Raw genomic sequence first — 114,741 nt, forward strand, 5'->3', positions numbered from 1 at the left:
GTCGTGGTTCCACCAAGCGCTGGAATCAAACACGTTGTGACTCGGTGCACCACGCGCCAGCTGTTTCGAGGGGCCCGCTGCGGGTAGGCGGAGTTGTATGCCAGCAGCCATTTTGCGGAGACCCCGCGCACCTTGCCGGTCGTGGAGGAATCGAACGGCGACCTGTCGGCGTCGACCACATCAGCTTGTTACCGAAAGGGTTCGACATGGGATTTCCCGAACAACAACAGTCTGTGCCAGGTGTGCAATCGGCGATGGACCCGGTGCCTGACTGTGGTGAGTCGAGCTACGTGGGCACCGGGCGGCTGGCCGGCAAACGGGCGGTGATCACCGGAGGTGACAGTGGGATCGGACGCGCGGTGGCCATCGCCTACGCGCGCGAGGGAGCCGATGTGTTGATCTCCTACCTGAACGAACACGAAGACGCCGCCGACGTGGCGCGCCTGGTCGAGGAAGCCGGCCGCCGGTGTGTCCTGGTACCTGGCGATCTTGCGGAGCCCAGCCACTGCCGCGACGTGATCGACCGTGCGGTAAACGAATTGGGCGGTATCGACATCCTGGTGAGTAACGCCGCCTATCAGATGAGCCACGACGCGCTCGACGAGATCAGCGACGAGGAGTGGGATTACACCTTTCGTGTCAACGTCGGCGCTTACTTCTACCTGGTGAAGGCGGCGCTGCCGCACCTGGAGCCTGGCTCCGCGGTGATCGGCAGCTCCTCGGTGAACTCCGATATGCCCTCGCCGCAACTGGCCCCGTACGCAGCTACCAAGGCCGCTATTGCCAACTTCTCTGCAAGCCTGGCACAGTTGTTGGGCGACAAGGGGATTCGTGTCAACAGTGTGGCACCGGGACCGGTGTGGACTCCGTTGATCCCGGCCACCATGCCGCCGGCAAAGGTGGCGTCCTTCGGGGAGAACACCCCCTTGGGACGGGCGGGCCAGCCGGCCGAACTGGCGCCGGTGTACGTCCTGCTGGGGTCCGACGAGGGTAGCTACATTTCCGGAGCCAGGGTGGCTGTGACCGGCGGCAGGCCGATCCTGTGACTCAGCCGGCAGGCACCACGATTGACGCCGGCAACGCCGCGGGAGCGGGTGGCACCGGAAGCGCCGCGGGCGCGGGAGCCGGTGCGGGCGCCATCGGCACCGGAGGCAGCGCCGGCGGCGGCGCGGTCAGGATGCGGACCATGTCGGGCTTCATCGCCTGCAGCTGCGCACCCCAGTAGCCCCAGCTGTGGGTGCCGTTGGCGGGGAACTGGAAGATGGCGTTGCGTCCGCCTGCCGCCAGGTACTTCTGCTGGAACTCCTTGTTGGAGGAGACGGTGATGTTCTCCAGGTACTGGGCGCTGAAGTTGGTGCCGAAGTCGTTGCCGGTGTCGAACTCGGCGGGCATTCCACTGCCGCAGTAGATCCACAGCGCGGTGCGGTTGGCCACCAGCCGGTTGATGTTGACGGTGGGATCGTTGCGCTGCCAGGCGATGTCGTTGGACGGGCCCCACATGTTCTTGGCGCGGAAGCCGCCCGCGTCCCGCATGGCGAACCCGATCATGGTTGGCCACAACCCTTGTGACGGATTCAGAAAGCCGGACAACGAGCTGGCGAAGATGAACTGCTGCGGGTGCCAGGCGGCCAGGGTGAGTGCGGCGCCTCCTGCCATCGAGAGTCCGACCACCGCGTTGCCGTTGGGATCCTGGCCACGGTTGGCGGCCAGCCACATCGGCAGCTCCTGGGTCAGGAACGTCTCCCACTTGTAGGTGGTGGTGCCCGCGTTGTTCTGCGCCGGCTCATACCAGTCGGTGTAGAAGCTGGACTGGCCACCGACGGGCATCACCACCGAGATTCCGGAGTCGTGGAACCACTCGAAGGCGGCGGTGTTGATGTCCCAACCGTTGAAGTCCTCCTGAGCGCGCAGGCCGTCGAGCAGGTAGACACTGTGCGGACCGCCGCCCTGGAACTGGACCTTGATGTTGCGGCCCATCGACGGCGACGGCACCTCGAGGTACTCGACGGGCAGACCTTCCCGCGAGAACGCCGACGCATCGGGTGCCATGCCGAGAAGCACACCCGATACCACCGTGGCCATCGCCACCGTCAGTGCGGTGGCCTTGCGTCGGAACCAGTTGTCGCCCGCGTGTACCCGTGTCACATCGGCCAGCTAACCGCGTCGATCGGCGGTATCTGCGGGGCACACGCGGCCTGTTATCAACCGCTTTGAGACCTGTGACCGGATCGTGACGTGGGCCTTCAGACCTCGACGGTGTGCAGCGGGCTGAGATCGGTCTGCATCAGAACCACGTTGTAATCGCCCCAGATGGACATGTTCCAGTACAGGTTGTTGTAGTCCGAATCGCCACTGCCGCTCTGCAGCAGGCCGGTGCCCGACCACGGGTGGATCATCGGCGCGTACAGGCCCGGGTAGTCCGCGGAGCTGGCCAGTTGCACCGGAGCCGACCACGCGCCCTCGGGGGTGTCGGCGACACGCATCTGGATGTTGTTGTTGCCGTCGCCGTAGAGCACCACGTACTTGCCGAGGTATTCGTTGTACTGCACCGACATCTCGCTGACGTTGCCGCCGGTCTTGGCGCCGAACAATCCGCCCAGGTAGCCGCCGAACACCTTGGGGTCGTTGGCCCAGTCGACGACGAAACCGAACAGACCTGACGAGCGGTTGGTGCCGATCACCGGCTTGGCCACGGCGGCGTTACCGCGGACCCACTTGTTGCCGTCCCAGTATTCGTACTTGGACAGATCGGTGATGTCGCCTTCGGCGACACGGGACAGGTACGCCGAGCCGGCCCGACCCGAGGGCGTACCGAACGCGTACAGGTAGCGCGGATCACCTTCGGCCACTTGATCTTCCGGCTGCAAGACGTAGGCCATCTGCTGGAAGTTCTGGTCACCGGGACGGTACGGCGTCGATGAACGCAGCCAACCCGCCGAGCGGATTGTCGACGGCACGATGCGCCACTCGCCGCCGCCGGAACCCGGGTAGAACTGGGTGATGGCGGAGTAGTTGGTGGTCCAGCGACCCGGGGTGTCCCAGGAGCGCACCGACATGTAGTTCACGTACTGGGTGCCGTCGATGTGGATGCCCGCTGTGGGGATCACCGTCACCTCGGAGCCGAAGAGGCCCAGCTGTGTGGTGGAGCGGCGGATGAATTGGGAGAGGACGCGGCCGGTTTGGGCCAGCTCGAGCCCGACGCCCTGGCCGGGAGACGAGGCGTTCTGCAGGTCCCGGTCGTAGCTGAGGAGCAAGACGTTGTTGAGCCACTCGCCCGTCATCTTGGGGCCGCGGAAGGAATCACCGAACGCGACGTGGATGAAGCGCTGGCCGTTGATGGTGCCGCCGTCCCACATGATGCCGAGATCGGTGCTGCCGATGCCGAATTCGGTGGAGGTATTCTGCGTCGGATTGACCGGTTTCCCGTCGAGCCAGCGCACACCCGAGCCCGTGACCCAGCCCAGCGGAGTCGACGGCAACCGGCTGGGCAGCGGGTCCACCACCGCCGCGGCGGCGTAGGTGGTGGACGCCGATGACGGGGTCCGGTTGTAGGCGAAGCTGCGATCGACCTCTTTGCGTACCCAGCCCAACAGCGACGTCAGCGCAGATGCCGGGGGAGTGCCCGGATCGGAGGTGTCTACGGGATCCTCGGTGTCTGAGGTGGCGCTTTCGGTGACGGCCGCGGTGATGGTCTGTGAGGCGGGGGTGCCCGCGTCGGACTCGGACTCGGTGACTGCGGACCCGGAGCTGTCGGTCTTGGCGTCGTCCGGCTCGGAGGACTCTTTGTCGTCGGCGTCGGCGTCTGCGTCGGCCTTGCGCTCGGTGCGCTTGGGCGAGAGCTTCTTCTTCTCGGACTTCTCGGACTTCTCGGACTTCTCGGACTTGGTGGGTTTGTCGTCCTCGGTATCGCCGGCAGTGGTGCCATCGTCGGTGTCGGGCTTCGAGTCGCGCTCGGCCTTGCTGCTCTTCGACTCGGCCTTGTCGGCGGCCCGTTTGGACTCTGACGACCTGGATGCTGACGACCTGGACTCCGACGACTTCGAGTCCGATGACGTCGACGAGGAGGAGCTGTCAGGACTGTCGGCCCAGGCAGCGCCGGCTCCGCCGGCGATCGCTGCACCGACGCCGAGCGCGACCGCAAGGCCGCCGATTCGGCCGATGTGAGTCGCCGCGTTCTTCGTCGCACCCATGGTCAGACGTACCCCTTCGCATCACTGGCCCCCCGACCCGCCGATTGCCTGAGCAAACTTACAGGGTCGTCACGCCGGATCGGTGGACATCTGGTCACAATCGGCACCGACTTGTCAGATGTTTCGTGGAGAGCGCCGTGCCGGTCGCCGTACGTGAGCCGCTGCGATGTGCTCAGTGCAGCCGGCTGACGGGCGGCGCTGAGTGGGCCGAGCCGGTCGAGACGGGCGCTGCTGCGGGTGGCGACCCCTCAGCCTGTCCAACTGCCCACCGGCCAGCACCCGGGCCGTGAAGCCCAGAACTTCGAGATCAGCCAACGGGTCAAGTCACGACACGATCACAGCTGGGTATCAGCTGATCCCGCTAGTGACACTTCTGCCACTTTGATCACTACTGTCACAAGAGATGCCGTGTGTCGGGGCCGGTGTCATGGACCCGTAGGACAACCAAAGCCCCTGCGAAGGGCTGTGATTCGTGCCCCGGAAGGTGTCATGACCCCGACAACGCGACTCGCCTCGATGACGGCCGCGTCCGCTCTGGTGGCGGCACTGGTGGTTCCCGCCGTGGTGATCGCTCCCGCAGCCGCCGACCCGTGTTCGGTGCCGACACCGGGTGCATCCGCACGCGGACTGGCGCCGTCGACCACGCCCAAGTTTCCGATTCTGCACCTACCGATCGGGCGCAAACCGGGTGCGGTCGCCAATCCCAACAACCTGACCCCGGCGCAGGCCGACGCGGCGGTGGCACCCGACACCGCGGCGCGGGCCGCCGCCGCACCCGCGGCGTCCACCGCCACCAGGGTGCAGTGGCTCACCGGACCGCAAACCGATTCCTACAAGAGGTTCGGCATCTCGGGGACCGATCTGGGCATCGTCTGGGACAACGGGTCGGTCACCAACCCGCAGGTGCTGATCGCCTTCGGTGACACCTTCGGCAACTGCAGTGTGCAGGACCAGGAGTGGCGCAAGAACGTTCTGTACCGCAGCGCGGACCGAAACCTGGCCGACGGTATGCGGATTCCCGATCCGAAGGCCGGCGATATCTACGCCGGGTCGCCGGTGACGCAGCAACGGCCCGACTTCTCCCGGCAGGTGATCGCGAGCCTGGGTGTGGCGGCCACCGAGGTGACCGTGATTCCCACGGCGGGGATCTCAGTGGGCAACCGTCAGTACGTCAACTTCATGTCGGTCAGTCAGTGGGGCAATCCTGGTCAGTGGTCTACCAACTTCTCCGCCGTCGCCGTCTCCGACGACAACGGCGAAACCTGGACGGTGCCGCGCAGCGGCATTCGGCCCAGTTGGTTCAACACTGTGCCGGGAGTTCCGTTCGTCTGGGGCTTCCAAAACTTCCAGATGGCGGCCTACGTACGCTCAGGCGGCTATGTCTACAACTACGGCACCGGCGCCGGACGTGGTGGAATGCCATTCCTGGCAAGGGTTCCGGAGAACGCGGTGGCCGACAACTCGGCCTACGAGTACTACACGCCGTTCGGCTGGGTGAGGAACACGCCATATCTGGCGCTGCAGGTGGTGTGGGCGCCCGGCAGTGAGATGTCGGTGGCCTACAACGACCATCTGAAGAAGTTCGTGATGCTGTACACCAACACGCTCAACAACGTGGTGATGCGCACCGCCGACAAGCCCGAAGGGCCGTGGAGCCAAGCAAAGACCATCGTGAACACCGCCGAGGTGCCGGGCGGCATCTACGCGCCCTACATCCATCCGTGGTCGTCAGGCTCAGACCTGTACTTCACGCTGTCGGTGTGGGACACCTACAGCGTGATGCTGATGCGCACATCGCTGAACTAGACGGTATGGGTGACCGTCGGCGTTGAGCTGGGGGTTGCGGGCCGGGGCCCCACGCACCCATGTTCGTGGGTTACCGAGTAGGAGTCGCCTGCCCGGTCTATCCGACAGTGGTGGGAGGCCCCGGTGTTTACAGAGCGTACGAGTGTTGGCCTGGACGTGCACGCACGTTCAGTGGCGGCGGCGGCAATCGACAGTGACTCCGGGGAGGTGCGCCAGGCCCGGTTGACCCCTTCTTATGAGGACATTCGGTCGTGGATATCGGAGTTGCCGGGGCCGGTGGCGGTGGCCTATGAGGCGGGTCCGACCGGGTTTGGGTTGCAGCGAGCGTTGACCGACGCGGGGATCCGCTGTGAGGTCGTCGCGCCGTCGAAGCTGCAGAAGCCGGCCGGTGATCGAGTCAAGACCGATGCCCGCGACGCCCTGCATCTGTGCCGGTTGTTGCGTCTGGACGAGATCACCTCGGTGTCGATCCCGAGCGTGGCTCAGGAAGCGGCGCGTGACCTGGTGCGTGCCCGCGAGGACTGCCGTGGCGATCTGATGAGGGCCCGGCATCGGCTCTCGAAGCTGCTGTTGCGCCACGGCATCGTGTACTACGGCGGGGCGGCGTGGACCGGTGCCCATGATCAGTGGCTACGCACCGTCGCCGCGCCGCAGCTCAGTGCGCCGGCGACGCGGATGGCCTTCGACGCCGACTATGACCACGTGTTGACGATGCAGGCCCGGCGGCGGCGGCTGGACGCAGCGATCGAGGAGATGGCCGCCGATGGGGAATTCACCGCGATTGTGCGGCGGGTGTCATGTCTGCGGGGAGTGAACACCTTGACCGGGTTTGCGTTGGCAGTCGAGATTGGTGATTGGAACAGGTTCACCGGCAACACTATCGGCTCTTTCGTTGGGTTGGTGCCTTCGGAGTTTTCGTCGGGTTCCTCGCGGGTTCAGGGCCCGATCACCAAGACCGGCAACACTCATGTCCGGCGGCTGTTGGTCGAGGCGGCGTGGCATCACAAGCCGCGATATCACGTGGGTGCGGTGATGCGGTCGCGGTGGGATCGGGCTTCTGCGGCGGCCCGCGCTCGTGGGGACGAGGGCAACCGCCGCCTGCATGGCAGGTGGGTGAGCTTCCTGGAACGACGCAAGCGACCTGTGACAGCCAATGTCGCGGTCGCGCGTGAACTGGCCGGCTGGTGCTGGTCGCTGGCTGTCATGGACGACTGACCGCCACCTAATCTGCTTCCTCACGAGGTCGGTGGTGGCAAGCGCGTGGATCGACCCGCGACACACCTATGAGCAGCCCTCTGCGGCGACGCTCGATGCTAGACACGCGGATGCGATCCAGCCGAAACACCGTCCTGCGGTAGCCAATCCGCGTATATCAGTCTGACCGCGCGTCGCCAACGACACGCTCACCACACAGACTCGCTAAGGAAGCAACGAGGCGCCGTCGGGGTAGCTCCCCGGCGGCGCCTCACCCTGCCCCTTGACAAAGTTCTCTACATATCAGATGTACTGACCACGGACGTTGGTGACGGCGTGGTGAGGTGACAAGACGAAGACCTCCGAGTGGAGTGCGAGCTGTCTAGGAACGCTCCCCGATCTCGGAGGTCTTCGTGGTTCACCGTAATGCCCCTTTGTCCGAAACCGGTCGTCTGCGGCTGGCTCGATGCGTTGTCAATGACGGGTGGTCGCGTCGCCGCGCGGCCGATCGCTTCCAGGTGTCGGTGACCACAGTGTGCCGGTGGGTGGATCGCTACCTCGAGCTGGGCGAGGCGGGGATGGTCGACCGCAGCTCACGACCGCATTACAGTCCGAACCGCACGCCGACGCGCATTGAGCGGCGCATCATCGGAGTGCGCGTCACCCGCCGCTGGGGACCGGCCCGGATCGCCTACCTGCTGCGGCTCAACGTCTCCACGGTGCACAACGTGCTGCGCCGCTACCGCATCGCCCGACTGCGGTGGCTCGACCGCGCCACCGGCCGCGTGGTGCGCCGCATGGAGTCGGCGGCGTGCGGTGATCTGGTCCACGTCGACGTCAAGAAGCTGGGCAAGATCCCCGCCGGCGGCGGTTGGCGCAAGCTCGGGCGCTCAGCGGGTAAGCGCAACTCCCAGGCGGACAAGACCGGAGCCACCAACAAGTCCCATCAGCCGGTGCGGGGATATCACTTCATCCACACCGCGATCGACGCCCATTCGCGGTTGGCGTACTCCGAGATGCTGCCCGACGAACGCAAGGACACCGCCGCCGAGTTCTGGCAACGAGCCAACGGCTGGTTCGTCGAACAGGGCATCGTTGTTCGGAAGGTGTTGACCGACAACGGGTCCTGCTATCGCTCGCATGCCTTCCGGGACGCGCTGGGCGACGACGTCGAGCACCGCAGGACTCGGCCGTATCGGCCGCAGACCAACGGGAAAGTGGAGCGCTTCCACCGCACCCTGGCCGACGAATGGGCCTACGCCCGGCTCTACACCAGCGACGACCAACGCTGCCAGGAGTACCCCCGCTGGCTGCACACCTACAATCACCACCGCGGCCACACAGCACTCGGCGGTCAACCACCAGCCAGCCGTGTACCTAACCTCTCAGGTCAGTACACCCGTCCTCGGTCCGGACCTCGACGATCTCTGCGTGCTGCTCGTGTCGTTCGGTGTGGCTGCTCTTGACCACAAGGACATCACCGACTCTGGCCAACATGACCGCTCCTTTCGTTGGCGACCGGCGGACTCTGTCATCGTGCGCGCCGCAGGTGCCGTCCGGGGCGGATCAGCAGAAGTTCAGGCGTGGACGTCGCGCTTGCCGAAGGCAAAACGCAGACCCGAGCAGTTGTAGCAGCCGATGCAGCCAATGCAATCGGTGCACTTGAGGCAGAGCACGCAGGCGATACAGCGTTTGCAGGCAACACATCCCAAGACTGCGACGCAGGCGGCCACCGCCACCGAAAGCAGCGTGAGCACGCTCGCGGCCACCGCCACGCTGCCCGCGGTTCCCGTGGAGGCGGCCACGGCGCTGCTGGCGACGGTACCCACCGATCCCGCCACTCCGGCGCTGACGGCGGTGGCCGCCGAGCCTGCCACCGCGGTGCTGTTGACAGTGCCCACCGATCCGGCGACAGCCGTGCTGCCGACAGTGGCCTCGGAACCGGCGACGGAACCGCCGGGTTCGGCATCGGCGGGATTGGCTGGTGTGTTCACGCGTCGATGATGTCAGCTCAGCCAGCAGTCTTCCCGTTATCGACGATGTAGACCGCCCCGTGGATCGCCGAGGCATCATCGCTGGCCAGAAAGGCGATTGTCTTGGCCACGTCAGCGACATCCATCAAGCCGCGCGGTGAGGCGATGCGCAGGATCAGGTTCCAGTCGGCATTGTCCGGCGCGGCGAACTCTGTGGCCTGGGGGGTGATCATGCCGCCCGGACACACCGCGTTGACGCGGAGTTTGTCGGCCGTGAACTCGATGGCCATGGCCCTGGTCATCCCCACCAGTCCGTGCTTGGCAGCGCAGTACCCCGCCGAATAGACCTCGCCTTCGACACCGGCGATGGACGAGACGTTGACGATGTTGCCTGCCGCTTGCAGCAAGTGCGGCAACGCGGCTCGGGACAGGAAAAACGGCCCGTTGAGGTTGACGGCGAGGTCGTAGGCCCAGTCCTCGTCGGTGACATCGCGGGTGTGCCGCATGGTGTGAAAGCCGGCGACGTTGATCAGTGCATCGACGCGACCGAACTCTGCCACGCAGTTCGACACCGCCTGCGCGCAGGCTTGCGAGGAGACGATGTCGACGGATTCGTAGACACCTCCGGGAACGTCCTTGAACACCTCGGCCATGCGTTCGGCGTCGCGTGAGATGCCATACACCGAGGCGCCCCTGGCCGCGAACAGCTGCGCAACAGCGGCACCCAGTCCTGACGATGCGCCGGTCACCAAGGCCACTTTGCCCGTGAGATCAGTCATGGTGTGACTGTCTCACACGCAATCCGTCCAGGATCACCTGCAGCAGGCGATGTGCGCGCTGATCCCATTCCGTCTCCTCGAGCCGGGTCAGATAACCGATCAGCAGGATGACGTCGCGGGCGTCGACGTCCTCTCTGATGGTGCCGGCGGCTCGGCCGGCGTCCAGCAGGATGGTCACCGCATCACCGATGGGGCCGAGGCTGTGCGCCGAGAGGTCTTTCCACACCGCCACCTCGAGTGCGGAGAACACCCCGCGCTTGACCCTGGCGTACTCGGCCACCCGGTCGAACCACCGAGACAGCGCCTCGAGTGGCTCGAAATCGGCGAGCAACGCCGGAGCGGCGCGGGTGAGGTTGTCCACGTCGGCGCGGTACACCTCGGCAAGCAGGTGCTCACGAGTGGGGAAGTGCCGGTACAACGTGCCCTGGCCGACACCCGCAGTCTTGGCAATCGCGTTGAGTCGCAGTTCATCTGAGTTGAGCAGCTGCTCGCGGGCGACCTCGAGGATCCGGTCGCGATTCTGCATCGCGTCTGCCCGCCGTCGTGGTTCGGTCACTGTCGGCTCCTAGCGCAGGCTGCTAAACGGACACATGTCCGCTACGGTGGGGTGGGTAAACGGACAAATGTCCACTTTAACGGAGGGGTGTTCATGAACCACCACGACACGAAAGTCATCGCGATCACCGGTGCCGGAACCGGCATCGGCGCGGCCACCGCCCAGCTCCTTGCGGCCCAAGGGCATCGAGTGCTGCTGGCGGCGCGGCGCCACCACCGCATCGACGAGGTGGCCCATCGAATTCGGGACAATGGCGGACTGGCGCTGGCTGTGGTCACCGACGTCACGAAGTACGAAGACATGGAGAACCTGGTACAGGAGGCTGCGCGCGAGTTCGGCCGACTCGACGTCTTGGTGGGCAATGCCGGAATCGCCAAGACGGGGCTGGTGGCCGGACGCGACGTCGCGGGGTGGTCGGCCATGATCGACGTCAACTTTCGCGGGGTGCTGCACGGAATCGCCGCAGCGCTGCCGGTTTTCCAGAAGCAGGGTGGTGGACACTTCGTGACCACCCTGTCGACGGCAGGGCTGAAGATCGTGCCCAGTCAGAGTGTCTATGCGGCGACGAAGAACGCGGTGCGGACATTCCTGGAGGCGTTCCGCCAGGAGAACACCGACGGAACGATTCGGACGACGTCGATCTCACCCGGTTATGTGGCCACCGAGCTCGCCGACTCGATCGAGGATGAGGGGTTGCGCGCCGAAACTCAGAAGTTCATGGCGGAGTTCGGTTTACAGCCCGACGCGGTGGCCAAGGCCATCGCCTTCGCAATCAACCAGCCTGCCGACGTGGAGATCGGAGACATCACCGTACGCCCCACTGTGCAAGGGTGACGCGCCGACGGGCCGCGCATCGACGTCCGTAGCGCGTGGCGGTAAACGAGACACTGTGTCGGCAAACGGCTTATGATCGGGCAAAATTCGGCCATGAACACTTCGGGGGATTGTGAAGACCACTGTGCTAGCAGCTGTTGTCGCTGCCTGCCTCGGCAGCTCCGTCGGATTGGCCGGACCGGCATTGGCCGACGGGCCGGTGTTCAATGGGACGTTTCTCTACACCAGCGATGACGGCGCCACCAACACCTGGGTTGTGACGCCGTGTGGACGCGCCTGCGCTCACGTCCTGAGCGACACGGGCAATGTGGATGTCGACGCACACTTGGTGGACGGACAGTGGACGTTCTCCTACGTGCATCCCACAGGTTGGGACTGCGAGGACGGCACGGACGCACCCGCCACCAGGCGCGTTGTCGTCGACGCGACGACGCTGCAGGGCACGGTGTCCCAGGGGCCCGACTCGGTATGTGGAGAAGTGAATGTGATCGGTGAGCCCTACGGCTTCACCTTGAACCAGATCGGCTAGCGTGCCCGCCGCTCCACGCGGCCCACGCTTACTGGATCGCTGCGCGCGGCCGTGCCGGCGGCACCGCATCCAGCAGAGCACGTGTGTAGTCCTCGGCGGGGTTGGCAAACAGGTCGGCGGCAGCGCGATTCTCGACGGCGCTGCCATTACGCAGCACCAGTACCTGATGGCACATCCGTTGCACCACAGCCAGATCGTGTGCGATGAACAGGTACGTCAACCCCAGCTCGGATTGCAGTCGCGCCAACAATTCCAACACCCGCGACTGCACCGACACATCCAACGAAGCCGTGGACTCATCCAGGATCAGTAGCTCCGGCTCGGTGGCCAAAGCGCGGGCGATACTCACCCGTTGTCGCTGCCCGCCGGAGAGCTCATGCGGGTACCGCGAGGCGAATCCCGATGGCAGTCCGACGAGTTCGAGGAGTTCGGACACCCTTGCCGCGCGGCCACTCCTACTGCCGGCAAGTTTGTGCACCAGCAGCGGTTCGGCGATGGCAGTCCCAACGCGGGCGCGGGGATTCAACGACGAGAACGGGTCCTGGAACACCAGGCTGATGCGCCGTCGCAATCTCTTGGCCTCATGGCCCGAGGTGGCGAGGACATCGGTGTCCGCGAGTTGTGCACTGCCACCGTCCGGCTTGATCTGGCCTGTGAGCGCTGCGGCCACGGTCGACTTGCCCGATCCCGACTCGCCCACCAAGCCGAGAGTGGTGCCGCGGGGGATGTCGAACGAGAGCTGTTTGACGGCATGCACTTGCGACCTGCCGGTCGGAGTCTGAACCGGGAAGCGCACGTCGAGGTCGCGGACGCGCAGCAGCACCGGGGCGTCCGGGTCGGCGGCGGCTGGTCCGTGGTCGCCGATCATGGGACGGGCTGCCAGCAACTCACGGGTGTACTGGTGCTGCGGGTGATCGAACACCCCGAGCACCGGGGCCTGCTCTACCGCGGCCCCCTCGCGCAGCACCGTCACCTCGTCGGCCACCTGTCCGATGACCCCCAGGTCATGGCTGATCCACACCACAGCGGTGCCGAAATCCCGTTGCAGGTTTCGCACCAGCTCGATGATCTGCGCCTGGGTGGTGACATCGAGGGCGGTGGTGGGCTCATCGGCGATCAGCAGTGCCGGGTCACACGCCAACGCGATCGCGATCATCACGCGTTGGCGCTGACCCCCGGACAGCTGGTGCGGGTAGGCATCGAGCCGGCGTTGTGGTTCCGGAAGTCCGACGGCCTCCAGGAGTTCCAGCGCACGGTCCTTCGCAGCGCGGCGCGTCTGATTGCGATGCGCCTCCAGCGATTCGGTGATCTGTCTCTCCAGCGTCAGAAGAGGATTCAGCGACGTTCCGGGGTCCTGGAAAACGAAGCCGATCCGCCCGCCGTGCACCTGCCGCAGAGTACGGGCCGAGGCGCCGACCAACTCGACGTCGTTGCCCAGGGTGCTCGAACCGCTGACCTTCGCACCCGGGGCATCCAACAGGCCGGTGGCAGCCAGCACGGTCATCGACTTGCCCGATCCGGACTCGCCGACCAGGCCCAGCGTCTGCTCCCGCTCGACTCCGAACGAGACCCCGCGAACGATCTCCTGTCGGCCGATGCTCACCCGAAGGTCGTCGACATCAAGCACACTCACGGTGCACCTCCCGATCTGCGGGCCTCGGCGACGGTGCGCTGCTTGGGATCGAGCACGTCGCGCAGGCCGTCACCGAACAGGTTGAACGCCAACACCGTGACGAAGATGGCCGCGCCGGGGAACACTGCCATCCACCAGGCCAATGTCACGAATCCCTGGGAGTCGAAGATCATCCGGCCCAGCGACGGCTGTGGCGGTTGAATGCCCAAGCCCAGGAACGACAAAGCGGCCTCCGACAGAATGGCGAACGCCAACGACAGCGAAATCTGGACGATCAAAGGTCCGGCGATGTTGGGCAGGATGTGGCGACGCAGAATGTAACCGTGTCCAGTGCCCATGGTGCGCGAGGCCGCCACATACGGTTCCACTCGCACACTCAGGGTGCTGGCCCTGGCTACGCGGGCGAAGATCGGGGTGTAGACGATGCCGATCGCCAAGATGGTGGTCGTGACGCCCGGCCCGAGAATCGCAACCACGGCCAGTGCCAGCAGCAGCACCGGAAACGCGAACATCACGTCGACGATGCGCATGAACACCGCATCCAGCCAGCCGCCCCAATATCCAGCCACCAAACCCACACTCACGCCCACCACTGCGGCGAACGCCACACTGACGACCGCAATCTGCAGTGACGCCTGGATGCCGACCAGCACCCGCGACAGCACGTCGCGACCCAGTTCGTCGGTGCCGAACCAGTGTGCGCCGCTGGGCGATTGGAGGGCGTTGGGTACGTCGATGTCGTTGATGCCGTAGGGAGCGATCCAGCCTGCGGTGACGGCGATGGCGGCCACCAGCACCAGCAGTGCTCCGCTGATCACCGTCACCGGATTGGATGCCAGGATGCGCCAGGATGACAGCCTGGCGTCGGGTTCTGCGGCTCGGGTCATGACAGCCGGATCCTCGGGTCGACCACGGCGTAGAGGGTGTCGACGACCAGATTGATCAACAGGAACAGCGCGGCGATCAGCAGCACCGCCCCCTGGATCACCGGATAGTCGCGGGCCGCCACCGCGTTGAACACCAGCCGGCCGAGACCAGGCCAGGCGAACACCACCTCGACGACGATGACCCCGCCGAGGATGGTGGCCAACTGGATACCGGTGATGGTCAACACCGGCACCAGGGCGTTGCGGACGATGTGGCGTTCGGTGATCACGGCGGGCGGCAGGCCTTTCGAGCGCGCGGTGCGCACGTATCCGGACGACGCGACCTCCAACACCGCGGATCGGATGTAGCGGGTCATGATGGCACCGGCCACCACACCGACCGTCAGTGCCGGCAGGATGATGTGTTGCAGCCAGCCGACGGGATCACTCAGCAGCGGCCGGTAACCCGACGTCGGCAGCCAGCCCAGCGTGGTGGAGAACAGCGCGATCAGCAGGATTCCCATCCAGAAGTCGGGGATGGAAACACCGAATTGGCTTGTCACGCGGACGATTGCGTCGCTGAGCTTGCCCTCGTGCAGCGCGGAGTAGATGCCCGCGGGAATGGCGATGACCAACGCGATGAGGATGCCGACCACAGCCAGCGACACCGTGGCGGGCAGCCGGTCCAGCAGCGTGAGCGTCACCGGAGCACCGTTACGGAAGCTCACGCCGAGATCGCCGGTGAGCGCGGAGCCGATATAGGAGAAGAACTGCTCGATCAGCGGGCGGTCCAGACCGCTGGCCGAACGCAGGGCTTCGTAGGCTTCGGGGGAGTACCTGGTGCCCAATGCGATTCGCACGGGATCACCGGGAACGAGGTGGACCAGCGCGAACACCACCACCAGCACTCCGAACAGCACCACAGCCGTGTACAGCAGCCGTCGTACCAGGAATCGCATTATCGGAGAATTCACGCTGCACCCTCGTCCGTCAGTTCGGCGGTACGGAAGCGGATGGCGCCGTCGCGACGTGCTTCGTATCCCTGCAGTGCCGGCGTCCAGGCCTGGATCACCGACGGGTTGTACAGGTAGATGTAGCTGACATTGTCGGCGATCAGAGAGGCCGCCTTGGCGTAGTCATCGGCGCGGGCGTCGCGGTCGGTCTCGACACGGCCCGCGTCGAGCAGACGGTCCACCTCCGGGTCGGAGAACTTCTGCGCGTTGCTGGTGCCGTTGCTGTGGTGCTGGGCGTAATAGAAGTCGTCGGGGTCGATGTTGCCCAACCAACCCATCATGAGCATGTCGAAATTGCCGTTGTTCTGCTCGTCGAGCCAGGTGGCGAAGTCGACGGTGCGGATGTTCACCGTGATACCCAGTGGTTCGAGGTTGTCGGCGATGATCTGGGCCGCTGTCACGGTCTCTGGGTACTCGCTGGTGACCAGCATGTCGAGGTTCTGCGGCTGTGCCCCAGCCTCGTGCAGCAGCGATTTCGCCTTGTCGATGTCATAGGTGTACGTGTCGTACGGCGTGAACCATGGATTGCCCTCGGGAATGGCCAACTGGTTCAGTGCGGCGGTGCCGTAGCTGGTGGCCTGCACGATGGCCTCGCGGTCGATGCCGTAGGCGATGGCTTGGCGCACGCGGACGTCGTTCCACGGCGCTTTGGCGCCATTGAGGGCCAGATACCAGTAGTCATTGCTGGGGGTCACGGCCAGGTTGATCGAGTCGTCACTCTCGAGTTGTGAAACCCGCTGGGTGGGAACCGAATCGGTCCAATCGATCTCGCCTGCTTGCAGTGCCGACAAAGCCGTTGACGGCTCGGAGATGAAGCGGAAGGTGACGCCGGGGATCTTCGGCGGGCCGGCCCAGTAATCCGGGTTCGCCCGCAGGGTGATGGAGTCGCCGCTGCGCTGGCCTGCAAAGGCGAAGGGGCCGGTGCCCACCGGATGGGTGGTGATCTGGCCGCTTTCGACGTTCTTGCGGGACACGATGGCCATGCCCTTGAATCCACCGATGTTGGTCAGCAGGTTCGGGGTGGGTCGGTCCAGCCGGATCACGACGGTGGCAGGATCGGGTGCGCTGACATCGGCGACAGCGCTGAACTTGTCGACGTTGGTCAGCTCTTCGTCGATGATGCGGCGGTAGGAGAACACCACGTCGTCAGCGGTCAATGGGCTGCCGTCGTGGAACCTCGCCCCGGGTCGTAATCGAAACGTCCACGTCAGCTGATCGGGGGAGACCTGCCACGACTGCGCCAGCGCGGGTTGCATCACCAGGTTGGCGTCCGGCTCGACCAGCGTGTCGTAGACGTTCTCCAAGACCTCGAACGAGAAGTACGCCGAGGTCTTGTGAGGATCCAACTGATCTGGCTCGCCGGCGATGGCAGCTATGAGATTGCCCGCGCCGTCGCCGAGATCAACCCGTTGACCGGTTGAGCATCCGGCCATCAGCAACGCTGTCAACACTGCGGACAGCATGGTGACAGCGGTTGACACCGCTGGCCTTTGCATCAGAACTCACCCCACGATTCGGCAACGCCGGCGCGTACGGGTTGCCCGGAAACGAAAAGCGATAAACCCGCGCGGTCAGTCCGTGTGCAGGCGCAGTACCGGGCGGGTGTGCGCCTGGGGCACCGATGGGGGTCCTGTGACGCGACCCTGCCGCTGGTCATCGCGGCGGAACAGGTGGATGCCGAGAATGCCGCCGTCAGGCTGATTCACCCATCCGGCGTGTTCCAGACGCCAGCCGGTGGCTTCGATCTGCGCCAGCATCTCGGGGGACTGGCCGTGTTGCTGATCGAAGGAGAAGAACTGGTCACCCCGCTCGTACGCGCGCACCGCATGGCCGACCGGTGACGTCCAGAACATGTTCTCGGGATGCGCCATGCCCGCCATCCTGGCAGCGGATCACGAGTCCGGGAGGCAGTTTCGACGAATCCGGATCAGGCCGCGGGGGAGCCTTGATCGGCTTCGGAGGGCGACTCGGCGGGCGCGTCGTCTTTGTCGTCCGGCCCGGTGTCGGTACTGCTGCCCGACGTCTCGACGTCGGGTTCGCCACCCACCGCAGACTCGCCGATCTCGGTCGTCTGGTTGTCGACGTCCGGTTGGTCGTCGGAATCGGTTGTGGTGTCAGAGGTTTCGTCGGCTTCTTTACCGTCGCGGAAATCCGGTCTGCGGCGCTTGTCCGCGGGCTCGGCATCCTCGGCGGGCTCGGGTTCGGAGAACTGCGCGGCGGTAGCGGCTCTGCTGGTCGGAACCACCGCCGCAGGTGTGGGAACGCCGTAATCGACTCTGTCGTAACCGGTCTCGATAATCGCGCGCAAGGGCGCATCGAGGGTATCGAGTGCCGATTCGGGCAGGATTCCCTGCAGCGGCATCAGCAGCGGAAGCCGTTTGGTGGGCACCAGGTAGTAGGTGGTGTTGCCATGGGTGCTGGGTTCGAGATCGGCCAGCACCTCCGGGGTGACGTCTTCGGGGTACTTGCCATGGAGATACACGATGCCCAGCAGTGCGTTGGCCGTCGCGAGCAGGTTGAGGGGGTACTTCGGGAAGTCGGCCCACCCGTCGTACTGCCGGGCGATGTCGACCACGATCTCGTCGTCGGTGGGGGTCGCCCCGCTGAACGACACCCCGAGAATGGGGATGTACAGGCCGCTGAAGCGTTGCAGGATGCCGCCGTTCGGCCGGTTCGGGTTGGCGGCCAACACGTAGATGTTGCCCTCGCCCGGGTGCTCGCGCAGGTAGTCGGTGGCCACCACCGCGCCTTGTGAATAGCCATGGATGATCACCGGATTATCGGCATCGCCCCCCGCGATGATGGCGTTGCCCAGGTTGCGCACCCCCAGGTCGACGGAATCACCGTAGGTGGGATCGCCGAGATAACCGTGCGACACCGGCCAGAATCCACCGGGATACTGCACCTTGACCGGTGCGCCGTGGGCGCCCACCGCCACTGCGACGGTGCCGTCGACCCAGGCGCGGTGAACATCTTCCGGGGGAACGCCACCGATGTTGGTACCCCGCACGTAGTACGTACTCGGTATTGCAGCCATTGCTGGTGACAAGCCGAGCGCGAAGGCGCTTGCCACCGCCAGCCCCGCAGTGGCGAGCGCCTTGCCGCGTCTGTTGCCTGATCTGGCCATGGCCACCCCTCGCGCAGTTCATCCTCGCAGCGAATGGTAGGCCAAAAACTTTGCTGCCAGGGCGAGAAGTGGAGCAAGTTTCGTCAATCGACGGCGCGAGAGGATGTCACCGTGCAACTGTGTGCGCACCGACCGACGACTGAGAGGTGGCGCCGGCAGTGGGCAGTGCGAAGCGGGTGGTGGTGTGGGGCACCGGGTTCGTGGGGCGGATGGTGATCGCCGAGATCGTCGATCACCCGAACTTCGACCTGGTGGGTGTGGGCGTCAGCAACCCCGACAAGGTGGGGCGCGATGTCGGCGAGATCTGTGAACTGGCCGCACCGCTCGGGCTCACGGCCACCGACGACGTGGACACACTGATCGCGCTGCGTCCCGACGCGGTGGTGCACTACGGGCCAACCGCGGCGCACGCCGAGGACAACATCCGGCTGATCAGCCGCTTTTTGCGGGCCGGCATCGACGTCTGCTCGACGGCGATGACACCATGGGTGTGGCCGGCGATGACACTGAACCCGCCGAACTGGATCACGCCCATCGAGCAGGCCTGCGCCGAGGGTGGCGCGTCGTGCTTCACCACCGGCATCGACCCCGGTTTTGCCAACGACCTGTTCCCGATGACGCTGATGGGCCTGTGCTCGCAGGTCCGCAAGGTCAGGGCCTCCGAGTTGCTGGACTACACCAACTACGAGGGCGACTACGAGTTCGAGATGGGGATCGGGCGCGAACCCGACTACCGTCCGCTGCTGCAGCACCCTGACGTACTGATCTTCGCCTGGGGTGCGACGGTTCCGATGATGGCGCACGCGGCGGGGATCGAACTCGACGAAATCACCACCACCTGGGAGAAGTGGGTAACGCCCACCGAGCGCAAGACCGTCAAAGGCGTCATCTCGCCGGGGCAGGTCGCTGCCGTGCGCTTCACCATCAACGGTGTGTACCGCGGCGAAACCAGGATCCAGCTGGAACATGTCAACCGGATCGGTCAGGATGCCGCACCGGACTGGCCGTCGGGCACACAGGACGACGTCTACCGCGTCGACATCGAAGGAACCCCCAGCATCTTCCAGGAGACGGCGTTCCGGTTCACCGATGGTTCCGGTCGCGATCCGGCCACCGCCGGCTGCCTGGCCACGGGATTACGCGCGCTCAATGCCGTACCGGCCGTCAACGATCTGCCCGCGGGGTGGGTGACGGCCCTGGACCTGCCGCTGATCCCCGGGGTGGGCACCATCCGCTGACGCCAGGGGCTTTGCTGTCGTAACACCCGACTGTCCGGGAGCGAAAAACTCGGCACAGGCAGTCTCGGGGCCGAATCACGTGTCGGCCCGGATGGGATGAGATGACAGACGCAACCTTGCAGGCGGTCGGACTGTCAGTCGGCGCCACCGTTGTGGCCGCTGTGACGTCTGATACCGCTGTGCAGAGAACACCGGTGCTCACACTCACCGAGTACCAGCCGCCCGTCGTCGGACTTGCGTGGGAGAACCCGCAGCGTGCCGCCGATCCGCGTGACCGGGTGCTCGTGGACTACGTGGACCGGGTGGGTGACCCGGTGGGCATCCTGGCCTCCGACGGCTCGAGTCACCGCGGCGAACGGGTGCTTGCCGAGACGCTGCGGTCGCTGAGTCACCTCGCCGGTGGATTCCGGCCCGACCGGCAACCGGCCGTTACGTATCCGGCCCATTGGCGACCACACGCGGTGGAGGCGCTGCGGCAGGCACTGCGCAGCGTGCCCGAATGGTCACGGGCGGAGATTCCACTGATGTCCGACGTGGCGGCGGCGGTGACCGCGCTGCAGCGTGAACCTGGGCTGCCCACCCGTGGTGTGATCGCCGTCTGCGATTTCGGCGGCAGCGGCACCAGCATCACCGTGGTGGATGCGGGCGGGGGATACCGGCCCATCGGTGCCACAGTGCGCCACCTCGACTTCTCCGGCGACCTCGTCGATCAGGCCCTGCTGACGCACGTCATCGGCGACTTGGCCGACGCAGGTGCCGTCGATCTGTCATCCACCTCGGCCATCGGATCGCTGAGCGCGCTGCGGCTCGGTTGCCGGGCCGCAAAGGAACGGCTTTCGATGTCCACGGTGACTGTGTTGCCGGTCGAACTGCCCGGGCACCGCAGTGATGTCCGGCTGACCCGCACCGAACTCGACGACGTGGTGCGCGCCCCGCTGCAGAGTGTCTTGGATGCTCTTGAAGACACCTTGCGTCGCAACGGTATTCGACCTTCTGACCTGGAAGCTGTCGCGACCATCGGCGGCGGGGCTGCCATGGTGGCGGTTACCACAGCCCTTTCTCAGAGTCTGCGGGTTCCGGTGATCACCTCGCCTCGGCCGGCGTTGGCCGCGGCTACCGGTGCCGCTCTGCTGGCGTTGCGAGGCAGGGACGACGGTGGCACCACCTCGATGGTGCCCCAGTCCATGACGTCGGCCATGGCGGCCATGGCGGCCATGGCTCCCATCGAACCGGAATCGTCCTCACTGGCTTGGTCTCAGGTCGAGGACATTCCCGATCCGGTGGAGCGCCATGGCTGGACCGAGGCCCGGCCGCACATCGAATACCTCGAAGAACCCGGTCTGTCCGCCGACGATGAGGTGTCGCCCTGGTATCGCAAGCCCGCACTCGCGCTGGCAGCGGCGGCCGCCCTCGTCCTCGTCACCGCAGGCGGGGTGAGCATCGCCATGACCGGCGACTCCACCGCGACGCAGGCGCTCACCCCGGCGCCCGCTGCCGAGGCGCCGCCGGAACCCGAACCAGTTGTTGCGCAACCAGGTTCACCAGCTCCCGTGGTCAATCACGTGCAGACGGTGACCGCTGTGCCCGCACCTGTCACCCGCACACAGGCGGCACGCGCCGCGGCGCCTGCTCCACCTCCGGCAGCACCACCTCCGGCGGCGCCATCGCCGTCGGCTGTGCCCACAACCACGCCGCCCACAACCACGCCGCCCACAACCACGCCACCTCCGACCACGACGCCCCCGCCGCCGGCGTCCACGACCTCCCCGCCGCCCGCAACCACGACGCCCCCGCCGCCGGCGACGGAGACCGGCACCGAGACGGTGCCTCCACCCAGTCCTGAGCCGGAGCCGGAAGCGCCTGCACCACAACCTGATCCGCCTGCGGAGCAGCCGGCGGCGCCAGAGTCCGAGACCCCGCCGTGGACCCTACCGCTGCCCACCATTCCCGGCTTGCCGACGATCGTGGCGCCGCAGCCGGCCGCCGGGACAGAGCTCCCGGCCGCGGAATGCGACGAACTCGTGCCAGTCGTGCGCCGCCTGCCGGGCGTATGCGGCCTTGACGTCGGCGTCGGCGGAGAAGGCCGCGTGGATGTGGTCCGGCACCGACCCAGGTACCCGGCTCAACCACTGGCACGCCCACGAACTCCAACCCAGCGTCACGCTGTTGGACGGCAGGATCTGACCGTAGAACGAACGCCCGACGGCCGAGGCGAAGGTGGCCGCATCCTTGCGCAGATAGCTGTCGGGGTCGTCAGCCAGCGTCTGGAACAAAGCGGTGAAATCATTGTCGGCGGTATCGGTGTGCGCTACCAGGATGGCGTGCTCGCTGCGCGTCCGTTGGCGTATCGCGCGGATGGCGGTGCACATCGGCACCAGCGAATTGTGGCCGGTGGCCGCCCCGTAGTCGGCCAGAACAATGGGCTGCGGTGCCGCGGGCAGCGGCACGGTGGCAGCAGCCTGCTCGAAAAGCTTTGTGGCCTCCGGCAACCCGGCTGCCTGCAACCGTGATGACTCGGTGTAGCGGGAGCTGCCCACGGGCTCGGGGCGCACCACGATACTGGACTCGGGCATACCCCGAAGGTAGTCCTGTTGCGCAGTTGCCACCGCCCATAAGCGCGACGGACAGAGCTGGGCCGTGTCAGACTTCGGCCATGTTCGGCTCACGTACTGTCCGGCGGTTGATGCTGGGCGTCGCCATCGGCACTCTGGTGGTATCCATCGTGGGATTCGTCGTGACCCTGATGCTGCACATCTTCGTGTGGGACAAGTACGACGCCTACGGCGAGGTCCCGATTCCCGGGTCGGCCAGCCTGCACCTGCCCGAGGGGGAGGTCAACATCAGCTTCCACACCCAGATCATCGGCACCGGAGGCACATTGCCCGTGCCCAACATGTCGATCGGCATCAACCCTCCCGCGGGGGTGGCGGATCCGGTGCTCACCGAGGACATCGGCGGAACCACCACGGTCAACAACGACGCTCGGGTTCAGGTGTGGGTAGCGCAGATCCCGGAGGCAGGCGTCTACGACATCACCACCGAGGGTGACGTGAGTGCGTTCGTCAGCCCAAGGCTGGCCTTCGGTCACGGCAGCAGTCTCGGCTGGCTGCCGGTGGTGTTCGGCGTGCTGTTCGCGCTCAGCATTCTCGATCTGCTGTTCGTGCTGTTCTGGCTGGCGCGGGTGAACGCAAAAACGGCGTCGCCAGTCGGCTTGCAGGACGATGCCGGGTGGGCGGACTTCGATTCCGAGTTTTCCGAGGACCTGTCCGACGAGGTGTCCGACGTTGTGCCCCGGCCCGCCCCGGCGGGGGTGTCCTACGAGCCGACCGAAGACGGCATCCGCATCCAGCAGCTCAAGACCTTGGCTGCGCTGCGCGACTCCGGTGCCCTCACCCAGGACGAGTTCGAGTCGGAGAAACGCAGGCTGCTCGACGGACGCTGACGGGGGCGCGGCTCAGGCGCCGGCGGCGCCGATCATCCGGAACAACGGGTCATTCGGGCCGATGTCGAGAGTGCACTCGCTCAGGCGCGGGTCCGGGACGTAGGACCAGAACATCACTCCGGCCGCGCCGTGTGCCCGTTGCGCTCCGACGATGAGGCTGATCTCCTGCTCGCGTTGGGTGAGTGACTTGCAGGGCGCCCCGGCCTCGACACCCACCTCGGCGACCATCAGCGGCTTGTTCAGCTCGTGAGCCTGTTCGATGCGGCGCTGCAACCCGTCGCGGGCATCGCCTGGTAGGTAGTCGGTGGCCTGATAGTAGTGGTACTCGACGACGTCGATCCCGGGCGACGCGGCCACCATCTCGTAGTCCTCGCCGACAGATCCGCACTGGCCGCCGCCGGTGTGCCCACTGAACAAGAGGGCGTCAGGATCAAGTGTGCGGATCTTGGCGCCCACCTCGTCGAAGAAGCTGCGCAGCACCGCCGCGGAGTCTGCCGGGCAGAACCGGGCCGCCCAGGTGCACTCGGAGTCGGTGCACTTCGACGGCTCGGGTTCACCCACCGCTGTCCAGCCGGCCAGCGCGGGGGAGTTGCCCCAGCGGTTGACGGCCAGCTCCAGCCAGTCCGCGAACGGCATCGGCAACTCGTGCGGCACCTCGTGTTTCCAGCCGCCGGCGTACCAGTCGTAGTCCTTGAACCACCCGTTCTCGCAGCCGCCCTCGCCGCCGGAGAGCACCGCGATCAGCAGTTGGTTGTGGCGCAGCGCCGCTTCGAAGATGGCATCCAGAGAGCTCAGGTCGAGCTGGCCGGTGCGTTTGTTGACGGCGAAGCTGGAGTAGATGTTGATCCGGGTCAACGAGTGCGGAGCCAGGCTGCCAAAATACTGGTCCAGGTCGACCTGCGCGCCGCAGCCGGCGTTGATGTCCCAGTTGGTGCCCAACTGGTAGGCGTTGATCCCGATGGGCCACCACTTCCGACCGTCCAGAGTCAGCGACGTTCCGTCCACCCCCACCTTCGGCATGGGATAGGCCGTCGTTGCCTCGGCATTGGCGGCGACACGGGGTTGCGGCGATTCGGGGGCGCACGAGGCAGCAAACATTGCGGCGGTTGCTATCAGCACCGTGGTGCTCCACCGCCTAACTTGCGTAGACGCTTTGCCTACAACCACGAGCGCCAGCTTACCCACCAAAAATGCCGCTCAAACGGTTAGCTGAGGACCGTGTGACCATTGTTCACATTCGGTCCCTCGAGAGTTCGCGCGGTGGACTACGCCCACCAACCCCCGGGGCCGGCCATCAGTGCCGAGAACCGGTCGGCGATCAGGCGGTGGGTGTCGGCGTCAGGGTGCAGATCGTCAGGCAGCGGATGGGTCTGCGCATCGGTGGGCCCGTACAGCTCGAGGCCGTCGACGTAGGTGATCCGGGGATCGTCCTCTCGCCGCTGCGACATCACCGCGGCGAGCTGTTCGCGGATGGTCGCCAGCGTCAGGCGGCGAAGCGCCGGAGGGGTGCGCGGGGCATCCGGTGATCCGGTCGCTTTGAACCGAACTTCGCCGCGAGCCAGGGCATCGGTGTCGAAGGTGCCCGGTCCGGGGGTGGTTTCGTGGATAGGGCAGTACAGCGGGCCGATGACGACGACCGGGACCGTCGGATGTCCGTCGCGGAGGGTGTCCAGGAACCCGTGCACAGCGGGACCGAAGGCACGCTGACGCATCAGATCGGCGTTGACCAGGTTGATGCCGATCTTGACACTGATCAGGTTCGCGGGCTGACCGGCCATGGCCCTGGCCGTGAACGGATCCAGCATGGCGCTGCCGGAGAAGCCGAGGTTCACCAGATCCACCTGCGCCCGCGTGGCGACCAGTGCCGGCCAGGTGGTGCTGGGACTGCCGGCATTCGAACCTTGGCTGATCGAGCTGCCGTGATGCACCCAGACCGGTCGGTCCACCGCCGCGGTGGTGATCGGCGCATCGGCACGCAGCGCCACGAGCTCGGTCCGCTCGTAGTGCGGAAGCCAGATCTCGATGTGCTTCGCCTCCGGCGACAGCCCGCTGAACCGCAACGTCGCCGTCGGTCCGCTGTGGTGCTCAGCGGCACCCGTCGACAGATCCAGCCTGGTCACATCACCACCGGATGTCGCGACCGTTTGCACCAGTCGGCCGTCCACGAGCAGGTCGACGGTGCCGTCCGGGCGCGAAGGCACGCCGGTCATCACCACACGGGACCGCAACACCTCGAGCTCGATCACCGTCGCCGTCGAACGGAAGGCAAACCGGACTCCTGACGGCTGCGACTCCGCGGACAGCAGTTGGGGATCGTCGGTCTGGGCCCGCGCCGCCTTTGGTAACCGGTGCGGCAGCAGACCGCGACCGGTGTCCTCCAGCTCGGCCAGGCCGCGCAGGAGGTCGACAGTGATCGGTTGGGAGATCAATTCGAGTTGCTCATTGGCTTGTTTCGTTGGGCCACAGCTCTTCGCGCTGCTCGTTCCTCGCAGCGCTCGTCAGTGGCTTGTTGTTGTGGGCCACAGCTCTTCGCGCTGCTCGTTCCTCGCAGCGCTCGTCAGTGGCCCCTCGCCACCCAGTCGTCGTAGTTCACGATCTCGTCGCCGATCTTGGTGGTGTCACCGTGGCCGGTGTAGACGACGGTGTCCTCCGGCAGGGTGCCGAGTCGGTTGCGGATCGAGTCGAGAATCGTCGGGAAATCCGAAAACGAGCGACCGGTGGCCCCGGGCCCACCCTGGAACAGGGTGTCGCCGGAGATGACCGCATTGAGTTCGGGGGCGAACCAGCACACCGATCCCGGCGAGTGACCAGGAGTGTGCAAGGCGATCAGTTCAACGGAGCCGGCCTGCAAGGTCTGACCGTCGGTGACCCCGCGGAACTCCTTGCCCGGGTGGGTCATCTGCCACAGCACGTCGTCGGCCGGGTGCAACAGCACCGGCGCATCCAGGGCGGCCCCGAGCTCGGGGGCCACCGTGACATGGTCGTTGTGGCCGTGGGTGCACACCACGGCGACCACGTTGCGGCCGCCCACGGCCTCGATGATCGGTGCAGCGGTGTGGGCGGCGTCGAACACGACGACACCGCTGTCGTCGCCCACGATCCAGATGTTGTTGTCGACGTCCCAGGACCCGCCGTCGAGTTCGAACTTGCCGGAGGTGACGACGCGAGTGATCGTCACAAGATCACCACCGAGCGCAGCACTTCACCGGCATGCATCTTGTGGAAGGCGTCTTCGATGTCGTCGAGGCCGATGCGTTCGGAGACGAACTTCTCCAGCGGCAGCCGGCCCTGCAGGTACAGCGAGATCAGGGTGGGGAAGTCCCGCTCGGGCAGGCAGTCGCCGTACCAGGAGCTCTTGAGTGACCCCCCGCGGGAGAAGAAGTCCACCAGCGGCATCTCCAACTGCATGGCCGGTGTGGGCACGCCCACCAGGACCACGGTGCCGGCCAGATCGCGGGCGTAGAACGCCTGCTTCCAAGTCTCGGGGCGACCCACGGCATCGATCACCACGTCGGCGCCGAAACCGCCGGTCAGATCCTGGATGGTCGCGACCGCGTCCAACTCCTTGGCGTTGACGGTGTGGGTGGCGCCGAACTCACGTGCCCAAGCCAGCTTCTTGTCGTCCATGTCGACGGCGATGATGGTCTTGGCGCCCACCAGGGCGGCACCGGCGATGGCGGCATCACCCACGCCGCCGCAACCGATCACGGCGACAGTGTCGTCGCGGTTGACCGCGCCGGTGTTGATGGCCGCACCGATGCCGGCCATCACGCCGCAACCCAACAGCCCGGCCACCGCCGGGTCGGCTTCGGAATCGACCTTGGTGCACTGACCTTCGTGGACCAGTGTCTTCTCCACGAAGGCGCCGATGCCCAGTGCGGGAGACAGTTCGGTGCCGTCGGTGAGCGTCATCTTCTGGGTGGCGTTGAAGGTGTCGAAACACAGGTGCGGGCGGCCCCGCTTACACGCGCGGCACTGCCCACAGACCGCCCGCCAGTTCAGGATCACGAAATCGCCGGGCTCGACGTTGGTCACGCCCTCACCGATGGCTTCGACGGTGCCCGAGGCTTCGTGGCCGAGCAGGAAGGGATAGTCGTCGTTGATGCCGCCTTCGCGGTAGGTCAGATCGGTGTGGCACACCCCGCAGGCGATGATCTTCACCACCACTTCGCCGGGGCCGGGGTCAGGAATCACGATGTCGGTGACCTCAACCGGGGCACCCTTGGACCGAGAAATCACGCCGCGCACTGTCTGACTCATGCTTATAACTTAATGGGTGGCACAGGGTCGTTGAAATGCACCCCCAGCTGCGCCGATAGGCGCTACCGTTGGGCCCAGATGGTCACCACCTTCCTCGCCGCAGACTGGCTCGGCACCGCGCGGGCGGCATTCGCCGAGCGGCGCTGGAGTGCGAGTTATGACGCCTTCGTCGCGGCCGGCGCACTGGGTCCGCTGACGACGGCCGACCTCGATGCGATGTCGCTCGCGGCCTGGCGGGTGGGCAACGTCAAAGAGGCGGTACGGCTTTCGGAGTTGGTGTTCGGGCGGCTGGCCCGCGCCGATCCGGCCGCTGCCGCCATGAAAGCCGTGGAACTCAGTCTGGCGTGGCTCACTCGGGGCGACGTCAACATCGGGCAGGGCTGGAGGAATCGGGCCCGCCGGCTGCTGACCGGGGCCCCGGAGTGTGTCACCCACGGCTATTTGGCCTACCTGGACGCCATCGTCGCGGCCATGGCCCAGGACCTGAAGACGCTGTCGGTGCGGTCGGAGGATCTGCGCCAGCTGAGTATTCGCCACGACGTGGCGGCGCTGTCGGCGCTGTCACTGGTGGCCCAGGGGCTGCGCGCCATGCTCGACGAGAGGATTGGTGATGCGTACGGCTTGATCGATGAGGCGATGTTGCCGGTGCTCGCCGATCAGGTGCCGATCGAATGGGCCGGCGACATCTACCGCGTGGTGCTCTACCACTGCCACCGACTGGCCGATCTTCCACGGATGCGGGCCTGGACTGAATCGATGTACCGCTGGTGCGGCCTCAGCGGGTCGCTCACCTACGGGGGAGTGTGCGACGTACACCGCCTTCAGGTGCTGGCCTCCGGTGACGACTTCCGGCAACTCGAGGACAAACTGGCCCACGCCAGCCGACGCCTCGAGGACGTCAACAACTGGGCCGCCGCGGAGGGCTACTACCAACTCGGCGAGGTGTGCCGGCTGCGCGGTGATGTCGACGGCGCGGCATCCGCGTTTGCGAAAGCCCGGGCGTTGGGTACCGACCCGCAGCCCGGCCAGGCCCTGCTGCGGTGCGGCCAGGGGGACATCGAGGGCGCCTGGACCGATCTGCGGGTGGCGCTAGCGGCCGCGTCTGGGCTGGACCGCATGCGACTGCTGCGCGCGGCGGTGGACGTCGCCCTGGCCCGCGACAGCATCGACGAGGCCGAAGCGCTGTGCCGGGAGCTGGAATCCGGTGCGACGGCGCGGCCCACGCCGGGCTTCCGTGGCTGGGCCGCACACTGCCGGGGTGCGTTGTCGGTACGGCAGCACAGGTATGCCGACGCGGTAGAGGCGCTGCAGGCCGCGTTGCGGGAGTTCCGCACCCAGCAGTCCTGCTACGACACCGCGCAGGTCTACACCTGGATGGCGGTGGCGCACAAGGGAATGGGTAACCTCACTGCCGCGGCCGCCGACGCTGCGACTGCTGAGTCCATCTATCGTCAGCTCGGCATCGAAGCCCCCGACGACTGCGCGTAGCCGGCCCTGCTGGGCGCACCCACCGCGAGGTCGAGATCGAGTCGGATCCGATCAACAGCTACTACATCTGTGGTACGTGGGTCGGAAGCTAATGTCATGCGCGATGAGCGCACTCGATCTCCTCGACCACTGGCCTGTCCCGACTGCCGCCGCCGCGGTGATCGGGAGGTCCGGACTGCTGTCGACCTACGGTGACGTCGACCGCAGGTTCCGGCTGGCGTCGGTGACCAAACCTCTTGTCGCGCGTGCCGCGCAGGTGGCCGTCGAGGAAGGTGCGGTCGAACTCGACACCGCCGCGGGACCGCCGGGGTCGACGGTGCGCCACCTGCTGGCCCACACCTCGGGTCTGGCGATGCTCGACGACAAGGTGATCGCCAAACCCGGCACCCGCAGGGTGTACTCCAATACCGGCTTCGGGGTGCTGGCCACGGCCATCGAGGAGGCCGCCGAGATTGACTTCGCCACTTATCTCACCGAGTCCGTGTTCGAACCGCTGGGGATGGTGTCGTCGTCCTTGGACGGCGGGGCGGCGGCGGCGGGATACGGCGTCACGTCGACGGTCGCCGATCTGGTCCGGTTCGCCGGTGAGTTGTTGGAGCCCGACCTGGTGTCACCGGAGATGGCCGCCGATGCCACGTCGGTGCAGTTCCCGGGGCTCGATGGCGTGCTGCCCGGCTACGGGCCTCAGCGGCCCAACGACTGGGGGCTTGGCTTCGAACTGAAATCAGCGAAGTCGCCGCACTGGACCGGAGCGCTGAACTCGCCACGCACCTTCGGTCATTTCGGGCAGTCGGGGACATTCATCTGGGCCGATCCGGAGGCCGGACTGGCCCTGGTGGTGCTGACCGACCGCGACTTCGGTGACTGGGCACACCCGCTGTGGCCTGCTGTGTCTGATGAAGCTCTGAGAGAATTCGCGGCACACTAGCGCAACACCTGCCCCACAGGGCACAATAGACACGCACGACACACGTTTTGTAATGCTCGAAGTTCTGCAAGGTCGTTGGGGAAGACGTCCCTCGTGGAACTGAAGGAGCAGCCAATGCGTGCGTCGAACCAATTCGCCGACGCGACTACAGGGGTGGTTTATGTCCACTCCTCACCCGCGGCGGTCTGCCCACACGTGGAGTGGGCGCTTTCGTCGACCCTGAACTCCAGGGCGAACTTGAAGTGGACGCCGCAGCCGGCCATGCCCGGACAACTGCGCGCGGTCACCAACTGGGTCGGTCCCGTGGGGACCGGCGCCGCGCTGGCCAACGCCTTGCGTTCGTGGTCGGTGCTGCGCTTCGAGGTCACCGAAGACCCGAGCGTCGGCGTCGACGGTCAGCGGTTCTGCCACACCCCTCAACTCGGTCTGTGGAGTGGTGCCATGAGCGCCAGCGGTGACGTGATGGTCGGCGAGATGCGCCTGCGTGCACTGATGCGTGAAGGCGCCGACATGCTGGCTTCGGAGCTGGACTCCGTGTTGGGCACCGCCTGGGATGAGGCGCTCGAGCCGTACCGTTCCGGCGGCGACATCGGTGCGGAGATCACCTGGCTGCGGGAAGGCGTGGGGTAAGTATCTGCAGCGCGCCCGGCACCGCCTCGATCTCGGCCGGAAGCGCGCAGGCGTAGTCCCCGTCGGCGTAGGCGTTGATGCCGGGGGAGTCGATGGTCAGGGACCTCACGCGTCTGGTGCTCACCGACTCCAACTCGACGTGGGTGCCCTTGAACACCGTCGGGAACAGTCGCACCAGCCGGGCGCGGGAATCCGATGCCACCATCGTCACGTCGAGCAGGCCGTCGGCATGGTCGGCGGCCGGGCAGATCAGCATGCCGCCGCCGTAACTGCGGGTGTTGCCGATCGTCACGAAGGTGAGTTCACGGTCTTCGGCCGGGCCGCCGTCGAATGCCAGCCGGAACGGCAGTAGCCGCAGTCGCGACAACTCCGCCACCATCGCCACGTTGTAGCGCATGCGTCCATGCGGCCAGCGCATCCGGTTGGCCCGATCGGACACCAGCGAGTCGAAGCCGGCGGCCACCACCGTCCCGAACCACTTCTGGGACCCGTCATCTGCGGTGATGCGGCCCAGGTCGACGGTCTCGACGTGCCCGTCGGCGATGACGTCGGCGGCCGCCTCGGGGTTCTTGGCGGGCAGCCCGTACTCCCGCGCGTGGTCGTTGCCGGTCCCGGCCGGGATGATGCCGAGCGGGGTGTCGCCGGTGGCCAGTGACTGCAGGGCCAGGGCGATCACCCCGTCACCGCCCACGACCACCAGGGCATCCGTGCCGTGGTTGAGCGCCTCGTCCACCAACCGGGCCGCGTGCGCCGCGTCGGAACCGACAATGGCGGTGACATCGACACCGCGCTGCTGGAACCGCGCTATGGCACGTTCGGCCGCATGCGGAGCGTTGCCGTGCCCCGACGCGGGGTTGGTCAGAACGGTGACGCGGCCGATCACGGAATCAGCTTGCCCGGATTGAGGATTCCCGCCGGATCGAGACAGTCCTTGACGGCCTGCAGGATCTTGACGCCGACGTCGCCCACCTCGTCGGTCATCCATGGCCGGTGGTCGGCGCCCACCGCATGGTGGTGGGTGATGGTGCCGCCGGCACGCATGATTGCCTGGGACGCGGCGGCTTTTGCGTGTCGCCATTGCTCCAGCGGATTTCCTCGCTGGCCGGCGACCACGGTGAAGTAGAGCGACGCTCCGGTGGGATACACATGGGAAATGTGGCACAGCACCAGTGCCGGGGTGCCGGTTTCGGCCAGTGCGGCGGTCAGGGCTTCGGTGACCGCCTGTTTGAGGTTGTGCAGGTTGGACCAGTTGGTGGCGGTCTCCAGCGTCTCGCACAGGGCGCCCGCAGCCAGCAGTGAGTCGCGCAGATAGGGTGCGTTGAAGCGGCCGTGTTCCCACGCCCTGGCCGGCGCCTCCCCCAGTGAGGTGCCGAATTGCTGTAGCAGCGAGCGGGTTTCGTAAAGGCGGCTTTCGGTGTGTGCGGCGCTGCCCTCGAACGCGGTGATGGCAAGACAGCCTCCGGTGATCTGGTGCTCGCCGATCTGCTCGGTGGTGGCCAGGTTCACGCCGGTCTCGGCTTCGTCGGACAGCCGGATCACCGTCGGGCCGGTGCCGGTCTGTACCACCGCCCGCAGTGCGGCAGCGCCGGTGGCGAAGTCAGGGAAACTCCAGGCTTCGTAGCGGGTGTCGGCGGGCTTGGGGTGCACGCGCAACCGGACGCGGGTGATGATGCCGAAAACACCTTCGGAGCCGACCATCAGGTGCCGCAGATCCGGGCCTGCCGCCGATTCCGGGGCGCGGCCGAGGTCGAGGATGCCGACGGGGGTGACGGTACGCAGCCCGCGGATCATGTCGCTGATCCGCCCGTAGCCCGCCGAGTCCTGGCCCGACGAGCGGGTGGCGGCGAATCCGCCGATGGTGGCGAACTGGAAGCTCTGGGGGAAATGGCCGAGGGAGAAGCCTCGATCGCCCAACAGCCGTTCGGCCTCGGGGCCGGTGACGCCGGCGCCCAGCTCCGCCTCGCCCGACGTCTCGTCCAGGGCGTAGAGCTGGTCGAAGCGACGCAGGTCCAAGGAGATGACGGCATGCAATGAGCCCCGGTCCGGATCCAGCCCACCGACCACGCTGGTGCCGCCGCCGAACGGCACGACAGCGATCGAATGCTGTGAGCAGTAGGCGAGGATCTCGGTGATCTCGTCCTCGGAACCTGGTGTCAGCACCGCGTCGGGGGCGTCCTGAACGTCGGTGGTGTTGCGACGCAACAGATCCAGAGTGGATTTGCCGCCTGCCCGGAGTAGCCGGGCATCGTCGTCGGTGGTGATGTTCGCCGCGCCGACGATGGCGGCCAGGCCGGCCGTGTCGGTGAGCGCGCTGGGCCGCAGCGTCACCTGCTCGGGTGTCAGTTCTGGTGTGTCGGGGGAGTCCACGCCGAGCGCCTGTTTCAGCAGCGTGCGGATTCCCTCGGACAGCGGCTTGGCGGCGGCCGGGTCGCCCCACGCATTCCACTTCATCGGCGGTGACATCATGAGTTACAGTATTACAGATGATGTCAATCGGTAACGCAGAGATCGTGGACGACGTGGGCGACCGGATCCTCGCCGCCGCGGCCGGGTGCGTCCGCGACTACGGCATCGACCGCGTGACCCTGGCCGAGATCGCCCGTCGGGCTCGGGTCAGCCGGCCCACCGTCTACCGCCGCTGGCCTGACACCCAGACACTGCTGGCAGCACTACTGACTCAGCGGGTCACCTCGGTTCTCGACGATGTGCCCCGTCGGGGCACCGACCGTGCCGCGATCGTCGCGCGGGCGGTTGCCGTCGCGGCCCGCCTGCGTGATGACGAGCTGATCTCCGCTGTTTTGCACTCTGCCCCGGAACTGGCGATGGTCTACATCACCGAGCGACTCGGCACCAGCCAGCAGATCCTGATCAACGCTCTGGCCGCCGACATCGCGGTGGCCCAGGCCGGCGGAAGTGTGCGCCCCGGCGACCCCAGTCAGTTGGCGGCCATGGTGCTGTTGATCGCGCAGTCGGCCATCCAGTCGGGCCAGATCGTCGCCGACCTGCTGCCCGCCGACGCCCTGGCCGTGGAACTGGCCCACACTCTGAACGGATACCTGCGCTGATGGCCCACTCGGCTGCTCTGAACGCCGCCCGGCGTACTCGCGAGCTCGAACTCCTGGACTCTGTGGATGTACTGGTGATCGGCGCAGGCATCACCGGAGCGGGAATCGCGTTGGACGCCGCGTCGCGGGGACTCTCGGTGGCGCTGGTGGACAAACATGACCTGGCGTTCGGCACCAGCCGGTGGAGCTCGAAACTGGTGCACGGTGGCCTGCGCTACCTGGCTTCCGGCAACGTGGGCATCGCCCGACGCAGTGCTGTCGAGCGCGGAATCCTGATGACTCGCAACGCTCCTCATCTGGTGAAGGCGATGCCGCAACTGGTGCCTCTACTGCCGTCGATGGGTCGCGCCGAGCGCGCTCTGGTGCGGGTGGGGTTCCTGGCCGGCGACGGATTGCGACGTCTGGCGGGCACACCGCCGTCGGTGTTGCCGCGCTCGAGCCGGGTATCTGCCTCGCGCGCCATGGAGTTGGCGCCCGGGGTGATGCGTGTCGGGTTGGAAGGTGGCATGCTCGCCTTCGATGGGCAGCTGATCGACGATGCCCGGCTGGTGACCGCCGTGGCCCGCACAGCTGCTCAGCACGGAGCGAAAGTGCTGACCTACGTCCGCGCCTCCTCGGTCACCGGCTCCGGCGCGCTGCTGACCGACACTCTGACCGGACAGACGCTGCACGTGAAGGCCCGCGCCGTCGTCAATGCCACCGGGGTATGGGCCGGTGAGGTGGATCCCACGCTGAAGTTGCGGCCCAGCCGAGGCACCCATCTGGTGTTCGATGCCGCTGCCTTCGGGAATCCCACTGCGGCGCTGACTATTCCGATACCGGGGGAGCTGAATCGGTTCGTTTTCGCCATGCCCGAGCAACTGGGCCGGGTGTATCTGGGGCTCACCGATGAAGACGCGCCCGGACCCATCCCCGATGTGCCGCAACCGACGCCGGCGGAGGTGCAGTTCCTGCTGGACACGGTGAACACGGCACTGGCTGTGTCGCTGACTCCCGAGGATGTGCGTGGGTCGTATGCCGGGCTGCGGCCCCTGATCGACAACGGACAGGGGCGCACGGCCGACATCTCCCGCGAACACGCCGTCATCGAGTCGGCCGACGGCGTGATCAGCGTGGTGGGCGGCAAGCTCACCGAATACCGGCACATGGCCGAAGATGTTCTGGATCGGGCGGTTGCACTGCGTGGCTTGCTGGGAGCACCCTGCCGCACGCGGAATCTGCCGCTGGTGGGCGCGCCGGCCAACCCCGGTTCACGAGAGCCTGCCGAAGGCCGGCTGCCGTCGTCGCTGGTGGCGCGCTTCGGTGCCGAGGCGGCAAAAGTGATCGCCACGGCGACGTGTCCGCGACCCACCGAGGTGGTGGCCGACGGGATCGACGTCACCCGAGCCGAATTCGAATACGCCGTCACACACGAAGGAGCGTTGACGGTTGACGACATCCTGGACCGTCGGACCCGCATCGGGCTGGTGGCCGAGGACCGGGAGCGGGCCGCGGCGACGGCCGAGGAAGCGATTTCGGCGTGATTTCGATCGCTGACCGACTGAAATCACGCCGAAATCCCTAAGTCACAGCGGGATGTTCTTGTGTCGACCGCGGCGGGACGGCGCTTCGGCGAGTGCCTGCGTCAGCACACTGCGCGTGTGGGCGGGGTCGATCTTCTCGTCCACCACACCGATCTCGATGGCCGAGTCCACGCCACCGGCGATCCGCTCGTGCTCGAGCGCCAATTCCTCGTGCAGGGCGTCGCGTTCTTCCGGAGCAGCGGCGGCCAGCTTCTTCTTGTGCAGGATGCCGACGGCGGCCTTGGCGCCCATGACGGCCACCTCGGCGTCCGGCCACGCGAACACCTTGGTGGCGCCGAGCGAACGGCTGTTCATGGCGATGTAGGCACCACCGTAGATCTTGCGAGTCACCAGCGTGACGCGCGGGACGGTGGCCTCACCGAAAGCGTGCAGTAGCTTGGCGCCGCGGCGCACCACGCCGCCCCACTCCTGATCCACCCCTGGCAGGTAGCCGGGCACGTCGACGATGACCACCAGCGGGATGCCGAACGCGTCGCACAGCCGGACAAAACGTGCTGACTTCTCGGCGCTTTCGGAGTTCAGGCAGCCGCCCAGGCGCAGTGGGTTGTTGGCGATCACACCGACGCTGCGTCCGGCCAGCCTGCCGAGGCCGGTGACGATGGAGGGGGCCCAGCGGGACTGGAACTCCTCGAACGGAACACCCTCGTCGAGCAGCGCGCTGATCAGCGGACGCACCTCGTAGGCGCGTCGGGCTGACTCGGGCAGCAGTGCCTTGAGGTCGGTGTCCTGGGCCTCGGCCTTGGTGCGGTCGAAATGCCCCTGCTGGCAGAACAATCCGACAAGACGACGGCCGCGCTCATACGAGTCGAGCTCATCGTCGGCGACGATGTGGCACACACCGGACTTCTTGTGGTGAGCCTCGGGACCACCCAGAGACACCATGTCGACGTCCTCGCCGGTGACACTGCGCACCACGTCCGGGCCGGTGACGAACACCTTGGACTCGGGCGCCATGATGATGACGTCGGTCAAGGCGGGGCCGTAGGCCGCACCACCTGCGGCGAATCCGACGACGATCGAGATCTGCGGGATGTAGCCCGAGGCGCGGATCATGGCCTCGAAGACCAAGCCCACGGCGTGCAGGGCCTTGACGCCCTCAGCCAGCCGGGCGCCGCCCGAGTGCCAGATGCCGACGATCGGGCTCTGCTCCTCGATGGCGGTGTCATAGGCGTTGACGATGTGGGCGCAACCTTCGACACCCATCGCGCCACCCATGACGGTGCCGTCGGTGCAGAACGCCACGGTACGCACACCGTTGACGGTGCCTGCCGCGGCCAGGACGCCGGAGCGGTCGCGCTCGTGCAGCAGTTCCACGCTGCCGTCATCGAAGAAGGTGCTCAGCCGCAGCAGCGGATCGCGGGGGTCGAGCGACTCGTTGACGCGATCCGGCGCCAGCCGGTTGTCCACAGTCGTCATAGGTGTCTCCTAGCTGAGTTTGCGTCAGTACTTGCCGAAGGCAAGTGCGACGTTGTGCCCACCAAAACCAAATGAATTGTTCACCGCATACTGGAAATTTCCGGTACGCGGGGCCCCTGATACCACATCGAGATCTATCTCGGGATCAAGGTTCGTCAGGTTCAGTGTGGGCGGGATGACCCCATCTCGCAGCGCGAGCACGGTCAGAATGGACTCGACGGCGCCGACTGCGCCGACCGAATGGCCGAGCGCAGACTTGGGGGCGTACACCGCGGGGCGGTGACCGCCGAGTGCGTTGTTGATGGCTTTTCCTTCGGCGACGTCGCCGACGGAGGTCCCTGTGGCGTGCGCATTGACATGGTCGATGTCAGTGGGCTGTAGCCCGGCCAGCTGAATGGCCCTGGTCATTGCGTAACCGGCTTGTTCACCGTTCGGGTCGGGCGCCACGATGTGGTACCCATCCGAGGTGATGCTGGCTCCCATGATGCGAGCCAGGATGTTGGCGCCGCGCGCCTTGGCGTGTTCTTCGGTTTCGATCAACATCAACGCGCCGGCTTCGCCGAACACGAAGCCGTTGCGGTCTTTGTCGAAGGGGCGGCAGGCGCCTTCGGGGTCATCGTTGGTGTTCGACAGCACGATGCGCATCTGGGCGAAGCCGGCGATGGGGACCGCTTCGATGCGGGTTTCGACCCCACCGCAGATCGCCATGTCGGCCTCACCCATGACGATGGTGCGCCACGCGTTCGCGATGCCTTCGGAACCGGAAGCGCAGGCCGAGATCACAGTGCTGACCCCGGCCCGCGCTTTCCGCTCCAGCCCAACGGCGGCCGCAGCCGCGTTGGGCATGTACATCTGGACTGCCAGGGGGGAGACGGCCCGCATGCCTTTGGCTTTCATGCCGTCGTAGGCGAACACGAGCTCTTCACTGGAGCCGATGCCAGTCCCAATGGACACCATCAGCCGCCTGGGGTCGACGTCGGGTGAGCCGGCGTTGTCCCATAACCGACGGCTGAGCACCGTGGACATCTTCTGCAGGTAGGAAAGTCGGCGCAGCTCGACTCGCGTCAGCTCACTGTCGAAATCCTCGAGAAGATGACCGCCGATGCGCACCGGCAGGTCGAATTGCTCGACAAACGGGTCGTCGAGCTTGCGGATGCCACTTCGGCCATCCAGCAAGGCTTTCCATGTCGACTCAGCGTCGGTCGCCACCGCGGTCGTCATCGCGATACCGGTGACGACGACGTCGGGAAACCCATTCCCGGTGCTCAGAGTTGCCATTGGTGCTCCAGCTGTCCCTTCCCCCCAGAACGCCGATCAATACTTGCCGAAGGCCAACGCGACGTTGTGCCCGCCGAACCCGAAGGAGTTGTTGATCGCGTACTGGTACTCGCCGTAACGAGGTTCGCCCGCGACGACATCGAGATCGATCGCCGGATCGGGTGTCTCGTAGTTCAGCGTCGGCGGAATCACGCCGTCGCGCAGTGCGAGGACCGTCAGGATGGATTCCAGGGCGCCCACCGCGCCGATGGAATGTCCCAGCGACGACTTCGGTGCGTACACCGCGGCCTGCTCGCACCCGGCGACCCGGATGGCGGTGGCCTCCGCGGTGTCACCGATCGGGGTGGCCGTGCCGTGCGCGTTGATGTGGTCGATGTCCTTCGGATCCAGTCCGGCGGTCTCCATCGCCCGCTTCATCGCGGCAGCTGCCCGCATGCCGTTTTCCGCCGGGGCCACCATGTGGAAGGCGTCGGAGGTGATGCCGGCACCCATCAGGCGGGCCAGCGGCTTGGCGCCACGAGCCAGGGCATGCTCCTCGGTCTCGATGATCATCATCGCTCCGGCCTCGCCGAACACGAACCCGTCCCGATCCTTGTCGAACGGGCGCGACGCCCCGGTGGGGTCGTCGTTGCGCGTCGACATGGCGCGCATCATCGAGAACGCGGCGATCGGCAGGGCCTCGATGGTGCCTTCGACACCGCCGACGACGGCGAAATCCGCGTCACCCATGACGATCTGACGCCACCCGTGGGCGATGGCCTCCGACCCTGACGAGCACGCCGACACCGGGGTGATGACCCCGGCGCGGGCGCCCAGCTCCAAGCCGGCGACCGCGGCCGCGCCGTTGGGCATCACCATCTGAACGGCCAACGGGGACACCTTGCGGATCCCGCCCTCGTTCATCGCGTCGTAGGTCTCGACGATCTTCTCGCCACCGCCGAGACCCGTGCCGATCACAACCGCGAACCGGTCGGGGTCGACCTCGGGCTTACCCGAGTTCTCCCACAGCCGGCGAGCCAGCACCAGCGACATGCGCTGCACGTAGGAATTGCGGCGGAGTTCGATGCGGGTGAGGTGGCTGTCCATGTCCTCGACGAGGTGGCCACCGATGCGCACCGGAAGATCCCACTTGGTCACGAAGTCGTCGGTGAGCTCGCGGATGCCGCTTTCGCCGGCCAGCAGACCCTTCCACGTGCTCTCGATGTCCGCGGCGAGCGCCGTGGTGGCCTCAACGGCGGTCACGACAACGCTGGGGAAACCGCCGTTAGCAGTGGAAGGCCGGCTCATTCTGCCGAGAACTTCTCGCGCAGGGCGGCAGCCGCCTCGGGGTTCTCTTCTTCCAGCTTCTGGATGTAGGACACGACGTCACCAACGGTGCGCAGACCGGCGAGGTCCTCGTCGGGGATCTTCACGCCGTACTTGTCCTCGGTCTGCACCGCGATCTCCACCATCGACAGCGAGTCGATGTCGAGGTCGTCGACGAAGGACTTCTCCGGGGTGACCTCGGACGGCTCGATGCCGGTGACCTCTTCGATGATCTCGGCGAGTCCGGCGATGATTTCTGCCTCGTTGGCGGCCACTATGTGGCTCCCTTCATGTTTTCACGTGTTGACCCGGAACATCCGGGTCGACGTCTATCTGGTTGTCCTGGGGAACGTCAGAGCTCGGTGAGCTTGTCCAGGTCTGCGGGGGTCTTGACGGCGTGCGTCGGCGTCCCCCGAAGTTCACGTTTGGCGATACCGACGAGGGTGCCCGCGGGCGGGAACTCGACGATCGCCGCGATGTTGCGGTCCCGCATGGTGGAGGTGCACAGGTCCCAGCGCACCGGCTTGGTCAGCTGGGCCACGAGCTTCTCCATGGCGTCAGCGGGGGAGGCGACGGGCTGGCCGTCGGCGTTGGACAACAGGGTGCCCGTGAACTCAGAGGTCGACACCTTGGCGGCCGCCGCGGCGTAGCCGTCCAGTGCCGAGGCCATGAAGTGGGTGTGGAATGCCCCTGCGGTGGCCAGCTGCCGCACCCGGGCTTTGGCGGGCGGGTTCTCGGCGAGCTTGGCCAGCGCTTCGAGCCGCCCGGCGGCCACGATCTGGCCGGCGGCGTTGCGGTTGGCGGGCACCAGTTCCAGATCCTCGAGGGCAGCCAGGACGTCGGCCTCCTCGCCGCCCAGGATGGCGGACATGCCGGTCGGGGTGTCGGCGCACGCCTTGGCCATCTCGGCGCCACGGGTGGCGGCCAGGGCCACCGCGTCGTCGGCCGAGATGACGCCCGCGATGGCGTAGGCGGCGATCTCACCGACTGAGTGACCTGCGATCACCAGATCGTGCTCGGCGAACAGCCCGCGCTTGCGTAGCTCCTCGTGAGCCAGCAGCGTGGCGGCGACGACCAGGGGCTGGGTGACCGCGGTGTCGGTGATCTCTTCGGCTGTGGCAGTGGTGCCGAGGGCAACGAGGTCGAGGCCGCTGATCTCAGACCAGGACGCCAGCCGCTCGGCAGCGCCGGGCAGTTCGAGCCACGGGGACAACATCCCCGGGGTCTGCGAGCCCTGTCCGGGAGCGAGCAGCGCAATAGCTGGTTTGGTCACGTTATTAAGAGAACATTGTGAAGTCGGTTTTGCGCGGTGTAAGAGATTATGAACCTTGTCTTATGTTTTTGTGGGAAGTCCACAAAACGGCATGTGATGCGACTTCATCGATACCGTCCCGAAATCTGTTACGGAACTCCTGTGACTCCAGGGGGAGATGAGGCCATTGCTGTGACTGGGATCATAGAGATGTTTGAGGTGCTCGATGATTGCAGTTGATTCGTCAGCTTGCCGACGGTAGTCGCCACCCGCAGCACGTACGCGTCGCGTGGAGTGGTCGGATCGCGGCCGGTGAAATCGGCGATGCGCTTGAGGCGGTATCGCACCGTATTTGGATGAACGAACAACGTGCGGGCGCAGGCCTCGATGGCGCCGCCGGAATCCAGATAGGCGTCGAGGGTCTCGGTGAGTGCTGGACCCGCGTCGGCCAGGGGCCGCATCACGTCGGTGTGCAGGGCTGCGATCGCGGACTGATCACCCTGCAGAGCCCGCTCCGGCAGCAGTTCTCGGGCCGCCACCGGGCGGGGTGCTCCCGACCAGCCGACTACGGCGTTCATGCCCGAGATCGCCTCATTGGCACTGTGATACGCGGCCGTCAGCATCGGGGCAGTCGGGCCCACCACCACCGGCCCGTCGGAGAACGCGTTCATCAGATCCGCCAGAAATCGGTCGGTGGCCGACAGGTGGCCAGAGACGATGGCGATGAGCCAGGTGCCGTGCACGTCCGTCAGCGCCGCGCGGCCATGGCGGTTGGCGATGAGCCGAATGTCCTCGCTGGCGAGTTCGACGCGCCCGGGCGGGGGAGTGCCGACGACAACGGTGGCCGGCGCGGTGGTGTCCCAGTTCAGGGCGGCGGCCCGGGACAGCAGTTCGGGTCCGGTGTCGCCGCGCACCACGGAGTCGACGACGCTGGCCTCCATACGGGAGTCCCACGCGCCACGAGACTCGGCGGCCACGGCGTACGCCGAGGCCGCCGCGAACGCCAGGTTCCGGCTGTAGCGCAGGATGCCCACCGTCAGCGCCTTGGTCTGCTCGTCGTTGCGGCCCAGCATCGGCACCAGCTCTTCGAGGAACTCCATGGTGACCCGGACCATGTCGACGGTCTGGCGCAGCGCGACGTGCCGGGTCAGATCCTGAGGTACCAGGGCGAACGCCTCAGCGGTATAGCCGACATCGCTGGACGGCTCATTCAGCCACTCGGCGAAGTTGACCACTGCGGTCTGTACGACCAACTGGACGCTGGCCCGCTGCGAGGCCTCGAGTTCGGCGAAGAACGGCAGCCGTTCCTGCATGGCCTGGACAGTTTCGGTGGCCAGCCGGCCGGAGTACTGCTTCAGGCGCCGCCGCAGCGATTCCGGCACGCTCTCGAGGATCTCGAGCGGCGAGCGCGGTTCAGAGAACGGATTGTCGACCACATATAAAACGTACGCCGATTTTCTGGGGGAAAGGTACAAGCCTGCGATGACGACGACGTGGGGCCGTCATCGCAGGCCTGTCAGCTCGGGGCCGGTGGTCCCAACCCCTTCCGCGGGCTACGCGCTGCCGGTGTCCTTGAACGACACCCCGGCGGCCAGCACGTCGTCGATCTTGTACTCCTTGGCGGCGGCCACGGCCACCGACGGATCGATCTCGCCGTCGCGGGCCAGGGCCTCCAGGACCGCCACCACCACGGACTCGGCATCGGTGTTGAAGTAGCGCCGCGCCGCCGGCCGGGTGTCGGAGAACCCGAACCCGTCGGTGCCCAGGGTGAGGTAGGTGCCCGGCACCCAGGGCCGGATCAGCTCCGGCACGCCGCGCATCCAGTCGGACACCGCGATCACCGGGCCGACCGCGTCGGCCAGCGCCTTGGTCACGTACGCCTCGCCTGCAGGCCGTTCCGGATGGCGCAACTTCTCCTTCTCGACCGCCACGCCGTCGCGGTTCAGCTCACCCCAGCTGGTCACCGACCAGACGTCGGCGGCCACATCCCACTTCTCGGCCAGCATGTCGGCGGCACGCACCGCCTCCGGCATAGCGACGCCCGAGGCCAGGATCTGCGCGCTGCTGCTGCGCTTCTCCGGCGATGCACGGAACTTGTAGATGCCCTTCAGCAGGCCTTCGGGATCGAAGTTTTCCGGCTCCTTGGGCTGCACGTACGGCTCGTTGTAGATCGTCATGTAGTAGAAGATGTTCTCCGGGTTCTCGCCGTACATCCGGCGCAGCCCGTCTTCGACGATGTAGGCGATCTCGTAGGCGAACGCCGGGTCGTACGCCACCACCGCGGGGTTGGTGGACGCCAACAGCAGCGAGTGCCCGTCGGCGTGCTGCAGACCCTCGCCCGTCAGCGTCGTGCGTCCGGCGGTGGCGCCGAGCACGAAGCCGCGCGCCATCTGGTCGGCTGCTGCCCAGAACCCGTCACCGGTGCGCTGGAACCCGAACATCGAATAGAAGATGTAGATCGGGATCATCGGCTCGTTGTGGGTGGCGTAGGAAGTGGCCACGGCGGTGAACGACGACGTGGACCCGGCCTCGTTGATGCCCTCGTGCAGGATCTGGCCGATCTCGCTCTCCTTGTAGGCGAGCATCAGTTCGGCGTCCACGGCGGTGTACAGCTGCCCGTTGCGGTTGTAGATCTTCAGCGTCGGGAACCACGAGTCCATGCCGAAGGTGCGGGCCTCGTCGGGAATGATCGGGACTATCCGATTGCCGATGTTCTTGTCTCGCAGCAATTCCTTGAAGGTGCGCACCGTCGCCATGGTGGTGGCGACCTCCTGGGTGCCCGAGCCCTTCTTCAGCGCCTTGTAGGTGTCACGGCCAGGCAGGGTCAGCGCCTTGGTCTTGGTACGCCGCTCCGGCAGGAACCCACCGAGGGCCCGGCGACGGTCCAGCATGTAGCGGATCTCCGGGGCGTCGGAGCCCGGGTGGTAGTACGGCGGCAGGTAGGGGTTCTCTTCGAGCTGGCTGTCGGTGACCGGGATGCGCTGGGCGTCGCGGAAGTCCTTGAGGTCTTGCAGCGCAAGCTTTTTCATCTGGTGCGTGGCGTTGCGGCCTTCGAAGTGCTTACCCAGGGTGTAGCCCTTGATGGTCTTGGCGAGGATGACCGTCGGCTGACCCTTGTGTTCCATCGCGGCGCGGTAGGCGGCGTACACCTTGCGGTAGTCGTGGCCACCGCGTTTGAGGTTCCAGATCTCGGCGTCGGTCATCGGCTCCACCAGGGCCTTGGTGCGCGGGTCGCGGCCGAAGAAGTGGTCGCGAACGTAGCCGCCGTCGTTGGCCTTGTAGGTCTGGTAGTCACCGTCGGGCGTGGTGTTCATCAGGTTCACCAACGCGCCGTCGCGGTCGGCGTGCAGCAGCGCATCCCATTCGCGGCCCCACACCACCTTGATGACGTTCCAGCCGGCACCGCGGAAGAACGACTCCAACTCCTGGATGATCTTGCCGTTGCCCCGTACCGGGCCGTCGAGGCGCTGCAGGTTGCAGTTCACCACGAAGGTGAGGTTGTCCAAGCCCTCGTTGGCTGCCACCTGGATCAGGCCGCGGCTTTCCGGCTCGTCCATTTCGCCGTCGCCGAGGAATGCCCACACGTGCTGATCGGAGGTGTCCTTGATGCCGCGGTCACCGAGGTAGTGGTTGAAGCGCGCCTGGTAGATCGCGTTCATCGGTCCCAGGCCCATCGAGACCGTGGGGAACTCCCAGAAGTCGGGCATCAGGCGCGGGTGCGGGTAGGACGGCAGGCCGCCGCCGGGGTGGCTGTGCTCCTGGCGGAAGCCGTCCATCTGGTCGGCGGTCAGCCGGCCCTCGAGGAAGGCGCGGGCGTAGACCCCGGGGGAGGCGTGGCCCTGGATGAACACCTGGTCGCCACCGCCGGGATGGGCCTTGCCGCGGAAGAAGTGGTTGAAGCCCACCTCGTAGAGCGCCGCCGACGACGCGTAGGTGGAGATGTGCCCGCCGACGCCGACGCCGGGGCGCTGCGCGCGGTGCACCATGATGGCGGCGTTCCAGCGGATCCAGGCGCGGTAGCGACGTTCCACGTCCTCGTCGCCGGGGAACCAGGGCTCCAGCTCGGTAGGAATGGTGTTGACATAATCAGTCGAGGTCAGCGCGGGGATCGCGACCCGTTGTTCACTGGCGCGTTCCAGCAGTCGCAGCATCAGATAGCGGGCACGCGCAGGACCGGACCGCGACAACAGATCGTCGAAGGATTCCAGCCATTCGCCGGTCTCTTCGGGGTCGATGTCAGGCAGGTAAGACGCAACGCCTTCCCGAATCACACGTACACGATCGGGTTCGCCTGCGGTGCCGGAGTTTTTGGCCAGGTCTTGGCGCACGAACTCGGTTGTCAACGCACTACTCCTAATGTGAGGGCGTAGGGGGTGTCCTACGCCACTTATCTTTCCGCACGTCGATCGATTGCGGCGAGCGGATCTGAGAAGGTCGGGGCGTGGGGACCCTCGCGAGCCGGTAACGTCTGTATCTGTGCAGATCGGACGGCTGCGGGTGGCCTTGGGACTGTCCGCCGTGGTGCTGATGACCGTGATCGGGTGCAGCAGCGTCACCGACGGTAATCCCACCGTCGACGCGTCGGAGGCGCCTGCCTACCGGACATCGGTGTCAGAGTCGTTGTCGGCGTCGGCAGCCACCTCGAGCGCGCGGGAATCGCAGCGGCAGGAGTCGCTGACCGTCGAGGCCGTGCACACCACGTGCGAGACGATGAGCACCACCAGCGCCGACGGCATCGACGCCCTGAATGTCTATGTGGACTCGATGAACGCGGGCAGTGACGGGATTGCCACCGAAGGAGCGGCCGCCGAGGCGCTGAACCGCAGCGCTGACATGGTGCTCGGAGGTATCAACGACACCCTGCCGCCGGAGATCCGCGACGCGCTGAACGCCTGGGTGGACGCTGCCAGGGCCACCGCGACGGCAGTGCTGGCGCGGGTGCCCGCCAGCGAGTTCAACGAAGCCGTCACCCGGCTCAACGACTCCCGCTCCAATGCGCTGAACCTGTGCGACGGCTTCTACTGAAGCCGCCGTTTCGACACGACGGGAAAACTCCGGTTGTGTCTGCTGTCACCTGCTGCTCGGCTCTGTGCGACGATGAACCCAATTGCACGAGTGTCCTGACGATTGAAGGAGGGTCCCACGGTGGTCGCGGCGGACGACGCAGCGAACTACGCCCGCAGTTTGGGCATCCAAAAAGACCAGGTTGTCCAGGAGTTGGGCTGGGACGAGGACACCGACGACGACATCCGCGCCGATGTCGAGGATGCCAGCGGTGGCGAGCTCCTCGACGAGGATGCTGATGAGGTCATCGACGTCGTGCTGCTGTGGTGGCGTGATGACGACGGTGACCTGGTGGACGCCCTCATGGACGCCATCACACCCCTGGCCGACGACGGCGTGATCTGGGTGCTGACACCCAAGACCGGCAAACCCGGACATGTGCTGCCGGCCGAGATCGCCGAATCGGCGCCCACCGCCGGACTGATGCAGACGTCCTCGGCGAATCTGGGTGACTGGATCGGCAGCCGGCTGGTGCAGCCCAAGTCCGCGAAGGCACCTCGTCGTTGAAGTTGCCCAGTTGATGCTTCCCATCGGGAGCGCGGCGCCAGACTTCAGTCTCAAGGACCAGAACGGGCGTGCTGTCAGCCTCGGCGCCTACCGGGGGTCCAAGAACGTCCTGCTGGTGTTCTTCCCGTTGGCGTTCACCGGAATCTGTCAGGGTGAGCTGGACGCCATCCGCGACAACCTGGCGCGCTACGAGAATGACTCCACCGCCGTGCTGGCGCTGTCCGTCGGGCCGCCGCCGACGCACAAGGTCTGGGCCACGCAGAGCCACTTCACGTTCCCGGTACTGTCCGATTTCTGGCCGCACGGCGCCGTCGCGCAGTCCTACGGCGTGTTCAACGACGTGGCGGGCGTGCCCAACCGCGGCACCTTCGTGGTCGACCGGTCAGGGACGATCGTCTTCGCGGAGATGAAGCAGCCCGGTGAGCCGCGCGATCAGGGGCTGTGGGTGGACGCGCTGGCTGCCCTGTCGTCGTGAATTCGGTTTTGGTCTCCCGGTTGTCCGGCGTGTAACCTGCTGCGGTCCGGGCGTGTAGCTCAGTGGTAGAGCTCTGGTTTTACACACCAGCGGTCGGGGGTTCGAAACCCTCCGCGCCCACCAGGTCAAGATGTCAGTTGTTCGTGCTGAGGACCGGCGCGGCTCAAAAGCTGATCGATGTGAGCCGAAGTCGGTTCAGGGGAAGAATCCAGCGATGGAAATCGGCCGTCGTTTATGAGGTCTGTTCGACCGAACAGGCAAGCGGGTGTTGGCACTGGGGCAATCCCTGAGCGCTGCGGGCGGCTCCGTCATCTACGTACTCCTGGAGAAACCCGCATCCCAGGGCACTCAAAGGGCGCAATTTCCCAGACGCACGTCGACAACACTTGGCGCGCCGTGACCGCCGACCGTTTGTTCCTTCCGAACTGCAAGAGCGCCAGTGGGTTCGAGCCGCGATGAGTTGTGCGGACCGGACGTCGGTTTGGCCAGCAGCCGCCCGTGAGCTTGCCCGTCGAGTGACGGAAGAATCTCGGTCCGGTTGAGATGTGGTGTCGCGCAGATGTCCTCGAGCCCGCTGCTGTCATCATCGGACAAGTGGCACCAAGAACCGAACGCAAGACCGACAGCAGGCTGGCAGCCCGCCTCGCTGCGCTGGCCTCGCTGGGGGCCGCTGTCATTCATTTCGCCGTCGTCCCTACACACTGGCACGAATGGATGCCGGCCGGCGTGTTTTTTGTCGGTCTCGCTACGTTCCAACTGATTTGGGCATGGGCGGTGCTCGTCCGCGCCACGACGTCAGTTCTTGCCGCGGGGATAACGCTCAATCTCGCAGCGATTGCGGTGTGGGCGTTGTCGCGGACCGCAGGGGCCCCGTTCGGTCCGCACGCCGGGGAGGCCGAGTCCATCCAAGGTGCGGACCTGTGTGCTCTCCTGCTGCAGATTTATGTGGTGATGGGTGCGGGCTGGGTGTGGTACCGCGGCCTGCGCGGTGAGCCGGTCACGGGCTTCGCCAGCGCCGTGGTCCTTCTCGGTGCCGTCAGCGTGATCGCGCTGGCCTCCACGGTGGGAGTTGCGTCCGGTCTTCGACACGACCACGACGGGCCGGCAGGCGCGGAGGCCGGTCATCACGGGCCTCACGTCGAACGGGCGGACGATCATCACAGCGACCCCCCGAATTCGCCCACCTCGGCGCCGGTGGAGAAAGCCAACGCCACCCTGGTGGCACCGTCAGAGTCCGTGGAAATCCCAGCCCCGCCGGCGTCGAACGACGCCCATGACCATCACGACCATGACCACTGATCGCCGAGGGCGGCCGCTGGGAGTAGTGGCATGAAACTACGGCGGCCAGGTCGGTAATTTCTGCCACTGCGGCGGTTTCGCAGTTTCATGAACCGAGGTCGGTGATCGGATACTCAGCCCGCCAGGCTGTACCCGGCCTTCTGGACCGCGGCGTCGATGGCGGCGGCGTCTAGGTCGCGATCAGCGCAGATGGCGACCTCGCCAGTGTCAACGTTGACTTCCACCTCGGTGACTCCCTCGATGCCTCGGATTTCCTTGCTGACCGACGAAGCGCAGTGGCCGCAGGTCATGCCCGCCACGGCGACATTGATGGTGGTGCTCACGGTGGTGCCCTTCCCGTTGTGTGCAGCAGTTGACTACCGCACACCCACCATACCCCCTCGGGGTATGGTGGGTCCGGTCTACCCGCCGCCAAACTGCGGTCGACCTGCCACTCTCAGGGCTGCCCGCCGTTCCTGTCTGGCCGACGTCAGAGCCTCGGTGGAAAGCCTCCCTGTCCGAACGTCCGGTGGCACGTGCTCATGGGGTGAGCCAGTCGTTTCCCGGGAGGTTGAGCTGCGTCGCGTCCAGGGTTGGCTTGATGCCTGATTGTGGTGCGAGATCATGGTTTTCGAGCACCGCCCGCAGAATCTCTGCAGTGTCGATGTTCAGCGGGCTGGAAACCCACATGGCGTAGGGAAGGTTGACGAACCGGTTTTCCTGAACCGCTTTGAGGTTTCGGCTGGCGGGGTTGCTGCGAAGGGCGGCGATCTTGTCTTCGACAGTCTGACCCGGATAGTCGACGAAGACGATGAGGTCTGGATCTGCGGTGGCGATCCGCTCCCAGCTCACGGTTGTCCAGGTGTCTTGGATGTCTTCGGTGGCGTTGCGTGCTCCGGCGGCGTCGATGATTCCTTGGGGTCCACCGAAGGCTCCCGAGGAGAACACCGTGTCGCTACCGCTGTCGAACAGGAAGATGGTGGGTTTCTTCTCGGGTTGCGGTGCGGCACGCAAGGCTTCCAGCCTGGCGGCGATGTCTTCGGCTGCTTGAGAACCCGTGTGCGCGTTGTTTGTCAGAGTTCCGATGTTGCGCAAATCGGTGTCAAGGGCGAGCCACGGGTCCATGGTGCCGCGAACGGGCTGTCCGTCGACTTGCAGGCATGCTTCAGACAGCTGATAGACCGCGATTCCATGCGTTGCAAGGATGTCCGGGGTTATTCCCCGTTCCTCGCCCATGCCGTAGTTGTATCCGGCGAACAGGACTTGTGGGTCGGCGCCGACGATGTTCTCCAGCGTCGGTTGCTCCGGAGCCACTTCGTTGAGACCGTCTACTTGAGAACCGTATTTGAGGCGAAGAACCGCGGCGTCGCGGCTCATGGAGCTGACCGCGTTCATCTGATTGCGGGCGCCGGCTGCCAACGCGATCGCGATCATTCCTCCGTCGTTGACGAACAACCGGTCAATCGGCTGCTCGTAGGTGACTTCCTTGCCGCAGTTGGTGACAGTCACGGTGTCCGCTGTCGTGGTCGTCTCCGCCTGGGACGTGCATCCCGAGGTTGCACCGAGGAGGACGGCGCAGACCGCCAGGTGTATCGCCGGTCGCGTCGCGAAAGGGGATCGAAATCTATACGCCATTGTTGTGCTCCTCATGATGGTTTGACGCCAGTTCGGCATGGGTGAGTAACAGATGGAAACGGCCGGTCGTCGGATGGACGATGATGTCGCCGGCAACACCGAAGACCTGCCGCAAGAGGGCAGAGGTGAGAACTTCAGAGGGTGACCCCTGGGCGTACACCCGGCCGCCGGCCACGACCGCGACCGCATCGAAATGCCGCATCACCAAGTCGAGATCGTGCATCGCAGCGATGACGGTGCATCGGAGGTCGTCGAGTATCTGCATGAATCTCAGTCGCCACGAGGCGTCGAGATGGTTAGTGGGTTCGTCAAGGACAAGAACGGATGTTCGCTGTGCCAACGCGCGGGCCAGGACGACCCGGTGACGTTCACCACCAGAAAGCTGGACACACGGTCGGTTGCCCCACCCCTGCAGACCGACGGCGCTGAGGGCGCCGTCAATGATGTCCCGCTCTCCGGAAACGGCGCCTGCCCACGGGTTCCGGTAAGGGGTCCTGCCCAGACCCACGGCCTCGGCGACGGTCAGTTCGCCTGAGGGTCGCTCCTCTTGTCCGACCACTGCGATGGTGCGCGCTCGCTCTCGGGCCGGCATCCGATACAAGTCCCTGCCTTCAACCAGGACTGTTCCCGCTGACGGTGCGTCGAGACCGGACAGGGCGCGCAGCAAAGTGCTCTTGCCGGCGCCGTTGGGGCCGATGACCGCCAGCCGCGTCCCGGCAGCCACCGTCAGGTCCACACCGGACACCACTGTTCTGCTGCCGCGGCGACAGAGCACGCCGTGTGCGCTCACCGTCACGCCCGTCGCCGGGGGTGCGGTTGGCGGTGCGCTCATGTGTTGTTGCCGAACTGGTAGCGTCGCCGCCCCATCAAATAGAGAAACACGGGCGCGCCGACGAGGCCGGTGATGATCCCCAGGGGCATCTCCCGTGGTGCCGCGACTTCGCGTGAGATCACGTCGACCCACACCATGAAGAGCGCTCCAATGCTGACCGAGACCGGCAGCATTGCGCGGTGGGTGGCGCCGACGAGCATGCGGGCCGCGTGGGGCACGATGAGTCCGACGAACCCGATTCCGCCGGAAACGGCAACCAGGACACCGACGAGCACCGCCTGGACCGCGAACAACGCGTTCCGCACTGCCCGCACCGGTACGCCCAGCGATGCCGCGGTGTCGGCACCGACGGAGTAGGCGTCGAGCCAGGAGTGAATGAGCAGGGCAGCAACGAACGACACCAGCACCACCGCTGCCGTGAGGGGAATCTTCGCCCACGTCGCTCCCGCAACGCTGCCCAGCAGCCAGAACATGACACTTTCGGCGGCGTGCGGATCGCCGGCGGTGAAGACGAGCAGTGACGACAGCGCCATGAACGCCGACGACAGCACCACCCCGGAGAGGATCAGGCGCAGTGCTGTGAGGCCGCCTTGGGCACGTGCCACCGCATACACGGTGAGCGTGGCCACCGTAGAACCGATGAGCGCGGCGCCCGACAGCGCCCAGACTCCCAACGATGAGAGTGCACCGAGGGTGATCACGGCGGTTGCACCCACTGAGGCGCCTGCTGACACACCGAGTAGGTACGGCTCTGCCAGCGGGTTGCGGACCAACGCCTGCATGAGGGCGCCAGCCAGGGCCAGACCCGCACCGACCAACGCTGCAAGTATCGAGCGCGGCAGGCGAAGCTCCCACACGATGGTGTCAAACCCCGGAACACCGGTGGCGCCGGTGAAGCGGCCCACGACGACGTTCCACACGTCACGCAGTGGGATGTCCTCGGCGCCGAAGGCCACCGAAACAACGATGCTCAGCAGCGTGAGAACGGCGAGCACCGTTGTCAACGCAACAACCGGCGCTCGGCGCACGGTGGCAACCGAGGCATGTTCGTCGCGAAGGAACGCTCTTTCTTCGCGGACTGTCACCTCCGGACTGCCGGCCACCAGGACACGCAGCTGGCGGTGCGCTGACCGCTGAGGGGGATGAACAACTCTGACCTCGCTATGCCGGGGTATCTATTCGCGAGATACACGGTGGACACAACCGAGAGCGGCAGGTATTCGGACTCGGGGATCGTCGACACCCGAGGGCTTCCCTGGATTGCCAGGTCGCCGATGTCGAGCACGTTCCCCATACCGTTGCGCGTCAGCCCCGGAGTCGCACCGGGTTCCCCGACACCCGCACTGCACGGATGTAACCACTCTCAACGGCGCAGGTTATCTCATCATCGCCGTCGGCGTCAGCCCTCAGTGCCCGGCGCGTCCCGAAGTGGAAGCCGAACGTGGGCCCGACGGGCGTCTTGAACCACTGCCGATTGCGCCGCGCGGATCCACCCGCTCCGATGTGTTGGTCCACTCTCGTACTTCTCCGCGATCGACAGCCTGTTCCACGACCACGGCCACCGAGTCCTTCGCGGGCCACGACAGCAGCTGCGCAACTGCCAACCCCAAAGGGGTTGACATACAACGACACAAACCCGTCGCGAAGATGGTCAGATCCTCACGAAAAGAACCGGCCGTCGAGGCGACCTTCGCGCCGGGCAAGACCCGGGCAATGCGCGCCACGACACACTGGTGGTGATGGCCGAAGGCGAAACGCACTGTGTAGTAACCAAATGGGATGACACGGACGTCACGTTCGAGCACTGCGAGATCGCCTTGGCCCGACGCAGCACTGACTGGTCGGCCAGAGCGGCATGAGCGCTTCTGACTCCAGGTCAACATGGTGCTTGTGAGGTCTGGTCCATAACACGTCGGAGTTATCGTGCCGCGGACTCGGTGGGGAACATCGTCCAGACGTTCCCCACCGAATCTGCTCACCGCACGTTGACGTACGCGGTTGTCACCCTGACCGGCGCGAACTGCCGGTCGTAGCCGGTGTAATCCTGGGTCCCGTTGACGGACTCGGTGTGGATGAACGTCGGGCCCACACCCACCGACACCACTTTGGCGTCGGCAAGCTCCACGTCGGAGAGCCGGTTCACCACCACCGTGTAGCCCTGAGCTTTTAGGTTGGCGATGGTGTCCGCCGCGCTGCCGACACCGGACGGTGCGGCGGCCGCCGGCGCGGCCAATGTGATGACGCCTGCGGACAGGGCTGCGGCTGCGGCAATGGAGTAGATCTTCATGGTCGTACTTCTTTCGTGTAGCTGACCGGCGAACTGATCCGGCCTGTGCACAGCCTGGAGCGGGTGAGCGCGATAAGCACGCGTAATCCACTACCCGACAACGACAAAGCTCCCCATGAGTTAGGGGAGCTTTCTCGAGTTCGTCTGCTCAGCGGACGTTGACGTAGACGGTCTTGACGTTGTCGGGGGCGAATTGGTTGTCGGCGTTGGGGCTGTAGCCGCCTTCGCTGCGGTTGTTGGCGTTGGTGTGCTGGAAGGTCGGGCCTGCACCGACGGAGACGACGCTGGCATCGGCCAACGGGGTGTTCGACAGGCGGTTGACGATCACCTTGTAGCCCTGGTCTTGCAGGCTGGAGATGGTGTCTTGGGCGTTGCCGGCTCCGGTGGGGGCGGCCATCGCGGGGGCAGCCAATCCCAGGAAGGCGGCGGTGGCGGCGGTGGCGATGGCGGTGGCGAATCCGAACTTGGTCATGATCTCTGCTTCTCTCTGGGTGGTTCTTCTACGTGGTGTTCGGATCGGGGCGGGAGGGGTTTCTCGTTCCGGTCTGCCAGGCATAACCGCGCACGTCAGCACCCCATTTCCCGGTTGGCAGCCAATGCACCAGGCTTGGCAGAATATGGCCGCCTGGCAGACTTGGGCGAGTGTCGAAGGAAGTCGGAACCCACCCGCAGTACGACGTGTTCGCCGACGAGTTCGCCGACCACGCCCGCGAGAATTTCTACAACGCCCACTACGACCGCCCGGCCTGTCTGTCCCTACTGGGGGACGTGGCAGGCAAGGCGGTCCTGGACGCCGCGTGCGGCCCGGGCTTCTACGCCGAGGAACTCACCAGGCGTGGTGCCGAGGTGATCGGTTTCGACCAGAGCCCGCGCATGGTGGAACTGAGTGCGCACCGAGTGCCGCAGGGCAGCTTCCGCACCCACGATCTGGCGCGCCCGCTCGACTGGTTACCGGATGCCTCCGTGGATCTGGTGCTGTTGGCTCTGGCGCTGGAATACCTCGACAACCGAGCAGCGGCGTTGGCGGAACTTCGTCGGGTGCTCAAACCGCAAGGTGCCCTGGTGCTCTCCCGCATGCACCCGACCGGTGACTGGCTCCGCCACGGCGGCAACTACTTTGAGCCACGCATTATCGAGGAGACCTGGAGCGCCGGCTGGCGGGTGCGGTGGTGGCTTTCACCGTTGGAGCAGACCTGCCACGAGTTACGCACCGCCGGATTCCTGATCGAACAGCTGGTGGAGCCGCGGCCCACCGAACCGGCGAAGGCGCTCGACGAGCAGAAGTACGAGGCACTACACAGCTCGCCGACGGGGTTCCTGGCCATTCGGGCGATCCCGGACCCGCGGGAGCCACGCTAGGCTGCTGAAGTGCACGGTCAGGCGCGCGGCGAGTTCTCGGTCTTCGCGACGCTGTACACCGTCGCCATGCTGTTCGAGTTCTCCGAGCAGTGGCAAACACCCTTGTTCACGGGAACTTTCGTGATCGCCGCCGCCATCGCTGTCTTCACCGGCGTCACCCGGGTCAAGTTCCTGGCTCTGCTGACGGGCGCCACCGGCTATCTCGCACTCGTGCAGTTTCCCGAAGTGGCCAATCACGTCAACCTGATGATCCTGCTCAACATCGCGATGATCGGCGTGCTGACCGTCTCGGTGATCCGGCGGCGCACCACACCCGAGGAAGACTATGCCGCGATTGCGCCGATCCTACGCATCGGCCTGATCCTCATCTACGTGCTGGCCGGCTTCCACAAGCTGAACTCCGACTATCTGAACGTCGCATCCTCCTGTGCGGTCAGCTTTGTCCACTGGATGATTCGCGCCCTGCAGACGAGCGTCCTGGGCGTGGCGTTGATTGTGCCGGTGGCGTTGGTGGCGGGTTTTCTGGGCTATCGGCTGACGCGGCAGGGGCGGTTCGCCCAACCGGGTAACCGGATGTTCACGGCGGTCGTGGTGTGCCTCGGAGTTCTCGGTGTGACCGTGGTGGCCGTTGTCCTGCTGTATGACCACTGGAGTGCGCTGGCCTCCACCGTCGGCCTGATCGTCGCGGTGGCGTTGCTGGGCTGGGAACTGATCGGTGGCCTGCTGCTTGCGGTGCCCCGCCTGCAGGCCGCCATGCTCGCGATCGCGCTGACCTTGCACTCGACCCTGGCGTTGATCGGTTTTGTCGACTTCGGTGCGCTGGCCGTCGCACTCTTGTTCGCGTTTCTGCCCGCTGATTACCGGAAGCTGCTCATCGAGGCGACGATCGGGCTGCGCCGACGTACCACGCCGAGGGTTCTCGTGTACTTCGGGACAGCGATCGGAGTGGCACTGCTGTCGGGTGTCGGTGCCCACCTCCATCCCATCTGGCATTGGACTCTGGTGTCGGGACTGATATTCGACGCTGCAGTGCTGATCCTCATCTGGCCGATGCTGGTTGCGGTGTTCTCGGCGACCGACCGTCCTGACTGGCCTGGGGTCCGCATCCTGGACGCCAGGACGCCCTTCGCGCTGTATCTGGTGCCGATCCTGCTGGTTTTTGTCGGGCTGACCCCGTATCTGGGGCTGCGCACGGCCGGGAACTTCTCCATGTTCAGCAACCTGCGGACCGAGGGGGAGCGGTCCAATCACCTGCTGCTGGGCAGCAATCCGATCAAGGTGTGGGGTTATCAGGAGGACGTCGTGTGGATCATCGACCTCGATGACCGCTACGGTTCGGTAATCCACCACTTCGACGGCGGTGCGAGCGGGTTCGCCCTGCCGGTCGTGGAGTTCCGCAAGTGGATCCACGACTGGACCGTGGCCGGCTACCACGTGCCACTCACCTTCGGCTACAAGGGCATTCGATACACGACCGACGATATAGTCAGCGACCCGGTCTGGCGCACCGCGACCCGCACCGCCGAGATGGTGCTGCTCGATTTCCGGGTCATCCAGCCCGGGTCGCCCAACTATTGCCGGTGGTGAGTCATTCGGGAGGACCCGCGGATGCTGTGACGGGCACCGCCACCTCGTTGCGACGCAGCGGTGGCAGCGTCCACGGTGGGTCGTAGAACCATGCGACGGGATCGCCGGATGGGGCAAAGTCGCTGTCGCGCAGCAGATCCAGCAGCTGAGCGGTTTTGACCGCCACAGCCCGCTCACTCCGATCGCCGCTGAACCGGAGTACCGCCATGGTCTCGCCGGGCACCTCCACCAGCGTCACCAGACCACTGGAAGGCTCAGGCAGGGTGTCCAGCGACCATTTGGACGGCATGAAGAACCGAATGGCCGCCGACGACTGGGCCACCGGTGCCGTCATCGAGATCGATGTCGATCGGTTGTTGCCGCCGAAGATGTAGTCGGCAAGCCGACGGAATCCGGTGCTGCGCGCGTCCTGTCCCTCGCCGTCGACGGATGTCTGCGCGGCTATCCGCGGTCCGTAGCGGCGGATCTCCACCGGACCCACCCGGGCCTCGGACAGGTAGAACGGTTCTTCGGTGCCGATTCGAATGCCGACGATGCCGGGCAGACCTTCGGCAACCTGCAGGAGCTTGTTCAACATGTCCCGGGGAGTACCCGCTATCAGCAGCACCCAGGCTTCACATGCGCGGCCAGATGTGTGTGCTCGGCGTGGTCAACACTGCCCACCGCGGCCAGGAACGCCGAGAGGTCGACGCGCTCACCGCCCAGCCAGGTTCCGCTCACCTGGGTCCGCTCGGCCAATGACACCACCTCGACCGTGTACGGATCCGCGGTCAGTTCCACAAAATCGGCCAGCTTGCCCACGGTGATCGAGCCGATCAGATGCTCGCGCCGCAGTGTGCGCGCGGCATTGATGGTCTGCGCGCGCAGCGCCTCGTCCAACGAGATGGCCTGTTCGGCACCGTGCACGCCGCCTGCGCGGGTGCGCCGCGAGGCAGCGGTCTGCACGTTGACCACTGGCGTCGGCGGCGACACGGACCCGTCGTTGTGGAACGACACACATGCCCCGGACGCCACCGCGTCGGCAAACGCCGCCCACTGGCTGCCGTGCTCATGGTCGAAGATCTGACCGTCCAGCAGATCGCCCCAGTAGTAGTACTGGAACGGCGACATCGACACGTGCACTCCCAGTCGCGCGGCCCGGTCGAAGTGCGCGCGGGTACCCGCACCCGCATGTTCTATGCGCCAGCGATGGTCGGTTCCTACCAGCCCATGCCGGGACAATGCGTCCTCGTAGGCATCCAGCGCAAGATCCAGCGCCAGGTCTCCGTTCGCGTGGAACGCCATCTGCCAGCCGGCCGGGACCGCCTTGTCGAGGATCGCGTCCAGCTGCTCGCGGGTGTAATTCATCGATGCCGCGCTACCTGCCACCGCCGGGTCGATACCTGCCGTGCGGGTGGTCTCGGTGTCGAGGTAGGGAAACGAGATCGCGATGTTGCCCACCCACGGCGAGCCGTCGGTCCACAGCTTCACCCCGGCCTTGTGCAGCCACTCCTGTGGTGCGGTGAACGTCTCGGGCTCGGGGTAGGTCTCCGATGTCGACACCTCCCACATGCTGACTCGCAGCGGGCACGAGGGGGCCGCGGCCAGCGCCTCGTAGCCGGCCCGGAACTTCGGGTCGTAGGTCATGTCCGAGCACGAGGTGTACCCGCCGCGGGCCATCAGCGCGTAGTAGCCGGCGGCCGCCACCAGCGGATTGCCCAGCGTCGCCAACAACGGACCTGCCACCGCGAGTACCACCGGCAACTCGAAGCCCTGCCCGTTCAACGAGCCGTCGGGATTGCGGCCGTAGTGGGAGGCCACCGGGTCGGCGGGTGGGTTGACGTCCCAGCCGTTCTTCTTGATCAACGCGGAGCTGAAGTAGACGCCGTGCCCGGAGTTGTCGGTGACGATGACGACGCGGTCCCCGAAGATCGCGTCGAGGTCGGGAGCCTTGGGCGACGGATGCTGCAGCAGCAGCGCGTCGTACCCCGCGAACCACAGCGGCTCGTCGGGATCGGTGTTGGCCAGGGCCTCGGCGTAAATCGCTTGGACGTCTCGCCAGGTGGGGGCATCCCACGGGGCGATGGAACGCGCAGGCGGCTGGGTGGCGATCCCACTGACCAGTGGATGTCCGTGCGGCTCAACAAAACCCGGCAGCAGTGCGGCCGCTGCGGTGTCCACCACCTCGGCACCGGGCAGTGCTGCCCGGCACTGGTCGAAGGAACCGACGGCAACGATGCGCCCGTCGGACACCGCCACCGCCTCGGCTCGGGGCAGGTTGTCGTCCATCGTGATGATGGTGGCGGCGGTCAGGATGCGGTCAGCCATGGGCACAGCCTGTCAGATCCCACGGCAACCGAGGCGCATCCGAGTCATATGTCTCACAACGGCAAAACCCTCGACTGCAGTTGCCGTGTAGGCATGACCCGACAGGCCGGCTCGCGAAGTGGTGGCGGTCAGCGCCGCTTGCCGTACCGATCGGCGAGCTTGTCCTCGACGGTGGGCGGAGCCTCGGAAGCCGCATTCTGCTCGGCGACCTCACGGTCTCGCCGGCGAGCCTTGACCTCGGCGTACACGAAGTACCCCAGCCCGACCGGTGCGAAGATCCCGAACGCGATCCACTGGATGCCGTAGGACAGGAACGGTCCGCCGTCCAGGTGCGGTATCGGGATCACCCCGAGCACACCGGGCTGGTCGTCGATCAGCTGTAGATACGACCCGGCCAGGGGAGTGCCCGTCAATCCCGACACCTGCTTGGTGTCGATGGCGTACACCTGTTGATAGCCATCCTGGGTGAAGGGCTCCCGGCCGGTGGGGGCGGTCTCGGAGTCGCGCAGCCGCGCCGTGATGGTGACCTGCCCGGTGGGCAGCGCTTCGAGCGGAGGCGGTTTGGAGCCCTCCTCGGGGCGGACGTAACCGCGGTCGACCAGCACCACCGGACCGTTGTCGACGGCGAACGGCACCAGCACCTCGAACGCGGGATCCCCTTCGATCAACCGCAGCCGGGCCAGCAGCTGGTGGTCGGCCAGGTAGCGGCCGGTGGCGGTGACCTCGTGCCACTGGTACTCCGGCGCAGCGGAATCCTGCTGCGGCAAAACGTCTTTGAGTGGCACCGGATCAGAGTTCAGCGCCGCGGTGATCTGGCTGTTCTCCCGTGAGGTCTTGGTGTTCTTGCCCAGTTGCCACGGTGCGAGCACAGTGAAGCACAGATACGCGAACGCACCCACCACCACGGCCATCGCCAGCCACTGCGGTTTGAACACGAACGCCCACCGCTTCATCGCAACGCCTCATCCACCCACGCGTGCAGCCCCGGAAGTGACGCGTCGATCACGGTGAAGACCTCCTCGAAATCGGCGCGGTCGCCGTAGTACGGGTCTTCGACGTCCAGGGCATGCACGCCCGAGCGCGGATCGAACGAGCGCAGCATTCGCACCCGCTCCGGCTCCACGCCGAGCTGGGTGAGGATCCGCAGGTGATTGCGGCCGAGTGCCACCACCATGTCGGCAGCCAGGTGGTCGTCGTCCAGTTGGGCTGCGACATGGGTGGTGGGGTAGCCGTGCTCACGCAGCACCTGATTGGCGCGCCGGTCGGCACCCTCACCGACATGCCATGCCCCAGTGCCCGCACTGGTCACTCGCACCCGGTCGGTCAGGCCGCGCTCGGCGATCTGGTGGGCGAACATCTTCTCCGCCATTGGAGACCGGCAGATGTTGCCGGAGCAGACGAACGTCACATGCAGCGGTTCAGGCACTCAGCGCCTCCCGCAGCCCGGCGATATCGGCCACATGGGTGGCGCGCAGCTCCGAGTCGATGACATCACCACTGCCGTATCCCCAGCCCACCACCACGGTGTTGATGCCGTGCACGGCCGCGCCCTCGACATCGTGGCGCCGGTCGCCCACCATCAGCACCCGCTCCGGCAGCGGTCCGAGCTGTGCCAGCGCATGTGCCACCACGTCGGCTTTCTCGGATCGGGTGCCGTCGGCGCCGGCGATCACCTCGAAGTACTTGTCGAGAGCGAAATGTTCGAGGATGCGTCGAGCCGTGATCTCGTTCTTGGAGGTGGCCACAGCCAGCCGGACTCCGGCGTCCCGCAGGTCTCTGAGCAGGTCCTCGATACCGTCGAAGACGCTGTTCATGGACCATCCGCGAGTGGTGTAGTCGGCGCGGTAGGCGGTCAGCGCGGCGTCGGCCTGTTCGCCTACCAGGGTCTGCAGGGTGTGTGCCATCGGCGGTCCGACAATGCGGCCTGCCAGGTCACCGGTGGGCACTTCGGCTCCCACGGCGGCCAGGGCGTGACGGAAGCTGGCCACAATGCCGTCGGCCGAATCGGTGAGCGTGCCGTCGAGGTCGAACAGGACGAGCTGCGGGGTCGGAGCGAGTTCTGCCACGCTGCCATTGTCGCCGATGCCGCGACCACTACTGTTCCTGAGTGTGAATGTGCGCGTGGGTGAGGTCATCGAGGTGCTCGATGCCGCTTATCCTCAGCACCTCGCGCACTCGTGGGATTCGGTGGGTCTGGTCTGCGGTGACCCGGACGAGACCGTCACCTCGGTGACCGTCACCGTCGATGTCACCGCGGCCGTCGTCGACGAGGTTCCGGCCGGGGGATTCCTGCTGGCGCACCACCCGCTGCTGCTGCGTGGGGTGGACACCGTGGCCGCTGACACCCCGAAGGGTGCGCTGATCCATCGCCTGCTGCGCACCGGATCGGCGCTGTTCACCGCACACACCAACGCCGACGCCGCTGCGCCAGGGGTGTCCGACGCCTTGGCGGAAACCCTGGGGCTGACGGTCATCGATGTCCTGGAACCCGAATCCGAACAGGATCTGGACAAATGGGTGATCTTCGTCCCCGTCGAGCACACCGACGCGGTGCGGGCGGCGGTGTTCGACGCCGGCGCCGGACAGATCGGCGACTACTCTCACTGTTCGTGGTCGGTGCCGGGCACCGGGCAGTTCCTGCCGGGTGCGGGTGCCACCCCGGCCATCGGCGAGCCCGGAACTCTGGAGCGGGTGACCGAGGACCGGGTGGAAGTGATCGCCCCGGCGCGGGTGCGGGGTCGGGTATTGGCCGCGCTGCGTGCGGCCCATCCCTACGAGGAGCCGGCGTTCGATGTGTTCGCATTGGCATCGTTGCCGTCGGCTGTGGGGATCGGACGGGTGGCGACGCTGCCCGAGTCGGAACCGCTCTCGGCCTTCGTGGCGCGGGTGCGACGACGGCTGCCTGCCACCTCGTGGGGGGTGCGCGCCTCGGGTGACCCGGACGCCGTGATCTCGCGGGTGGCACTGTGTGGTGGCGCGGGGGACTCACTGCTGGGCGCGGTGGACAAGGCCGGAGTCCAGGCCTACGTCACCGCCGACCTACGGCATCACCCGGCCGACGAGTACCGGCGTGGCTCGCCGGTGGCGCTCGTGGACGTCGCGCACTGGGCCAGTGAACAGCCCTGGTGCCGCCAAGCCGCAGCACTGCTGGATCGCCACTTCGGTGGCCGACTGCCGGTGCGGGTCAGCGAGATCCGCACCGACCCTTGGAATGTGGAGAATCATGAAAGCTGACACCGCCCAACAGCGTCTGCTCCTGGAGCTGACCGAGCTCGACGCCGACCTGAGCCGGATCGCGCACCGCGCCAAAACGCTGGCCGAGCAGAAGCGCCTCGACGAGTTGCAGGCGCAGCAGCGGGCGGCGGCTGATCGGCTGGCGGTGGTGCAGATCGCCGTCGACGACCTCGACGGGCAGGTGGGTCGGCTGGAGAACGAGATCGACGGGGTGCGTCAGCGTGAGGATCGCGACCGCTCGCTGATGGCTTCGGGATCGGTGAATCCCAAACAGCTTTCGGAGCTGCAGCATGAGCTGGAGACCTTGGAGCGCCGCCAGTCGTCGCTGGAGGACTCGCTGCTGGAGATCATGGAGCGCCGCGAGGAGTTGGTGGCTCAGCAGGCGGGGGAGCAGGAGCAGCTCGACCGCCTGGGCGCCGAGGTGGCCCATGCGTTGGCCGACCGTGACACTGTGTTGGCCGAGATCGAACAGAACCGCACGGTGGCCGGGCAGCGGCGCCTCAACTTGGTGGAAAATCTCGACGCGGATCTGGTGGCGCTGTATGAGCGCCAACGCAGCGCCGGTGGCGTGGGTGCCGGGGTGCTGCAGGGTCGCCGGTGCGGTGCGTGTCGCATCGAGATCGACCGAGGTGAGTCCGCCCGTATCGCCGCCGCCGCCGAGGACGACGTGGTCCGCTGCCCGGAGTGTGGCGCGATCTTGTTGCGCATCAAGGGCTTCGATTCGTGAGAGTTCTCGTCGAAGCTGACGGTGGCTCCCGGGGTAACCCGGGCCCTGCCGGTTTCGGGGCGGTGCTGTTCTCCGCCGACCACGCCGCGGTGCTGGCCGAGATCAAAGAGTCGATCGGGACGGCCACCAACAACGTGGCCGAATACCGGGGTTTGATCGCCGGACTGACGGGGGCGTCCGAGTTGGGCGCCACCGATGTCGACGTGGCGATGGACTCGAAGTTGGTGGTCGAGCAGATGTCGGGCCGCTGGAAGGTCAAGAATGCTGACCTGGCGGCGCTGCATCGACAGGCGCGCGATCTCGCCGACAGATTCGACAGCGTGAGCTATCGCTGGATTCCCCGCGCCCAGAACTCGCATGCCGACCGGCTGGCCAACGAGGCCATGGATGCGGCGGGCTCGGAATCGGTTGCGGTGGCAACCAATCCGGCGGGTTGGACCGGTGCACGCGGAGCGCCGACGAAGATGCTGCTGCTGCGCCACGGCCAGACGGAGCTGTCGGTGGAACGGCGATACTCGGGTCGAGGAAACCCGCCGCTGACCGAACTGGGACAGCGCCAGGCTGCGGCCGCCGCGGCGTATCTCACTGGCATCGAGGGGATCTCGGCGGTGATCACCTCACCGCTGCAGCGGGCCTACGACACCGCCGCGGCAGCGGCCAAGGCGTTGGACCTGGATGTCACGGTCGACGACGACCTGATCGAGACCGACTTCGGCGGCTGGGAGGGACTCACCTTCGCCGAGGCGTCGGCGGCCTACCCTGACCTGCACGGACGTTGGCTGCGCGACACCAGCATCGACCCGCCGGGCGGGGAGAGTTTCGACGCCGTGCATACCCGGGTGCGCCGCGCGCGCACCCGGATCCTCACCGAGCACGCCGGTGACACCGTGCTGGTGGTGTCGCACGTGACGCCCATCAAGACCATGCTGCGGATGGCGCTGGATGCCGGCCCGGGCATTCTCTACCGTCTGCATCTGGATCTGGCGTCGCTGTCCATCGCCGAGTTCTACCCCGACGGGGTGGCGTCGGTGCGGCTGGTGAACCAGACGTCCTACCTCTAGGTATGTAGGTGCAGGCGCTCACCCTGGGCGCCGAAGATCATGATGGCCTCTACTGGGCCGTCGACGGCGCCGAACCAATGCGGCGTCCACGTGCTGAACTCGACGGCCTCGCCCGGTTCGATGATGAAATCGCGGTCGCCCAGGATGAGGCGCATCTTGCCGGAGAGGACGTAGGTCCAGTCCTGGCCCTCATGGACGGGAAACTCTGTGGGCGGTGTGTTGCGCTTGGGATCCACCCGAATCTTGTAGGCGTGCAACCCGCCTGCCGGTCCGTGCCGGGTCAGCGGCCAGAAAGTGATGTCGTTGTGAGTGTGTGACGTGCCGCGTACCCGGGGGTCGGGCTGTTCGGGCTCGCGGAGCAGATCGTCGGTGCTCACCGACAGCGCTGCGGCCAGTCGGGGTAGGTGGTCGAGGGCCAGTCGTCGCTTGCCCGATTCCAGCCGACTCAACGTCGAGACGTCGATCTGGGCGCGGCGCGATACGTCGTCCAGAGTCATGCCCTGGCGGACCCTCAGCTCACGGAGGCGGCGCCGCACCAAGGCGTCCACGTCGGGCTCATTTGCCTGCATGGCAAATGAGCTTGGCATCTTGGTGGACCCTGGGCAAGCTCGAGTCATGGAATTCGATTGTGTGATCATCGGAGGCGGGGCCGCGGGCCTCAGCGCCGCGCTGGTTCTCGGGCGGGCCCGCCGGCGGGTGTTGGTGCTGGATGCCGGCCAGCAGAGCAACCGTGCAGCGCACGGCATCGGCGGACTGCTCGGGTTCGACGGTCGGCCGCCCGCCGAGTTGTATGCCGCCGGTCGTGCGGAGTTGGCGGCCTATCCCTCGGTGCAGGTCCGTGACGGTACCGTGGCGGACGCGGTGGCCGTCGACGGCGGATTTGTGGTTTACCCGGCCGGCGGTGTCGAAGTCAGCACCCGCACCGTGCTGCTGGCCACCGGAATGGACTACCGGCCGGTGGAACTCGCCGGCGCCGCGGAACTCTGGGGCGACTCGGTCTTCCACTGCCCGTTCTGCCACGGCTGGGAGGTGCGTGACCGGCCATTGGCGGTGTGCGCGAACGGTGACCGTGCCGTGCATGCGTCCCTGCTGTTGCGCGGTTGGAGTGATGACGTGCTGTTGCTCACCAATGGGCCTGCCGAACTCGACGCGGCTCAGCGGGAGTTGCTGTCGGCAGCAAAGGTTTCCGTGGACGACAGAGTCATCGCTTCACTGGACGGGGCGGACGGTCGTTTGGCGGCGGTGGTGTTCACCGATGGTGACCGGCTGCCGCGCGAAGGGATGCTGGTGGCCGCGACGCTGCATCAGCGCTCACCCCTGGCCCAGCGGCTCGGTGTGGAGTTCGCCGATCCCGGCCCGGTGGTGATGGACGCGGTGAAGACCGATCCGTTCTGCCGCACCAGTGTGCCCGGCGTTTTCGCTGCCGGAGACGTGAGCGCCCAGATGCCGCAGGTGGCCGCCGCGGTGGCTGCCGGATCGATGGCCGGCGCAGCGATCATGCAGACCTTGATGTCCGAGGACGTCGGACTTCCGATTCCCCAACAGAGGAGCTGAACCATGAACAGCAGTGAGACGCAGGAAATGTGGAACACCATGTACCTGGAATCCCCGCGGCGCTGGAGCGGCACGCCCAACGTGCGGTTCGCCGAGTTGGTGGCGTCGCTGCCGCCCGGGCGCGCACTGGATCTGGGTTGCGGAGAGGGGGGTGATGCCAAGTGGCTGGCCTCCAAGGGGTGGCAGGTGACGGCCGTCGACATCTCCGACGAGGCCCTGCGGCGGGCGGCCGAGGATGCTGGAGAGTTGGCCTCGCGCATAGACTTTCAGCACCATGATCTGACCCAGACGTTCCCGGCAGGGCAGTTCGACCTGGTATCTGCGCAATTTCTGCACTCACCCGTCGAATGGGACCGCTATGCCCTGCTGCGCCGTGCCTCGGCGGCCGTCGCACCGGGTGGCACCTTCCTGGTGGTCGATCACGGTGCCGCACCACCGTGGTCGGCGCACAAGCACCAGGGCCTGCTTCTCCCGTCACCGCAAGAAGTGTTGGACGGACTGGCGCTCGACGAGTCGGATTGGGACGTGCTGCGTGTCGAGGAGGTGATGCGTGATGCCACCGGCCCCGACGGGCAGCGCGCCGAGATTCCCGACAATGTGATCGTGGCACGACGCAAGGGCTGAAACATCTTGTGCCACTTGGTCATCTGGTGTCACAGGGTGGGGTTTTGTGTCGGTGGGTCGAACTACTGTTCGAGTTATGGGTGGATCGGTGGTGCAGGACAGGGAGGCGATGCTGGCTGACCTGACGCTGATCGAAGAAGCGACAGCGCGGATGAACCGGTATTCGATTGACGGGTTCACCCATAGGGAATTGTTGGAGCTCCAGCAACGCCGCGAAACCGTGGCCCGTCAGCAGCCGGTGCTCGATCACACGGTCTATCAACGCCTCACAACGCAATGCACCCCGAAACAACTCGGTGCCACAAGCTTCACCAAGTGTTGGCCGTCTCTCGGAGTGATGACCACGGGGTAGTTGATCGTCATTGAGGGTGCCGATGTGAGGCCCCGGCTTGCTGCGGAGTTGCTGGTGTTGGTGTGCACCGTCAGGGTGAAGACGTCTTGATGGGTCGCGCGGCACCCCGCTGAAGTCTTGGCGGGCTCGCAGGGTGCCGCGCTGTAGTGCACGGAGGCACTCATGGTGACGGTAGAGGCTGATCTTGTTCACGTCGAATCGCGGCTTTCCGCCGGCCAGATCGGCTGCCCGTCCTGTCCTGACGGAGTGCTCGGTGGGTGGGGTTTCGCCCGCGTTCGCCGCGTCCATGGTGTCACCGGCCCGGTGCGTCCACGACGGGGGCGTTGCCGCTCCTGTCTGGTCACCCACGTGCTGCTACCGGTGATGACACTGCTGCGCAGAGGATATGCCGCACAGACCATTTGGAATGTCCTGGTTCTGCGCAGCCATGGCTGGGGGCATCGCCGCATCGCAGCCAACCTGGAGTTGCCGAGGAGCACGGTGCGGGGGTGGTTGCGCCGACTGGCTGGGCGGGTGGAGCCGATCCGATCGTGGTTTCTCCGGGTCGCGGTCCGCACCGGAATCGACGTGGCGATCCCTGACGGGTCTGGCTGCGGTTGGCGTGACCTCGTGACCGCCGTCGCCGCAGCCGCTGCGGCGATCGGTGCGCGGTTCGGCCCGGCTGGGGTGCTGGGCGTGGTGACGCCGCCGCTGGTGATGGTGGCGGTCAGCGGCGGCCGGCTGTTGGCGCCGGACTGGTCTCCGGCATGACGTGGGGTGCACGCAACACCAGTTGCCCCTGACGCCGAGCGGCGTGATCGGCGATTCTCGCCGAAGGCACCTGCCCGGCACTGGTTTCGGGCCGGGCCGTCAACACCTGTGAGGAGAACGTGGCGGTGTCGTTGGAAGACCACAAACGTCGGGAACGAGCCCAAGCGATCGGGTTGTTTCGGTATCAGCTGATCTGCCCTGCGCTGGAGGAAGGGCTGTCGACCAAGCAGCGCGGGAAACTGGTTCGTGAGATCGCCGAGCGCCGGCATATCGATCCGTTCGGCACCCAGGTGCAGATCGCACGACCGACTCTGGACCGCTGGATCCGCCGCTACCGCGCCGGCGGATTCGAAGCCCTGGTCCCGGAGCCGCGGCGGCTGGGCACCCGCACCGACACCGCGGTGCTGGAGCTGGCGGTCTCGCTGAAACGAGAAAACCCCTCGCGCACCGTGGCCCAGGTAGCCCGGATCTTGCGCACCGCGACGGGGTGGGCACCCTCGGAGTCGACGCTGCTGCGCCACTTTCACCGGTGTGAGGTGATGGGCCCGACCGCCGGACACGCAGTCGAGGTGTTCGGTCGCTTCGAAGCTGCTGACCCAGGCGAGCTCTGGGTCGGTGATGCGCTGCACGGCCCGCGGGTCGGGGACCGCAAAACCTACCTCTTCGCGTTCCTCGACGACCATTCTCGGGTGGTGGTCGGGCACCGGTTCGGGTTCGCCGAAGACACCGTACGTCTGGCCGCCGCCCTGAAACCGGCATTGGCCGCCCGCGGCGTCCCCGCGTCGATCTATGTGGATAATGGGTCGGCGTTCGTGGATGCCTGGCTGCTACGGGCGTGCGCGAAACTCGGTATCCGACTGGTCCATTCGACACCCGGGCGCCCGCAAGGCCGCGGCAAAATCGAACGGTTCTTCCGCACCGTGCGCGAACAGTTCCTCGTCGAGGTCACCGACACCACCGCCGAAGACTTGACCGCCGCCGGGGTCGACCACCGTGCGGCGTTGTTGGAGCTCAACCGGCTGTTCATGGCGTGGGTCGAAACCGAATACCACCGCCGCACCCACTCCGAAACCGGGCAAGCCCCGCTGACCCGGTGGGAGGACGGCTGGAATCGCCTCGGCGGGCCACCGGCCCTGCCGACCGCCGCGGATCTGACCGAAGCCTTCCTATGGTCGGAGTTCCGGGTGGTCACCAAGACCGCCACCGTCTCGCTGCACTCCAACACCTACCGAGTCGACCCCGCCCTGGCCGGACGCAAGGTCGAGCTGGTCTTCAGTCCCTTCGATTTAGAAACGATCGAGGTCCGCTACCGGGAGCAGAGTTTCGGCGCCGCTATCGCACACACCATCACCCGCCACGCCCACCCGAAAGCCCGACCCGAAACCCGCAACGATCCACCGCCGGCGACCACGGGGATCGACTACCTGGCGTTGACCGCCGCCGCCCACCACGACCAGCTGCGCCACGATGAACGCATCGGCTACCACGCCCTCTACGGCACCGACACCAACCAGATCCCTGGTCAACTGTCGATCACCGACCTCGGATCCGACAACGCCCCTCGTGACGATGAGGTGTCGGCATGAGTATCGAACGGCTGCAATCACATTGGGGTTTCACCCGGATGCCGTTCGGACGCAACCTGGCGCCGTCGATGCTGCACCGCCACCCCGGCCACAGTGAAGCGATCGCCCGCATCGGCTGGTGTGTCAACCAATGCGCCATCGGGGTCATCACCGGCGAAGTCGGCGCCGGCAAAACCGTGGCCATCCGCGCCGCCGCCACCGCACTGGACCCGGCCCGGCACGTCATCATCTACCTGGCCAACCCCACCATCGGAGTGCGCGGCATGCTCACCCACATCGTGGCCGCCCTCGGGCACACCCCGGTGTTCCACACCGCCCGCCTCGCTCCTCAGGCCGCCGACGCCCTGGCCGCTGAACATGCCGAACGGGGCCGCAACCCGGTGCTGGTCGTTGATGAGGCGCACCTGCTCGACAACCATCAACTCGAAGCAATCCGACTTCTGACCAACCACGACATGGATTCCGGGTCACCATTTGCGGTGGTGCTGGTCGGTCAGCCCACCCTGCGGCACCGGCTGCGCCTCGGGGTGCTGGCCGCCCTGGATCAACGCATCGCGGTCCGCTACACCCTGCCCGGGATGACCGCAGCGGACACTGCTGACTACATCAGCCATCACACCAAGATCGCCGGCCGCTCCGATGTCCTGTTCGCCGACGACGCCGTCACCTTGATCCACAACGCCTCCCGCGGACATCCCCGCGCGGTCAACAACCTCGCCCTGCACGCCTTGACGGCGGCGTTCGCGGCCGGGCATTCCATCGTTGGGGAGAAGGCAGCCCGCATCGCGATCAGCGAAACAGCCTCGGACTAAACGAGACTCCCACCAGCCCGACCACCACTGCATCACCTCGACGACGATCCCGTCACCGAGACCACCACGGCCTCGCTCACCACACCGAGCGGGGCCGTTCTCATCACTGCATCATCATCACCATCGGTGACGCCGCCATGGTCACCGTCAATGACGCGCAACAACCAAGGTGCTGGCCGCCCGGTTGCGGATCAGCGACGCCGACGCCTACCGCCGCCTGACGAACGCGGAGTTGTTGGGTCCGCGGCAGTCTCTGACCGGGGAAGCCTTGGCGCCGGCGTGGCCCACGGCCAAGCCCACGGAGTGATCAGCACCGACCACATCACCACCATGACGTCGTTTTTTCGGAAACTCCCAGCGTTTGTTGATGCCCAGACCCGGGAGTCCGCCGAAGCTGAACTAGCCACACACGCGTCCGCGTTGACCGTCGACGAGTTCGTCACAGCCGCTGACCGGTTGGCGTATCTGTTGAATCAGGACGGCGAATTCTGCGATGAGGATCGGGTGGCGCGGGCGTATCTGCGGCGCGGCACACAACGCCCGGATGGGTTGATTCCGATCGACGGACTGCTCACCCCACACGCCTGGGCGCTGCTGGAACCGATCCTGGAATGACACCCCCTGTGTATCGGGAACGCCGAGTGAGGAGCAGAAACGCGCCGACACCCGCACCCACGGCCAACGCACCCACGATGCCCTGATGTGGATGTACCGCATCGATTAGATCGAGCAAGAGCCCTGCCGGGCACTGACACCGTCCGTCACTCCTGGCCAGGTGCGGTGGGTCCAGCCGTCGTCGCCGATGCGCCGGCGGTCAGCTCATTCGCATTTCACGCGCGCCAACCAGTACCTTGAGTGAGCGAACGAGTTGGCCGGGCGGCCGCGGAAGACCGACCGGTCCTGCACAGGGGGAGGAGGGACGGCCGGCGATTCGAGGAAAGTCCGGACTTCACAGAGCAGGGTGATTGCTAACGGCAATCCGAGGTGACTCGCGGGACAGTGCCACAGAAAACAGACCGCCAGTACTGGTAAGGGTGAAACGGTGCGGTAAGAGCGCACCAGCATCCCGGGTGACCGGGATGGCTTGGCAAACCCCACCCGAAGCAAGGCCAAGAAGATCGCGTGGGGGCGCGATTGCGCAGACGCCTGAGGGCTGCTCGCCCGAGTCTGCGGGTAGGCCGCTTGAGGTACCCGGCGACGGTGTACCCAGATGGATGGTCGCCACTGAACCCTCGCGGTTCAGTACAGAATCCGGCTTACAGGCCAGCTCGTTCGCCCCTCAGCAGTCTGAGCGCGATTCGACGAACTTGGCCACACAGTTGTCGGGCGGTGACGATTCGAGCCACCAACCAAAGGATTCGCATAGAAATGCCACGGCCGACGAGTTCGGCTCGATTGGCTTCGTAGCGAACAGGATCACTATTCGCCCCAGTTAGCCCAGAAGGAACAGTTGGATCGCAGAAGTCTCATGGTGCAAGCGGTAAATGTCGGTCCACGTGTGGTCGCACCTTGGGGTCGTCCAGCTGGATAGGCGGCTGCCGAACCGTAGAGCGGTTGGTGCCAGCGTTGTCATCCGTTCGTATCAAATTCGCGTTGATTTCGTTTGTTGACTGCGGGGGAACGCGCAGTGAATGTCAAATTGCGGCACTCTTAGTCTGGCCTTAGGCTCACGTGCCACGAGCTGGACGCGCTCTGGCAGGAGGGAAACGTCTGCTGCAATGGATTGGCTGGGTTTCATTCTGGTCGGCCTTGGGGTCCTTTCGACGCTGTTAGGCCTCCTCATTGGCGCTAGGGACACCTTCCGAAAGCTCAACACGGGTTCGTCTCAGGCTGCACTGCCTGAGAAGTTTCTCGATGTCCTCCTGAAACTGCTAGATGCCCCTCCAGCGAAGTTCTTCTGCGTTTTTGGACTGATCCTCATCGTGTTGGGTTTAGTTCTACTCGGAGTTGACGTTGTCGGTAGCAAAGAAGCGAGCGCACAAGCCGGAAGCATGGCGACCGCATCACAGTCGGCCGGTTCCCTTTTGCCTAGGCAATCATGAGAGATGCTGCTGGCATCGCCGGCATGCTTGGAGCCATTCTCTTGCCTCACCCCCAAGACCTCGTCGAAGCCGCCGAGTCGGGCGTCGACAAACTAGTACGCGAGTGCTTGGGGGAAGCTTACTGTCAAGCAAAGGACTCGGCTGAGAGCTCCTTCTGGTCGGACGTCGAGCATCTGCAGAAAACCCTCTTGCCATCCGGCTACGAGCATCTTCTTGAGTCGGCTATCGGTGCTGTTGCAACGGGAGTGACCACGGTTGGCGTCAGGGGGCCGAAGGGAGACTCGGTCGGCGTCGGCTTCGAGGACATCAAGTCACCGTCCGCACACGGGTTGATGGAAGTGCTCGAGAATGAGTTTGGAAGCGACATATCGTTTTACGAGACCGGGCGTATCACGGCACAAGCCTCCGTCCAGCAGGTGTATGACCCTGTAGTGCCTGGCTGCGCGATATCTTCAGTGAAGGATTCCTTCGGGACGCTCGGTGCGATCGTCTGGGGCCAGCACCTGGGGTCAGCCGTCATTTCGAACTCGCATGTACTCAACCGCACACAAGGTGGTGTCGTTTGGCAGCCGGAGTTCCGAGGTTCTGGCGCTCGGCGTATCGGGAAGGTCTACCAGGCAGTCTCACCAGCGGTTGATGAGATAAATACGTTTGACGGCGCAATAGCCGAACTAGCAGAGGACGTGACATATAACCCAAGACCTGAGGGTTTCGCATTCGGGCCGCTACGGAACAGTCGTGTGGCACCGGGGACCCGATGCGCCAAGCTTGGCGCCAGTACGGGCTTGACCTTCGGCGTGGTCGATCAGTTCGAGACCCGGATAGCGGCTTGGTACGGCAAGAAGCTCATGCACTTCGCCCGGCAGTACCAGATCAAGTCCTCCGGTGAGGGCTTGTTCAGCACTTATGGCGACAGTGGCTCCATCGTTGCTACAACAGATATGTGGCAACCGTTTGGCCTGTTGTTTGCCGGAAACCGGGAATACTCTTGGGCGAGTCCGTTAGAAGCTGCGCTCGTCTCATTTGACGTCGCACTAGCTGGAGATTGACTTGTCGACATATGAGCAGGCTGAACAAGTTCGCGACATGATCGCGGACCGCTTGCTCGATGGTGTCGGCGTTGTGAGTGTCGGCATCAAGAACGATGGATGTGACTACGGAGTTGGCGTGACTGCTACGCATCCGGTTGAGCTTCCATCGCTGCCCCGCGAACTTCAGAATGTCGTGGTGAGCGTCGTCTTGACTGCCGAACCCGCGCATCATTACGGGGCTGCGTCACTGGCGATCGGCAAGGTTCGGCGACTGTGGCGGCGGCTCAGCTAACTCCATATGCAGTCTGTCGCCGCGCTATCGCCATCTGTGATCACGCCATCGCTATCGCCGCCGCTTCTTTCGTCCCGGCGTGACTTGTTTTGAAGCAAACTGCCGGATGACAGAATCCGGCTGACAGGCCAGCTCGTTCGCCCCTCAGAGCTTGCGCACCGCCTTGTGCAGTGAGGCAAGTGCGTCCTCGGCCTGGATGCGCGCCGCCTCGGCGAATTCGTACTCACGCTGATAGAGCAGCCCATAGGTGAAGGTGTCCTCGCCGGCGGCGTGGGCGGCTTCGGCCTGCTGGATCAGGTGCGCCCGGCTGACGTAGCTGTCCTGGTGCTCGCCGAGCAGGGTCTGGATCTCCTTGGCCGCGGCAGCCACCTTGTCAGCGCCCAGGGCCGAGGCGGTGTAGCGCAATCGCTTGGCGCTCTTGCGGATCCGGTGCAGCGCCTCGTCGCGATTCTCGGTCGCCTCGTCGGCGGCTTTGGCGGCCTTGCGCACCCGCTTGTAGGCCGAGTCGATCGTCACCGGTGTCGGTTCCGTGCCCTCGGTCACGATGGGCTCGGAGGTGGCCAGGGCCTCGAGCGCGTCGAGGAGCCGGAAGTAGCGGGTGGTTCGCATGGCCGACAGCGAGCGTCGGTGCCCGGTGGCGTACCGCTTCTGGGCGCCGTCGACAAGGCGCTCGCGTACGGGTCCACGCACCAGTTCGTCGGGCAGATCGCTCAGCGACTTCTCGTACCGCTCGGCCAGTACCTCGGCATCACGTGCCACACCCAGGATCGCGGCCAGCGCCTTGAGCTCTTCGAGCACCCAGCTGTCGTCGGCCAGGCCGAACGACTCCTCGGACTCCTTGAGCAGGCTGCGCAGCTTGCGGGTGGTGACCCGCATCTGGTGTACCGAATCCCAGACATCGGCGCGTACGGCCCGGTCCCACTCCACTAAGTCGGCGACCTGCTGGGCGACGGCGCGGTGCACCGGGTCTTCGGGAATCGGAGCCTTGGCGGGCGCGCTGCCCAGGACCCGCGCCAGCTTCGAGCCGCTGGCGGCCGGTGCGGCGCCGGCATCGAGCAGCCGGTTGCTCAGCCGGCCGAGCAGCGCGGGGTCGGCGTCGGGGGACAGCAGTTCCAGCTCCCATTCCCGCCAGGCCTGCTCGTCGCCGCCGGCGGCCCATGCGCTCACCTGGTCGTCGCAGAACTCCGCCAGGGCCACCCCGTCGGCACCGTAGAGCAGCTGGATGTAGCGGGTGGTGGTGATGCGTGCGACGGGCGCCAGCGGGCGGTCGCGCACAATGGCCAGCACCACGTCCAGCAGGTCAGCTGGAACCGTGTCCTCCCCGGAGTCCAGGGGTAGTCGGACCTCGGTGCGCGTATCGGCGCCCGCGGGCAACTTCAGATGCCATCCCTCGTCGCTGCCACCCGTGCGGCGCCGCAACGTGATCTTGCGGGCGGCCAGATCGTGCCCCGCGGTGTCGTAGTAGACCGCATCCAGTGACTCCGCGGGTGACAACTCCACTCGTGCAACGGCGGACAGTCCGTCGAAGGACGGAGACACCGTCGATTCGGTCACATCGAACTTGCGCTCGATCTCCTTGTGCCGGGTCGGTTTCGCGCTTGGCATGTGCACCTTCGGTCTGGATGGGTCCGAGAATTTGAACAGAGTGCCACATCCAAGTGAACAACGAGCTACACGTCCCGGCGACTACTTTCGGGTGAACTCCCCGGCGGTGTCCCAAGCCCGACGCTCCGCGGCGAAGGCGTCGGCCTGCTGACGTCGGAAGGCGGCAATGGGGTCGGCCTCCGCGTCGAGGAAGCCGAGATATTCCGGCAGCGAGAAGGTGCCGTCGGTGATGTCCACGCGCCCGCGCCCGGCGGCCGTGTCCGCGCGCAGGTCCAGCAGTTCGGCGGCGCTCACCGGATAGAAGCTGATGCGATCGAAGTACCGCAGCAGCCACGGCGTGCCCGGTTCGAAGGATCCCGCGGCGTGCGGGTGACAGTGATTCCACACCTGCGTGGTGCGCCCCACGAACTGGTAACCGCCGGGGCCCTCCATGCCGTAGATGCACATGTAGGCGCCGCCGATGCCCACCGCGTTCTCGGGCGTCCACGTCCTGGCCGGGTTGTACTTGGTGGTTACCAGTCGGTGTCGCGGGTCCAGGGGAGTGGCGACCGGCGCCCCGAGATACACATCGCCCAGACCCAGCACCAGGTACTGGGCGTCGTAGACGATGTCGTGGACCTGTGTCACATCGGTCAGGCCGTTGATTCGCCGGATGAACTCGATGTTCCACGGGCACCACGGCGCATCGGCGCGCACGCCGTGCATGTAGCGCTGAATCGCCTCGTGTGTGGACGGGTCGTCCCAGGACAGGGGTAGGCGTACCTCGCGGCTGGGTACCACGAGTTGGTCGGTGGCGGGCAGGGATTCATCGATGCCGGCCAGCAGATCGGTGAGCTCGCCGATGCTCAACCGGCACGGGTCGAACTGCACCTGCAGTGACCGCACCCCGGGCACCATCTCGGTGATGCCGTCGATTGCGCGTGCGGACAATTCCTCGTAGAGCACGTGCACCCGGGCACGCATCGCCAGATCCAGCAACATCGGCCCGTACTCGACGAGCACACCACCGTCGCCGCTGCGACGCAGGGTGACCGCGGTGCCGTCACGGGTGGTGAAGCGGGACAGCACGCCGTCATCGGCGTCGCCGGCGGCCGAGATCACCGTCGGGAACGACGCGCGTCGTTCGACGTCGAGGGTGTGCAACGACGGTGCGCGATCGGCACGTACAGGGACGAACCGCACGGTGTCGCCGGGCGCCAGTTGACCCAACTTCCAGCGGTCACCGCGAACTACCGTCACCGGGCAGACGAAGCCGCCAAGACTGGGCCCGTCAGGGCCGAGCAGAATCGGTGTGTCGCCGGTGAAGTCCAGTGCGCCAACACAATACGCGTTGTCGTGGATGTTGGACGGGTGCAGGCCTGCTTCGCCGCCGTCGGTGCGGGCCCACTGCGGCTTGGGGCCTTCGAGGCGCACACCGGTGCGATCGGAATTGAAGTGCACGATGTAGTCGGTGCCCAGCAGAGTGTCGATATCGGCGCGGGTGAAGAACTCCGGAGCCCCGTGTGGGCCCTCGGTCACGGCCAGCTCCCACCGGTGCCCGATGCTGGGCTGCTCGTCGATGGCAGCCCTGGCGGCGCGCAGTTCATGCGGACCGGGATCGGCGCCGATGGTCAGGTGGTCCCCGGCGCGCAACGCCCGGCCGTCATGCCCGCCGAATGCGGCCATGGTGAAAGTCGCTGTGCTGTCCAGATACTCGGGTTCGACCAGGCCGCCGGCGAACAGGACGTAGCTACGCATACCGGGTCCGGTGACCGCGCCCACGGTCAGTGTCGCGCCTGCGGGAAGGGACACCGACTGCCATTGCGGCACCGGGGAACCGTCCACGCTGACCGGGACCGCCGCCCCGGTGACGCACACTCGTGCCCCGTCGGGGAAGCGCAGCGTCGGCCCGCCGCGGGTGCACTCCAGGCCCGGCGCGCCCTCGGGGTTGCCGAGCAACCGGTTGCCGATGCGAAACGACAGATCATCCATGGGGCCTGACGGCGGAACCCCGACGTGCCAGTAGCCGACTCGGCCGGGCCAGTCCTGCACCGTGGTCAGCATCCCGGCCTCGACCACGTCGACTTTGGCGGTCATGGCGCGGTGGTCACCATTCGCACCGGAGTCGGGTTGAAGCCATTGCAGGGGTTGTTGATCTGCGGGCAGTTGGACACCAGCACCAGGGTGTCGGTGTCGGCGCGCACCGTCAGCGACTTGCCTGGGGCGGACAGTCCGTCGACGATGCCGAGGGTGCCGTCGGCTTCCACCGGAACGTTCATGAAGAAGTTGATGTTGGGCACGATATCCCGTTTGCCCATACCGTATTTGGCGCCTTCGGCCAAGAAGTTCTCCGCGCACGCGTGCTGGTGCACGGTGTGGTGTCCGTAGCGCAGCGTGTTCGACTCCTTGGAGCAGGCGCCTGCCAGGGTGTCGTGGTTGCCCACCTCGTCGGCGACGATGGTCACCAGCGCGGTGCCGTCGGTGGCGCGCAGTACGGATCCGGTGGTGAGGAAGATGTTGCCCTGGGTGGCGACGGTGGTCTGGCAGCTGTAGCGCTTGCTCGGATCCACCTGGTTGGTGCCGGGGAACACGCCGTAGAACAAGGTGTCGACGGCTTGGTTGCCGTGCAGGTCGATGATCTGCAGATGCTGGCCTGCTCGCAGCACCGTCGACCACGGTGCGCACGCGGCCACGGTTTCGTCGGACACGATTGCCGATGTCAGGGTCATGACAATGCCTCACTGTTGCGGGCCAGAGCCCAGGTGCTCTCGGTGTTGAACAGCGCGCGCAAGTATTCGGGGTCGGAGTTGACCGGTGTGCCGAGTTCGTCGTCGGCGCGCCAGGCGAGTACGTCGAGCGCGGTGGTGTCGGCGCCGGGGTCCAGCGGGTGTGCGGAGTTCACCAGCGCCACCACAACGGGCAGGTGGACAAGAAGGTCCACGTAGGTGCCCGGGCCTGCCGATCCGGTGAACTGCAGGCCACCGTCGGCGCCCGCGCGCACCCCTTGGAAGAACGTGGCCGACGGCGCGACGTCGCGGATGTCCATGCCGTGCTTGAGGGCAGCCAAGAGCATGGAAGCCTGTGCGGCCGGGGTCATTCCGCAGAGCATGTCGTGGTGTCCGGAGGTGTCGGCCACGACGGTGGCCAGTACCCGGCCCTGGTCGGAGAGCAGGGGGTGGCCCACACTCAGATAAGCCTGCCACGGCACCTTCATGGTGTCGGCGACGTTGAGCCGCTCCCAGTTGGCGTCGGCGCGGAAGAGCAACAGGTTGGCGCACGCGTGGCCGTCGGGGTCGGCCAGGCGCAGTCGGCTGCCTCGGCCCAGCACTTTGGTGGTGTACGAGCCGGCGGGCACGCTCTCGGCCCATGTCAGCCGGGTGGGATCCACACCAGCTGGGGTGGCGGGCACGTGCATGGCGCCACCGGCCTGGGACCGGGCATGCGATCGGGCGCCGTCGGTCGACGCGGTGCTCATGGTTCCTCCTGTGACGATTAACTGTCGACTGAAAGTTTTGAGGGCGCTCGTTCCGGGGTCATATCTGCACTGTTACGTTCGCATGACAATTTCTGTCGACTGATAGAAATTACTATAGGCGCAGATGGTCGGGTAGGCGCGGCAACCGGTAATGCGACAATGTGACGCATGCGCACCGACGGCCGAGGGCGTCCGCGCCTGGAGCAGTCCCGGCGCCCGGGAAAGACCGCCCGTGAAGAGATCCTCGACGCGGCCGCTGAGTTGTTCACCACCAACGGATTCTCGAGCACCTCGACGCGGGCCATCGCCGACGCGGTGGGGATGCGGCAGGCCTCGCTGTACCACCACTTCGCCACCAAAGACGACATCCTCGACGCACTGCTGGCGGGCACTGTCGACGCCCCTCTGATCCTGGCCGGTGAGCTGCTGGCCGAGGCATCCCCGGCGGCGCCCCGGCTGCACCTGCTGGTGGTCAGCGACGTCCGCCAACTGTGTGGCAGCCGATGGAATCTGGGCGCGCTGTACCTGCTGCCGGAACTTCGGGTGGACCGCTTCGCCGGATTCCGGGAACGACGGGCCGCCCTGCGCGCGCACTACGGGAAGTTGGCTGTCCAGGTGATACGTGAGTGCGACGGCCCGGTTGACGCCGACGATCTGCCGTTCCGGCTGGTGGAATCGGTGATCAACCGGCGCTCCGACGACAACGAGTGCCCGCCGGATCAGCCGTGGGTGATCGCTGACGGCGCGCTGCGTGCACTGGGCTGGTCGGGAGACTTCACCGTACTCAGACAGGGGACCGCTGACCAGCTGCTCAGCGCACCGGTTAACGTCTCGGCATGACCTCTGCTGCTTTCGACACCCTGCTGTTTGCGCGCACCGGCCCCGTCGCCACCATCACGCTGAACCGGCCGCAGGCCGCCAACGGTATGAACGACGTGCTGACCCGCGAACTGGCCGAGGTGGCAGAGCAGGTGGCGGGCTCCGATGCCAAGGCTGTGGTACTGACCGGCGCGGGCAGGTTCTTCTGTGCCGGAGGCGATCTCAAAGCCATGGCAGCATCACCCGCCGGGCCCGGGGCGTTCGTCAAGGGCATCGCCGATGATCTGCACCGCGCCATCTCGATTTTCGCCCGGATGGACGCCGTGTTGATCACGGCCGTCAACGGCGTGGCCGCGGGAGCCGGGTTCTCCCTGGCGGTGGCGGGCGATCTGGTGCTCACCTCGGAGGCTGCGACGTTCACCATGGCCTACACCAAGGCCGGACTGAGCCCCGACGGCAGCGCCTCCTACTACCTGCCCAGGTTGATCGGCCCGCACCGCACCACCGAACTGATGCTGACCAACCGCACCCTGTCGGCCGCCGAAGCGTTGCAGTGGGGGTTGGTCAACGAAGTGGTTCCCGGAGACGTCGGCGCTCGTGCAACCGAGCTGGCAGCCCAGATAGCCACGGGCGCAGCACAGTCCAGCGCCGCGGTGAAGAAGCTGGTGCTCGCGTCATTCGACAACGACATCGAGTCCCAGATGGCGCTCGAGGCCGACCTGATCTCGGCCAACGCCGACGGAGCCGACGGCCGCGAGGGAATCGACGCGTTCCTGAACAAGCGCGCGCCGAAGTTCGCCTGACGTCCTTCGAGATTCACCTCAGGGCGCAGATTCTCGCGACATCCCACCCTGAAGTCAGTCTCGGGGCAGGGCAGAGGTCAGAAGGAGTGTTCCTCGGCGGGGAACACTCCGCTGGCCACCTCGTCGGCGTACTGCGTTACGGCGCGGCGCAATTCGCCACCCACGTCACCGAAGCGCTTGACGAACTTGGCGGTGCGGCCCGAGGTCATGCCCGCCATGTCCTGCCAAACCAGCACCTGGGCGTCGCAATTGGGGCCTGCGCCGATGCCCACGGTGGGGATGGTGAGCTTGCCGGTGATCTGCGTGGCCAGTTCGGCGGGCACCATCTCCAGCACCACGGCCACCGCACCGGCCTCGGCCACGGCGATGGCGTCGTGGATGGTCTGCTCACCAGCGTCACCGCGGCCCTGCACCTTGAAACCGCCGAGGCCGTTGACGCTCTGCGGGGTGAAGCCGATGTGCGCGATCACCGGGATACCGGCCTGGGTCAGCGTGGCGATCTGCTCGGCCACACGTTCGCCGCCCTCGAGTTTCACCGCGTGGGCACCGGTCTCCTTCAGGAAGCGGGTGGCGGTGGCAAGAGCCTGTTGGGCGCCGGCCTCATAGGAGCCAAACGGCAGGTCCGCGATCACCAGAGCGTGCGGAGCACCCTTGACGACGCCGCGCACCAGGGGGATCAGCTCATCGATCGTGATGGGCACGGTGGTGTCGTATCCGTAGACGACGTTGGCCGCGGAATCACCCACCAGCAGCACCGGAATGCCGGCGTCGTCGAACACCCGTGCCGTGGAGTAGTCGTAAGCGGTGAGCATCGACCATTTGTGGCCTTCGCTCTTCCACTGCTGCAGATGATGCGTGCGTACTTTGACGCGCTTCTTGGTGTCGGAGGCAGCGCCGTAGGCATGCTGCTCTTGGATCCCGCTTGATGCAGACATCATTGTCCCCTGAGAGTGGTCGGTTCGATCCTCGAGGCCTTCGACGGGTCCCCGGGTCGGCTGACGCGTCCAGTGTGCCACCGCGACCTGCGCAGGTGAACAGCAAGTTAAGTGGAGTTCCTCACACCCAGCGCTGTTGTGGACATACGATCTGCCGATGCAACGGCTCAGCGGGCTCGACGCCAGCTTCCTGTACCTCGAAACTCCGTCACAACCGTTGCACGTGTGCTCGGTTCTCGACGTCGACACCTCGACGATGCCCGGCGGCTACACCTTCGACAAACTCCGTGACGAACTCGTGCTTCGCATCGGCGCCATGCCGGAGTTCCGGGACAAACTGGCCGACAGCTTCTTCAACCTGGATCATCCAGTGTGGGTGGAGGACAAGGATTTTGACGTCGACCGACACCTGCACCGCATCGCTCTGCCCAGCCCCGGCGGGCGGGCCGAGCTGGCCGAGATCTGCGGGCACATCGCCTCGCTGCCGCTGGATCGGTCGCGGCCGCTGTGGGAGATGTGGGTCATCGAGAACATCGCCGGCACCGATGCGCACGCCGGTGGCCGCCTGGCCGTGATGACCAAGGTGCACCACGCCGCTGTCGACGGGGTCACCGGTGCCAACCTGATGTCGCAGCTGTGCAGCACCGAGGCCGACGCGGCGCCGCCGGAACCCGTGGCGGGATCCGGCGACGCCAACGCCCTGGAGATCGCGGCAGGCGGGTTGGTCCGCTTCGCCAACCGGCCGGTGCATCTGGCGGCCAAGACGCTGCCCTCCACGGTCACCACAGTGGTCGACACCGTTCGCCGAGCGCTGGCGGGGTCCGCCATGACCAGCCCGTTCACCGCGCCGCAGACGGCGTTCAACGCGACCGTCACCGCGCACCGCAACGTGGCCTACGCGCAGTTGGACCTCGAGGACGTCAAGTTGGTCAAGAACCACTTCGGGGTGAAGGTCAACGACGTGGTGATGGCCCTGGTCTCCGGGGCGCTGCGCACGTACCTCTGCGACCGCGGCGAACTGCCCGACAACTCATTGGTGGCGATGGTGCCGGTGTCGGTGCACGACCGCTCGGACCGTCCCGGACGCAACAAGGTCTCCGGCATGTTCGCCAGTCTGCAGACCGACATTGCCGATCCCGCCGAGCGCCTCATTGCCATCGCCGAGGCCACTTCGGTTGCCAAGGAACACAGTTCGGCCATCGCCGCGACCCTGCTCCAGGACTGGTCGCAGTTCGCCGCACCCGCGGTGTTCGGCGCGGCGATGCGGGTGTACGCCAGCTCGCGGCTGACCGAGGCCCGGCCGGTGCACAACCTGGTGGTGTCCAACGTGCCAGGCCCGCAGGTGCCGCTGTACTTCCTGGGGTCAGAGGTCAAGGCGATGTATCCGCTGGGCCCGATCTTCCACGGCTCCGGTCTCAACATCACCGTGATGTCACTGAGCGGCAAGCTGGACGTGGGGCTGATCTCCTGTCCGGAACTGTTGCCTGACCTGTGGTCGATGGCCGACGACTTCGCCGTCGGTATGGAGGAGCTGTTGGTCTCCTGCAAGCGGTGAGACCCGCCTGGGGTCTCGGTAGTCGGGCCCCGAGCCCCCTCGCTCCGCTGGGGGTGCCCCCACCCCGGCTCCTTCGTCGCCGCATCGTCGACCCGCCTGGCCTGCGGTTCGAGGTTTACCTACCTCGTCATGGCAGCATGTTGCCCATGAGTCTGCTTCCCCGGCGTCGGTCCCTGCGTGCCACCGTGGCCGGGGTGACCATCGTGGGGCTGGTGCTCGCCGCGGCGGGCTGCAGCAGGCAAGTCGGCGGGCAGGCAACGCCGGCGGGCGCCAACGTCAGCGCCTCGGCGGTGTGGGGGCCGTGCAAGTTCAACGCCCCTGCGCAGATCGAGATGCCCGAGGACACGGAATGTGGGTTGCTTGCTGTTCCCGTGGATTACGACGTACCCGACGGCGACGTAATCGATCTGGCGCTGATCCGGTTCCCGGCCACGGGGGAGAAGATCGGCTCGCTGGTGTTCAACCCCGGCGGGCCGGGGGAGTCCGGGATCGAGGCCGCCTTCGGGTTGCTGCCCACCCTCCCGCCCGAGATCCGTGAACACTTCGACTTCGTCGGCTTCGACCCGCGCGGGGTGGCTGCGTCGTCGCCTGCGCTGTGGTGCAACTCCGACGCCGACAACGACCGTCAGCGGGCCGAACCGGTGATCGAGTACACCCGCGAAGGCGTGGACTATCTCAACAAGCAGACCGAGGAGTACGTCCAGCGCTGCGTCGACAAGATGGGTGTCGACTTCTTGGCCAACGTGGGCACCGACAACGTCGCGCGCGACCTGGACCGCATTCGCGAAGCCGTCGGCGACGAAAAGCTGACGTTTTTGGGCTACTCCTACGGAACCCGCATCGGTACCACCTACGCCGAGATGTACCCGCAGAACGTGCGTGCCATGATCCTCGACGGCGCGATCGACCCCAATGCCGACCCGGTGGAATCCGACATCGCCCAAGCCGCGGCGTTCCAGTCCGCGTTCAACGACTTCGCCGCCGACTGCGCCAAGAGCCCCGACTGCCCGCTGGGTACTGATCCGGCGAAAGCCGTTGAGGTGTACAAGGATCTGATGGCGCCGTGGCAGGAAACGCCGGCGCCCACCACCGATCCCCGCGGTCTCTCCTACTTCGACGCCGCGACGGCCACCATCATGGCGCTGTACTCACCGACGCTGTGGCGCCATCTGTCGCAGGGGCTGGCCGAGCTGAAGGAGGGCCGGGGCGACACGCTGCTGATCCTGGCCGACCTGTACATGCGCCGCGACGGCAACGGTCACTACACCAACGCCACCGATGTTCGGATGGCGGTGAACTGCATGGACGAGCAGCGTGTCACCGACATGGCCACGCTGGTGGACGAAGACCGCAGGCTGCGCGAGGCCGCGCCGTTCCTGGCCACCGGCGAGTTCACCGGCTTGGTCCCCGAGCCCACCTGCAACAAGTGGCCGGTACCACCCACCAGTGAGCCGCACGAGTTGTCGGTGCCGGATCTTCCTGCGACGCTGGTGGTTTCGATCACAGGCGACCCGGCGACACCGTATGAGGCCGGTGTGCAGTTGGCAAACCAGCTGGGCGGCGGGTTGGTGACGTTCAACGGCACGCAGCACACCGTGGTGTTTCGCGGCAACGCCTGCGTGGACGACTACGCGGTGAAGTACCTGATGGACGGTGCCGTGCCGGGCCCGGACACCGAGTGCTGAGCTCGCCGCCGAGGAAATGAGACCTGAGCGTGACCCGCTGGGCCACGCTTGCCACCCGCGGCCATGCGACGATGGGCCGTATGCTCTGCACCAGGCTCCCGGGTTCGATGCTGGCTTCGATCGCCCTGTTTGCCGGTGTGGCCGCTCCCGTTGCACAGGCTGCTCCGGCTGATCCTGTTGTGCAGCAGCAGGTTTGGGCTGACTGTTCGCAATTCGGCTACGGCGTCGACCTGCTGCCCACCGCCCAGTGCACCACGGTGAGCGTGCCCGTCAGCGCCGCGGACCCGGCCGGCCCGCAGGCGCAGTTGGCCGTCATCAAGGTCCCGGCGTCGGGTCAGCGGATCGGCCCACTGTTCGTCAACCCCGGCGGTCCGGGGGCGTCGGCGGTGGACACGGTGGCCGGTATGGGCCGGGCGCTGGCAGGCAGTCCGATCAACGAACACTTCGACCTCGTGGGTGTGGACCCGCGCGGCGTCGGGCACTCCACACCAGAACTGCGGTGTCGCACCGACGCCGAGTTCGACGCCTGGCGCCGCGAGCCCATGGTGGATTACAGCCCGGCCGGCGTGGCCGCCATCGAGGCCAGGTACCGCCAGTACGCGCAGCAGTGCGCCGACCGGATGGGGCCCGCCTTCTTGGCCGGCGTCGGCGCCGTCGACGCGGCCCGCGATCTCGACACCGTTCGACAGGTGCTCGGCGACGAACAGCTCAACTATCTCGGGTTCAGCTACGGCACCCAGATCGGCACCGCCTATCTTGAGCAGTTCGGCCCGCACGTGCGGACCATGGTGCTCGACGGCGCCATCGATCCCGCCGTGCCGCCCATGGAGGAGACCATCCGGCAGAACGCGGGCTTCCAGGAGGCGTTCAACACCTACGCCGCCGATTGCGCCCGATCCGCGGACTGCCCGCTGGGCCAGGATCCGGCCCAATGGGTCAACCGCTACCACCAACTGGTGGACCCTCTGGTGCAGCAACCCGGCCGGACCGCCGACCCGCGCGGGCTGAGCTATTCCGATGCCATCCTCGGCACCGGAAACGCGCTGTACTCGCCGCGGTACTGGTTGCTGCTGACCAGCGGCCTGTTGGGACTGCAGCGTGGCACCGACGCCGATGACCTGCTGGGCCTGGCCGACGTGTACCAGGGTCGTGACGCGCAGGGCCACTACTCCAACAAGCGCGACGCGTTCAATGCGGTGCGCTGTGCCGATTCGCCGGTACCCACCGACCCCGGGGCGTGGGCGACGTTTGATCTGCGCATGCGTCAGGTGGCGCCGTTCCTGTCCTACGGCGTCTTCACCGGGTTTGCTCCGCGCGACATCTGTGCCTTCTGGCCGGTGCCGGCTTCGTCCGTGCCCGCGCCTGCTGCCCCCGCGCCTGCGGGCTCGGTGATGGTGGTCGCCACCACGCGAGACCCCGCAACGCCCTATCAAGGAGGGGTGGATCTGGCACGTCAACTGCAGGCGCCTCTGCTCACGTTCGACGGCACCCAGCACACGGTGGTGTTCAACGGCCAGCAGTGTGTGGATACCGCGACGGTGAACTATCTGGTGGATCGGGTGCTCCCACCGGCCGATCTGTTTTGCTGAGCGCCAGCCGACTCACCGCCGTAACACAGAGTTAACAGCACATGCCTACGCTCGCGGACATGGATCGCCAGAAGGAATTTGTGCTGCGCACGCTGGAGGAACGGGACATCCGTTTCGTGCGGCTGTGGTTCACTGACGTGCTCGGATTCCTGAAGTCGGTGGCGATCGCCCCCGCAGAACTCGAGGGTGCGTTCGAAGAGGGCATTGGCTTCGACGGATCCTCCATCGAGGGCTTTGCCCGCGTCTCCGAGTCGGACACCGTCGCCCGCCCCGACCCGTCGACGTTCCAGGTGCTGCCGTGGACCACCAGCGGCGGCGACCACCACTCGGCGCGGATGTTCTGCGATATCACCATGCCTGACGGGTCACCCTCGTGGGCCGACTCGCGCCACGTCCTGCGCAGGCAGCTGGCCAAGGCCAGCGACCTCGGCTTCTCCTGCTACGTACACCCCGAGATCGAGTTCTTCCTACTGCAGCCGGGCCCCTACGACGGCAGCGAACCCGTGCCTGCCGACAACGGCGGTTACTTCGACCAGGCCGTGCACGACTCGGCGCCCAACTTCCGCCGCCACGCCATCGACGCGTTGGAGCAGATGGGCATCTCGGTGGAGTTCAGCCACCACGAAGGCGCCCCCGGGCAGCAGGAGATCGACCTGCGTTACGCCGACGCCCTGTCGATGGCCGACAACGTGATGACCTTCCGTTACCTCGTCAAAGAGGTGGCTCTGGGTGAGGGTGTGCGGGCGTCGTTCATGCCCAAGCCGTTCGCGGAGTACCCGGGCTCGGCCATGCACACCCACATGAGCCTGTTCGAGGGTGACACCAACGCCTTCCACAGCCCCGATGACCCGCTGCAGCTCTCCGATGTCGGCAAGTCCTTCATCGCCGGCATCCTCGAGCACGCCAGCGAGATCAGCGCCGTCACCAACCAGTGGGTGAACTCCTACAAGCGGCTGGTGCACGGCGGCGAAGCGCCCACGGCGGCATCCTGGGGCGCGGCCAACCGCTCTGCGCTGGTGCGCGTTCCGATGTACACCCCGAACAAGGCGTCCTCGCGGCGCGTCGAGGTGCGCAGCCCCGACTCGGCATGCAACCCCTACCTGACCTTCGCGGTGCTGCTGGCCGCCGGACTGCGTGGCGTCGAGAAGGGCTATGTGCTGGGCCCGCAGGCTGAGGACAACGTCTGGAGCCTGACCTCCGAGGAGCGCCGGGCGATGGGCTACCGCGAGCTGCCGGGCAGCCTGGGCTATGCCCTGGAGGCCATGGAGGGCTCCGAGTTGGTGGCTGAGGCCCTGGGCGAGCACGTCTTCGACTTCTTCCTGCGCAACAAGCGCACGGAGTGGGAGACCTACCGCAGCAAGGTCACTCCGTACGAGCTGAAGACTTATCTGTCGCTGTAAACGACAGATTGCCGATTCCGCTCCCCAAATTCTCGAACTGCGGCGCAGTTGCGTTACCGTGCTGACGTGTCTGCCTCCAAACCCGTAACGCTGCGCCCGAAGCTGCCCAGCGTCGGACGGCTGGGCTTGGTCGAGCCGCCCGCCAGGGCCGGACTCACCCGCCTGGGGTGGGACACCGACGAGCACATCGAACTGCTCTGGTCGCTGTCGCGTGCCCCCGACGCCGACGCCGCGCTGGCTGCGATGGTGCGTCTGGCCGACGCCCTGGGGCCCGACTGGGATGAACTCAACAGCGCGCTGCTGAAGGACAGAGGGCTGCGCGGCCGGTTGCTTGCCGTGCTGGGCTCGTCGCTGGCCCTGGGTGATCACCTGGTGGCCAACCCGACTTCGTGGCGACTGCTGCAAGGGCAGATCCAGCTGCCCACCGCCGAGCAGCTCAAGCGCACATTCCTGCACGCCGTCTCGCACGTGACGCCCGAAACCTCAACGGCCACCGTCATTCCCGTGCTGCGCACGCTCTACCGCGACCACGTGCTGGTGCTGGCCGGCCTGGATGTGGCGCCCACGGTGGAGAACGAGCCGGTACTGCCGTTCCCGACGGTGGGCGCGCACCTGTCGGACCTTGCGGATGCCGCGCTGGCCGCCGCCCTGCACGTGGCCACCATCTTGGTCTGCAAGGGCGCGCAGGCACCTCGGTTGGCCGTCATCGCCATGGGCAAGTGCGGAGCCCGTGAACTGAACTACGTCTCCGACGTCGACGTCATCTTCGTCGGAGAGAAAGCAGACGCGACAGAGACGCGGGTGGCCGGGGAGATGATGCGGCTGGCTTCGGAGACGTTTTTCGAGGTGGACGCCGCGCTGCGGCCGGAAGGCAAACGCGGCCAGTTGGTTCGCACCCTGGAATCGCATATCGCCTACTACGAACGCTGGGCCAAGACCTGGGAGTTCCAGGCGTTGCTCAAAGCGCGCCCGGCAGTGGGTGATCCCGAGTTGGGGCAGCAGTACATGGACGCCCTGATGCCGATGGTGTGGACCGCCTGCGAGCGTGAAGACTTCGTCGTCGACGTCCAGGCGATGCGCCGCCGGGTGGTCGAACTGGTGCCTGCCGATGTCCGCAGCCGAGAGATCAAACTCGGCACCGGCGGACTGCGGGATGTCGAGTTCGCCGTGCAGCTGCTGCAGTTGGTGCACGGCCGCAACGACGACTCGTTGCACGTCACCTCCACCGTGGAAGCGCTGGCGGCGCTGGGCTCCGGCGGCTACGTCGGTCGCGACGACGCCGCCAACATGACGGCCTCCTATGAATTTCTGCGCTTGCTGGAGCACCGGCTGCAGTTGCAACGCCTCAAGCGCACCCACATGCTGCCCGCGCCTGACGATGACGAGGCACTGCGGTGGCTGGCCCGCGCCGCGCATGTGCGTCCCGACGGCCGCCACGATGCACTCGGGGTGCTGCGTGAGGAGCTCAAACGCCAGAGCGTGCGGGTGTCACGGCTGCACGCCAAGCTGTTCTACCAGCCACTGCTCGAATCCGTGCACAGCGCCGTCGATTTCGCTGTCGGCCCGAACAAGGAGGGTATGACCAGCGAAGCCGCCGAGCGGCAGCTGGGTGCCCTCGGATACCAGGCGCCGCGCAGCGCGTTGACGCATCTGGCGGCGCTCACCAGCCAGGGCAGCAGGCGCGCCCGGGTGCAGGCGGTGTTGCTGCCGACACTGCTGGACTGGCTGTCGGACACCCCCGATCCTGACGCGGGGTTGCTGGCCTACCGCCGGATCAGCGAATCGCTGGCCGATGCCCGCTGGTATCTGGCGAGCCTGCGTGACGAGAGTGCGGTGGCCAAGCGCCTGATGCACGTGCTCGGCACCTCGGCCTACGTGCCGGATCTGCTGATGCGGGCACCGGAGGTCATCCAGCAGTACGCCGACGGCCCGACGGGACCCAAGCTGCTCGAGGTCGAGCCCGACGGGGTGGGCCGCTCGCTGGTCTCGGCGGCGGCACGCTACTCCGATCCGGTCAAGGCCATCGCCGCCGCGCGCACCCTGCGCCGCCGCGAGCTGGCCCGCATTGCCTCGGCCGACCTGTTGGGGATGCTCGACGTACGGGCGGTGTGCAAGGCGCTGACCTCAGTGTGGGTGGCGGTGCTGCAGGCGGCGCTGGAGGCGGTGACGCGGGCCAACACCCCGGCCGACGGTCAGGTTCCTGCGAAGCTAGCCGTCATCGGGATGGGGCGACTCGGCGGCGGCGAGTTGGGCTACGGCTCCGATGCCGACGTGATGTTCGTCTGCGAGCCGGCCGAGGGCGTCGAGGAGGCCCGGGCGGTGAAGTGGTCGGTGTCGATCGCCGAACAGGTACGCGCGCTGCTGGGTACCCCGAGTGCCGATCCGCCCTTGGAGGTAGACGCCAACCTGCGGCCCGAGGGCCGCAACGGCCCGCTGGTGCGCACCCTGGCGTCGTATGCCGCCTACTACCAGCAGTGGGCGCAGCCGTGGGAGATCCAGGCGCTGCTCCGGGCTCATTGTGTGGCAGGCGATTTGGAGCTCGGTCACCGGTTTCTGCTGATGGCCGACGCCACCAGGTATCCGGCGGGCGGGGTGTCCGAGCAGGCGGTGCAGGAGATCCGCCGGATCAAGGCACGGGTGGACGCCGAACGGCTGCCGCGCGGTGCCGATCCCAACACCCACACCAAACTGGGGCGCGGCGGGCTCGCCGACGTCGAATGGACCGTGCAGCTGCTGCAACTGCGGTTCGCCCACCGCATCCCTGCGCTGCACAACACCTCGACACTGGAGTCGTTGGACGTCATCGGGGCTGCCGAGCTGATCGCCGAGGGCGATGTCGACCTGCTGCGGCAGGCGTGGTTGACGGCCACGCGGGCTCGCAACGCGCTGGTGCTGGTGCGCGGCAAGCCCACTGATCAACTTCCGGGGCCGGGTCGTCAGCTCAACGCCGTCGCGGTGGCCGCCGGATGGCACAACGACGACGGAAGCGAGTTCCTGGACAATTATCTGCGGGTGACGCGGCGCGCGAAGGCTGTGGTCCGCAAGGTGTTCGGGGGCTGACTCGGTTTCACAGACCCCTTGGTGATAAGAAGATCGGGTGCGGTTTACACACGAGGCGACCAGTGACAACGAGCACGAGCGCCAGCGCGCCTACTTCGAGCCGTTCACCGGCGCGGTGCGCGACCTCTTGGACGCCACCATCCGTACCGAGATGGACGAGGATGTCATCCGAGAGGCGCAGGCTGCCATCGAGGCCGTGACGGCGCGGTTGCGCACCCGCCAGATCGACGGCGCGTACGGTGTCCGACTGAATTCGGACGGTCGCAGTCGATCCTGGGGCAACCCAGTGATCGGACTGCGCAACCCGATCGCTCCGCCGTTGCAGATCACCAGGGACGCCGAAGATCGCTGTGTCGCCGACTTCGAACTCGGGGCCGCCTACGAAGGGCCACCCGGCCACGTGCACGGCGGCATGTCAGCCCTGGTGCTGGACCACATCCTGGGTGAGGCAGCCAGTTCCGGACTGCGGAAACCGAACTTCACCGGCACCATCACCTGCCGGTACGTGCGGGCCACGCCGCTGGGCCGGCTGCGGGCCGAGGCGTTCGTCGACCGCGTCGAGGGGGTGAAGACCTTCGCGCGCGGCTTCATCGCCGATGCCGACGGGGTGACCGTCGAAGCTCAGGGGGTGTTCATCACTCCCGCCTGGGCGCGCGAAGCCGGCTGACTTGACTACACACCGCAGCACTGCCGGATACCGTCTAGCGGCGCGAGACGGCCAGCGCGCCGGGGCCGGTGACGGCCAGTAACAGCAACGCGAAGCAGAACAGCACCGCGGGCTCACCGCCGTTGTTGATGGGCCAAAAATCGGTGGGGATGTGCTGCCAGAAGTACGCAACGGCCATCTGCCCGGACCCGACGAGGGCCGCGATGCGGGTGAACAGCCCGATGGTGACCAGCACGCCGACCGCCACCTCGATGATGCCGGCGTACCAGAACGGCCATGTGCCCATTGGAATCTGCGGACCGCCGGGCCAGCCGAGCAGCTTGGAGGTGCCGTGCAGCAGGAACAACAAGCCGAAGACGATGCGGAAAACGCCGAGCGCCAGGGGAGTGCGGTTGCTCAGCTGTGCGTCCAATGTGGAGGTCATGGCCGTCACGATAACGCCCCGAGTGCCGTCACAGCTCCAGCATTATCGTCACCGGCCCGTCGTTGACCAGCGCCACCGACATGTCGGCGCCGAACACTCCGGTGGCGACCGTGGCACCCAGGCCGCGTAAGGCGTCGGCGAACACCGTCACCAGTGGCTCAGCCACCGTCGCGGGGGCGGCTGCGTTCCACGAGGGCCGGCGACCTTTGACGGTGTTGGCGTAGAGGGTGAACTGACTGACCACCAAGATGGGTGCACCGACGTCGGCGGCGCTGCGCTCACCATCGAGAACGCGCAACTGCCAGAGCTTTTCGGCCATCCGGCCGGCAGTGGCGGCGTCATCGTCGTGGGTGACCCCGACCAGCGCCACCAGCCCCTGGTGGTCAGGGGTGATGGAGCCCACCACCTGCCCGTCGACGGTGACACTGGCCGAGGTGACGCGCTGGAGCAGAACCCGCATGGACAGCAACTACAGCACATGCGGAACGAGAGTCAGCGGATCGACTCCCGGAACGCCACGCCGTCCTGGGCGGCAGCCATCCAGTCGCCGACGTCGACGACGGGATAGAGCTCGAAGTTGTTGAGCGGACCGAACTTCGAGACACCGTCCAGGATGCCGTCAATGGTGTCGGTCTCGATCACCGCGAAACCGCCCGCGCCGTCGAGGCGGCCGACGAACTGCAAGAAGTTGGTGCCCGCCGGAGCCTCCCACTTCGAGAACAGTTCCACACCGCGTCGTGCGGCGTCTTCGTTGTCCTGTTCCGAGCCGTTGAGCCGACTCGTCCAGGCCATCACATACTTCATGGTTCCTCCTAGGGGACTGATGTAGGTCAGTGTCCTCGCTGAGCAGGAGCGCAACCGTCGTTCGGCCGACGCCACGCAAGATCATTGATGGTGAAACCTCTAGGCGGACAAAACAACTCTTGCTGGAACACAAAAATGCCCCGTCCGTGAGGACGGGGCATCTTTGCGCGTGTTGTGGTTACACGTCGTAGTAGAGGCTGAATTCGTACGGGTGAGGACGGATCTGCACCGGCATGATCTCGTTCTCCCGCTTGTAGGAGATCCAGGTCTCGATGAGGTCCTCGGTGAACACACCACCCTCGGTGAGGTACTCGTGGTCCTCTTCGAGCTTGTCGATGACGGCAGACAGCGAGGTCGGGGCCTGCGGGATGGCGGCGGCCTCGTCCGGCGGCAACTCGTAGAGGTCCTTGTCGACCGGGGTCAGCGGCTCGATCTTCTTCTTGATGCCGTCGATACCGGCCATCAGCATGGCCGCAAACGCCAGGTACGGGTTGCCCGAGCTGTCCGGGCAACGGAACTCCAGGCGCTTGGCCTTCGGGTTGTTACCGGTGATCGGGATACGCACGCAGGCCGAGCGGTTGCGCTGGCTGTACACCAGGTTGATCGGGGCCTCGTAGCCCGGCACCAGACGCTTGTAGGAGTTCACCGTGGGGTTGGTGAACGCCAGCAGCGACGGAGCGTGGTGCAGGATGCCGCCGATGTAGTGGCGGGCCATGTCCGAGAGTCCCGCGTAGCCCGACTCGTCGTGGAACAGCGGCTTGCCGTCCTTCCACAGCGACTGGTGGGCGTGCATGCCGGAACCGTTGTCACCGAACAGCGGCTTGGGCATGAAGGTGACGGTCTTGCCGTTGGCCCAGGCGGTGTTCTTGATGATGTACTTGAACAGCAGCACATCGTCGGCTGCGGCCAGCAGCGTGTTGAACTTGTAGTTGATTTCCGCCTGGCCTGCGGTGCCCACCTCGTGGTGGCCGCGCTCCAGGGTGAAACCGGCGTTCTGCAGGTTGGTGGCCATCTCGTCGCGCAGGTCGACGTAGTGGTCGTACGGCGCCACCGGGAAGTACCCGCCCTTGGGGCGAACCTTGTAACCGCGGTTGGGGGACCCGTCGGCCTCGAACGGCTCGCCGCTGTTCCACCAGCCGGACTCGGAGTCCACCTCGTAGAAGGTGCCGTTCATCTTCGAGTCGAAGCTCACCGAGTCGAAGATGTAGAACTCGGCCTCTGCACCGAAGTAGCAGGTGTCGGCGATGCCGGTGCTGGTCAGGTAGTTCTCCGCCTTGCGGGCCACGTTGCGCGGGTCACGCGAGTAGGCCTCACGAGTGAACGGGTCGTGCACGAAGAAGCTCAGGTTCAGCGTCTTCGCTGCGCGGAACGGATCGATGCGGGCGGTCGAGGGATCCGGCAGCAGCATCATGTCGGACTCGTGGATCGACTGGAAGCCGCGCACCGACGAACCGTCGAAGGCCAGCCCGTCCTCGAACACGCTCTCGTCGAACGCGGAGGCGGGAATCGAGAAGTGCTGGACGACACCGGGCAAATCGCAGAACCGGATGTCGACGTACTCGACGTTCTCGTCCTTGATCAGCTTGAAAATGTCGTCAGCGGTCTTTTCTGCCACTTAGTGCTCCTTTGTGCATCTGTCGGCGCAGTGTGCTTGGAATTAACCCGGCGCTGACGCTATGGAGCTGATGTTGCACTGCGGTCAACCACATGTTGCGTCAGCGTTACGCAATCAATCTCACTCTATGCTGACGGTATGCCTAGCGCGCTCTCCTCCTGGCTGTCCGGCCCCGAGCCTGCGGATTCGGGACACCCGTCCGCCTACCCGGGAGAAGCGTTCGATTTGCCCGAGTCCGGGCCCGGATCGCTGGCCCGATCGGGGCGTCGATTCGCCGCATTGTTGGTCGACTGGCTGATCGCCTATGGGCTGGCCGGGCTGTGCATCAGCTTCGGATTGTTCTCCACGGCGTGGCTGTCCACCGCCGTACTGGTGATCTGGCTGGTGCTCGGCGCGGTCTCGGTGCGGCTGTTCAGCTTCACGCCGGGCCAATATGCGCTGGGTCTGATGGTGGTCTCTGTGGACAACCGCATGCACGTGGGTATCGGCCGCGCCTTCTTGCGCGGTCTACTGCTCACGCTGGTGATCCCGGCGCTGTTCATGGACAGCGACATGCGGGGCATGCAGGACAAGTTCACCTTCACCGCCGTCGTCCGCAGGTAACCCCGCGCCGCCCGGCACTTCCGTCACTGTCGTCCCGGTCTGGTGACAGCGAGTCACCACAGGGCGAGATTCGGCCCGCTTTTCCGCCTCCAGGTGACTCCGAGTCGAATCGGGTGCGCTCGCTAGACCTCGAAGTAGACGCGCCCGTTCATCACCGTCATCTGAATGTTGGCGGCGTGGATGTCGTGCGGATCGATCTCGAAGATGTTGCGCTCGAGCACGATCAGATCGGCTCGCTTACCCACCTCGACCGAGCCCACCCGGTCGTCGAGGCGGATCTGGTAGGCCGCCCCCAACGTGTTCGCGTGCACGGCCTGTTCGACGGTCAGTCGCTGGTCGACGGGGGAGAGCACCGGTGCGTTCGGGTCCTCGATCAACTGCCGAGTGACGCCCACCTGGATGGAGTCCAGCGGCTTGTAGGTGGAGAAGTAACCCGCCGCGGGCCAGTCGGTGCCCAGCGACACCCGCCCACCCGAGCGCAGAACGTCCTGGGTGCGGTACATCAGGTCCTTGCGCGGCGATCCGTAACGTGCGGCCATGTTCTCCAGGGTGTCTGGATCACCCGACGACCAGTTCGCGGAGAACTGCGCGATGACGCCGAGCTGCGCGAAGCGCGGATTGTCGCTGTCGGCGACGTAGACCAGGTGCGCGATGGTGTGCCTGCGGTCGCGCGGGGGATTGGCGGCGATGGCTGCTTCGACGGCATCCAGCCCGGTGCGGACCGTGCGTTCTCCGCAGGCATGGATGTGGACGTCGAACCCGGCGGCGTCGACCTCGCGCACCACCTGGTGCCATTGATCGAGTGTGAACGGTGAACCGCCGATCGAATCCGGTTTGTCGGCATACGGCTCGAGCAGCCACGCGGTGTAACCGCCCTGGGTGCCGTCGCCGATGACCTTCACGACGTCGACCGAAACCAGCTCGCCGGAGATCTCGTCACGGACCCGCCGGAACGCCTCGACGGTGCCGTCCACCGGCGCCGCGCGCACCGAGTACGACGCGACAACCCGGAACGGCAGCTCACCGCTGCGTTCGGTCTCGGTGTACAGCCTCAGGATCGAGGCCTGGTCATCGCCGATGGGAGGAACGCCGGCGTCGAACACCGAGGTGATGCCGGCGGCGGAGGCTTTCGGGAGCCACTCGCGCATCAATCTGTCCATGGTCTCGGCAGAGATCGGTTCCACCGCGTTGACCAGACCGAGCACCGCGTTGACCTCGAGGATGTACCCGGTGGGGTCACCACTGGTGTCGCGGGCGTAGTAACTGAATCCCGGAACCGGATCGGGGGTGTCGCGGTTGACCCCGGCCAGCTCCAGGGCCTTGCTGTTGGCCCACAGGCTGTGGCCGTCGATGGCGAAGAAGAAACCGGGGCGGTCCGGCAGCACCGAGTCCAGATCGGCACGGGTGGGACCGTCGGGGCCGAACATGTCCACCCGCCAACCGAATCCGCGCACCGGCCCCTCCGGATGCTGCTGTGCGTACTGCGCGATGGCGGCCTGCGCGTCGGCCAGCGTCGGCACCTGCAGATCGACACCCGAGGTCAGAAACGAGCCGAGGAACGGATGGGTGTGGCCCTCGACGAAGCCCGGCATGAGCAGCCGCCCGTTCAGATCGACCACGCGGGTACCGGCGCCGATGAACGGCTGGACGCCCGCGTCGTCGCCGACGTAGCCGATGGTGTTGCCGGTGACGGCCACCGCCTGCGCCCACGGGGTGGGGCCGGCCACCGTGTAGACGGAACCGTTGCAGAACACCAGGTCGGCCGGTCCGGTGGGGGCGGCCTGAGCCGCATTCGGGCCGACGGTGGCGCCCAGAGCCCCTGTGGTGACCACCAACGCGGCGGCCCGCATGGCCGAGCGACGGCTCAAGGTCGGGCCACGGCCGTAGGCCGCAAAATGTGGAGCCCACTCGCACGCGGTACACATGGTCGATACCCCCTCAGCCGGCCGAACCGGCGTCGGTGGCGCGCGAAAGTATCGCCTGCGTCAACCACCAATGCAAGACCCCACGCACAGCGTGAGGTGATGGTTCAGCAAACTGTCAGCGACGCTGCACCTTGCGCTGCACACCGCGCAGCTTGGCGGCATTGGGCAGCGGGCCCTTCGGCATCGCAGCCGGCCCCATCTTGGTGCCCAGCGCCTGCAGGCGGGACTCCAACGAGTCCATCTGCTTGGTGTTGATGTTGGCGGGCAACTTGTTGAGGTGACGCTCCAGCTTGGCCAGCGGCACCTCGCCTTCGCCGTTGCCGACGATGATGTCGTAGATCGGCACATCGCCGACCAGGCGGGCGGTGCGCTTCTTCTCCTGAGCCAGCAGAGGCTTGACCCGGCCGGCGTTGCCCTCGCCGACGAAGATCACACCCGGGCGGCCGATCACCCGATGCACAGCGTCGAAGTTCCCGGTGGCGGCCACCCCGGGAGTGACCCGCCAACGGCCGCGCAGGTTGTCCAGCGCCCAGGCTGCGGCGCCGGTCTGCCCCTCGGCCTTGCGGTACACCGATTTCTGGGCCCGGCGCCCGAAGATGATGAAGGCGACCAACGCACCGAGCACCACACCCAGCGGGATCAGCATCCACATGGTGAAACCGCCGATGGCGATGCCCGCACCCACCGACAGCGCCACGATCAGCACAAACGCGCCGATCATGTACGGCAGGAGACGCTTGTCCTCCTTGCGCTGCATCTGGAAGGCCTGCCACAGCTGGCTGCGGCGCTGCTTGGATGCGGCCTTGCGGGCGGCCTTCGCCTGGGCCTTTGCCTCTTTGGCCTCAGCTTTGTTGCGGGTTGCCATGCGATCAGGATACGGCGCTTCGAGCCCGCTTCTCGACGGCCTGCTGGTAGAGCCGACCGGCCCGGTACGACGAGCGCACCAGCGGCCCGGCCAGGACACCGGCGAATCCGATGCTCTCGGCATAGGCGGCGTGCTCGACGAACTCCTCGGGCTTGACCCAGCGCTCTACCGGGTGGTGCCGAGCCGAGGGGCGCAGGTACTGGGTGATGGTGATCAGGTCGCAGCCGGCACCCAGCAGATCGTCGAGCGCGGTGCGGACCTCTTCTGGCGTCTCACCCATGCCGAGGATGAGGTTGGACTTGGTGACCAGGCCGAAGTCGCGGGCCGCGGTGATGACATCGAGGCTGCGCTGGTAGCGGAAGGCCGGACGGATGCGCTTGAAGATGCGCGGGACGGTTTCGACGTTGTGCGCCAACACTTCCGGGCGAGCTTCGAAGACCTCGTTGAGCTGCTCGGGAATGGCGTTGAAGTCCGGGATCAGCAGCTCGACACCGGTGTCGGGATTGAGCGCCTTGATGTAGCGCACCGTTTCGGCGTACAGCCACGCGCCGCCGTCGGGCAGATCGTCACGGGCCACCCCGGTGACGGTGGAATACCGCAGACCCATGGCCTGCACGCTCTCGGCCACCCGGCGCGGTTCGTCGCGGTCCAGCTCGGCGGGCTTACCGGTGTCGATCTGGCAGAAGTCGCAGCGCCGTGTGCATTGCTCGCCGCCGATCAGGAAGGTGGCCTCGCGGTCTTCCCAGCACTCGTAGATGTTGGGGCAGCCGGCTTCTTCACACACCGTGTGCAGACCCTCACGTTTCACCAGGCTCTTCAGCTCGGTGTACTCGGGGCCCATCTTGGCGCGGGTCTTGATCCACGGGGGTTTGCGTTCGATCGGGGTCTGCGCGTTGCGCACTTCCAGTCGCAGCAGCTTGCGGCCCTCGGGAACGACGCTCACTGGGATGATCCTACGCTCGCCTCGGCGCGTAGACGGACCGGCAGGGCGCCGTCGAGTGCGTCACACACCGCGGTGGCCACCCGCTCTCGGACGGCGGCGACGGTGACGGTGCGGCCCAGTTCGGCGGTCAGCGACGTGACGCCGGCGTCGGCGATGCCGCACGGGATGATGGATGTGAATGCGCCCAGATCACAGTCGCAATTCAACGCGAACCCATGCAGGGTGACCCCCCGCGCCACCCGGATGCCGATGGCGCCGATCTTGCGCTCCGGTCGTGTCGCGTCGGCCGGCAGCCACACTCCCGAGCGGCCCTCGACCCGGCCGGCGTCCAGACCGAACTCGGTGCACACCGTGATCAGTGCCTCCTCGAGCCGACGCACGAAATTCACCACATCCAGCGGCTCGGTCAGTCCGATAATCGGGTAGCCGACCAGCTGGCCGGGGCCGTGCCAGGTGATCTTGCCGCCGCGGTCTGTGTCGACCACAGGGGTCCCGTCCTGCGGCCGCTCCCCGTCCTCGGTGCGACGGCCCGCGGTGTACACCGACGAATGCTCGAGCAGCAGAAGCGTGTCCGGCCCGCCCGCCACCCGGGCGTCGGCGAGTGCACGCTGGGTGTCCCAGGCGCTGCGGTAGTCGAGGATGCCCAGCTGCCGTACGTCGACCGCGGCGGAGCTGGACCGGATGGAACTCATGACAGTCAACCTACGCCGGTTCACCGCGGCTGATCGCGAAGCTCAGCGCTTCGCCGATGGTCTGGTGATGGAACCGGAAGCCGGCCCGCTCCAGTGCCGCGGGGATGGCTCGCTGACCGGTCAGCAGACCCTCCTGGGCGAACTCCCCGAGCATCGTGGTGATCACGAAACCCGGGGCGATCATCGGCGTCGGACGGTTGAGCGCGCGGCCCAGCGCAGTGGTGAACTCGGCGTTGGTCACCGGCGCAGGCCCGGTCAGGTTCACCGGGCCGGACAGCTCGTCGTGGAAGATCGCGAACAGCAGTGCCCGCACTTCGTCTTCGAGGCTGATCCACGGCATGTACTGGCGGCCGTTGCCCAGCCGGGCGCCCAGACCCAGGGAGAACAGCGGCCGCAGCCGACCCAGCACGCCGCCTGCGGGGGAGAGCACCAGCCCTGAGCGGGTGTGCACCACCCTGGTCCCGGCTGCGTCCGCCACCACGGTGGCGGCTTCCCAGTCCAGGCACAATCGGGCCAGGAAGCCCGCGCCCGGCCCACTGCTCTCATCCACCACCCGGTCGCGGGTGTCGCCGTAGAACCCGACCGCGCTGGCGTTGATCAGCGTGGGTACTCCGGCGTCGGCGACCGCCGCGGCCAGCACCTCGGTGGGGGTGATGCGGCTGTCGCGCAGGCTCTGCTTGAACGCCCCCGACCAGCGTGACCCGCCGACGTTGACGCCGCACAGGTTCACCACCGCGTCGACCTCGGCCAGACCGCTGGTATCGAACTCGCCGGTGTCCGGATTCCAGTGCAGCTCATCAGGATTCGACGGCGCTCTGCGCACGATGCGCACCACGCGGTGATCGGTGGCGCGCAGTGCGTAGACCAGTGCCGAACCGATGAGGCCGGACGAGCCGGCCACGGCGACGGTGCTCATGGTGGCCTACCGGCCTCTCTCAGAGACCGAGATCGCCCTCGAAGGCCCCCTCTTCGAGGCGGCGCTTCACCGTCGTCAAGAAGCGGCCGGCGTCGGCACCGTCGACCAGGCGGTGGTCGTAGGTCAACGGAAGGTAGCTCACCGACCGCACACCGATGGACTCGTTGCCGAACTCGTCGACGATCACCCGCGGGCGCTTGACGATGGCACCGGTGCCCAGCATCGCCGCCTGAGGCGGCACCAGGATCGGGGTGTCGAACAAGGCGCCCTGGCTGCCGATGTTGGTGATCGTGAACGTGCCGCCGGACAGCTCGTCAGGCTTCAGATTGCCCGAGCGGGCCCGGCTTGCGATGTCGTTGATGGCCCGAGCCAACCCGCCCAGCGACAGGTCGCCCGCGTTCTTGACCACCGGCGACAGCAGACCCTGATCGGTGTCCACCGCGAAGCCGAGGTGCTCGGCGTCGTAGTAGGTGATCTCCTTGGCGTCCTCGTTGTAGCTGGCGTTGATGTTCGGGTGCGCCTTGAGTGCGTCGATGACGGCCCTGGCGATGAACGGCAGGTACGTCAGATTGACGCCTTCGCGCTCGGCGAAGCTCTTCTTGGCCTTGGCTCGCAGCGCCACGATCTTGGTCATGTCGACCTCGTGGACCTGCGTCAGCTGCGCGGTGGTCTGCAGCGATTCCCGGGTCTTCTTGGCGGTGATCTGCCGGATCCGGTTGGCCTTCTGCGTGGTGCCGCGCAGGTGCGCCAGGGGGCTCTCGGCGGGAGCGGCGGCCTTGGCGGCGGGAGCTGCGGGCTTCTCGGCGGGAGCAGCTGCCGGCTTCTTGGCTTCTTCGGCCGCGGCCAGCACGTCCTGCTTGCGGATGCGGCCACCGACACCGGTGCCCTTCACCGCCGCCAGGTCGACGTTGTTCTCCGCCGCCAGCTTGCGCACCAGCGGGGTCACGTACGGGCTGCCGTCACCGGACGGCGCGTCCTCGGCCTTGGGTTCGGGCTTGGGCTCGGGTTTCGGTTCGGGCTTGGGTTCCGGCTTCGGCTCGGGCTTCGGTTCCGGCTTCGGCTCGGGCTTCGGTTCCGGCTTCGGCTCGGGCTTGGGCTCGGCCTTCGGGGCCGCTCCCTTGTCACCGATCTTGGCCAGCTCGCCGCCGACGGCGACCGTGTCGTCCTCGTCGGCGGTGATGCTCAGCAGCGTGCCCGCCACCGGCGACGGGATCTCGGTGTCGACCTTGTCGGTGGAGACCTCGACCAGCGGCTCGTCCACCTCGACCGAATCGCCGACGTTCTTCAGCCAGCGGGTGACGGTGCCTTCGGTGACCGACTCGCCGAGCTCAGGCATCTTCACCGAGGTGGCCTCGCCGCCGGACGACTCGGCGGCAGGCTCGGGTTCCGGCTCCGCTTCGGGCTCGGGCTCGGCTTCTGCCTCAGGCTCTGGAGCCGCTTCCTCGCTCGGGGTGGCTTCGGGTTCGGTGGTGCCGCCGCTCTCGCCCTCTTCGGCGTCGCCGATGACGGCCAGCTCGCCGCCGACCTCGACCGTGTCGTCCTCCTGGGCCACGATCTTGGTGAGCACACCGGCGGCCGGGGACGGGATCTCGGTGTCCACCTTGTCGGTGGAGACCTCCAGAAGTGGCTCGTCGACTTCGACGGTGTCACCTTCTTGTTTGAGCCAGCGGGTGACAGTCCCCTCGGTGACGCTCTCACCGAGTGCGGGCATCTGGACTGAAACGGCCATGCTGTTGACTCCTCGAAGGTCAGTCGTTGTTCGACTTACGAGCGGTTCGCGTTCCGGCTTACCACAACGTCGTGTACCGGTTCAGAAACCCAGGTGCATTTTGTGCGCAACCATCCTTTCACTCTCCGCGGATCCGCATGCACTCAGGGTTGCCCGACGCTCTGGCACTATCGAAGTGAGAGTCAACTCATCCCTCAGCCAAGGAGTGCACCCGAGTTGGGATTGTTCGACAGGTTCCGGCGCAGCGGAACCGCCCGCGGCACCGACCCTGCCGCTGACCTGCGGTACATGCGCGAATGGGTCGCCACCCACAGCGGTGTGGAGGCTTTCGTCGAGCCCAAGACCACGGTTACCGAGCTAACGGTGGTGCTGGTCGCCAACGACGGCGAATGGACCCGGCGCCGGGTCGGCGGAGAGAAGGGCGCCCGACGGCTGTCCGATCAGCTGAAAATCCCCGTCTACGACGTCCAGAAGGTCGGCTACCCGCAGCGCATGCGCGACCACGACGCCCGCCGCCGGGTGGAACGCAAGCGAGCCCTACGCGACGAGCTGGCCGCGGAGGACTAGCTTTCGGCAGCGACGGCGGCCGACACGTACACCTTCGCGACGACACGCCGTGTCGCGGCGCAGAGGTTTACGCCTGGAGGCGATTGTGTGCGTGGGCTCCACGGCGAAAGGCCTATTGATTCCGGTACCGCCGGTATGAGGTACTTGGGCGATGGAGCCGAGGTTCATCAACAGCGTTGACGACGTACGCATCGCCACCTACGAGCAGGGCAATCCGGACGGGCCCACGTTGGTCCTGACTCACGGTTGGCCGGACTCCCACGTGCTGTGGGACGGCGTGGTGCCGCTGCTGGCCGACAAGTTCCGCATCATTCGCTTCGACAACCGCGGGGTGGGCGCCTCGACGGTGCCCGCACCGGTGGACGCCTATCGGATGGAACGTTTCGCCGACGACCTCGAGGCCGTCATCACCACCCTGGCGCCCGGGGAGCCGGTACACGTGCTCGGCCACGACTGGGGATCCGTGGCCACCTGGGAGTACCTGGGCCGCCCCGGCGCCGGGGACCGGGTGGCCTCGTTCACCTCCGTCTCGGGGCCCAGCACCGACCACTACAAGGCGGCCATCTGGCGCGATCTGGCCCGCCCGCACCGCCCGCTGCGGTTCCTGAAGGCAGCGGAGCGGCTGTTGCGGCTGACGTACATGTTCCCGCTGGCGACGCCGGTGCTCACCCCGCTGGTGATGCGCGCGCTGTTCTCCGGCCGACGAGGCACGGTCCTGCTCACCGACGGCGCCAAGCGCTTCCGAAGCGACACCACCGCAACGGATCTGGTGAATTCGCTCAAGATCTACCGCGCCATGGTGAGGCAGTCGCCGCGGCGGTACCGCAGCGATCACTACGTCAGCGTGCCGGTGCAGCTGATCGTCAACACCAAGGACCCGGTGGTGCGTCCGCACGGGTTGGACGCCGTGTCGCAGTGGGCGCCGCGGCTGTGGCGCCGCGACATCATGGCCGGGCACTGGGCTCCGATGACGCACCCGCAGGTGCTGGCCCGCGCGGTCACCGAACTGGTCGAGCACCTCGACGGCGCTCCGGCCGCGCGTGAATTGCTGCGTGCGCAGGTGGGACGACCCCGGAAACCGTTCGGCGACACCCTGGTCTCGGTCACCGGCGCGGGCAGCGGCATCGGCCGCGCCACCGCGGTGGCATTCGCGGCGCAGGGCGCCGAGGTGGTGGTCAGCGACATCAACGAAGACATGGTGAAGGAAACCGCGGCACAGATCGCCGCGGCGGGCGGGGTGGTCCATCCCTACGTGCTGGACGTCTCGGATGCCGGTGCGATGGAACGCTTCGCCGATCAGGTGTGCACCGCGCACGGCGTGCCGGACGTGGTGGTGAACAACGCAGGCATCGGGCAGGCCGGTGACTTCCTGGACACCCCGGCCGAGCAGTTCGACCGTGTGTTGGACGTCAACCTCGGTGGGGTGGTGAACGGCTGCCGTGCCTTCGCCGGTCGACTGGTGGCCCGTGGCACCGGCGGACACATCGTCAACGTCGCCTCCATGGCGGCCTACGCGCCGTCGCAGGGCCTGAACGCCTACTGCACGTCCAAGGCCGCCGTGTACATGTTCTCCGACTGTCTGCGTGCCGAACTGAGTTCTGCCGGAATCGGTTTGACAACCATCTGCCCTGGCGTGGTCGACACCGACATCGTGCGCACCACCCGCTTCGACGTGCCCGCCGACAAGGTGGTGGCCGCCGAGGCCGCCCGCGGGCGGGCGCAGAAGGCCTTCGGCGCCCGGCACTACGGGCCGGAGAAGGTGGCGGCGGCCATCATCGCATCGGTACACAAGAACACGGCGGTACGGCCCGTCACCCCCGAGGCGCACCTGGTCTACGGCGTCGCCCGGGTGGCGCCGCAGATCCTGCGCAGCACCGCCCGGGGCAAGCTCGTCTAGCCGTTTTCGGCGATGTCTTCCAGCACCGCGAACATGGTCCGTGTCGGCACGCCGGTGCCGCCCTTGCCGGTGTAACCCCATGGGCCGCCGGTGTTGTAGGCCGGGCCTGCGACGTCCAGGTGTGCCCACTGCACGCCCTCGGCGACGAACTCCCGAAGGAACACCCCGGCCACCAGCATGCCGGCGAAGCGCTGCCCGCTGATGTTGGCCAGATCCGCAACCTGCGACTTGAGATCGTCCTTGAGTTCGTCGGGCAGCGGCATCGGCCAGCCGTTCTCGCCCACCGCCTGCGAGATCGAGGCCACTCGGTCCCGGAAGTCGTCGCTGCCCATCACGCCCGGGTACCGGGCACCCAGCGCGACGGTCTGCGCGCCGGTCAGCGTCGACGTCTCGATCAGATAGTCGGGGTTGTCCTCACACGCCCGCACGATGGCGTCGGCCAGGATCAACCGGCCCTCGGCGTCGGTGTTGAGCACCTCCACCGTCGTCCCGCCGTACTGGGTCAGCACGTCACCGGGGCGCTGCGCGGTGGCCGACGGCATGTTCTCGGCCATCGGCACCGTGGCGGTGACGTCCACCGGCAACTCCAGTTGCGCGGCCAATGCCACCGTGGCGATGACGGCGGCAGCGCCGCCCATGTCAGAAGTCATGTGATGCATGGAGGCGGCGGGCTTGATCGAGATGCCGCCGGTGTCGAAGGTGATGCCCTTGCCGACCAGCGCCACCTTCTTGGCCTTGCGCTTGCCGGACTTGTGGCTCAGCCGGACCAGCCGCGGCGGCCGAGACGAGCCCTGCCCGACACCGATGATGCCGCCGTAGCCTTTCTTGGCCAGCGCCACCTCATCGAGAATCTCCACCGTGAGGCCCGCCGCCTCACCGAAAGCCCTGGCGCGCTTGGCGAATTCATCCGGGTACAGGGCGTTGGGCGGGGTGTTGACGAAGTCGCGGGCGGTGGCCACCGCGGTCGCGACGGCGGTGGCGTGGGCCGCCGCCGCCTTGGCCGCCTTGGCGGTACTGAGCGCCGTGATCTTGCTCAGACCCGCGTCTTTCGGCGAGGTCTTGGCACTACGGAAGTCGCTGAACCGGTAGGCGCCCAGGATCAGGCCCTCGATGGCCGCCTCGAGATCCAGCTCCGACAGCGTGGTGATCACCGCCTCGGTGCCGTTGAGGGAGCGGGCGGCGGTACCGGAGGCCTTGCGGATCAGATCCGACGGCCACTCGTCGCGGGCCTTGCCCAGCCCGACGGCCAGCACGCTGGCCACCGACAGCGACGGCACCACCAGTCGTGTCACCGACTCCGCTGCGCCCTTGGCGCCCAGTGCGGTCAGCGCCACCTCGATCTCGCCGACGGCCTCGGCATCCAGGAACGGGTTGGGCACCACCGTGGGGCCGGCATCGTCGGCGTTGGTGACGCCGACGATCAGTACGGCCGACCCGGTGCCGCGTTTGGGCAGTGACGTGGTGACGGTGACGGTGGGGGACTGGTAACCGGGTGCGGTGCTCACGGGGTTCACCCTAACCACCGTGCTACTAGGGTGTGGATCGTGACTTCACCTGATTCCGCCAGCCAGCTGCGAGGACCGCTGGAAGACCGTCACCGAGCGTTGGGTGCCAGCTTTGCCGAGTTCGGCGGTTGGCTGATGCCGGTGTCCTACGCGGGCACCGTCACCGAACACAACGCCACCCGCAACGTCGTCGGACTGTTCGACGTCAGCCACCTCGGCAAGGCGCTGGTCAAAGGTCCCGGCGCCGCGGAATTCGTCAACTCGGCACTGACCAACGACCTGCGCCGGATCGGCCCCGGCAAGGCGCAGTACACGCTGTGCTGCACCGAGACCGGCGGCGTGATCGACGACCTGATCGCCTACTACGTCAGCGACGACGAGATCTTCCTGGTGCCCAACGCCGCCAACACCGCCGCGGTGGTGGCTGCGCTGAAAGCCGTTGCGCCGGAGGGGCTGACGATCACCGACGAGCACCGGTCGTTCGCTGTGCTGGCTGTGCAGGGTCCAGAGTCCGGTGACGTGCTGGCTGCGTTGGGCCTGCCGACCGACATGGACTACATGGGTTACGCCGATGCCGAGTACGCCGGAGTGCCGGTGCGGGTGTGCCGCACGGGCTACACCGGTGAGCACGGATTCGAGCTGCTGCCGTCGTGGGATCAGGCTGCGGTGGTGTTCGACGCACTCGTGGAACAGGTGAAGGCGCGCGGCGGTGAACTCGCCGGGCTCGGTGCCCGCGACACCCTGCGCACCGAGATGGGCTACCCGCTGCACGGGCACGAGCTGTCGCTGGACATCTCGCCGCTGCAGGCTCGGACCGGCTGGGCCATCGGCTGGAAGAAGGATGCGTTCTGGGGTCGCGATGCCTTGCTCGCGGAGAAGGAAGCCGGGCCGGCGCGGCTGCTGCGCGGGCTGAAGGTGCTGGGCCGTGGAGTCCTACGACCGGATCTGACGGTGCTCGACGGGGACACGGCCGTCGGCGTCACGACGTCGGGGACGTTCTCGCCGACCCTGAAGGCGGGCATCGCGCTGGCGTTGTTGGACGCCAAGGCGGGAATCGAGGACGGCGCGCACGTGACCGTCGACGTCCGCGGCCGTGCCGTCGAATGCGAAGTGGTCAAGCCACCGTTCGTCGCAGTCAAAACCCGCTAGCGCGCAGTTATACAATCTGGTGCATGACCATCGGCCACCTCGAATTCTCTCTTGCCCGCAACACCACACCGGCAAGTGACGAGGTACGGGCCGGGATTCTGAAGGATCCGGGGTTCGGTGGCTACTTCACCGATCACATGGTGTCCATCGACTACACCGAGGGCCGTGGTTGGCACAACGCCCAGGTGCTGCCGTACGGTCCCATCACCCTGGACCCGTCGGCCGTGGTGTTGCACTACGCCCAGGAAGTGTTCGAGGGGCTCAAGGCCTACCGCTGGAAGGGGGACGCCGGCGAGAATGTCATCGTCTCGTTCCGTCCGGAGGCCAACGCGGCACGTCTGCAGCGCTCCTGCCGCCGGCTCGCCATCCCGGAGCTGCCCGAGGACGTGTTCATCGAGTCGCTGCGCCAACTGATCGCCGTCGACGCGGCATGGGTTCCGCCCGCCGGTGGTGAGGAGTCGCTGTACCTGCGGCCCTTCATCATTGCCACCGAACCGGGGCTGGGCGTCCGGCCGGCCACCGAGTACCGTTACCTGCTGATCGCCTCGCCGGCCGGGGCCTACTTCAAGGGCGGCATCAAACCGGTCAGCGTCTGGTTGTCCACCGATTACGTGCGGGCCAGTCCGGGCGGCACCGGCGCGGCCAAGTTCGGCGGCAACTACGCCGCCTCGCTGCTGGCGCAGGCGGAAGCCGCCGAGCACGGTTGCGATCAGGTGGTGTGGCTGGACGCCATCGAGCGCCGCTACGTCGAAGAGATGGGCGGGATGAACCTGTTCTTCGTGTTCGGCAGCGGCGGTTCCGCGAGGCTGGTGACACCGGAGCTGTCGGGCTCACTACTGCCGGGAATCACGCGGGATTCGTTGTTGCAGTTGGCAACCGACGCCGGCTTCGCCGTCGAGGAGCGCAAGATCGACGTCGAGGAGTGGCGCAAGGGGGCGGCCACCGGTGAGATCACCGAGGTGTTCGCCTGCGGTACCGCCGCGGTGATCACGCCGGTGTCGCAGGTGAAGTACGGAGACGGCGAATTCACCGTTGCCGACGGCGAACCGGGTGAGGTCACCATGGCACTGCGTGACACCTTGACCGGCATCCAGCGCGGCACGTTCGCCGACACCCACGGTTGGATGGCCCGGCTGGGCTGACGCCGCCTACCCGGCCAGCAAACCCAGCGCCACCAGCGTCGTCGTCACCTCGATAGCGAAACCCAGTACGTCGCCGGTGATTCCGCCGAACCTGCGCACGCAGTGGGCCACCAGCGCGATGCTCACCGCCAGCGCCACCACGACCGTCACCGGTCCTTGCCATGGCAGCGGCGCGGCAAAGGTGGCGAACCATGCCAGCGCCGCCACCCAGACCGCCGCCACCCAGACCGGCTGGGAACCTGCCACCGCGCCGCCGAGTGAACTGCCCGGGGCGGCGGGGACCGACTGACGGCACGCCAACACCGCCGCCACCCGGCCCGCGGAGACAGCGACGACGATGGCCACCGGGTCCAGCGCCGAGAACGTCGCCGCTTGCACGGTGATCACCAGCACCACCGCGGCCACTCCGAACGGGCCGGCCGTACCGCCGTGCATCACCGCCAGTGCGCGCTCGGGCGGCCCGTAGCAGCCGAGGCCGTCCACCGTGTCGGACAGCCCATCGATGTGCAGGCCGCGGGTGGCCAACAGCAGCACCGCCACCGCCAGCAGTCCTGGCACGATTCCGCCGAACAGCGTTGCGGCGCCGTGGTTCACCGCAGCGGCCAGCACCCCCAAGGTGATGCCGACCAGCGGCAGCGCGGTCAGCGCTCCCCGGCCGATCGGGGCCTGCGTGCGGATCGGTAGCACCGTCGCGAACGAGAACGCGCCGGCCACAGCGCGCATCACGATGAAGCCGGATCTGATTCCTGGCCACTGGTGACACCGGCCGAGTCGAAGGTCGCCATGTGCGCCAGCGTCGCGACGGCGGCACGCACCACTGACAGTGCGACAACAGCTCCGGTGCCCTCGCCGAGGCGCATCTGAAGATCGACAATCGGTTCGAGTTCGAGCTGTGTCAGCGCCAGTGTGTGCGCCGGTTCGGTGGAGCGGTGCCCAGCCTGCCACCAGGCCCGCGCGCCCGGCGCCAACCGCTCGGCGGCCAGCGCGGCAGCGGTCACCACCACGCCGTCGAGCAGTACCGGCGTGCGTCGGATGGCCGCCTGGGCCAGGAAGCCGGCCGTCGCCGCCAGGTCTGCACCTCCGGCGACACGCAGCAGCGCCAGGGTGTCGAAGCGGTCGCGGTGCGCCCGGTACATCGCGTCGCGTATCGCGGCGGTCTTGCGACGCCAGCCCAGATCATCGATGCCGGTGCCGCGACCCACTGCCACCACCGGTTCGGTGTTGGTCAGGGTTGCGATCAGAACCGTTGCCGGCGTGGTGTTTCCGATTCCCATGTCGCCCGCGATCAGCAGGTCGGCACCGGCGTCCACTTCCTCGTCGGCGATCCGCGCGCCGGCCTGGACGGCCGCGACCGTCTGCTCCTCGGTGAGCGCGTCCTCGGCGGCGACGTTGCCGCTGGAGCGCCTGATCTTGTATTCACCTGTGCTGTCGTCGTCCACGGCCACGTCGACCACCCGTACCGATGCCCCGGCCACCTCGGCCAGCACGTTGACCGCCGCGCCGCCCGCAACGATGTTGGCGACCATCTGTGCGGTGACCTCAGGCGGATAGGCCGACACCCCGGCCGCGGCGACACCGTGATCGCCGGCGAACACCACCACCCGCGCGCGTTCGAATTGTGTTGGCGGACAGACGCCTTGACATGCAGATGCCCACACTGAGAGTGCTTCGAGCCGGCCCAGTGCGCCATGGGGCTTGGTCAGCGTCTCCTGGCGGGCCAGGGCGGCGGCCGCTGCCTCGGCATCAGGTGCGACAACCCGGGGGAACATCGAGGCGGAATCCATCTAGGACCTCTGTGGCTTGACGGTCAGCGGCTGGCCGGCGACCACCAGGACCACCCGGTCGCATACCGCGGCCAACCGTTGGTTCAGTGTGCCCAGTGCATCGGCGAAACGCCGCCCGGCCTCGGTGTCGGGCACCAGCGTCAGGCCCACCTCGGGACTCACCAGCACCAACGGTGAACCGAACACTTCGACCGCCGATACCAGCGCGTCGGTGTCCTCGGTGACGGGGGCGCCGGCCCAGGCTCCAGCGCGATCCATTGCCGCCGTCAGCCAGTTGCCGACATCGTCAACCAGCGTTGCCGTACCTCGGTGGGCGTGCAACTGTGCGGTGACATCGGAGGTCTCGGCGGTCTCCCAGTGCGTCGGACGGCGCAGTTGATGGGCGGCCACCCGGGCCGACCAACTCTCGTCGTCAGAAATCGGACCGGTAGCCAGGTAACGCACCGGGGCGTCGCCTGCGGATTCGGCGATGGCCTGCTCGGCCCAGCGTGATTTGCCCGATCGGATACCGCCGAGCACCAGCGTGCGCACCGACCGGGGTCAGACGACTTTGTCGCCGCGGTTGACCATCGGCCGCGGCGCCCGCATCCGGCGCAGCTGCGAGGCCCGCCCGGCCGCATAGAAGCCGAGCTTGACGCGGCCCTCGGTGTTGTCCGGGAACTTCACGTCCACCGCGTTGTTGACCTTGCGGGCCAGCAGGATGCCGTCGATGGCCATGATCGCCATCAAAATCAGCATGGCGGGAGAGATGTAGTACTGCACCTGCGGCACTGCCAGCATCACGAAGATGAGGAACAGCGCGGCCGGCATGAACAGGCCGAGCAGGTTGCGCCGCGAGTCGACGATGTCACGCGCATAGCGGCGCACCGGACCCTGGTCGCGGGGCAGCAGGTAGGCCTCTTCGCCGGCCATCATCCGTTCGCGGCGCTCGTTGGTGACCGCCCGCCGCTCGGCGCGTTCGATCTTGCGCTCTTCCTTCGACAGCTTGGGACCGGCCATCGCCTTGCGGCGAGCCCTGGCCTCCTTGGTGGTCATCGGCGCGGGCGCCACGGGGCCGCGCCGCTTGGTGCTGTCACGTTTGGGCGTGGGCCTGCCCTTGGGGGCGGTGCCGGGTGTGGTCACCTCGCTGGAGGTGTCGATCACGTCCGACGTCGATGCTGTGACATCGTCGGAGTCTCCGTCGTCTTTCTTGCGGCCCAGCAGTTTCACACAGCCAGGTTACTTGGGATACGCCCGTGCCCGGAAATGCACCGGCATCACCCGCGCCTTAATCTGCACTCATGACGGTCACACAAGATTCAGCTCTCAGAGTGTTGATCGCACCCGACTGTTTCGGCGACACGCTGACCGCGGTGGAGGCCGCGCAGGCCATCGCAGTGGGCTGGCAGCAATCCCGCCCCGGCGATGAGTTGACGCTGGCCCCGCAGTCCGACGGCGGGCCGGGGTTTGTCGGTGTGCTGGCCAGCAGGCTCGGCGAACTCCGGCACAGCCGGGTGTGCGGGCCGCTGGACCCGCCCGGTGAAGGTTCGGTGGACGCCGAGTGGGTGTTCGACCGCATCACCGACCCCACCCGTCCCACCGCGTACATCGAGTGTGCGCAGGCGTGCGGTCTGACCCTGCTCGGGGGACCGCCGACGGTGCAGACCGCGCTGGCGGCCCATACCTACGGCGTCGGCCAACTCGTGGACGCGGCACTGGCGGCCGGTGCCACCCGCATCGCCGTGGGCTTGGGCGGCAGCAGCACCACCGATGGCGGCCGCGGCATGATCGAGGCACTCGGCGGCCTGGAAGCCGCCCGTGCCCGACTGGCAGACGTGGACCTCATCGTCGCCTCAGATGTCGAGCATCCGCTGCTGGGCCGCATGGGTGCGGCGACCGTCTTCGGTCCGCAGAAGGGTGCCGATCCCGCCACTGTCGAGCTGTTGGAACAGCGACTCACCGAATGGGGTGCTGAACTGGATGCGGCGGCGGGGCGTCCCGTCTCCGGTGAGGCGGGAGCGGGTGCCGCGGGCGGCCTCGGTGCCGCACTGCTGGCACTGGGTGGACACCGCGAGTCCGGTGCGGCCATCATCGCCGAACACACCCGCCTTGCCGACGATGTGGCCGTGGCCGAACTGGTGATCACCGGCGAGGGCCGCTTCGATGACCAGTCACTGCACGGAAAAGTGGTCAGCGCGCTGTCGAACGGGGCCGGAGCGCACCAGATCCCGGTGCTGGTTCTGGCCGGGCAGGTGACCTTGGGAAGCGACGCGCTGCGGAAGGCGGGGATCGCCGCGGCGTTCGCTGTCGCCGAGTTCGCCGGATCCGTGCAGGTGGCCATCGACGACGCGGCCAACCAGCTGGCGGGGCTGGCGCGAAAGACGGCCGCAGAACTCGGCAGAGATCGGGAATAGCGGACGGACATCGCAACGCTACGCGCGACTGGGAATTGCGGCAGAGATCGGGAATAGCGGACGGACATCGCAACGCTACGCGCGACTGGGAATTGCGGCAGAGATCGGGAATAGCGGAGAAACAACGTACAGTTGCACATATTGGGCTGTGGCCCACTACATGCTCGTCACGAGGGAGACGCAATGACTGTTCAGCACGAGTCGGTGACCACCGAAACCCACGGCGCGATCCTGACGGACGCCGCGGCGGCCAAGGCCAAGTCACTTCTCGATCAGGAGGGCCGTGACGACCTGGCGCTGCGCATCGCGGTCCAGCCGGGTGGCTGTGCCGGCCTGCGGTACAACCTGTTCTTCGACGACCGCACCCTCGACGGTGATCTCGTCGTCGAATTCGGTGGAGTCAACCTGACCGTCGACCGGATGAGTGCCCCCTACATCCAGGGTGCCACCATCGACTTCGTCGACACCATCGAAAAGCAGGGCTTCACCATCGACAACCCCAACGCCACCGGCTCGTGCGCCTGCGGCGACTCGTTCAACTGATTCTCTGATCCAACTTCAGCCGGGCACGTTCTAGCAGCGCTAGAACGTGCCCGCTGTGCGTAGAACGTACGAGCACACCAGCACCTCGTCGCCGAACGCCAGCAGCTGCGCCACACCCTGACGGGTGTCATCACCGCCCCGGTTACCGGTGGCCGGCACCACCTGCATGCTGAACAACACCTGCGCGCTGCTCGGTGAGGCGAACACCATGGTGTCGACACCGGTCACGTGGGCGCTGGAGAACTGCTTCTGGAACGCGTCACTGCTCAGCCGCGCCAAGGCGTCGTCGGCACGCCGGTCCTTCACTCCGTCGTACAGCCCACACAACGTGTTGCGCGAAATCGCTTGCAGGTCACCGTCGGACAGCGCGTCGAGGTAGTTCTGGATGGCCGCCTGTGCGCTTGTGTTGTTCAGTACCGCGCCACGGGCGTCGTCGCCGCGACCCACCAACGCCACTGCCGCGACCACGGCGCCGATCACCGCCACCGCCACCACGGCCGCCACGATCGGCTTCCACCGGCCCCGTTTCGGGTAGGGCGCCCCGGGAGGCACGGGACCGGGCGGCGAGCCGGGGTAGGGCACCGAGATCGGTCCGGTGTGGAACGACGACGCATTCGGTGGCGGTTCCGGCGGACGGTAGGGGCCCCAGGCCCCGCCGAAGTTGGGGTTGTATGCGGGCTGTTCGGGCCTGGGGTCGGGGCCCGGCGCGCCGACACCCTGGTGCGGCGGGTAGAGGCCGGACATGTTTTCTCCCGAGGTAGACCCTGTTACATCGCGTGGACGGCCAGGTTATCGCACCAGGGAGGAGATGATCGGATGTGAGGGCAGCGGTAGTGTCAGATGGGCCTGCCCTGAAAACGCCACGAAAATCGGATGGAGCTGCTGGTGAGCATTGCCGTGACCGGATCGATCGCAACGGATCATCTGATGCGTTTTCCTGGTCGCTTCGCCGAACAGCTGCTCGCCGAACACCTGCAGAAGGTCTCCCTGAGCTTCCTCGTCGACGACTTGGTGATGCACCGCGGCGGCGTCGCGGGCAACATGGCCTACGCCATCGGGATCCTCGGTGGCAGCCCCACTCTGGTGGGTGCCGTCGGCTCCGACTTCGACGACTACCGGCAGTGGCTGGAGTCCAACGGCGTGGACTGCTCACAGGTGCTGGTCTCCGACAGCGCCTACACCGCACGGTTTGTGTGCACCACCGACCAGGACATGGCACAGCTTGCGTCGTTCTATCCCGGCGCGATGTCCGAGGCCCGCAACATCTCCCTGGCCAAGTTGCTGGACGGCAACAGCACTCCTGATCTGGTGATCGTGGGCGCCAACGACCCGGAGGCGATGTTCCTGCACACCGAGGAATGTCGAACTCTCGGACTGGCTTTCGCGGCGGACCCGTCGCAGCAGCTGGCCCGGCTCAACCGCGAGGAGATCCGCAGGCTCATCGACGGCGCCACCTATCTGTTCACCAACGACTACGAGTGGGACCTGCTGCTGCAGAAGTCCGGCTGGTCCGAGGCCGAGGTGATGTCCCAGATCGGGCTGCGGGTCACCACACTGGGGGAGAAGGGCGTCGACCTGGTGGGTCGCGACGGCACCTTCGTCCACGTCGACGCGGTACCCGAGACCCACAAGGCCGATCCGACGGGTATCGGCGACGCGTTCCGTGCCGGGTTCCTGACCGGGCGCAGCGCCGGTTTGAGCCTGGAGCGCTCCGCGCAGCTGGCCTCACTGGTGGCCACTCTGGTGCTGGAGGCGCCGGGCCCGCAGGAGTGGACCTGGAACAAGGCCGCCGCGCTGCCGCGGATCGCCGAGGCCTACGGCACGGAAGCCGAATCCGAGATCGCCGCCGCCTTGCTGTGATTCGTGGAATCTAGAGTTCGACGGGGTAAACCGGCTCGTCGATCTGCGGGGTGATCGAGCCCTCGATGAAGATCGCGTGCCACAGCATGAAGATCAGCACGGTCCAGAGCCTGCGGCTGTGATCGCTGACGCCGGTGCGATGCTCCTCGAGCATGCGCTGCACGCCCGCGAGATCCACCAGCGCCCCCGCCTGCGAGGTGTGCGTCATGGCGTATGCCCACTCCAGCAGTTCGCCGGCCCGCAGCCAATGCCGGATCGGCACGGGGAAGCCGAGTTTCGCCCGGTGCAGCACATGGGCGGGCACGATCGGCTCGAGCGCGCGGCGCAGCGCGTACTTCGTCGTGGTCCGGGTGATCTTCTGCTCCAGCGGCAGCCGCGACGCCACCGCGAACACCTCGGGATCCAGAAACGGCACCCGCAGCTCCAGTGAGTTGGCCATCGTCATCTTGTCGGCCTTGACCAAGATGTCGCCGCGCAACCAGGTGAACAGATCCAGGTGCTGCATCCGGGCCACCGGATCCCAGCCGGCCGACTGCCGGTAGATCTCGGCCGTGACGTCGGTGTGCGTCCAGTCGGTGCGGAACCCCGGCAGCACTGCGCGCAGTTGGGCGTCGGAGAAGCTGCGGGCATTGCCGTAATAGCGCTGCTCGAGTGTCTGCGAGCCGCGGTGCAGCAGGCTCTTGCCGCGCATTCCCTCGGGCAGCGGCTGGGACACCCGGCCCAAAGACCGTCGCACCGGGCGCGGGAGATAGTCGAAAGCCTTGAGCGACAAGGGTTCCCGGTAGATGGTGTAGCCGCCGAACAACTCGTCGGCGCCCTCGCCGGACAGCACCACCTTGACGTGCTTACGGGCTTCCTTGGCGATGAAGTACAGCGGCACCAGAGCCGGATCTGCGACGGGTTCGTCGAGATACCAGACGATCTCGGGTAAGGCCGCGACGAACTCGGCAGGACTGACCACCTTTGCCACGTGCCGGGCTCCGATCGCCTCGGCGGACGCGATGGCGACGTCGACCTCGGAGAAGCCCTCTCGTTCGAACCCGGTGGTGAAGGTGATCAGCCGCGGGTTGTGTCGAATGGCCAGCGCGGCGATCGCGGTGGAGTCGATGCCTCCGGACAGGAACGCGCCGACGGTGACGTCGGCGCGCATGTGTTTGGCCACCGAGTCCTCGAGGACGGCGGTGATCTCGTCGTAGCGGGCCTGCTCGGCTCCGCTCGTGAAAGGCACCACCGGGAACTTCGGCGTGAAGTACCGCGACACCCGCGGGGCGGAGCCGGGGAGATCCGGGCATAACAGCCTGACTCGAGCCGACGCACCTGCCGGTGCAGGGTCTCGGGTTCGGGCACGTACTGCAGCACGGTGTAGTGCTGAACGGCGCGCTCGTCGAGGCCGGTGTCGCCGACGTCGATACCGAGCACCCCGGACAGATCGGTCAGGCACTTCTTCTCGCTGCCCACCGCGGTGCCACCGGGGCCGGTGGCCATGAACAGCGGTTTGATGCCGAACGGGTCCCGCGCGCAGAACAGCTCACCGGTGCTGGTGTCCCACAGCGCGAAGGCGAACATGCCGCGTAGCCGCGGCAACGCGTCGACACCCCAGTGGTGGTACGCGGCGATGATGGCCTCGCCGTCGCCCTCGGTGTGGAAACTGGCGCCGAACTCGGTGCGCAGGGCCTCGCGTAGTTCCAGGTAGTTGTAGATCTCGCCGTTGAACACCAGCACGTAGCGGTCCGGCGCTTCGGGTGGACCCCAGCGCAGCGGCTGGTGGGAATGCGCGATGTCGATGATCGAGAGCCGGTTGAATCCCAGCACCACGTGGTCGTCGGACCAGGTGCCCGGTTCGTCGGGTCCGCGGTGTCGCATCAGATGGGACGCGCCGGCCACCGCATCGACTATTTCGGGTGTGACGGGCCGGGCCGAATCACACAGCAGAGCTACCAGTCCGCACATCGCCGCCAAGTATGCCAAGCGGCGGCGAAACACAAGCGGTGAGGTGCTTCGGCTCGGCTAGTGGGCGTGGTCTACGCTGCGT

General features: G+C 66.6%; 103 protein-coding genes, 1 tRNA gene, 1 other RNA gene, 5 pseudogenes and 1 riboswitch. Of the genes and pseudogenes, 50 read left to right on the top strand and 60 right to left on the bottom strand.

What is annotated here, in order from left to right:
* Positions 1–206: 206 nt before the first annotated feature.
* Positions 207–1,046 carry an SDR family oxidoreductase gene (locus BVC93_RS22520; protein ID WP_083739403.1) on the top strand — a complete coding sequence of 280 codons (840 nt, stop codon included), beginning with the start codon at positions 207–209 and terminating at the stop codon, positions 1,044–1,046.
* Between the two features lies 1 nt (position 1,047).
* Here BVC93_RS22520 and BVC93_RS22525 read toward each other — a convergent pair whose 3' ends face one another.
* Complete coding sequence (locus BVC93_RS22525; protein ID WP_083741249.1) at positions 1,048–2,082, bottom strand: esterase family protein; 1,035 nt, start codon at positions 2,080–2,082, stop codon at positions 1,048–1,050.
* Between the two features lie 161 nt (positions 2,083–2,243).
* Positions 2,244–4,190, bottom strand: coding sequence for a DUF4185 domain-containing protein (locus BVC93_RS22530; protein ID WP_157517033.1), 1,947 nt, complete (start codon positions 4,188–4,190; stop codon positions 2,244–2,246).
* A 489-nt stretch (positions 4,191–4,679) separates the two neighbouring features.
* Here BVC93_RS22530 and BVC93_RS22535 point away from each other — a divergent pair, with 489 nt between their 5' ends.
* The 3 genes and pseudogenes from BVC93_RS22535 to BVC93_RS22545 form a co-directional block, all read left to right on the top strand.
* Positions 4,680–5,996 carry a DUF4185 domain-containing protein gene (locus BVC93_RS22535; protein WP_083739404.1) on the top strand — a complete coding sequence of 439 codons (1,317 nt, stop codon included), beginning with the start codon at positions 4,680–4,682 and terminating at the stop codon, positions 5,994–5,996.
* Positions 5,997–6,119: 123 nt separating this feature from the next.
* Positions 6,120–7,211, top strand: a complete 1,092-nt coding sequence (locus BVC93_RS22540; protein WP_083737369.1) for an IS110 family transposase — start codon at positions 6,120–6,122, stop codon at positions 7,209–7,211.
* 392 nt (positions 7,212–7,603) lie between these two features.
* A pseudogene (locus BVC93_RS22545) lies at positions 7,604–8,590 on the top strand (IS481 family transposase); the annotation flags it as partial.
* Here the strand turns inward: BVC93_RS22545 and BVC93_RS34815 are convergent.
* The 4 genes and pseudogenes from BVC93_RS34815 to BVC93_RS22565 all read right to left on the bottom strand — a co-directional run.
* A pseudogene (locus BVC93_RS34815) lies at positions 8,589–8,687 on the bottom strand (DUF1918 domain-containing protein); the annotation flags it as partial. The pseudogenes BVC93_RS22545 and BVC93_RS34815 overlap by 2 nt on opposite strands.
* Positions 8,688–8,767: 80 nt before the next feature.
* Positions 8,768–9,184 carry a hypothetical protein gene (locus tag BVC93_RS22555; protein WP_083739406.1) on the bottom strand — a complete coding sequence of 139 codons (417 nt, stop codon included), beginning with the start codon at positions 9,182–9,184 and terminating at the stop codon, positions 8,768–8,770.
* Between the two features lie 17 nt (positions 9,185–9,201).
* Positions 9,202–9,942: an SDR family NAD(P)-dependent oxidoreductase gene (locus BVC93_RS22560; protein WP_083739407.1), complete on the bottom strand. Its 741-nt coding sequence runs from the start codon at positions 9,940–9,942 to the stop codon at positions 9,202–9,204.
* Positions 9,935–10,498, bottom strand: coding sequence for a TetR/AcrR family transcriptional regulator (locus BVC93_RS22565; RefSeq protein WP_236950079.1), 564 nt, complete (start codon positions 10,496–10,498; stop codon positions 9,935–9,937). The genes BVC93_RS22560 and BVC93_RS22565 overlap by 8 nt, the downstream gene beginning before the upstream one ends.
* 93 nt (positions 10,499–10,591) lie before the next feature.
* Here BVC93_RS22565 and BVC93_RS22570 point away from each other — a divergent pair, with 93 nt between their 5' ends.
* A complete protein-coding gene (locus BVC93_RS22570) occupies positions 10,592–11,332 on the top strand; it encodes an SDR family oxidoreductase (protein ID WP_083741250.1) in 741 nt (246 codons plus the stop codon).
* Positions 11,333–11,444: 112 nt separating this feature from the next.
* Positions 11,445–11,861 (top strand): hypothetical protein, encoded by a 417-nt coding sequence (locus tag BVC93_RS22575; protein ID WP_083739409.1) that lies wholly within the window; start codon positions 11,445–11,447, stop codon positions 11,859–11,861.
* Between the two features lie 28 nt (positions 11,862–11,889).
* On the opposite strand, the gene BVC93_RS22580 is transcribed toward BVC93_RS22575, so the two are convergent.
* From BVC93_RS22580 to BVC93_RS22605, 6 genes are all read right to left on the bottom strand, one after another.
* Positions 11,890–13,494, bottom strand: a complete 1,605-nt coding sequence (locus BVC93_RS22580; protein ID WP_083739410.1) for an ABC transporter ATP-binding protein — start codon at positions 13,492–13,494, stop codon at positions 11,890–11,892.
* Positions 13,491–14,381, bottom strand: coding sequence for an ABC transporter permease (locus BVC93_RS22585; protein WP_083739411.1), 891 nt, complete (start codon positions 14,379–14,381; stop codon positions 13,491–13,493). Before BVC93_RS22585 ends, BVC93_RS22580 begins: the two co-directional genes overlap by 4 nt.
* Positions 14,378–15,319, bottom strand: coding sequence for an ABC transporter permease (locus BVC93_RS22590; protein ID WP_083739412.1), 942 nt, complete (start codon positions 15,317–15,319; stop codon positions 14,378–14,380). Before BVC93_RS22590 ends, BVC93_RS22585 begins: the two co-directional genes overlap by 4 nt.
* A gap of 11 nt (positions 15,320–15,330) precedes the next feature.
* The gene (locus tag BVC93_RS22595; RefSeq protein ID WP_083739413.1) at positions 15,331–16,869 is read right to left on the bottom strand and encodes an ABC transporter substrate-binding protein; all 1,539 of its coding nucleotides are present in this window, start codon (positions 16,867–16,869) and stop codon (positions 15,331–15,333) included.
* Positions 16,870–16,944: 75 nt separating this feature from the next.
* Positions 16,945–17,244, bottom strand: a complete 300-nt coding sequence (locus BVC93_RS22600; RefSeq protein ID WP_157517034.1) for a hypothetical protein — start codon at positions 17,242–17,244, stop codon at positions 16,945–16,947.
* Positions 17,245–17,300: 56 nt separating this feature from the next.
* Entirely contained in the window at positions 17,301–18,500 is a 1,200-nt protein-coding gene (locus BVC93_RS22605) for a PE-PPE domain-containing protein (protein WP_157517035.1), read from the bottom strand.
* A 209-nt stretch (positions 18,501–18,709) separates the two neighbouring features.
* Here BVC93_RS22605 and BVC93_RS22610 point away from each other — a divergent pair, with 209 nt between their 5' ends.
* Positions 18,710–19,738 (top strand): NAD(P)H-dependent amine dehydrogenase family protein, encoded by a 1,029-nt coding sequence (locus BVC93_RS22610; RefSeq protein WP_083741251.1) that lies wholly within the window; start codon positions 18,710–18,712, stop codon positions 19,736–19,738.
* 524 nt (positions 19,739–20,262) lie between these two features.
* Positions 20,263–20,814: pseudogene (locus BVC93_RS34135) on the top strand (Hsp70 family protein); the annotation flags it as partial.
* 897 nt (positions 20,815–21,711) lie between these two features.
* Here the strand turns inward: BVC93_RS34135 and BVC93_RS33635 are convergent.
* Positions 21,712–22,311: pseudogene (locus tag BVC93_RS33635) on the bottom strand (SAM-dependent methyltransferase); the annotation flags it as partial.
* 80 nt (positions 22,312–22,391) lie between these two features.
* Here BVC93_RS33635 and BVC93_RS22625 point away from each other — a divergent pair.
* Complete coding sequence (locus BVC93_RS22625; protein WP_083739416.1) at positions 22,392–23,180, top strand: SHOCT domain-containing protein; 789 nt, start codon at positions 22,392–22,394, stop codon at positions 23,178–23,180.
* A gap of 12 nt (positions 23,181–23,192) precedes the next feature.
* On the opposite strand, the gene BVC93_RS22630 is transcribed toward BVC93_RS22625, so the two are convergent.
* The 4 genes from BVC93_RS22630 to BVC93_RS22645 form a co-directional block, all read right to left on the bottom strand.
* The gene (locus BVC93_RS22630) at positions 23,193–24,299 is read right to left on the bottom strand and encodes a cellulase family glycosylhydrolase (protein ID WP_157517038.1); all 1,107 of its coding nucleotides are present in this window, start codon (positions 24,297–24,299) and stop codon (positions 23,193–23,195) included.
* A gap of 146 nt (positions 24,300–24,445) precedes the next feature.
* The gene (locus BVC93_RS22635) at positions 24,446–25,609 is read right to left on the bottom strand and encodes a GDSL-type esterase/lipase family protein (RefSeq protein WP_083739418.1); all 1,164 of its coding nucleotides are present in this window, start codon (positions 25,607–25,609) and stop codon (positions 24,446–24,448) included.
* A gap of 128 nt (positions 25,610–25,737) precedes the next feature.
* Positions 25,738–26,358 (bottom strand): MBL fold metallo-hydrolase, encoded by a 621-nt coding sequence (locus BVC93_RS22640; RefSeq protein WP_083739419.1) that lies wholly within the window; start codon positions 26,356–26,358, stop codon positions 25,738–25,740.
* Complete coding sequence (locus BVC93_RS22645; protein ID WP_083739420.1) at positions 26,355–27,440, bottom strand: S-(hydroxymethyl)mycothiol dehydrogenase; 1,086 nt, start codon at positions 27,438–27,440, stop codon at positions 26,355–26,357. Before BVC93_RS22645 ends, BVC93_RS22640 begins: the two co-directional genes overlap by 4 nt.
* A gap of 78 nt (positions 27,441–27,518) precedes the next feature.
* Between BVC93_RS22645 and BVC93_RS22650 the strand changes: the two genes are divergently transcribed.
* The 3 genes from BVC93_RS22650 to BVC93_RS22660 all read left to right on the top strand — a co-directional run bounded on the left by BVC93_RS22650 (position 27,519) and on the right by BVC93_RS22660 (position 30,486).
* On the top strand, positions 27,519–28,928 hold the full coding sequence (locus tag BVC93_RS22650; RefSeq protein ID WP_083739421.1) for a helix-turn-helix transcriptional regulator: 1,410 nt from the start codon (positions 27,519–27,521) through the stop codon (positions 28,926–28,928).
* A 103-nt stretch (positions 28,929–29,031) separates the two neighbouring features.
* Positions 29,032–29,856: a serine hydrolase domain-containing protein gene (locus tag BVC93_RS22655; RefSeq protein WP_083739422.1), complete on the top strand. Its 825-nt coding sequence runs from the start codon at positions 29,032–29,034 to the stop codon at positions 29,854–29,856.
* 114 nt (positions 29,857–29,970) lie between these two features.
* Entirely contained in the window at positions 29,971–30,486 is a 516-nt protein-coding gene (locus tag BVC93_RS22660; protein WP_083739423.1) for a DUF3145 domain-containing protein, read from the top strand.
* On the opposite strand, the gene BVC93_RS22665 is transcribed toward BVC93_RS22660, so the two are convergent.
* Positions 30,458–31,369 carry a diacylglycerol kinase gene (locus BVC93_RS22665; RefSeq protein ID WP_157517039.1) on the bottom strand — a complete coding sequence of 304 codons (912 nt, stop codon included), beginning with the start codon at positions 31,367–31,369 and terminating at the stop codon, positions 30,458–30,460. The two genes, BVC93_RS22660 and BVC93_RS22665, sit on opposite strands and share 29 nt — an antisense overlap.
* Positions 31,366–32,937 (bottom strand): FAD-binding oxidoreductase, encoded by a 1,572-nt coding sequence (locus BVC93_RS22670; RefSeq protein ID WP_083741253.1) that lies wholly within the window; start codon positions 32,935–32,937, stop codon positions 31,366–31,368. The genes BVC93_RS22665 and BVC93_RS22670 overlap by 4 nt, the downstream gene beginning before the upstream one ends.
* A 32-nt stretch (positions 32,938–32,969) precedes the next feature.
* Between BVC93_RS22670 and BVC93_RS22675 the strand changes: the two genes are divergently transcribed.
* Both BVC93_RS22675 and BVC93_RS22680 read left to right on the top strand, forming a co-directional pair.
* A complete protein-coding gene (locus BVC93_RS22675) occupies positions 32,970–33,551 on the top strand; it encodes a TetR/AcrR family transcriptional regulator (RefSeq protein WP_083739425.1) in 582 nt (193 codons plus the stop codon).
* Positions 33,551–35,074, top strand: a complete 1,524-nt coding sequence (locus BVC93_RS22680) for a glycerol-3-phosphate dehydrogenase/oxidase (protein WP_083739426.1) — start codon at positions 33,551–33,553, stop codon at positions 35,072–35,074. The genes BVC93_RS22675 and BVC93_RS22680 overlap by 1 nt, the downstream gene beginning before the upstream one ends.
* Before the next feature lie 42 nt (positions 35,075–35,116).
* Here BVC93_RS22680 and BVC93_RS22685 read toward each other — a convergent pair whose 3' ends face one another.
* The 7 genes from BVC93_RS22685 to aceE form a co-directional block, all read right to left on the bottom strand.
* Positions 35,117–36,550: an acyl-CoA carboxylase subunit beta gene (locus BVC93_RS22685; protein WP_083739427.1), complete on the bottom strand. Its 1,434-nt coding sequence runs from the start codon at positions 36,548–36,550 to the stop codon at positions 35,117–35,119.
* Positions 36,551–36,574: 24 nt separating this feature from the next.
* The gene (gene kasB, locus BVC93_RS22690) at positions 36,575–37,828 is read right to left on the bottom strand and encodes a 3-oxoacyl-ACP synthase KasB (RefSeq protein ID WP_083739428.1); all 1,254 of its coding nucleotides are present in this window, start codon (positions 37,826–37,828) and stop codon (positions 36,575–36,577) included.
* 36 nt (positions 37,829–37,864) lie between these two features.
* The gene (gene kasA, locus BVC93_RS22695; protein WP_083739429.1) at positions 37,865–39,115 is read right to left on the bottom strand and encodes a 3-oxoacyl-ACP synthase KasA; all 1,251 of its coding nucleotides are present in this window, start codon (positions 39,113–39,115) and stop codon (positions 37,865–37,867) included.
* Positions 39,112–39,408 (bottom strand): meromycolate extension acyl carrier protein AcpM, encoded by a 297-nt coding sequence (acpM, locus tag BVC93_RS22700; RefSeq protein ID WP_083739430.1) that lies wholly within the window; start codon positions 39,406–39,408, stop codon positions 39,112–39,114. Before acpM ends, kasA begins: the two co-directional genes overlap by 4 nt.
* Positions 39,409–39,485: 77 nt before the next feature.
* Positions 39,486–40,349, bottom strand: coding sequence for an ACP S-malonyltransferase (locus BVC93_RS22705; RefSeq protein ID WP_083741254.1), 864 nt, complete (start codon positions 40,347–40,349; stop codon positions 39,486–39,488).
* A 185-nt stretch (positions 40,350–40,534) separates the two neighbouring features.
* Positions 40,535–41,821, bottom strand: a complete 1,287-nt coding sequence (locus BVC93_RS22710; RefSeq protein ID WP_083739431.1) for a PucR family transcriptional regulator — start codon at positions 41,819–41,821, stop codon at positions 40,535–40,537.
* A 117-nt stretch (positions 41,822–41,938) separates the two neighbouring features.
* Complete coding sequence (gene aceE / locus BVC93_RS22715; RefSeq protein WP_083739432.1) at positions 41,939–44,728, bottom strand: pyruvate dehydrogenase (acetyl-transferring), homodimeric type; 2,790 nt, start codon at positions 44,726–44,728, stop codon at positions 41,939–41,941.
* Positions 44,729–44,861: 133 nt separating this feature from the next.
* Between aceE and BVC93_RS22720 the strand changes: the two genes are divergently transcribed.
* The 5 genes from BVC93_RS22720 to BVC93_RS22740 all read left to right on the top strand — a co-directional run bounded on the left by BVC93_RS22720 (position 44,862) and on the right by BVC93_RS22740 (position 47,730).
* On the top strand, positions 44,862–45,410 hold the full coding sequence (locus BVC93_RS22720; RefSeq protein WP_236950080.1) for a hypothetical protein: 549 nt from the start codon (positions 44,862–44,864) through the stop codon (positions 45,408–45,410).
* A gap of 120 nt (positions 45,411–45,530) precedes the next feature.
* The gene (locus BVC93_RS22725; RefSeq protein ID WP_083739433.1) at positions 45,531–45,956 is read left to right on the top strand and encodes a DUF3052 domain-containing protein; all 426 of its coding nucleotides are present in this window, start codon (positions 45,531–45,533) and stop codon (positions 45,954–45,956) included.
* A 13-nt stretch (positions 45,957–45,969) separates the two neighbouring features.
* Positions 45,970–46,431 (top strand): peroxiredoxin, encoded by a 462-nt coding sequence (locus tag BVC93_RS22730; protein WP_083739434.1) that lies wholly within the window; start codon positions 45,970–45,972, stop codon positions 46,429–46,431.
* Between the two features lie 48 nt (positions 46,432–46,479).
* Positions 46,480–46,554, top strand: a tRNA-Val gene (locus BVC93_RS22735).
* A gap of 420 nt (positions 46,555–46,974) precedes the next feature.
* On the top strand, positions 46,975–47,730 hold the full coding sequence (locus BVC93_RS22740) for a hypothetical protein (RefSeq protein ID WP_083739435.1): 756 nt from the start codon (positions 46,975–46,977) through the stop codon (positions 47,728–47,730).
* A 113-nt stretch (positions 47,731–47,843) separates the two neighbouring features.
* Here BVC93_RS22740 and BVC93_RS22745 read toward each other — a convergent pair whose 3' ends face one another.
* The 6 genes from BVC93_RS22745 to BVC93_RS22770 form a co-directional block, all read right to left on the bottom strand.
* Complete coding sequence (locus tag BVC93_RS22745) at positions 47,844–48,053, bottom strand: heavy-metal-associated domain-containing protein (RefSeq protein WP_236950081.1); 210 nt, start codon at positions 48,051–48,053, stop codon at positions 47,844–47,846.
* 196 nt (positions 48,054–48,249) lie between these two features.
* Entirely contained in the window at positions 48,250–49,344 is a 1,095-nt protein-coding gene (locus BVC93_RS22750) for an ABC transporter substrate-binding protein (RefSeq protein WP_083739436.1), read from the bottom strand.
* Positions 49,334–50,176, bottom strand: coding sequence for an ABC transporter ATP-binding protein (locus BVC93_RS22755; RefSeq protein ID WP_083739437.1), 843 nt, complete (start codon positions 50,174–50,176; stop codon positions 49,334–49,336). Before BVC93_RS22755 ends, BVC93_RS22750 begins: the two co-directional genes overlap by 11 nt.
* Complete coding sequence (locus BVC93_RS22760) at positions 50,173–51,204, bottom strand: FecCD family ABC transporter permease (RefSeq protein WP_083741257.1); 1,032 nt, start codon at positions 51,202–51,204, stop codon at positions 50,173–50,175. The genes BVC93_RS22755 and BVC93_RS22760 overlap by 4 nt, the downstream gene beginning before the upstream one ends.
* A 166-nt stretch (positions 51,205–51,370) precedes the next feature.
* Positions 51,371–51,553, bottom strand: a riboswitch (cobalamin riboswitch).
* Positions 51,554–52,151: 598 nt separating this feature from the next.
* Positions 52,152–52,463, bottom strand: a complete 312-nt coding sequence (locus BVC93_RS22765) for a hypothetical protein (RefSeq protein ID WP_083739438.1) — start codon at positions 52,461–52,463, stop codon at positions 52,152–52,154.
* Positions 52,464–52,611: 148 nt separating this feature from the next.
* Complete coding sequence (locus BVC93_RS22770) at positions 52,612–52,935, bottom strand: hypothetical protein (RefSeq protein WP_083739439.1); 324 nt, start codon at positions 52,933–52,935, stop codon at positions 52,612–52,614.
* A 170-nt stretch (positions 52,936–53,105) separates the two neighbouring features.
* Here BVC93_RS22770 and BVC93_RS22775 point away from each other — a divergent pair, with 170 nt between their 5' ends.
* Both BVC93_RS22775 and BVC93_RS22780 read left to right on the top strand, forming a co-directional pair.
* Positions 53,106–53,822 carry a class I SAM-dependent methyltransferase gene (locus tag BVC93_RS22775; RefSeq protein ID WP_083739440.1) on the top strand — a complete coding sequence of 239 codons (717 nt, stop codon included), beginning with the start codon at positions 53,106–53,108 and terminating at the stop codon, positions 53,820–53,822.
* 9 nt (positions 53,823–53,831) lie between these two features.
* Positions 53,832–55,409, top strand: coding sequence for a hypothetical protein (locus tag BVC93_RS22780; RefSeq protein WP_083739441.1), 1,578 nt, complete (start codon positions 53,832–53,834; stop codon positions 55,407–55,409).
* Position 55,410: 1 nt separating this feature from the next.
* Here the strand turns inward: BVC93_RS22780 and BVC93_RS22785 are convergent, their stop codons facing one another.
* From BVC93_RS22785 to BVC93_RS22805, 5 genes are all read right to left on the bottom strand, one after another.
* On the bottom strand, positions 55,411–55,986 hold the full coding sequence (locus BVC93_RS22785) for an SOUL family heme-binding protein (protein ID WP_083739442.1): 576 nt from the start codon (positions 55,984–55,986) through the stop codon (positions 55,411–55,413).
* 20 nt (positions 55,987–56,006) lie between these two features.
* Positions 56,007–57,716 carry an amidohydrolase gene (locus BVC93_RS22790; protein WP_083739443.1) on the bottom strand — a complete coding sequence of 570 codons (1,710 nt, stop codon included), beginning with the start codon at positions 57,714–57,716 and terminating at the stop codon, positions 56,007–56,009.
* Positions 57,717–57,844: 128 nt separating this feature from the next.
* Positions 57,845–58,669 (bottom strand): SURF1 family cytochrome oxidase biogenesis protein, encoded by an 825-nt coding sequence (locus BVC93_RS22795; RefSeq protein ID WP_083739444.1) that lies wholly within the window; start codon positions 58,667–58,669, stop codon positions 57,845–57,847.
* Positions 58,666–59,142, bottom strand: coding sequence for a low molecular weight protein-tyrosine-phosphatase (locus tag BVC93_RS22800; protein ID WP_083739445.1), 477 nt, complete (start codon positions 59,140–59,142; stop codon positions 58,666–58,668). Before BVC93_RS22800 ends, BVC93_RS22795 begins: the two co-directional genes overlap by 4 nt.
* Entirely contained in the window at positions 59,135–59,851 is a 717-nt protein-coding gene (locus tag BVC93_RS22805) for an HAD-IA family hydrolase (protein ID WP_083741258.1), read from the bottom strand. Before BVC93_RS22805 ends, BVC93_RS22800 begins: the two co-directional genes overlap by 8 nt.
* Here BVC93_RS22805 and BVC93_RS22810 point away from each other — a divergent pair.
* The 3 genes from BVC93_RS22810 to BVC93_RS22820 are packed head-to-tail and all read left to right on the top strand — an operon-like array spanning position 59,799 to position 62,738.
* Positions 59,799–60,950, top strand: coding sequence for a Nif3-like dinuclear metal center hexameric protein (locus BVC93_RS22810; RefSeq protein ID WP_083739446.1), 1,152 nt, complete (start codon positions 59,799–59,801; stop codon positions 60,948–60,950). The two genes, BVC93_RS22805 and BVC93_RS22810, sit on opposite strands and share 53 nt — an antisense overlap.
* Positions 60,940–61,677 (top strand): zinc ribbon domain-containing protein, encoded by a 738-nt coding sequence (locus BVC93_RS22815; protein WP_083739447.1) that lies wholly within the window; start codon positions 60,940–60,942, stop codon positions 61,675–61,677. Before BVC93_RS22810 ends, BVC93_RS22815 begins: the two co-directional genes overlap by 11 nt.
* Positions 61,674–62,738 carry a bifunctional RNase H/acid phosphatase gene (locus BVC93_RS22820; RefSeq protein WP_083739448.1) on the top strand — a complete coding sequence of 355 codons (1,065 nt, stop codon included), beginning with the start codon at positions 61,674–61,676 and terminating at the stop codon, positions 62,736–62,738. Before BVC93_RS22815 ends, BVC93_RS22820 begins: the two co-directional genes overlap by 4 nt.
* On the opposite strand, the gene BVC93_RS22825 is transcribed toward BVC93_RS22820, so the two are convergent.
* Entirely contained in the window at positions 62,735–63,307 is a 573-nt protein-coding gene (locus BVC93_RS22825) for a helix-turn-helix domain-containing protein (protein WP_083739449.1), read from the bottom strand. The genes BVC93_RS22820 and BVC93_RS22825 overlap by 4 nt on opposite strands.
* 46 nt (positions 63,308–63,353) lie before the next feature.
* Between BVC93_RS22825 and BVC93_RS22830 the strand changes: the two genes are divergently transcribed.
* From BVC93_RS22830 to BVC93_RS22880, 10 genes are all read left to right on the top strand, one after another.
* Positions 63,354–64,292, top strand: a complete 939-nt coding sequence (locus tag BVC93_RS22830) for an NAD(P)/FAD-dependent oxidoreductase (RefSeq protein WP_083739450.1) — start codon at positions 63,354–63,356, stop codon at positions 64,290–64,292.
* 3 nt (positions 64,293–64,295) lie between these two features.
* Complete coding sequence (locus BVC93_RS22835; RefSeq protein ID WP_083739451.1) at positions 64,296–64,916, top strand: class I SAM-dependent methyltransferase; 621 nt, start codon at positions 64,296–64,298, stop codon at positions 64,914–64,916.
* A gap of 109 nt (positions 64,917–65,025) precedes the next feature.
* Positions 65,026–65,268, top strand: a complete 243-nt coding sequence (locus BVC93_RS22840) for a hypothetical protein (RefSeq protein WP_157517040.1) — start codon at positions 65,026–65,028, stop codon at positions 65,266–65,268.
* Positions 65,269–65,430: 162 nt separating this feature from the next.
* On the top strand, positions 65,431–66,018 hold the full coding sequence (locus tag BVC93_RS22845) for a helix-turn-helix domain-containing protein (RefSeq protein ID WP_083739453.1): 588 nt from the start codon (positions 65,431–65,433) through the stop codon (positions 66,016–66,018).
* 125 nt (positions 66,019–66,143) lie between these two features.
* Complete coding sequence (locus BVC93_RS22850) at positions 66,144–67,604, top strand: DDE-type integrase/transposase/recombinase (protein WP_083741259.1); 1,461 nt, start codon at positions 66,144–66,146, stop codon at positions 67,602–67,604.
* Positions 67,601–68,416 (top strand): ExeA family protein, encoded by an 816-nt coding sequence (locus BVC93_RS22855; protein WP_083739454.1) that lies wholly within the window; start codon positions 67,601–67,603, stop codon positions 68,414–68,416. Before BVC93_RS22850 ends, BVC93_RS22855 begins: the two co-directional genes overlap by 4 nt.
* A gap of 279 nt (positions 68,417–68,695) precedes the next feature.
* A complete protein-coding gene (locus BVC93_RS22860) occupies positions 68,696–69,031 on the top strand; it encodes a DUF222 domain-containing protein (protein ID WP_192860073.1) in 336 nt (111 codons plus the stop codon).
* 249 nt (positions 69,032–69,280) lie between these two features.
* An RNA gene (gene rnpB, locus BVC93_RS22865) (RNase P RNA component class A) lies at positions 69,281–69,691 on the top strand.
* A gap of 763 nt (positions 69,692–70,454) precedes the next feature.
* Positions 70,455–71,507, top strand: a complete 1,053-nt coding sequence (locus tag BVC93_RS22875; protein ID WP_083739457.1) for a hypothetical protein — start codon at positions 70,455–70,457, stop codon at positions 71,505–71,507.
* A gap of 1 nt (position 71,508) precedes the next feature.
* Positions 71,509–71,781 (top strand): hypothetical protein, encoded by a 273-nt coding sequence (locus BVC93_RS22880; RefSeq protein WP_192860074.1) that lies wholly within the window; start codon positions 71,509–71,511, stop codon positions 71,779–71,781.
* Between the two features lie 144 nt (positions 71,782–71,925).
* On the opposite strand, the gene BVC93_RS22885 is transcribed toward BVC93_RS22880, so the two are convergent.
* The 4 genes from BVC93_RS22885 to BVC93_RS22900 form a co-directional block, all read right to left on the bottom strand.
* Complete coding sequence (locus BVC93_RS22885) at positions 71,926–73,386, bottom strand: CYTH and CHAD domain-containing protein (protein ID WP_083739459.1); 1,461 nt, start codon at positions 73,384–73,386, stop codon at positions 71,926–71,928.
* Positions 73,387–73,467: 81 nt separating this feature from the next.
* The gene (locus BVC93_RS22890) at positions 73,468–75,462 is read right to left on the bottom strand and encodes a 5-oxoprolinase/urea amidolyase family protein (RefSeq protein ID WP_083739460.1); all 1,995 of its coding nucleotides are present in this window, start codon (positions 75,460–75,462) and stop codon (positions 73,468–73,470) included.
* A complete protein-coding gene (locus BVC93_RS22895) occupies positions 75,459–76,094 on the bottom strand; it encodes an urea amidolyase associated protein UAAP2 (RefSeq protein WP_083739461.1) in 636 nt (211 codons plus the stop codon). The genes BVC93_RS22890 and BVC93_RS22895 overlap by 4 nt, the downstream gene beginning before the upstream one ends.
* Positions 76,091–76,840 (bottom strand): DUF1989 domain-containing protein, encoded by a 750-nt coding sequence (locus tag BVC93_RS22900; protein WP_083739462.1) that lies wholly within the window; start codon positions 76,838–76,840, stop codon positions 76,091–76,093. Before BVC93_RS22900 ends, BVC93_RS22895 begins: the two co-directional genes overlap by 4 nt.
* A gap of 168 nt (positions 76,841–77,008) precedes the next feature.
* Between BVC93_RS22900 and BVC93_RS22905 the strand changes: the two genes are divergently transcribed.
* On the top strand, positions 77,009–77,680 hold the full coding sequence (locus tag BVC93_RS22905; RefSeq protein ID WP_083739463.1) for a TetR/AcrR family transcriptional regulator: 672 nt from the start codon (positions 77,009–77,011) through the stop codon (positions 77,678–77,680).
* The gene (locus BVC93_RS22910) at positions 77,677–78,462 is read left to right on the top strand and encodes an enoyl-CoA hydratase/isomerase family protein (RefSeq protein WP_083739464.1); all 786 of its coding nucleotides are present in this window, start codon (positions 77,677–77,679) and stop codon (positions 78,460–78,462) included. The genes BVC93_RS22905 and BVC93_RS22910 overlap by 4 nt, the downstream gene beginning before the upstream one ends.
* A gap of 77 nt (positions 78,463–78,539) precedes the next feature.
* Here BVC93_RS22910 and panB read toward each other — a convergent pair whose 3' ends face one another.
* Complete coding sequence (gene panB, locus BVC93_RS22915) at positions 78,540–79,379, bottom strand: 3-methyl-2-oxobutanoate hydroxymethyltransferase (protein ID WP_083741260.1); 840 nt, start codon at positions 79,377–79,379, stop codon at positions 78,540–78,542.
* Between the two features lie 175 nt (positions 79,380–79,554).
* On the opposite strand from panB, the gene BVC93_RS22920 reads away from it, so the two are divergent.
* The 6 genes from BVC93_RS22920 (at position 79,555) to BVC93_RS22945 (ending at position 89,353) form a co-directional block, all read left to right on the top strand.
* Positions 79,555–80,952, top strand: a complete 1,398-nt coding sequence (locus BVC93_RS22920; protein ID WP_083739465.1) for a WS/DGAT/MGAT family O-acyltransferase — start codon at positions 79,555–79,557, stop codon at positions 80,950–80,952.
* 146 nt (positions 80,953–81,098) lie between these two features.
* Complete coding sequence (locus BVC93_RS22925) at positions 81,099–82,637, top strand: alpha/beta hydrolase (RefSeq protein ID WP_083739466.1); 1,539 nt, start codon at positions 81,099–81,101, stop codon at positions 82,635–82,637.
* Between the two features lie 71 nt (positions 82,638–82,708).
* Complete coding sequence (locus BVC93_RS22930; RefSeq protein ID WP_083739467.1) at positions 82,709–84,226, top strand: alpha/beta hydrolase; 1,518 nt, start codon at positions 82,709–82,711, stop codon at positions 84,224–84,226.
* A 59-nt stretch (positions 84,227–84,285) separates the two neighbouring features.
* On the top strand, positions 84,286–85,626 hold the full coding sequence (glnA, locus tag BVC93_RS22935; protein ID WP_083741261.1) for a type I glutamate--ammonia ligase: 1,341 nt from the start codon (positions 84,286–84,288) through the stop codon (positions 85,624–85,626).
* A 66-nt stretch (positions 85,627–85,692) separates the two neighbouring features.
* Entirely contained in the window at positions 85,693–88,686 is a 2,994-nt protein-coding gene (locus BVC93_RS22940; protein ID WP_083739468.1) for a bifunctional [glutamine synthetase] adenylyltransferase/[glutamine synthetase]-adenylyl-L-tyrosine phosphorylase, read from the top strand.
* A 37-nt stretch (positions 88,687–88,723) separates the two neighbouring features.
* Positions 88,724–89,353, top strand: a complete 630-nt coding sequence (locus BVC93_RS22945; protein WP_083739469.1) for a PaaI family thioesterase — start codon at positions 88,724–88,726, stop codon at positions 89,351–89,353.
* A 34-nt stretch (positions 89,354–89,387) separates the two neighbouring features.
* Here the strand turns inward: BVC93_RS22945 and BVC93_RS22950 are convergent, their stop codons facing one another.
* From BVC93_RS22950 to glnA (BVC93_RS22965), 4 genes are all read right to left on the bottom strand, one after another.
* Entirely contained in the window at positions 89,388–89,777 is a 390-nt protein-coding gene (locus tag BVC93_RS22950; RefSeq protein ID WP_083739470.1) for a DoxX family protein, read from the bottom strand.
* A gap of 28 nt (positions 89,778–89,805) precedes the next feature.
* Positions 89,806–90,237: a D-aminoacyl-tRNA deacylase gene (gene dtd / locus BVC93_RS22955; RefSeq protein WP_083739471.1), complete on the bottom strand. Its 432-nt coding sequence runs from the start codon at positions 90,235–90,237 to the stop codon at positions 89,806–89,808.
* Positions 90,238–90,269: 32 nt separating this feature from the next.
* Positions 90,270–90,581, bottom strand: coding sequence for a DUF3303 domain-containing protein (locus BVC93_RS22960; RefSeq protein ID WP_083739472.1), 312 nt, complete (start codon positions 90,579–90,581; stop codon positions 90,270–90,272).
* A 178-nt stretch (positions 90,582–90,759) separates the two neighbouring features.
* A complete protein-coding gene (glnA, locus tag BVC93_RS22965; RefSeq protein WP_083739473.1) occupies positions 90,760–92,196 on the bottom strand; it encodes a type I glutamate--ammonia ligase in 1,437 nt (478 codons plus the stop codon).
* Positions 92,197–92,334: 138 nt separating this feature from the next.
* On the opposite strand from glnA (BVC93_RS22965), the gene BVC93_RS22970 reads away from it, so the two are divergent.
* A complete protein-coding gene (locus tag BVC93_RS22970; protein ID WP_083739474.1) occupies positions 92,335–92,799 on the top strand; it encodes an RDD family protein in 465 nt (154 codons plus the stop codon).
* Positions 92,800–92,921: 122 nt separating this feature from the next.
* Here BVC93_RS22970 and BVC93_RS22975 read toward each other — a convergent pair whose 3' ends face one another.
* The 6 genes from BVC93_RS22975 to sucB form a co-directional block, all read right to left on the bottom strand.
* On the bottom strand, positions 92,922–94,724 hold the full coding sequence (locus BVC93_RS22975; protein ID WP_083739475.1) for an amidohydrolase: 1,803 nt from the start codon (positions 94,722–94,724) through the stop codon (positions 92,922–92,924).
* A gap of 115 nt (positions 94,725–94,839) precedes the next feature.
* Entirely contained in the window at positions 94,840–95,589 is a 750-nt protein-coding gene (locus BVC93_RS22980) for a DUF4191 domain-containing protein (RefSeq protein ID WP_083739476.1), read from the bottom strand.
* 4 nt (positions 95,590–95,593) lie between these two features.
* Entirely contained in the window at positions 95,594–96,532 is a 939-nt protein-coding gene (lipA, locus tag BVC93_RS22985) for a lipoyl synthase (protein ID WP_083739477.1), read from the bottom strand.
* Complete coding sequence (gene lipB / locus BVC93_RS22990) at positions 96,529–97,224, bottom strand: lipoyl(octanoyl) transferase LipB (protein WP_083739478.1); 696 nt, start codon at positions 97,222–97,224, stop codon at positions 96,529–96,531. Before lipB ends, lipA begins: the two co-directional genes overlap by 4 nt.
* A 10-nt stretch (positions 97,225–97,234) precedes the next feature.
* Positions 97,235–98,140, bottom strand: a complete 906-nt coding sequence (locus BVC93_RS22995) for a TIGR01777 family oxidoreductase (RefSeq protein WP_083739479.1) — start codon at positions 98,138–98,140, stop codon at positions 97,235–97,237.
* A gap of 19 nt (positions 98,141–98,159) precedes the next feature.
* Positions 98,160–99,869: a 2-oxoglutarate dehydrogenase, E2 component, dihydrolipoamide succinyltransferase gene (sucB, locus tag BVC93_RS23000; protein WP_083739480.1), complete on the bottom strand. Its 1,710-nt coding sequence runs from the start codon at positions 99,867–99,869 to the stop codon at positions 98,160–98,162.
* A gap of 216 nt (positions 99,870–100,085) precedes the next feature.
* Here sucB and BVC93_RS23005 point away from each other — a divergent pair, with 216 nt between their 5' ends.
* Both BVC93_RS23005 and BVC93_RS23010 read left to right on the top strand, forming a co-directional pair.
* Positions 100,086–100,436 (top strand): oxidoreductase, encoded by a 351-nt coding sequence (locus BVC93_RS23005; protein ID WP_083739481.1) that lies wholly within the window; start codon positions 100,086–100,088, stop codon positions 100,434–100,436.
* A gap of 151 nt (positions 100,437–100,587) precedes the next feature.
* The gene (locus tag BVC93_RS23010) at positions 100,588–102,333 is read left to right on the top strand and encodes an SDR family oxidoreductase (RefSeq protein WP_083739482.1); all 1,746 of its coding nucleotides are present in this window, start codon (positions 100,588–100,590) and stop codon (positions 102,331–102,333) included.
* Here BVC93_RS23010 and BVC93_RS23015 read toward each other — a convergent pair.
* A complete protein-coding gene (locus tag BVC93_RS23015; protein WP_083739483.1) occupies positions 102,330–103,838 on the bottom strand; it encodes a leucyl aminopeptidase in 1,509 nt (502 codons plus the stop codon). The genes BVC93_RS23010 and BVC93_RS23015 overlap by 4 nt on opposite strands.
* Before the next feature lie 30 nt (positions 103,839–103,868).
* Here BVC93_RS23015 and gcvT point away from each other — a divergent pair, with 30 nt between their 5' ends.
* Both gcvT and BVC93_RS23025 read left to right on the top strand, forming a co-directional pair.
* A complete protein-coding gene (gcvT, locus tag BVC93_RS23020) occupies positions 103,869–104,987 on the top strand; it encodes a glycine cleavage system aminomethyltransferase GcvT (protein ID WP_192860076.1) in 1,119 nt (372 codons plus the stop codon).
* 23 nt (positions 104,988–105,010) lie between these two features.
* Positions 105,011–106,129: a branched-chain amino acid aminotransferase gene (locus tag BVC93_RS23025; RefSeq protein ID WP_083739484.1), complete on the top strand. Its 1,119-nt coding sequence runs from the start codon at positions 105,011–105,013 to the stop codon at positions 106,127–106,129.
* 6 nt (positions 106,130–106,135) lie between these two features.
* Here BVC93_RS23025 and BVC93_RS23030 read toward each other — a convergent pair whose 3' ends face one another.
* Genes BVC93_RS23030 through BVC93_RS23045 form a run of 4 tightly spaced genes read right to left on the bottom strand, consistent with a single transcriptional unit; the run spans position 106,136 to position 109,122 of the window.
* Positions 106,136–106,855 (bottom strand): adenosylcobinamide-GDP ribazoletransferase, encoded by a 720-nt coding sequence (locus BVC93_RS23030; protein WP_083739485.1) that lies wholly within the window; start codon positions 106,853–106,855, stop codon positions 106,136–106,138.
* Positions 106,852–107,913: a nicotinate-nucleotide--dimethylbenzimidazole phosphoribosyltransferase gene (cobT, locus tag BVC93_RS23035; protein ID WP_083739486.1), complete on the bottom strand. Its 1,062-nt coding sequence runs from the start codon at positions 107,911–107,913 to the stop codon at positions 106,852–106,854. Before cobT ends, BVC93_RS23030 begins: the two co-directional genes overlap by 4 nt.
* Positions 107,914–108,444, bottom strand: a complete 531-nt coding sequence (locus tag BVC93_RS23040; protein WP_083739487.1) for a bifunctional adenosylcobinamide kinase/adenosylcobinamide-phosphate guanylyltransferase — start codon at positions 108,442–108,444, stop codon at positions 107,914–107,916.
* A 9-nt stretch (positions 108,445–108,453) separates the two neighbouring features.
* Positions 108,454–109,122, bottom strand: a complete 669-nt coding sequence (locus BVC93_RS23045) for a DUF3043 domain-containing protein (protein ID WP_083739488.1) — start codon at positions 109,120–109,122, stop codon at positions 108,454–108,456.
* Positions 109,123–109,193: 71 nt separating this feature from the next.
* Here BVC93_RS23045 and BVC93_RS23050 point away from each other — a divergent pair, with 71 nt between their 5' ends.
* Both BVC93_RS23050 and BVC93_RS23055 read left to right on the top strand, forming a co-directional pair.
* Entirely contained in the window at positions 109,194–110,306 is a 1,113-nt protein-coding gene (locus BVC93_RS23050; RefSeq protein ID WP_083739489.1) for a glycerate kinase family protein, read from the top strand.
* A gap of 183 nt (positions 110,307–110,489) precedes the next feature.
* Positions 110,490–110,849, top strand: coding sequence for a HesB/IscA family protein (locus BVC93_RS23055; protein ID WP_083739490.1), 360 nt, complete (start codon positions 110,490–110,492; stop codon positions 110,847–110,849).
* 39 nt (positions 110,850–110,888) lie between these two features.
* Here the strand turns inward: BVC93_RS23055 and BVC93_RS23060 are convergent, their stop codons facing one another.
* Entirely contained in the window at positions 110,889–111,593 is a 705-nt protein-coding gene (locus tag BVC93_RS23060; RefSeq protein ID WP_083739491.1) for an Rv0361 family membrane protein, read from the bottom strand.
* Positions 111,594–111,734: 141 nt separating this feature from the next.
* Here BVC93_RS23060 and BVC93_RS23065 point away from each other — a divergent pair, with 141 nt between their 5' ends.
* Positions 111,735–112,709, top strand: a complete 975-nt coding sequence (locus BVC93_RS23065; RefSeq protein WP_083741263.1) for a carbohydrate kinase family protein — start codon at positions 111,735–111,737, stop codon at positions 112,707–112,709.
* 10 nt (positions 112,710–112,719) lie between these two features.
* On the opposite strand, the pseudogene asnB reads toward BVC93_RS23065, so the two are convergent.
* Positions 112,720–114,659, bottom strand: a pseudogene (gene asnB / locus BVC93_RS23070) (asparagine synthase (glutamine-hydrolyzing)).
* Between the last annotated feature and the right edge of the window lie 82 nt (positions 114,660–114,741).

Source organism: Mycobacterium sp. MS1601 (assembly GCF_001984215.1).
In the GTDB taxonomy this organism is placed as follows: domain Bacteria; phylum Actinomycetota; class Actinomycetes; order Mycobacteriales; family Mycobacteriaceae; genus Mycobacterium.

Bases quoted from the DNA above. Each gene is read 5' to 3' on its own strand.
- BVC93_RS22520 (WP_083739403.1), top strand. From the start codon at position 207: ATGGGATTTCCCGAACAACAACAGTCTGTGCCAGGTGTGCAATCGGCG.
- BVC93_RS22525 (WP_083741249.1), bottom strand. From the start codon at position 2,082: ATGGCCACGGTGGTATCGGGTGTGCTTCTCGGCATGGCACCCGATGCG.
- BVC93_RS22530 (WP_157517033.1), bottom strand. From the start codon at position 4,190: ATGGGTGCGACGAAGAACGCGGCGACTCACATCGGCCGAATCGGCGGC.
- BVC93_RS22535 (WP_083739404.1), top strand. From the start codon at position 4,680: ATGACCCCGACAACGCGACTCGCCTCGATGACGGCCGCGTCCGCTCTG.
- BVC93_RS22560 (WP_083739407.1), bottom strand. From the start codon at position 9,942: ATGACTGATCTCACGGGCAAAGTGGCCTTGGTGACCGGCGCATCGTCA.
- BVC93_RS22570 (WP_083741250.1), top strand. From the start codon at position 10,592: ATGAACCACCACGACACGAAAGTCATCGCGATCACCGGTGCCGGAACC.
- BVC93_RS22585 (WP_083739411.1), bottom strand. From the start codon at position 14,381: ATGACCCGAGCCGCAGAACCCGACGCCAGGCTGTCATCCTGGCGCATC.
- BVC93_RS22590 (WP_083739412.1), bottom strand. From the start codon at position 15,319: ATGCGATTCCTGGTACGACGGCTGCTGTACACGGCTGTGGTGCTGTTC.
- BVC93_RS22595 (WP_083739413.1), bottom strand. From the start codon at position 16,869: ATGCAAAGGCCAGCGGTGTCAACCGCTGTCACCATGCTGTCCGCAGTG.
- BVC93_RS22600 (WP_157517034.1), bottom strand. From the start codon at position 17,244: ATGGCGCATCCCGAGAACATGTTCTGGACGTCACCGGTCGGCCATGCG.
- BVC93_RS22605 (WP_157517035.1), bottom strand. From the start codon at position 18,500: ATGGCCAGATCAGGCAACAGACGCGGCAAGGCGCTCGCCACTGCGGGG.
- BVC93_RS22610 (WP_083741251.1), top strand. From the start codon at position 18,710: ATGGTGATCGCCGAGATCGTCGATCACCCGAACTTCGACCTGGTGGGT.
- BVC93_RS22625 (WP_083739416.1), top strand. From the start codon at position 22,392: ATGTTCGGCTCACGTACTGTCCGGCGGTTGATGCTGGGCGTCGCCATC.
- BVC93_RS22645 (WP_083739420.1), bottom strand. From the start codon at position 27,440: ATGAGTCAGACAGTGCGCGGCGTGATTTCTCGGTCCAAGGGTGCCCCG.
- BVC93_RS22650 (WP_083739421.1), top strand. From the start codon at position 27,519: ATGGTCACCACCTTCCTCGCCGCAGACTGGCTCGGCACCGCGCGGGCG.
- BVC93_RS22655 (WP_083739422.1), top strand. From the start codon at position 29,032: ATGAGCGCACTCGATCTCCTCGACCACTGGCCTGTCCCGACTGCCGCC.
- BVC93_RS22660 (WP_083739423.1), top strand. From the start codon at position 29,971: ATGCGTGCGTCGAACCAATTCGCCGACGCGACTACAGGGGTGGTTTAT.
- BVC93_RS22670 (WP_083741253.1), bottom strand. From the start codon at position 32,937: ATGAAGTGGAATGCGTGGGGCGACCCGGCCGCCGCCAAGCCGCTGTCC.
- BVC93_RS22675 (WP_083739425.1), top strand. From the start codon at position 32,970: ATGATGTCAATCGGTAACGCAGAGATCGTGGACGACGTGGGCGACCGG.
- BVC93_RS22680 (WP_083739426.1), top strand. From the start codon at position 33,551: ATGGCCCACTCGGCTGCTCTGAACGCCGCCCGGCGTACTCGCGAGCTC.
- BVC93_RS22685 (WP_083739427.1), bottom strand. From the start codon at position 36,550: ATGACGACTGTGGACAACCGGCTGGCGCCGGATCGCGTCAACGAGTCG.
- kasB (WP_083739428.1), bottom strand. From the start codon at position 37,828: ATGGCAACTCTGAGCACCGGGAATGGGTTTCCCGACGTCGTCGTCACC.
- kasA (WP_083739429.1), bottom strand. From the start codon at position 39,115: ATGAGCCGGCCTTCCACTGCTAACGGCGGTTTCCCCAGCGTTGTCGTG.
- BVC93_RS22705 (WP_083741254.1), bottom strand. From the start codon at position 40,349: ATGTTGTCCCCGTGGCTCGAACTGCCCGGCGCTGCCGAGCGGCTGGCG.
- BVC93_RS22730 (WP_083739434.1), top strand. From the start codon at position 45,970: ATGCTTCCCATCGGGAGCGCGGCGCCAGACTTCAGTCTCAAGGACCAG.
- BVC93_RS22740 (WP_083739435.1), top strand. From the start codon at position 46,975: ATGTGGTGTCGCGCAGATGTCCTCGAGCCCGCTGCTGTCATCATCGGA.
- BVC93_RS22750 (WP_083739436.1), bottom strand. From the start codon at position 49,344: ATGGCGTATAGATTTCGATCCCCTTTCGCGACGCGACCGGCGATACAC.
- BVC93_RS22755 (WP_083739437.1), bottom strand. From the start codon at position 50,176: ATGAGCGCACCGCCAACCGCACCCCCGGCGACGGGCGTGACGGTGAGC.
- BVC93_RS22765 (WP_083739438.1), bottom strand. From the start codon at position 52,463: ATGAAGATCTACTCCATTGCCGCAGCCGCAGCCCTGTCCGCAGGCGTC.
- BVC93_RS22770 (WP_083739439.1), bottom strand. From the start codon at position 52,935: ATGACCAAGTTCGGATTCGCCACCGCCATCGCCACCGCCGCCACCGCC.
- BVC93_RS22785 (WP_083739442.1), bottom strand. From the start codon at position 55,986: ATGTTGAACAAGCTCCTGCAGGTTGCCGAAGGTCTGCCCGGCATCGTC.
- BVC93_RS22790 (WP_083739443.1), bottom strand. From the start codon at position 57,716: ATGGCTGACCGCATCCTGACCGCCGCCACCATCATCACGATGGACGAC.
- BVC93_RS22795 (WP_083739444.1), bottom strand. From the start codon at position 58,669: ATGAAGCGGTGGGCGTTCGTGTTCAAACCGCAGTGGCTGGCGATGGCC.
- BVC93_RS22810 (WP_083739446.1), top strand. From the start codon at position 59,799: ATGCCGCGACCACTACTGTTCCTGAGTGTGAATGTGCGCGTGGGTGAG.
- BVC93_RS22805 (WP_083741258.1), bottom strand. From the start codon at position 59,851: ATGACCTCACCCACGCGCACATTCACACTCAGGAACAGTAGTGGTCGC.
- BVC93_RS22815 (WP_083739447.1), top strand. From the start codon at position 60,940: ATGAAAGCTGACACCGCCCAACAGCGTCTGCTCCTGGAGCTGACCGAG.
- BVC93_RS22825 (WP_083739449.1), bottom strand. From the start codon at position 63,307: ATGCAGGCAAATGAGCCCGACGTGGACGCCTTGGTGCGGCGCCGCCTC.
- BVC93_RS22830 (WP_083739450.1), top strand. From the start codon at position 63,354: ATGGAATTCGATTGTGTGATCATCGGAGGCGGGGCCGCGGGCCTCAGC.
- BVC93_RS22835 (WP_083739451.1), top strand. From the start codon at position 64,296: ATGAACAGCAGTGAGACGCAGGAAATGTGGAACACCATGTACCTGGAA.
- BVC93_RS22840 (WP_157517040.1), top strand. From the start codon at position 65,026: ATGCTGGCTGACCTGACGCTGATCGAAGAAGCGACAGCGCGGATGAAC.
- BVC93_RS22845 (WP_083739453.1), top strand. From the start codon at position 65,431: ATGGTGACGGTAGAGGCTGATCTTGTTCACGTCGAATCGCGGCTTTCC.
- BVC93_RS22855 (WP_083739454.1), top strand. From the start codon at position 67,601: ATGAGTATCGAACGGCTGCAATCACATTGGGGTTTCACCCGGATGCCG.
- BVC93_RS22875 (WP_083739457.1), top strand. From the start codon at position 70,455: ATGAGAGATGCTGCTGGCATCGCCGGCATGCTTGGAGCCATTCTCTTG.
- BVC93_RS22885 (WP_083739459.1), bottom strand. From the start codon at position 73,386: ATGCCAAGCGCGAAACCGACCCGGCACAAGGAGATCGAGCGCAAGTTC.
- BVC93_RS22890 (WP_083739460.1), bottom strand. From the start codon at position 75,462: ATGACCGCCAAAGTCGACGTGGTCGAGGCCGGGATGCTGACCACGGTG.
- BVC93_RS22895 (WP_083739461.1), bottom strand. From the start codon at position 76,094: ATGACCCTGACATCGGCAATCGTGTCCGACGAAACCGTGGCCGCGTGC.
- BVC93_RS22900 (WP_083739462.1), bottom strand. From the start codon at position 76,840: ATGAGCACCGCGTCGACCGACGGCGCCCGATCGCATGCCCGGTCCCAG.
- BVC93_RS22905 (WP_083739463.1), top strand. From the start codon at position 77,009: ATGCGCACCGACGGCCGAGGGCGTCCGCGCCTGGAGCAGTCCCGGCGC.
- BVC93_RS22910 (WP_083739464.1), top strand. From the start codon at position 77,677: ATGACCTCTGCTGCTTTCGACACCCTGCTGTTTGCGCGCACCGGCCCC.
- BVC93_RS22920 (WP_083739465.1), top strand. From the start codon at position 79,555: ATGCAACGGCTCAGCGGGCTCGACGCCAGCTTCCTGTACCTCGAAACT.
- BVC93_RS22925 (WP_083739466.1), top strand. From the start codon at position 81,099: ATGAGTCTGCTTCCCCGGCGTCGGTCCCTGCGTGCCACCGTGGCCGGG.
- BVC93_RS22930 (WP_083739467.1), top strand. From the start codon at position 82,709: ATGGGCCGTATGCTCTGCACCAGGCTCCCGGGTTCGATGCTGGCTTCG.
- glnA (WP_083741261.1), top strand. From the start codon at position 84,286: ATGGATCGCCAGAAGGAATTTGTGCTGCGCACGCTGGAGGAACGGGAC.
- BVC93_RS22950 (WP_083739470.1), bottom strand. From the start codon at position 89,777: ATGACCTCCACATTGGACGCACAGCTGAGCAACCGCACTCCCCTGGCG.
- dtd (WP_083739471.1), bottom strand. From the start codon at position 90,237: ATGCGGGTTCTGCTCCAGCGCGTCACCTCGGCCAGTGTCACCGTCGAC.
- BVC93_RS22960 (WP_083739472.1), bottom strand. From the start codon at position 90,581: ATGAAGTATGTGATGGCCTGGACGAGTCGGCTCAACGGCTCGGAACAG.
- BVC93_RS22970 (WP_083739474.1), top strand. From the start codon at position 92,335: ATGCCTAGCGCGCTCTCCTCCTGGCTGTCCGGCCCCGAGCCTGCGGAT.
- BVC93_RS22975 (WP_083739475.1), bottom strand. From the start codon at position 94,724: ATGTGTACCGCGTGCGAGTGGGCTCCACATTTTGCGGCCTACGGCCGT.
- BVC93_RS22980 (WP_083739476.1), bottom strand. From the start codon at position 95,589: ATGGCAACCCGCAACAAAGCTGAGGCCAAAGAGGCAAAGGCCCAGGCG.
- lipB (WP_083739478.1), bottom strand. From the start codon at position 97,224: ATGAGTTCCATCCGGTCCAGCTCCGCCGCGGTCGACGTACGGCAGCTG.
- BVC93_RS22995 (WP_083739479.1), bottom strand. From the start codon at position 98,140: ATGAGCACCGTCGCCGTGGCCGGCTCGTCCGGCCTCATCGGTTCGGCA.
- sucB (WP_083739480.1), bottom strand. From the start codon at position 99,869: ATGGCCGTTTCAGTCCAGATGCCCGCACTCGGTGAGAGCGTCACCGAG.
- BVC93_RS23010 (WP_083739482.1), top strand. From the start codon at position 100,588: ATGGAGCCGAGGTTCATCAACAGCGTTGACGACGTACGCATCGCCACC.
- BVC93_RS23025 (WP_083739484.1), top strand. From the start codon at position 105,011: ATGACCATCGGCCACCTCGAATTCTCTCTTGCCCGCAACACCACACCG.
- cobT (WP_083739486.1), bottom strand. From the start codon at position 107,913: ATGGATTCCGCCTCGATGTTCCCCCGGGTTGTCGCACCTGATGCCGAG.
- BVC93_RS23050 (WP_083739489.1), top strand. From the start codon at position 109,194: ATGACGGTCACACAAGATTCAGCTCTCAGAGTGTTGATCGCACCCGAC.
- BVC93_RS23055 (WP_083739490.1), top strand. From the start codon at position 110,490: ATGACTGTTCAGCACGAGTCGGTGACCACCGAAACCCACGGCGCGATC.
- BVC93_RS23060 (WP_083739491.1), bottom strand. From the start codon at position 111,593: ATGTCCGGCCTCTACCCGCCGCACCAGGGTGTCGGCGCGCCGGGCCCC.